This is a genomic window from Cetobacterium somerae (assembly GCF_022430525.1).
In the GTDB taxonomy this organism is placed as follows: Bacteria; Fusobacteriota; Fusobacteriia; order Fusobacteriales; family Fusobacteriaceae; genus Cetobacterium_A.
Genome location: NZ_CP092519.1, coordinates 1,499,458 through 1,614,800 on the forward strand (window position 1 = coordinate 1,499,458; position 115,343 = coordinate 1,614,800).

The 115,343-nt window shown below is 28.7% G+C and carries 106 protein-coding genes, 9 tRNA genes and 1 riboswitch (2 of these 116 only partly in view); of the genes, 21 read left to right on the forward strand and 94 right to left on the reverse strand.

All coding sequences use genetic code 11. The annotated features are described in order from the left end of the window. From MKD34_RS06870 to MKD34_RS06945, 16 genes are all read right to left on the reverse strand, one after another. Window positions 1-308, reverse strand: partial view of a Maf family protein gene (locus MKD34_RS06870; RefSeq protein WP_240220093.1) — the 5' portion only. It extends 271 nt beyond the left edge of the window; the window shows 308 of its 579 coding nt (coding positions 1-308); it begins with the start codon at window positions 306-308; its stop codon lies beyond the left edge, outside the window. Beyond that, window positions 238-1,116 carry a hypothetical protein gene (locus tag MKD34_RS06875; protein ID WP_240218837.1) on the reverse strand — a complete coding sequence of 293 codons (879 nt, stop codon included), beginning with the start codon at window positions 1,114-1,116 and terminating at the stop codon, window positions 238-240. Before MKD34_RS06875 ends, MKD34_RS06870 begins: the two co-directional genes overlap by 71 nt. Window positions 1,117-1,242: 126 nt before the next feature. After that, a tRNA-Leu gene (locus MKD34_RS06880) sits at window positions 1,243-1,325 on the reverse strand. Window positions 1,326-1,327: 2 nt separating this feature from the next. Continuing rightward, window positions 1,328-1,403: transfer RNA gene (locus MKD34_RS06885), tRNA-Thr, on the reverse strand. A gap of 25 nt (window positions 1,404-1,428) precedes the next feature. After that, window positions 1,429-1,505: transfer RNA gene (locus MKD34_RS06890), tRNA-Asp, on the reverse strand. A gap of 5 nt (window positions 1,506-1,510) precedes the next feature. After that, a tRNA-Val gene (locus tag MKD34_RS06895) sits at window positions 1,511-1,586 on the reverse strand. Window positions 1,587-1,588: 2 nt separating this feature from the next. Continuing rightward, window positions 1,589-1,663 (reverse strand) — tRNA-Glu (locus tag MKD34_RS06900). A gap of 9 nt (window positions 1,664-1,672) precedes the next feature. Then, window positions 1,673-1,748: transfer RNA gene (locus MKD34_RS06905), tRNA-Lys, on the reverse strand. Between the two features lie 9 nt (window positions 1,749-1,757). Continuing rightward, a tRNA-Gly gene (locus tag MKD34_RS06910) sits at window positions 1,758-1,833 on the reverse strand. Window positions 1,834-1,887: 54 nt separating this feature from the next. Further along, on the reverse strand, window positions 1,888-3,399 hold the full coding sequence (locus MKD34_RS06915) for a glycoside hydrolase family 10 protein (RefSeq protein ID WP_240218838.1): 1,512 nt from the start codon (window positions 3,397-3,399) through the stop codon (window positions 1,888-1,890). A gap of 10 nt (window positions 3,400-3,409) precedes the next feature. After that, on the reverse strand, window positions 3,410-3,904 hold the full coding sequence (locus MKD34_RS06920; RefSeq protein ID WP_240218839.1) for a hypothetical protein: 495 nt from the start codon (window positions 3,902-3,904) through the stop codon (window positions 3,410-3,412). Between the two features lie 70 nt (window positions 3,905-3,974). Continuing rightward, entirely contained in the window at window positions 3,975-5,000 is a 1,026-nt protein-coding gene (gene glpX, locus MKD34_RS06925) for a class II fructose-bisphosphatase (protein ID WP_023051419.1), read from the reverse strand. Window positions 5,001-5,008: 8 nt separating this feature from the next. Further along, window positions 5,009-5,278 carry a septum formation initiator family protein gene (locus MKD34_RS06930; protein WP_023051418.1) on the reverse strand — a complete coding sequence of 90 codons (270 nt, stop codon included), beginning with the start codon at window positions 5,276-5,278 and terminating at the stop codon, window positions 5,009-5,011. After that, window positions 5,278-5,781, reverse strand: coding sequence for a peptide deformylase (gene def, locus MKD34_RS06935; protein ID WP_240218840.1), 504 nt, complete (start codon window positions 5,779-5,781; stop codon window positions 5,278-5,280). Before def ends, MKD34_RS06930 begins: the two co-directional genes overlap by 1 nt. Window positions 5,782-5,822: 41 nt before the next feature. Continuing rightward, window positions 5,823-8,105 carry a replication restart helicase PriA gene (gene priA / locus MKD34_RS06940; RefSeq protein WP_240218841.1) on the reverse strand — a complete coding sequence of 761 codons (2,283 nt, stop codon included), beginning with the start codon at window positions 8,103-8,105 and terminating at the stop codon, window positions 5,823-5,825. 9 nt (window positions 8,106-8,114) lie between these two features. Beyond that, the gene (locus MKD34_RS06945) at window positions 8,115-10,223 is read right to left on the reverse strand and encodes a penicillin-binding protein (protein ID WP_240218842.1); all 2,109 of its coding nucleotides are present in this window, start codon (window positions 10,221-10,223) and stop codon (window positions 8,115-8,117) included. 97 nt (window positions 10,224-10,320) lie between these two features. Between MKD34_RS06945 and MKD34_RS06950 the strand changes: the two genes are divergently transcribed. Continuing rightward, window positions 10,321-10,827 (forward strand): OmpH family outer membrane protein, encoded by a 507-nt coding sequence (locus MKD34_RS06950; protein ID WP_240218843.1) that lies wholly within the window; start codon window positions 10,321-10,323, stop codon window positions 10,825-10,827. Between the two features lie 81 nt (window positions 10,828-10,908). Here the strand turns inward: MKD34_RS06950 and MKD34_RS06955 are convergent. From MKD34_RS06955 to ylxM, 13 genes are all read right to left on the reverse strand, one after another. Next, window positions 10,909-10,984, reverse strand: a tRNA-Val gene (locus MKD34_RS06955). 3 nt (window positions 10,985-10,987) lie between these two features. After that, a tRNA-Glu gene (locus MKD34_RS06960) sits at window positions 10,988-11,062 on the reverse strand. Between the two features lie 70 nt (window positions 11,063-11,132). Then, a complete protein-coding gene (locus tag MKD34_RS06965) occupies window positions 11,133-11,489 on the reverse strand; it encodes an arsenate reductase family protein (RefSeq protein ID WP_240218844.1) in 357 nt (118 codons plus the stop codon). Between the two features lie 84 nt (window positions 11,490-11,573). Next, the gene (gene metK, locus MKD34_RS06970) at window positions 11,574-12,728 is read right to left on the reverse strand and encodes a methionine adenosyltransferase (protein WP_240218845.1); all 1,155 of its coding nucleotides are present in this window, start codon (window positions 12,726-12,728) and stop codon (window positions 11,574-11,576) included. Window positions 12,729-12,809: 81 nt separating this feature from the next. Beyond that, window positions 12,810-12,897, reverse strand: a riboswitch (SAM riboswitch). A gap of 54 nt (window positions 12,898-12,951) precedes the next feature. After that, on the reverse strand, window positions 12,952-15,027 hold the full coding sequence (glyS, locus tag MKD34_RS06975) for a glycine--tRNA ligase subunit beta (protein ID WP_240218846.1): 2,076 nt from the start codon (window positions 15,025-15,027) through the stop codon (window positions 12,952-12,954). Window positions 15,028-15,052: 25 nt separating this feature from the next. Beyond that, window positions 15,053-15,925, reverse strand: coding sequence for a glycine--tRNA ligase subunit alpha (glyQ, locus tag MKD34_RS06980; RefSeq protein ID WP_023051410.1), 873 nt, complete (start codon window positions 15,923-15,925; stop codon window positions 15,053-15,055). Window positions 15,926-15,936: 11 nt separating this feature from the next. Further along, on the reverse strand, window positions 15,937-16,395 hold the full coding sequence (lspA, locus tag MKD34_RS06985) for a signal peptidase II (protein WP_023051409.1): 459 nt from the start codon (window positions 16,393-16,395) through the stop codon (window positions 15,937-15,939). Window positions 16,396-16,414: 19 nt separating this feature from the next. Beyond that, entirely contained in the window at window positions 16,415-19,210 is a 2,796-nt protein-coding gene (gene ileS, locus MKD34_RS06990) for an isoleucine--tRNA ligase (protein WP_240218847.1), read from the reverse strand. Then, entirely contained in the window at window positions 19,210-21,549 is a 2,340-nt protein-coding gene (locus MKD34_RS06995) for a sensor histidine kinase (protein WP_240218848.1), read from the reverse strand. Before MKD34_RS06995 ends, ileS begins: the two co-directional genes overlap by 1 nt. 3 nt (window positions 21,550-21,552) lie before the next feature. Beyond that, a complete protein-coding gene (locus MKD34_RS07000; RefSeq protein WP_240218849.1) occupies window positions 21,553-23,718 on the reverse strand; it encodes a Tex family protein in 2,166 nt (721 codons plus the stop codon). Window positions 23,719-23,833: 115 nt separating this feature from the next. Next, the gene (gene rpsP / locus MKD34_RS07005) at window positions 23,834-24,097 is read right to left on the reverse strand and encodes a 30S ribosomal protein S16 (RefSeq protein WP_023051405.1); all 264 of its coding nucleotides are present in this window, start codon (window positions 24,095-24,097) and stop codon (window positions 23,834-23,836) included. Between the two features lie 66 nt (window positions 24,098-24,163). Further along, window positions 24,164-25,507: a signal recognition particle protein gene (gene ffh / locus MKD34_RS07010; RefSeq protein ID WP_240218850.1), complete on the reverse strand. Its 1,344-nt coding sequence runs from the start codon at window positions 25,505-25,507 to the stop codon at window positions 24,164-24,166. 11 nt (window positions 25,508-25,518) lie between these two features. Then, the gene (ylxM, locus tag MKD34_RS07015; RefSeq protein ID WP_023051403.1) at window positions 25,519-25,830 is read right to left on the reverse strand and encodes a YlxM family DNA-binding protein; all 312 of its coding nucleotides are present in this window, start codon (window positions 25,828-25,830) and stop codon (window positions 25,519-25,521) included. A 129-nt stretch (window positions 25,831-25,959) separates the two neighbouring features. Here ylxM and folE point away from each other — a divergent pair, with 129 nt between their 5' ends. The 3 genes from folE to folP are packed head-to-tail and all read left to right on the forward strand — an operon-like array spanning window position 25,960 to window position 28,185. Beyond that, window positions 25,960-26,514, forward strand: coding sequence for a GTP cyclohydrolase I FolE (gene folE, locus MKD34_RS07020; RefSeq protein WP_240218851.1), 555 nt, complete (start codon window positions 25,960-25,962; stop codon window positions 26,512-26,514). A gap of 12 nt (window positions 26,515-26,526) precedes the next feature. After that, entirely contained in the window at window positions 26,527-27,348 is an 822-nt protein-coding gene (gene folK, locus MKD34_RS07025; RefSeq protein ID WP_240218852.1) for a 2-amino-4-hydroxy-6-hydroxymethyldihydropteridine diphosphokinase, read from the forward strand. Between the two features lie 9 nt (window positions 27,349-27,357). Beyond that, window positions 27,358-28,185 carry a dihydropteroate synthase gene (gene folP / locus MKD34_RS07030; protein WP_240218853.1) on the forward strand — a complete coding sequence of 276 codons (828 nt, stop codon included), beginning with the start codon at window positions 27,358-27,360 and terminating at the stop codon, window positions 28,183-28,185. A gap of 36 nt (window positions 28,186-28,221) precedes the next feature. On the opposite strand, the gene MKD34_RS07035 is transcribed toward folP, so the two are convergent. The 6 genes from MKD34_RS07035 to MKD34_RS07060 form a co-directional block, all read right to left on the reverse strand. After that, entirely contained in the window at window positions 28,222-29,691 is a 1,470-nt protein-coding gene (locus tag MKD34_RS07035; protein WP_240218854.1) for a uridine kinase family protein, read from the reverse strand. A 63-nt stretch (window positions 29,692-29,754) separates the two neighbouring features. Continuing rightward, window positions 29,755-30,729, reverse strand: a complete 975-nt coding sequence (locus MKD34_RS07040; RefSeq protein ID WP_240218855.1) for an ABC transporter ATP-binding protein — start codon at window positions 30,727-30,729, stop codon at window positions 29,755-29,757. Continuing rightward, window positions 30,719-31,720: an ABC transporter ATP-binding protein gene (locus MKD34_RS07045; RefSeq protein WP_240218856.1), complete on the reverse strand. Its 1,002-nt coding sequence runs from the start codon at window positions 31,718-31,720 to the stop codon at window positions 30,719-30,721. The genes MKD34_RS07040 and MKD34_RS07045 overlap by 11 nt, the downstream gene beginning before the upstream one ends. Window positions 31,721-31,743: 23 nt before the next feature. After that, entirely contained in the window at window positions 31,744-32,616 is an 873-nt protein-coding gene (gene nikC / locus MKD34_RS07050; RefSeq protein ID WP_407933863.1) for a nickel transporter permease, read from the reverse strand. Window positions 32,617-32,639: 23 nt separating this feature from the next. Further along, the gene (gene nikB / locus MKD34_RS07055) at window positions 32,640-33,566 is read right to left on the reverse strand and encodes a nickel ABC transporter permease (protein ID WP_240218858.1); all 927 of its coding nucleotides are present in this window, start codon (window positions 33,564-33,566) and stop codon (window positions 32,640-32,642) included. A gap of 72 nt (window positions 33,567-33,638) precedes the next feature. Beyond that, the gene (locus MKD34_RS07060; RefSeq protein ID WP_240218859.1) at window positions 33,639-35,141 is read right to left on the reverse strand and encodes a glutathione ABC transporter substrate-binding protein; all 1,503 of its coding nucleotides are present in this window, start codon (window positions 35,139-35,141) and stop codon (window positions 33,639-33,641) included. A 236-nt stretch (window positions 35,142-35,377) separates the two neighbouring features. Between MKD34_RS07060 and MKD34_RS07065 the strand changes: the two genes are divergently transcribed. Continuing rightward, entirely contained in the window at window positions 35,378-35,839 is a 462-nt protein-coding gene (locus MKD34_RS07065; RefSeq protein WP_240218860.1) for a DUF2147 domain-containing protein, read from the forward strand. A 74-nt stretch (window positions 35,840-35,913) separates the two neighbouring features. On the opposite strand, the gene adhE is transcribed toward MKD34_RS07065, so the two are convergent. Beyond that, entirely contained in the window at window positions 35,914-38,538 is a 2,625-nt protein-coding gene (gene adhE / locus MKD34_RS07070; protein ID WP_240218861.1) for a bifunctional acetaldehyde-CoA/alcohol dehydrogenase, read from the reverse strand. A gap of 228 nt (window positions 38,539-38,766) precedes the next feature. On the opposite strand from adhE, the gene MKD34_RS07075 reads away from it, so the two are divergent. Then, window positions 38,767-40,236 (forward strand): ATP-dependent helicase, encoded by a 1,470-nt coding sequence (locus MKD34_RS07075; RefSeq protein WP_240218862.1) that lies wholly within the window; start codon window positions 38,767-38,769, stop codon window positions 40,234-40,236. A gap of 9 nt (window positions 40,237-40,245) precedes the next feature. On the opposite strand, the gene MKD34_RS07080 is transcribed toward MKD34_RS07075, so the two are convergent. Both MKD34_RS07080 and MKD34_RS07085 read right to left on the reverse strand, forming a co-directional pair. Further along, a complete protein-coding gene (locus MKD34_RS07080) occupies window positions 40,246-41,235 on the reverse strand; it encodes a DNA polymerase III subunit delta (RefSeq protein ID WP_240218863.1) in 990 nt (329 codons plus the stop codon). A 76-nt stretch (window positions 41,236-41,311) separates the two neighbouring features. Next, window positions 41,312-43,441: a heavy metal translocating P-type ATPase gene (locus MKD34_RS07085; RefSeq protein WP_240218864.1), complete on the reverse strand. Its 2,130-nt coding sequence runs from the start codon at window positions 43,439-43,441 to the stop codon at window positions 41,312-41,314. Between the two features lie 143 nt (window positions 43,442-43,584). On the opposite strand from MKD34_RS07085, the gene MKD34_RS07090 reads away from it, so the two are divergent. Together MKD34_RS07090 and MKD34_RS07095 are read left to right on the forward strand one after the other, a co-directional pair. Continuing rightward, window positions 43,585-44,787 carry a class I SAM-dependent methyltransferase gene (locus MKD34_RS07090; RefSeq protein WP_240218865.1) on the forward strand — a complete coding sequence of 401 codons (1,203 nt, stop codon included), beginning with the start codon at window positions 43,585-43,587 and terminating at the stop codon, window positions 44,785-44,787. A 20-nt stretch (window positions 44,788-44,807) separates the two neighbouring features. Beyond that, a complete protein-coding gene (locus MKD34_RS07095; protein ID WP_240218866.1) occupies window positions 44,808-45,131 on the forward strand; it encodes a hypothetical protein in 324 nt (107 codons plus the stop codon). A gap of 35 nt (window positions 45,132-45,166) precedes the next feature. Here MKD34_RS07095 and MKD34_RS07100 read toward each other — a convergent pair whose 3' ends face one another. The 15 genes from MKD34_RS07100 to MKD34_RS07170 form a co-directional block, all read right to left on the reverse strand. Beyond that, a complete protein-coding gene (locus tag MKD34_RS07100; protein ID WP_240218867.1) occupies window positions 45,167-46,336 on the reverse strand; it encodes a putative manganese transporter in 1,170 nt (389 codons plus the stop codon). Window positions 46,337-46,441: 105 nt separating this feature from the next. Further along, entirely contained in the window at window positions 46,442-48,154 is a 1,713-nt protein-coding gene (gene argS / locus MKD34_RS07105; RefSeq protein ID WP_240218868.1) for an arginine--tRNA ligase, read from the reverse strand. A 323-nt stretch (window positions 48,155-48,477) separates the two neighbouring features. Next, window positions 48,478-50,262, reverse strand: a complete 1,785-nt coding sequence (aspS, locus tag MKD34_RS07110; protein ID WP_023051571.1) for an aspartate--tRNA ligase — start codon at window positions 50,260-50,262, stop codon at window positions 48,478-48,480. A gap of 16 nt (window positions 50,263-50,278) precedes the next feature. Beyond that, the gene (hisS, locus tag MKD34_RS07115) at window positions 50,279-51,520 is read right to left on the reverse strand and encodes a histidine--tRNA ligase (RefSeq protein WP_023051570.1); all 1,242 of its coding nucleotides are present in this window, start codon (window positions 51,518-51,520) and stop codon (window positions 50,279-50,281) included. 13 nt (window positions 51,521-51,533) lie between these two features. Next, on the reverse strand, window positions 51,534-52,763 hold the full coding sequence (locus MKD34_RS07120; RefSeq protein WP_240218869.1) for a replication-associated recombination protein A: 1,230 nt from the start codon (window positions 52,761-52,763) through the stop codon (window positions 51,534-51,536). 69 nt (window positions 52,764-52,832) lie between these two features. Further along, window positions 52,833-53,057 (reverse strand): preprotein translocase subunit SecG, encoded by a 225-nt coding sequence (gene secG / locus MKD34_RS07125; RefSeq protein ID WP_023051568.1) that lies wholly within the window; start codon window positions 53,055-53,057, stop codon window positions 52,833-52,835. Window positions 53,058-53,134: 77 nt separating this feature from the next. Next, entirely contained in the window at window positions 53,135-54,439 is a 1,305-nt protein-coding gene (locus MKD34_RS07130; protein ID WP_185891098.1) for a PhoH family protein, read from the reverse strand. Between the two features lie 4 nt (window positions 54,440-54,443). Further along, a complete protein-coding gene (gene ruvA, locus MKD34_RS07135) occupies window positions 54,444-55,043 on the reverse strand; it encodes a Holliday junction branch migration protein RuvA (protein ID WP_023051566.1) in 600 nt (199 codons plus the stop codon). Between the two features lie 4 nt (window positions 55,044-55,047). Next, window positions 55,048-57,888, reverse strand: coding sequence for an excinuclease ABC subunit UvrA (uvrA, locus tag MKD34_RS07140; RefSeq protein WP_240218870.1), 2,841 nt, complete (start codon window positions 57,886-57,888; stop codon window positions 55,048-55,050). Window positions 57,889-57,941: 53 nt separating this feature from the next. After that, complete coding sequence (gene radC / locus MKD34_RS07145) at window positions 57,942-58,634, reverse strand: RadC family protein (protein ID WP_407933853.1); 693 nt, start codon at window positions 58,632-58,634, stop codon at window positions 57,942-57,944. A 20-nt stretch (window positions 58,635-58,654) separates the two neighbouring features. Further along, window positions 58,655-59,704, reverse strand: a complete 1,050-nt coding sequence (gene cobT / locus MKD34_RS07150; RefSeq protein WP_240218871.1) for a nicotinate-nucleotide--dimethylbenzimidazole phosphoribosyltransferase — start codon at window positions 59,702-59,704, stop codon at window positions 58,655-58,657. 2 nt (window positions 59,705-59,706) lie between these two features. Then, complete coding sequence (locus MKD34_RS07155; RefSeq protein WP_240218872.1) at window positions 59,707-60,294, reverse strand: histidine phosphatase family protein; 588 nt, start codon at window positions 60,292-60,294, stop codon at window positions 59,707-59,709. 9 nt (window positions 60,295-60,303) lie between these two features. Next, window positions 60,304-61,068 carry an adenosylcobinamide-GDP ribazoletransferase gene (gene cobS, locus MKD34_RS07160; RefSeq protein ID WP_240218873.1) on the reverse strand — a complete coding sequence of 255 codons (765 nt, stop codon included), beginning with the start codon at window positions 61,066-61,068 and terminating at the stop codon, window positions 60,304-60,306. A gap of 15 nt (window positions 61,069-61,083) precedes the next feature. Then, complete coding sequence (gene cobU / locus MKD34_RS07165; RefSeq protein ID WP_023051560.1) at window positions 61,084-61,644, reverse strand: bifunctional adenosylcobinamide kinase/adenosylcobinamide-phosphate guanylyltransferase; 561 nt, start codon at window positions 61,642-61,644, stop codon at window positions 61,084-61,086. Window positions 61,645-61,756: 112 nt separating this feature from the next. Beyond that, complete coding sequence (locus tag MKD34_RS07170) at window positions 61,757-62,305, reverse strand: ferritin-like domain-containing protein (protein ID WP_023051559.1); 549 nt, start codon at window positions 62,303-62,305, stop codon at window positions 61,757-61,759. A gap of 256 nt (window positions 62,306-62,561) precedes the next feature. On the opposite strand from MKD34_RS07170, the gene MKD34_RS07175 reads away from it, so the two are divergent. Then, window positions 62,562-64,061, forward strand: a complete 1,500-nt coding sequence (locus tag MKD34_RS07175; protein ID WP_240218874.1) for a YifB family Mg chelatase-like AAA ATPase — start codon at window positions 62,562-62,564, stop codon at window positions 64,059-64,061. A 56-nt stretch (window positions 64,062-64,117) separates the two neighbouring features. On the opposite strand, the gene nusB is transcribed toward MKD34_RS07175, so the two are convergent. From nusB to MKD34_RS07220, 9 genes are all read right to left on the reverse strand, one after another. Then, window positions 64,118-64,525 carry a transcription antitermination factor NusB gene (gene nusB, locus MKD34_RS07180; RefSeq protein ID WP_023051557.1) on the reverse strand — a complete coding sequence of 136 codons (408 nt, stop codon included), beginning with the start codon at window positions 64,523-64,525 and terminating at the stop codon, window positions 64,118-64,120. Window positions 64,526-64,538: 13 nt separating this feature from the next. After that, window positions 64,539-64,751, reverse strand: coding sequence for a DUF2273 domain-containing protein (locus tag MKD34_RS07185; RefSeq protein ID WP_240218875.1), 213 nt, complete (start codon window positions 64,749-64,751; stop codon window positions 64,539-64,541). An 11-nt stretch (window positions 64,752-64,762) separates the two neighbouring features. Continuing rightward, on the reverse strand, window positions 64,763-65,272 hold the full coding sequence (gene amaP, locus MKD34_RS07190) for an alkaline shock response membrane anchor protein AmaP (protein ID WP_040405962.1): 510 nt from the start codon (window positions 65,270-65,272) through the stop codon (window positions 64,763-64,765). A 60-nt stretch (window positions 65,273-65,332) separates the two neighbouring features. Beyond that, complete coding sequence (locus tag MKD34_RS07195) at window positions 65,333-65,710, reverse strand: Asp23/Gls24 family envelope stress response protein (RefSeq protein WP_040405960.1); 378 nt, start codon at window positions 65,708-65,710, stop codon at window positions 65,333-65,335. Between the two features lie 66 nt (window positions 65,711-65,776). After that, window positions 65,777-67,123 carry an acetyl-CoA carboxylase biotin carboxylase subunit gene (accC, locus tag MKD34_RS07200; RefSeq protein WP_023051553.1) on the reverse strand — a complete coding sequence of 449 codons (1,347 nt, stop codon included), beginning with the start codon at window positions 67,121-67,123 and terminating at the stop codon, window positions 65,777-65,779. A gap of 13 nt (window positions 67,124-67,136) precedes the next feature. Next, window positions 67,137-67,550 (reverse strand): acetyl-CoA carboxylase biotin carboxyl carrier protein, encoded by a 414-nt coding sequence (locus MKD34_RS07205; RefSeq protein ID WP_240218876.1) that lies wholly within the window; start codon window positions 67,548-67,550, stop codon window positions 67,137-67,139. Between the two features lie 77 nt (window positions 67,551-67,627). Beyond that, window positions 67,628-71,044, reverse strand: a complete 3,417-nt coding sequence (locus MKD34_RS07210) for a DNA polymerase III subunit alpha (protein ID WP_240218877.1) — start codon at window positions 71,042-71,044, stop codon at window positions 67,628-67,630. Further along, window positions 71,037-72,230 carry an MFS transporter gene (locus MKD34_RS07215; RefSeq protein ID WP_240218878.1) on the reverse strand — a complete coding sequence of 398 codons (1,194 nt, stop codon included), beginning with the start codon at window positions 72,228-72,230 and terminating at the stop codon, window positions 71,037-71,039. Before MKD34_RS07215 ends, MKD34_RS07210 begins: the two co-directional genes overlap by 8 nt. Window positions 72,231-72,469: 239 nt before the next feature. Continuing rightward, window positions 72,470-73,294 carry a methyltransferase domain-containing protein gene (locus tag MKD34_RS07220; protein WP_240218879.1) on the reverse strand — a complete coding sequence of 275 codons (825 nt, stop codon included), beginning with the start codon at window positions 73,292-73,294 and terminating at the stop codon, window positions 72,470-72,472. 91 nt (window positions 73,295-73,385) lie between these two features. Here MKD34_RS07220 and MKD34_RS07225 point away from each other — a divergent pair, with 91 nt between their 5' ends. Beyond that, window positions 73,386-73,988: a hypothetical protein gene (locus tag MKD34_RS07225; protein WP_240218880.1), complete on the forward strand. Its 603-nt coding sequence runs from the start codon at window positions 73,386-73,388 to the stop codon at window positions 73,986-73,988. 30 nt (window positions 73,989-74,018) lie between these two features. Here MKD34_RS07225 and MKD34_RS07230 read toward each other — a convergent pair whose 3' ends face one another. Further along, the gene (locus tag MKD34_RS07230) at window positions 74,019-74,288 is read right to left on the reverse strand and encodes an acylphosphatase (RefSeq protein WP_240218881.1); all 270 of its coding nucleotides are present in this window, start codon (window positions 74,286-74,288) and stop codon (window positions 74,019-74,021) included. A 21-nt stretch (window positions 74,289-74,309) separates the two neighbouring features. Beyond that, the gene (gene pepT / locus MKD34_RS07235; protein WP_240218882.1) at window positions 74,310-75,533 is read right to left on the reverse strand and encodes a peptidase T; all 1,224 of its coding nucleotides are present in this window, start codon (window positions 75,531-75,533) and stop codon (window positions 74,310-74,312) included. Between the two features lie 139 nt (window positions 75,534-75,672). Here pepT and MKD34_RS07240 point away from each other — a divergent pair, with 139 nt between their 5' ends. Beyond that, window positions 75,673-76,359, forward strand: coding sequence for a pseudouridine synthase (locus MKD34_RS07240; protein ID WP_240218883.1), 687 nt, complete (start codon window positions 75,673-75,675; stop codon window positions 76,357-76,359). 33 nt (window positions 76,360-76,392) lie between these two features. Here the strand turns inward: MKD34_RS07240 and MKD34_RS07245 are convergent, their stop codons facing one another. From MKD34_RS07245 to rfaE2, 11 genes are all read right to left on the reverse strand, one after another. Next, entirely contained in the window at window positions 76,393-77,640 is a 1,248-nt protein-coding gene (locus tag MKD34_RS07245) for a GntP family permease (RefSeq protein WP_240218884.1), read from the reverse strand. A gap of 15 nt (window positions 77,641-77,655) precedes the next feature. Next, window positions 77,656-78,810, reverse strand: a complete 1,155-nt coding sequence (locus tag MKD34_RS07250) for a glycerate kinase family protein (RefSeq protein WP_240218885.1) — start codon at window positions 78,808-78,810, stop codon at window positions 77,656-77,658. Window positions 78,811-78,914: 104 nt separating this feature from the next. Continuing rightward, on the reverse strand, window positions 78,915-79,628 hold the full coding sequence (locus MKD34_RS07255; RefSeq protein WP_407933864.1) for a queuosine precursor transporter: 714 nt from the start codon (window positions 79,626-79,628) through the stop codon (window positions 78,915-78,917). Between the two features lie 16 nt (window positions 79,629-79,644). After that, complete coding sequence (locus tag MKD34_RS07260) at window positions 79,645-80,349, reverse strand: radical SAM protein (protein ID WP_240218887.1); 705 nt, start codon at window positions 80,347-80,349, stop codon at window positions 79,645-79,647. Window positions 80,350-80,605: 256 nt separating this feature from the next. Beyond that, window positions 80,606-82,519: a threonine--tRNA ligase gene (thrS, locus tag MKD34_RS07265; RefSeq protein ID WP_240218888.1), complete on the reverse strand. Its 1,914-nt coding sequence runs from the start codon at window positions 82,517-82,519 to the stop codon at window positions 80,606-80,608. 28 nt (window positions 82,520-82,547) lie between these two features. Then, window positions 82,548-86,171 carry an LPS-assembly protein LptD gene (locus MKD34_RS07270; protein ID WP_240218889.1) on the reverse strand — a complete coding sequence of 1,208 codons (3,624 nt, stop codon included), beginning with the start codon at window positions 86,169-86,171 and terminating at the stop codon, window positions 82,548-82,550. An 88-nt stretch (window positions 86,172-86,259) separates the two neighbouring features. Next, window positions 86,260-86,574 carry a thioredoxin gene (gene trxA / locus MKD34_RS07275; RefSeq protein ID WP_023051537.1) on the reverse strand — a complete coding sequence of 105 codons (315 nt, stop codon included), beginning with the start codon at window positions 86,572-86,574 and terminating at the stop codon, window positions 86,260-86,262. An 87-nt stretch (window positions 86,575-86,661) separates the two neighbouring features. Continuing rightward, window positions 86,662-89,250 carry an FAD-dependent oxidoreductase gene (locus MKD34_RS07280; protein WP_240218890.1) on the reverse strand — a complete coding sequence of 863 codons (2,589 nt, stop codon included), beginning with the start codon at window positions 89,248-89,250 and terminating at the stop codon, window positions 86,662-86,664. Between the two features lie 16 nt (window positions 89,251-89,266). Further along, window positions 89,267-89,938, reverse strand: coding sequence for a tRNA (adenosine(37)-N6)-threonylcarbamoyltransferase complex dimerization subunit type 1 TsaB (gene tsaB, locus MKD34_RS07285; protein ID WP_185891081.1), 672 nt, complete (start codon window positions 89,936-89,938; stop codon window positions 89,267-89,269). Then, window positions 89,919-90,395 carry a tRNA (adenosine(37)-N6)-threonylcarbamoyltransferase complex ATPase subunit type 1 TsaE gene (gene tsaE / locus MKD34_RS07290; RefSeq protein ID WP_240218891.1) on the reverse strand — a complete coding sequence of 159 codons (477 nt, stop codon included), beginning with the start codon at window positions 90,393-90,395 and terminating at the stop codon, window positions 89,919-89,921. Before tsaE ends, tsaB begins: the two co-directional genes overlap by 20 nt. Before the next feature lie 7 nt (window positions 90,396-90,402). Next, window positions 90,403-90,864, reverse strand: coding sequence for a D-glycero-beta-D-manno-heptose 1-phosphate adenylyltransferase (rfaE2, locus tag MKD34_RS07295; RefSeq protein WP_023051533.1), 462 nt, complete (start codon window positions 90,862-90,864; stop codon window positions 90,403-90,405). 119 nt (window positions 90,865-90,983) lie between these two features. On the opposite strand from rfaE2, the gene ruvC reads away from it, so the two are divergent. Next, window positions 90,984-91,559, forward strand: coding sequence for a crossover junction endodeoxyribonuclease RuvC (ruvC, locus tag MKD34_RS07300; RefSeq protein ID WP_240218892.1), 576 nt, complete (start codon window positions 90,984-90,986; stop codon window positions 91,557-91,559). A gap of 23 nt (window positions 91,560-91,582) precedes the next feature. Here the strand turns inward: ruvC and MKD34_RS07305 are convergent, their stop codons facing one another. Next, window positions 91,583-92,773, reverse strand: coding sequence for a pyridoxal phosphate-dependent aminotransferase (locus MKD34_RS07305; protein ID WP_240218893.1), 1,191 nt, complete (start codon window positions 92,771-92,773; stop codon window positions 91,583-91,585). 135 nt (window positions 92,774-92,908) lie between these two features. On the opposite strand from MKD34_RS07305, the gene MKD34_RS07310 reads away from it, so the two are divergent. Beyond that, window positions 92,909-93,457 carry a DUF308 domain-containing protein gene (locus MKD34_RS07310; protein ID WP_185891075.1) on the forward strand — a complete coding sequence of 183 codons (549 nt, stop codon included), beginning with the start codon at window positions 92,909-92,911 and terminating at the stop codon, window positions 93,455-93,457. Window positions 93,458-93,470: 13 nt separating this feature from the next. Here MKD34_RS07310 and MKD34_RS07315 read toward each other — a convergent pair whose 3' ends face one another. Genes MKD34_RS07315 through MKD34_RS07325 form a run of 3 tightly spaced genes read right to left on the reverse strand, consistent with a single transcriptional unit; the run spans window position 93,471 to window position 97,023 of the window. After that, window positions 93,471-94,964, reverse strand: a complete 1,494-nt coding sequence (locus tag MKD34_RS07315; RefSeq protein WP_240218894.1) for a lipopolysaccharide biosynthesis protein — start codon at window positions 94,962-94,964, stop codon at window positions 93,471-93,473. 8 nt (window positions 94,965-94,972) lie between these two features. Continuing rightward, window positions 94,973-96,058: a polysaccharide pyruvyl transferase family protein gene (locus tag MKD34_RS07320; RefSeq protein WP_240218895.1), complete on the reverse strand. Its 1,086-nt coding sequence runs from the start codon at window positions 96,056-96,058 to the stop codon at window positions 94,973-94,975. A gap of 11 nt (window positions 96,059-96,069) precedes the next feature. After that, window positions 96,070-97,023 carry a glycosyltransferase family 2 protein gene (locus tag MKD34_RS07325; protein ID WP_240218896.1) on the reverse strand — a complete coding sequence of 318 codons (954 nt, stop codon included), beginning with the start codon at window positions 97,021-97,023 and terminating at the stop codon, window positions 96,070-96,072. 147 nt (window positions 97,024-97,170) lie between these two features. On the opposite strand from MKD34_RS07325, the gene MKD34_RS07330 reads away from it, so the two are divergent. The 3 genes from MKD34_RS07330 to MKD34_RS07340 are packed head-to-tail and all read left to right on the forward strand — an operon-like array spanning window position 97,171 to window position 99,644. Continuing rightward, complete coding sequence (locus tag MKD34_RS07330; RefSeq protein WP_240218897.1) at window positions 97,171-98,238, forward strand: HlyD family secretion protein; 1,068 nt, start codon at window positions 97,171-97,173, stop codon at window positions 98,236-98,238. After that, window positions 98,228-99,229 (forward strand): DUF2955 domain-containing protein, encoded by a 1,002-nt coding sequence (locus MKD34_RS07335; protein ID WP_240218898.1) that lies wholly within the window; start codon window positions 98,228-98,230, stop codon window positions 99,227-99,229. Before MKD34_RS07330 ends, MKD34_RS07335 begins: the two co-directional genes overlap by 11 nt. Then, window positions 99,222-99,644, forward strand: a complete 423-nt coding sequence (locus MKD34_RS07340) for a MarR family winged helix-turn-helix transcriptional regulator (protein WP_240218899.1) — start codon at window positions 99,222-99,224, stop codon at window positions 99,642-99,644. The genes MKD34_RS07335 and MKD34_RS07340 overlap by 8 nt, the downstream gene beginning before the upstream one ends. A gap of 25 nt (window positions 99,645-99,669) precedes the next feature. Here the strand turns inward: MKD34_RS07340 and upp are convergent, their stop codons facing one another. Together upp and rpmE are read right to left on the reverse strand one after the other, a co-directional pair. Then, the gene (upp, locus tag MKD34_RS07345) at window positions 99,670-100,293 is read right to left on the reverse strand and encodes a uracil phosphoribosyltransferase (protein WP_240218900.1); all 624 of its coding nucleotides are present in this window, start codon (window positions 100,291-100,293) and stop codon (window positions 99,670-99,672) included. Window positions 100,294-100,348: 55 nt separating this feature from the next. Beyond that, window positions 100,349-100,561 carry a 50S ribosomal protein L31 gene (gene rpmE / locus MKD34_RS07350; protein WP_023051931.1) on the reverse strand — a complete coding sequence of 71 codons (213 nt, stop codon included), beginning with the start codon at window positions 100,559-100,561 and terminating at the stop codon, window positions 100,349-100,351. 173 nt (window positions 100,562-100,734) lie between these two features. On the opposite strand from rpmE, the gene MKD34_RS07355 reads away from it, so the two are divergent. Together MKD34_RS07355 and MKD34_RS07360 are read left to right on the forward strand one after the other, a co-directional pair. After that, window positions 100,735-101,355, forward strand: a complete 621-nt coding sequence (locus MKD34_RS07355; protein ID WP_240218901.1) for a ribonuclease H family protein — start codon at window positions 100,735-100,737, stop codon at window positions 101,353-101,355. Window positions 101,356-101,369: 14 nt separating this feature from the next. Beyond that, window positions 101,370-102,053: a YwaF family protein gene (locus MKD34_RS07360; RefSeq protein WP_240218902.1), complete on the forward strand. Its 684-nt coding sequence runs from the start codon at window positions 101,370-101,372 to the stop codon at window positions 102,051-102,053. Window positions 102,054-102,070: 17 nt separating this feature from the next. Here the strand turns inward: MKD34_RS07360 and MKD34_RS07365 are convergent, their stop codons facing one another. Genes MKD34_RS07365 through MKD34_RS07390 form a run of 6 tightly spaced genes read right to left on the reverse strand, consistent with a single transcriptional unit; the run spans window position 102,071 to window position 108,075 of the window. Further along, window positions 102,071-102,646, reverse strand: coding sequence for an IMPACT family protein (locus tag MKD34_RS07365; RefSeq protein ID WP_240218903.1), 576 nt, complete (start codon window positions 102,644-102,646; stop codon window positions 102,071-102,073). 4 nt (window positions 102,647-102,650) lie between these two features. Next, window positions 102,651-103,250, reverse strand: coding sequence for a site-2 protease family protein (locus tag MKD34_RS07370; protein ID WP_240218904.1), 600 nt, complete (start codon window positions 103,248-103,250; stop codon window positions 102,651-102,653). Between the two features lie 32 nt (window positions 103,251-103,282). Next, window positions 103,283-104,401, reverse strand: a complete 1,119-nt coding sequence (locus MKD34_RS07375) for a ComEC/Rec2 family competence protein (protein ID WP_240218905.1) — start codon at window positions 104,399-104,401, stop codon at window positions 103,283-103,285. Between the two features lie 8 nt (window positions 104,402-104,409). Further along, window positions 104,410-105,702 carry an MFS transporter gene (locus MKD34_RS07380; protein WP_240218906.1) on the reverse strand — a complete coding sequence of 431 codons (1,293 nt, stop codon included), beginning with the start codon at window positions 105,700-105,702 and terminating at the stop codon, window positions 104,410-104,412. Next, window positions 105,699-106,904 (reverse strand): CCA tRNA nucleotidyltransferase, encoded by a 1,206-nt coding sequence (locus tag MKD34_RS07385; protein ID WP_240218907.1) that lies wholly within the window; start codon window positions 106,902-106,904, stop codon window positions 105,699-105,701. The genes MKD34_RS07380 and MKD34_RS07385 overlap by 4 nt, the downstream gene beginning before the upstream one ends. A gap of 7 nt (window positions 106,905-106,911) precedes the next feature. Next, complete coding sequence (locus tag MKD34_RS07390) at window positions 106,912-108,075, reverse strand: nucleotidyltransferase (RefSeq protein WP_240218908.1); 1,164 nt, start codon at window positions 108,073-108,075, stop codon at window positions 106,912-106,914. Between the two features lie 126 nt (window positions 108,076-108,201). Between MKD34_RS07390 and MKD34_RS07395 the strand changes: the two genes are divergently transcribed. Genes MKD34_RS07395 through MKD34_RS07405 form a run of 3 tightly spaced genes read left to right on the forward strand, consistent with a single transcriptional unit; the run spans window position 108,202 to window position 110,297 of the window. Then, window positions 108,202-108,969, forward strand: coding sequence for a type III pantothenate kinase (locus MKD34_RS07395; protein WP_240218909.1), 768 nt, complete (start codon window positions 108,202-108,204; stop codon window positions 108,967-108,969). 21 nt (window positions 108,970-108,990) lie between these two features. Beyond that, entirely contained in the window at window positions 108,991-109,650 is a 660-nt protein-coding gene (modA, locus tag MKD34_RS07400; protein WP_240218910.1) for a molybdate ABC transporter substrate-binding protein, read from the forward strand. After that, window positions 109,647-110,297, forward strand: a complete 651-nt coding sequence (locus MKD34_RS07405; protein ID WP_240220097.1) for a molybdate ABC transporter permease subunit — start codon at window positions 109,647-109,649, stop codon at window positions 110,295-110,297. Before modA ends, MKD34_RS07405 begins: the two co-directional genes overlap by 4 nt. A 20-nt stretch (window positions 110,298-110,317) precedes the next feature. Here MKD34_RS07405 and frr read toward each other — a convergent pair whose 3' ends face one another. From frr to MKD34_RS07440, 7 genes are all read right to left on the reverse strand, one after another. Continuing rightward, the gene (frr, locus tag MKD34_RS07410) at window positions 110,318-110,878 is read right to left on the reverse strand and encodes a ribosome recycling factor (RefSeq protein ID WP_240218911.1); all 561 of its coding nucleotides are present in this window, start codon (window positions 110,876-110,878) and stop codon (window positions 110,318-110,320) included. A 15-nt stretch (window positions 110,879-110,893) separates the two neighbouring features. Next, the gene (gene pyrH / locus MKD34_RS07415; protein ID WP_040406508.1) at window positions 110,894-111,610 is read right to left on the reverse strand and encodes a UMP kinase; all 717 of its coding nucleotides are present in this window, start codon (window positions 111,608-111,610) and stop codon (window positions 110,894-110,896) included. A 75-nt stretch (window positions 111,611-111,685) separates the two neighbouring features. Beyond that, window positions 111,686-112,573: a translation elongation factor Ts gene (tsf, locus tag MKD34_RS07420; RefSeq protein ID WP_023052244.1), complete on the reverse strand. Its 888-nt coding sequence runs from the start codon at window positions 112,571-112,573 to the stop codon at window positions 111,686-111,688. A 92-nt stretch (window positions 112,574-112,665) separates the two neighbouring features. Continuing rightward, a complete protein-coding gene (gene rpsB, locus MKD34_RS07425; protein WP_023052245.1) occupies window positions 112,666-113,409 on the reverse strand; it encodes a 30S ribosomal protein S2 in 744 nt (247 codons plus the stop codon). A 114-nt stretch (window positions 113,410-113,523) separates the two neighbouring features. Further along, window positions 113,524-114,255 (reverse strand): peptidoglycan editing factor PgeF, encoded by a 732-nt coding sequence (pgeF, locus tag MKD34_RS07430; protein WP_240218912.1) that lies wholly within the window; start codon window positions 114,253-114,255, stop codon window positions 113,524-113,526. Next, window positions 114,246-115,265, reverse strand: coding sequence for a 3-deoxy-7-phosphoheptulonate synthase (gene aroF / locus MKD34_RS07435; protein ID WP_240218913.1), 1,020 nt, complete (start codon window positions 115,263-115,265; stop codon window positions 114,246-114,248). The genes pgeF and aroF overlap by 10 nt, the downstream gene beginning before the upstream one ends. 26 nt (window positions 115,266-115,291) lie before the next feature. After that, window positions 115,292-115,343: the end of an ATP-dependent DNA helicase gene (locus MKD34_RS07440; protein ID WP_240218914.1), read on the reverse strand. 2,729 nt of this gene lie beyond the right edge of the window; the window shows 52 of its 2,781 coding nt (coding positions 2,730-2,781); the start codon falls outside the window, past its right edge; its stop codon occupies window positions 115,292-115,294.

Below are 115,343 nucleotides of genomic sequence, written 5' to 3' on the forward strand. Positions count from 1 at the left end.
GTATAAGCTGTTATCACTTCATGACTTTTTCCAGAAAGAGACTTTAACATTTTCTCAGCATCCATTTCATTCTTAGGTTTTCCTAAAATCTTCCCATCTATTACAACAACTGTATCAGCTCCTACAACAAAATCTTTTGGATTTTCCACAGCTACTGCCATAACTTTTTTTAAGGAAATATCTTTTATTTGTTCCACAATCTCTATTTTATCACTTATTTCTTCTATATCCTTACTTTTAATTTGCAGTTGAAATCCCAACTGTGCTAATATCTCTTTCCTTCTCGGGGATTTGGATGCTAATATCATCGTCTTCATTTATCCTTTCTACATCATCTTTTTTATCATCTTCTATAACTATATTTTCTAAATTTTCTTCAAATTCTTCAGAAATATTTACCTGTAATATCAACTCATTTTCAGTATTTCCTTCTAATTCAACTTCTTCTATTTCCATTTCTAAACGATCTTTTTCTTGATAAGCTTTTTGAATATTACATATTTCATCATAAATATCTTTTTCTAGCTTAGCTTGTTTCTCTAATCTAATTTGCTCCTCTTTTAATCTTCTTTCCTCTCTAACTCTAAAAATTTGTCCTTTAATAAAATTAATAACTGATACAATTAATTTTCTTATCATTTTTCCACAAATCACAATCATAGAAAGAAAAATTATAAAAATCAAACTACCTGCAAATACATTAGTTTTAACATTTGGAAATATTTTTAAAAATGTATATAATTCAATATAACCTAAGTTAATATTTAATAGACCAACTTGAATAACATACTGTTGAATCGAATCTATTGTTTTTTCTGTTTGTTCTTTTAAACTATCTAATAAGTAAAGATATCCCGTAGCTATTCCCAAAATAATCATAAAAAATAATCTTGTTTTCAAAACAACTCTTTTATTTGGATTTTTCATAAACATTGAAAAACCATAACCCACTAAAAATATCCACAGTAATTTTTCATATATTCCAAAATATTCTTTTATATATAGATATATATTATTTATTTGCAAAAGATTAGGATAAAAATATCCTAAAAAAAAGTAAATCAATGAAATTATATATATATATTTAAAACTAAATAACCACTTTATTTTTTTCATTCAAGCACCTTTTTATTAAACTTTTTTCATATTATTGTACCATAGAGATATATAGTTTTCAAGCAATTAAGATTTGGATAAAAAAAAAGTAGACTTCGTTGAAGTCTACTGTTATTACTCATAAAGTGGTGCGAGAGGAGGGACTTGAACCCTCACGTCGAAACGCCAGATCCTAAGTCTGGTGCGTCTGCCAATTCCGCCACCCTCGCAGTGGTGCCGCTTATCGGAGTCGAACCAATCACCTACTGATTACAAGTCAGTTGCTCTACCAGATGAGCTAAAGCGGCTTTTATTTACTTTATAAAAAATTAATGGCGGGAGTGACGAGGGTCGAACTCGCGACCTCATGCGTGACAGGCATGCGCTCTAACCAACTGAGCTACACCCCCATTAATGGTGGAAACAACTGGACTTGAACCAGTGACCCCCTGCTTGTAAGGCAGGTGCTCTCCCAACTGAGCTATGCTTCCAATGGTACCCCGTAGGGGAATCGAACCCCTGTTTATAGAGTGAAAATCTATTGTCCTTACCACTGAACGAACGGGGCAGTGGTAAATGGTGCGTCATACTGGGCTCGAACCAGTGACAACACGATTAAAAGTCGTGTGCTCTACCATCTGAGCTAATGACGCATCTTTGTATGGAGCGGGAGACGAGGGTCGAACTCGCGACATTCAGCTTGGAAGGCTGACGCTCTACCAACTGAGCTACTCCCGCATCACTTACAAAGATATAGTACCACAATTTATATTGTTTGTCAACAAAGTTTTTTTATTTTTTTAAAATAATTTTTTCCTTTACTTCACCTTGATTATGAACTCTATCTACTGGAGCTATTTTATAATAGTAAGTCTTATTTTTTTCAATATTTTTATCTAAATATTTTAATCCATATTTTCTTTTTACAGTAGCTAAAAGATATTTAGAGTTTTTTTCGTCAAACTCTTTATTTGTACTTCTATATATAGCATAGTAATCAGCATAATTATTAGCTGGGTCATCCCAACTCAAAAGAACTCCATCTTTTATAATTTTTGCTTTTATATTAGTCACTGGTTTTGGAGCTATAATATCTATCCATGGACTTGTTGGAGGTAATATTTGTGTTTCATAAACTTTTTCTTTTAAATTTGTTTTAATATTCAAGCTATTTTTTTGAATCTTATCAAATCCAAAGAATACACTTCCATGAACATTCTCAAAATTTCTATTATACTTTATTTGATCTATAAGTTCATTCTCGTTTCTCCAAGCTTTATTACTTCCAATTTTATAAGCTGCATGACCTATATACAAATGAACATTGCTATTCTTAACTTCATTTATCCACCAATTAACTAAAATATCGTACTGAGCAACTTTTAAATTAAAATCCCAATATATTTGCGGAACTATATAATCTATCCATTCGTTTTGTATCCATGTCCTTGTATCTGCATATAAAGTATCATAATTTTCTGCACCTGCTCTTGTTGCTGACCCAGTTGGATCTTTATCGTTATTTCTCCAAACTCCAAAAGGACTTATTCCAAATTTTACATATGGTTTTGCCTTTTTTATTTTTTTCGATAATTCCATCACAAAAGTATCTGTATTTTTTCTTCTCCAGTCATCAATTTTCATTCCTTTTCCATATAATTTATAAGATTTATTATCACCAAAAGGAACAACTTTTTTATTTTTATCTAGCACTGGATATGGATAAAAGTAATCATCCATATGAACACCATCAATATTATAATTTTTTACAACATCAACTATAACATCCTCTGTAAATTCTCTAGCTTTTGGATTTCCAGGATCATAATAATATTTTCCACCATATTCAATAACCCAGTTAGGATTTTTTTTAGCTACATGATTTTCAGGAATTTTTTCATTATTTTTTAATGTTATTCTATATGGATTAAACCATGCATGAAATTCTAAATTTCTTTTGTGAGCTTCCTCTACAAAAAACTCTAAAGGATCATATCCTGGATCTTTACCACTTTCTCCAGTTATATATTTAGACCATGGTTCTTTATTAACTTTTTTATAAAATCTATCTGCTGTAGGTCTTACCTGCATTATTATAGCATTCATATTCAAACTTTTTATTTCATCTAAAATATCAATATACTCTTGTTTTTGTTCTTCAATACTTAACCCTTGTTTAGAAGGCCAGTTTATATTATCAACTGTTGCTATCCAAACTCCTCTGAACTCTCGCTTATTATCTTTACTAAAAACAAAAGAAAAACTTATTAAAAACAAGCAAAGTAAAAAAGTTAATTTTTTCATAGAATCACTCCTATCCCTTTATTATTGAAAACTTACCCTTTAGTTCATCCTTTAAAGTACAGATAAAGTCAATTTTATTTCCCATAATTAAAGGGATAATTATCTCTCTTTTATCATTTGTAACTATTCTTATTATAACTTGTAATCTATTTCCTTTTCCTACTACTCCTTCTTTCATAGTACATGTATCTATTTCATCAAAAGATAGATTCAATCCTTGACCTAAGATTTTTTTATTTTCACAATCTAAAATTATTTTATATTTAAAAAGATTTTTTAAATGTTTAAATCCTAAAAACAATAGTAATGTAGCTATTCCTATGTATGGTATGCTAAAATTCTTTGTATACCCTATATATCCTTGAAGAGCCCCAATTAATATAAGTGGTACTCCTGTTCCTAACCATACAATCATTTTTTTACCTTCAAGTGTATACTTCTTTAATGGTTTATATTGTACTTTTGTCTTTTCTATTTTTTTTATAAAATCATCATAAAAAAACATTTATCCTCCTCATTTAATAATGAAGAAAAGTAGAGAATATTCTCTACTTTTCTATTCAATTATTATTTAATTATTTTACTAATTCCATTATATCTTCAGGTTTATAATCTAGGTTATGAACAGCATTTATATATCTAACTGTTTTACTTTTTCCTCTTATAACTAAAGTTTGAGTTCTAGCTATATTCCCTTTTCTTTTTACACCTTCTAAAAGATCTCCACTTGTTATTCCTGTTGCTGAGAAAATAACTTCATCATCTTTTACAAGATCATCCATCTTTAAAACATCTCCTACTCTTAGTCCCATCTCTTCACATCTAGACTTTTCATATGCAGATATTTTATCATTTTCTAATGACACACCTTTTACTTCACTTCTTAATTTTAATCTAGCTTGCATATCTCCACCTAAAGCCTTGATTACAGCAGCTGATATAACACCTTCTGGAGCTCCACCTATACCGTAAAGTACATCTACATCTGAATCTACAACTGATGTTAATATTGATCCTGCTACATCTCCATCTGGTAAAGCATAAACTTTAATATTTAAATCTTGTAAATCTTTTATTATAGTTTTATGTCTTGGTTTATCTAATACTACTACTGTTAACTCGTTTAATGGTTTATTTAAAGCTTTACAGATATTATCTATATTTTCCATCAAAGGTTTTGATAAATCAATTACACCTTTTGCTTCAGGACCTACTATTAATTTTTCCATATACATATCTGGAGCTTTTAAAAAGCTACCTTTATTCCCTACTGCTAAAACAGCAATTGCATTAGCTTGCCCTTGCGCTGTCATTCTTGTTCCTTCAACCGGATCTACAGCAATATCCACTTGTGAATATCTTTCTTTATCAGGAGAATCTATTCCTACCTTTTCACCGATGTATAGCATAGGAGCTTCATCAATCTCTCCCTCTCCTATTACAATCTCCCCTTGAATTTTTATCCCATTTAGTACAGTTCTCATAGCATCTACCGCTGCTTGATCTGCTGCCTCCTTATCTCCTCTACCTACCCATTTGTAAGCTGCTAAGGCTGCTGCTTCTGTAACTCTAGCAAACTCTAAAGCTAACTCTCTTTTCATTTTTCCTCCTACTTTGTTTCAATTAATCTATAAATTTTTTCTCCTGGTAAAACCATTTGGAGTTGATTCCTAGCTACTTTTTCTCTGTAAAAGGGATTATTTATATTCTCAATCATTTCATCATATCTAACAATTAAGCTTTCAATCTCTTTTTTTTGTTTAATCTTTATCTCTTGCTCCATTTTTAACTTATCGATTTTAACAAATGATCTAAATATATTTTGTCCTAAAAATGCAAAATGTATAACTAACGGGACTATCCAAAGTAGATTTTTCATTAGTTTTTACCTACCTCTTTTTTCAAAAGTTGTAACTTTTTAGATACCATTCTTTTAGCTACTGGTGATATTTTATCTACAAATAAAATAGCCTCTAAATGATCATATTCATGTTGGAAAGCCCTTCCTAAAAGTTCTGTTCCCTCTTCTATTACCTCTTCACCCTTTTCATTTAAATACTTTATCTTTACTGTCACTGATCTTTTTACAGGTTTATAAATTCCTGGAACACTTAAACATCCTTCATCTATATTTTCAACAGTATCTGACAACTCTATTAATTCTGGATTTATAATCTTTCTTACAATTCCATCTCCAATGTCAATTACAAACATTCTCTTGCTTATTCCAACTTGTGGTGCTGCAAGTCCTACTCCATTTGCTTCGTGCATTGTTTCTACCATATTATCTAAAATTTCAAGTATCTCTGGTGTTATTTCTGTTACTGGTTCAGCTACAGTTCTTAAACATTCATTTCCATATATTTTTATGTCGTATAACATGTATTTTCCTCCAATTCTCTTTTTTTTCAATATATATTATATCATATTAGATTAATCGGGTCTACATCAACAACTATTCTATATTTTTTATTCTCTATTTTTTTCAGTTTATTTTCTAAAAATATTTTATACTCATTGATTTCTATTCTATCCCCTTTTATAAATATATTACATCTATATCTTCCTTTTACTTTATAAACTAATGATTTCATAGGTCCATAAAGTTCTACCTTTTCATGTTCAATCTCTTTAAATACTAAATGACAATACTCCTCTAATCCATTCTCCTCATTTGAAGATATCCCAATATTTATTATTTTGGAAAATGGAGGATAAAAAAGTATCTCTCTTTTCTCTATCTCTTTTTCATAAAAATTTATATAACTATTTTCTTGAATTTTTTCTATTATATAGTTTTCAGGTTGATAAGTCTGAATTATAACTTTCCCTTTTTTTTCTCCTCTTCCAGCTCTTCCTGCTACTTGAGTTATCATTTGATATGTTCTTTCGCCTGATCTAAAATCAGGAATACTCATTATTGTATCTGCATTTATTACTCCAACTAAAGTTACATTGGGAAAATGTAATCCTCTGGATATCATTTGAGTTCCAATCATAATATCATATTTGCCACCTAAAAAATCATTATACATATTTTCATAAAAATTCTTTTCTTTTGAAACATCACCATCAACTCTAATTATGTTTACAGGAAATCTTTTTCGAAGTTCCTCTTCTACTCTTTCAACTCCACGTCCACTAAAGGATATATTTTTACTTCCACACTTAGAACAATGACCTAAAAATCTTTTTGATATACCGCAATAGTTACACTTTAAGCTATTATTACTTGCATAATAGTTTAATTTTATAGAACAATGTTCACACTCTTCCATATGTCCACACTCTTGGCATTGAACCAATGTAGAGTATCCTTTTCTATTTAGAAGAAGTATTATTTGCTCTTTTCTTAAAAGTGCTCCTCTTATTTCTTCTAAAAGCTTTTCACTGAAAAAGCTATCTTTTTCTTCTTTCATATCTACAATCTCTATCTCTGGTAATTTTGCATCCTTATATCTATGATCTATTTCAAAAAGTTGAAATATCCCTTTTTTAGCGTAATAGTAACTTTCAATTGATGGTGTTGCTGAACCTAAAACTACTTTTGCATTTTCTAATTCAGCTTTTTTTATAGCTACATATTTTGCATTATATCTTGGTGTACTATCTTGCTTATAACTATTTTCATGCTCTTCATCTACAATAATATATTCAAGATTTTTTACGGGAGCAAAAATTGCTGATCGAACTCCTAAAACAACCCTTTTATCACCTGTATATATACTATACCACTCTTTAGCTCTTTCTATATTAGACAATCTACTATGAAGTATTGCAACCTCTTCTCCAAACTCTTTTTTAAATCTTTTTACCATTTGAGGAGTTAAAGATATTTCTGGAACTAAAAATATTGATCCTTTTCCATTTTCTAAAGCTCTCTTTATAAGTTGTATATATATCTCAGTTTTTCCTGATCCTGTTACTCCTCTTATTAAAAAATGCCTTTTATTTGACACTTCAATACCATTTTTTATTCTTTCTTGCTCTGAATTTAATTTAGTATCTTCTTTATATGCCTCTTTTTCAATAGTTTTTTTCAATTTCTCTTCATTAAAACTTTTTATTTTTCTTTCAAGTATTAATGTTCCGTTCTTTAAATGATTTTCAATAGTTTTTTTGTCATATTTCTTTTCTAAAGTTGCTTTTCCAACTTCTATTCTTTCTTGAAAATATAATTTCAGTTCTAAATCAACATCTTCAATATCTTCTTGAAGACTATACCAACTATCTTGAACTTTTAAATAATTATTATCTAGATACTCCTGTATTTTATTTTTTGAAAATCTATCAACCAATGTTTTTTTTCTAACTAAACTCTTTTTTAAAAAATACTCTAAAATCTCATCTTTAATTAAAGTACCACAAAGACTTTTAGGTCGATAAATATCCTCATATTTTATTTTCACTCCTGAAGGCACTGCCGTAGAAAAAACTTGATCAAAAGGACTCATATAGTAATCTCTTATCCATAACAACAATTTTATAAATTCTTTAGAAAAACTTAACTCTTCATATAATACTTTTTTTATTTTTAAAACTTTAAAAGTATACTCTTTATCTTTTTCTTCTTCAATAATTAGCCCCACTTTATCCTTATTTCTAAAAGATACCAAGACTCTATCTCCAACGTTTATATTCTCTTCATTACCGGCATAAGTATAGAAATCTTTTGTCTTTTCTATATAGACACTATAATATCTCATTACTTTCTCCTAGTCTAATTTTATTTTTATTTTCTTTATATCTACCAACTCTTTTTGTGGTTCAACACTTTGACTTTGAACAACTCCTGTTCCTGTTAACTCAATCTCAATGTCACTTCCCTTGAAAATCTCAATAACTTCTCTAGCACTTAAACCTTTTAAATCTGGCATTATCAAGAGCTCTTCATTATTTTCTATACTTTTCAAACTTCTTTTACCTTGAACTCTTATATTTTCTATCTTTTGTGAATAAATATTTTTTAGCTTTGTTACTCTTTTTACAACTTCTCCTAGAACTGGGGCAGCTGCCGTACCACCGTATTTATCATATAAAACATCTCCCTGAGGTTTAAAAAACATAGCTAATAGTATATACTGAGGTTTTTCTACAGGAAAAAATCCCATTACAGATGATAAATATTCGTGTTTTACATATCTACCATGTTCACTATATTGAGCAGTTCCAGTTTTTCCACCTATTCTATAATCATCAACATGTGCTTTTTTTACAGTTCCTTCCAATACCGCTAGTTCCATCATCGCTCTCATTTCCTTAGATACTTCTTCAGTTAAAACTTTTCCCTTTTGTATCGGTAAATTTCTTCTAACTACTAATCCATCTTTATCAGTTATTTTATCAACTATATACGGTTGATACATTACTCCACCATTAATTACAGCTGAAAAAGCTGTAATCATTTGAATTGGTGTCACTGCGATTCCTTGGCCAAAAGACATAGTACTCTTTTTTAGTCCATTCCATTTTTTTACTGATTCTCTTCTTGGTTTTTTTTCATAAGGATAATCAACCCCTGTTTTATCGTATAAACCAAAATTTTCTAAATATGTATCAAACTCTTCATTTGTAAACTTGTCTCCAATCAATACCATACCCACATTACTAGATTTTTTAAGTATCTCTTCTGTTGTTAAAATTCCCTTTACACTTCTACTACTTTCTCTAATAGTATGTTTATATTTTGTTATCGTTCCATTTCCAATATCAAAATTTGTATTTCTTCTTATTTTTTTATCTTGTAATGCTGCTGCTATTATAAGTGGCTTAAATATCGAACCTGGTTCTACTTGTGATTGAAATATTGGGTTTGCAACATTCTTTTTGTTTTTCCTAAAAAATGAAGTCGCTAATATTTTTCCATTATTTGGATCCATTAAAATAGCATACGCTTCTTCTGAATTTGTCTTTTTAAATTGTTTTGCCATCTCATCATTTAAAATATATTGTAAATCATTATCAACAGTTAGATGAATATTCATCCCATCTAAATTAACTTTTGTTCTAGCACCTGATGTTGGCAATCCAATTCCTAAGCTTCTAATACTTGGAATAATTCTAGAGATTTTATCGCCTTTTAAATAATTTTCATAAAAAAGTTCTATTCCAAAAATTCCTTCTTTTTCTGTTCCATGTTTAAATCCAATATTCCCAACTAAAAAGAAATATTGGTCTGGTTTATAATAACGTCTTTCTTTTCTTCCACTTAAAAATATAATATTTTTTCCTTTTATTTTATATTTCTCTAAAATTTCTTCAATTTCTTTTTTTTCTACATCATCTATATTTCTATTTAACCTTTTATAAACTCTCTCCTCTTTACCAAGTTTATTAATTGTATTTAATAGTGGTCTATAATTATCTCTTATATACTTCTTATTTACTAATTCTTTTAAAGCTTCGGGAGCTTCTACAGATTTAATAAATCTTTTAGGATCTACTGATAGCTCATACATATTAATACTATATGCCAACCCTTTCCCTTTAGAATCATATATATTTCCTCTTTCTCCACCCTCTCTTCTTTCAACATTTATCTGTTTATTTATCGCTTCTTTATAATTGTTTGAATCAAAAAGTTGTATCTGAATCATTCTAAATATCAAAATAAAAAAACAAAATAAAATTATATCTGAAGCTATAAAAGATCTTAATATAAAATTATTTTTCATCTTTATCTTTTTCCATTTAAAAAAAACATATAGATTATATATTAACATTAAAACCACTGCAACTGTTAATAAAAATTTTCTATAATATAAAGAAAGTCCGATACCAAATATCTGTATCAAAAGTAAAAATATTTTTAGTTTCTTATTCAATTCTCCACCCTCTTTTTATTTTTCTTTTAAATATTATATCAAATATTGGCAAAATAATGTATAATAAGAATAAAATTCCACAAAAAGGAGTATTTATATGAATGTTTTATTTCTATTGCTTTTTATGACCACTTCAGCCTTTGCACTCAATATTGGAGTTATCGACTCTGAATACATCTTTAGTCAGTACAATAAGCGTTTTGAAATGGAAGAAAAACTTGAAAATAAAAGATTAGAGTTAAATTCAGAAATTGAAGGATTAAGACAAAGCTTATTAGAACAAGAAAAAATTATCAAATCAAATTCAAAAATCACAGAAGAAGATAAGAAAAAACTATTAGATTTAAAAAAGCAATTTCAAGAAAAAATTGAAACTTCTGAAAGAGTTTTTCAAGAGGACCAACAAAACTTTATTTATGATATTAAATTTGAAATAGACTCCGTTGCTATTTTAATTGGAAAACAAAAAAATTTAGAGATGGTTATTGAAAAAAGTGCCACAATTTATGGAGGCGTTGACCTTACTGAAGATGTTCTTAATTTTTTAAATAATAAAGAATCGTATAAACTAGATACTACTAATCTTTTGAAAAAACAATTATAAATGGAGGGTTAAATATAATTTATCCCTTTTTTATTTTGCAAAAAATAAAAAAAAAGCACTTTCATGCTTTTAAAATCTAAATGGTGGAAACAACTGGACTTGAACCAGTGACCCCCTGCTTGTAAGGCAGGTGCTCTCCCAACTGAGCTATGCTTCCAAATGGTACCCCGTAGGGGAATCGAACCCCTGTTTATAGAGTGAAAATCTATTGTCCTTACCACTGAACGAACGGGGCAACTTCGCTTTTTTGCGTTGTTGCTACATAATAATAGTACCATCTTTTCAATAATTTGTCAATAGTATTTTTATTTTTTTATTTCATCCCATTCTTTTTCTTTAAAACCTATTAAAATACTATCTTTTCCTATAAGTAAAGGTCTTTTTACTAGCATTCCATTGCTTGAAAGAATATCTAAAAGTTCATCTTCATTATTTAAAGCTACTTTCTCCTTTAAGTTCATTTCTCTATACAAAATGCCACTTGTATTAAAAAACTTTTTTATTGGCTGACCACTTAAAGTAATCCATTTTTTTAATTCCTCTTTTGTTGGATTATTTTCAACAATATGTCTTGACTCAAAATCCACTCCATTTTCTTCTAACCATTTTTTTGCTTTTACACACGTTGAACATTTAGGATAATTTACAAATAAATATTTCATACTTCACCTCTCCTTTTCTTTTTTTATAGCTTAGCACTAAAATAAAAAAAAGGGAAGTATATTCTTCCCTTTTTTCGTATAGTATTATCTGTTTAAATATTTTTTTAATTCTTCAGCTTTATTTACTCTTTCCCAAGGTAAATCTAAATCTGTTCTTCCAATATGTCCAAAAGCTGCTAAATCTTGATAATTAAAGTTTCCACTTCTCAACTCTAAATCTCTTTCAATTCCTCTTGGTGTTAAATCAAATACATTTTGAACAGCTTCAGCTAATTTAATTTCATCCACTTTTCCTGTTCCAAATGTTTCTACTTTTACAGATGTTGGCTCAACTACACCAATAGCATAAGATAATTGAACTTCACATTTATCAGCTAAATCTGCTGCAACGATATTCTTTGCTACCCATCTAGCTGCATATGCTGCTGATCTATCAACCTTTGAAGGATCTTTACCAGAAAAAGCTCCTCCTCCATGTCTGAAAAATCCACCATATGTATCAACAATTATTTTTCTTCCAGTTAATCCAGTATCTCCATGTGGTCCTCCGATTACGAATCTTCCAGTTGGATTTATATGATAATTTTTCACTTCCTCTGTATTTAAGTTATAAGCTTCTAAAACTGGCTTTATCACTAACTCTTTTACATCTTTATGAATTTGCTCTTGAGTTACATCTGGATTATGTTGAACCGAAACTACAACAGTATCCACTCCTACAACTTTCCCATTCTCATCATAGGCTAATGTTACTTGAGATTTTGCATCTGGTCTTGCCCAAGCTAACTCTTTTGATCTTGTTAATCTTGTTAATTTTACAATTATCTCTCTCGCTAAAACTAATGCTAACGGCATTAATTCTGGAGTTTCTTTTACAGCTCCACCAAACATTATTCCTTGGTCTCCTGCTCCTCCAACATCCACTCCCATAGCTATATCAGGAGATTGAGAATGAATTGCATTTAACACTCCGCAATCTGAATCAAATCCCATTCCTTGTCTATATCCAATTTCATCAATTTTATTTCTAACTATATCTTGTATATCAATATAAGTTGTTGTTGTAATCTCTCCACCCACAACAACTTGACCTGTTGTACAAAACACTTCACAAGCTACTCTTGCTGCTGGATCATTTTTAATACATGCATCTAATACTGCATCTGATATTTGATCTGCTATTTTATCTGGATGTCCTGGTGATACACACTCCGAAGTAAAGTAAGTTAAATTTTTCATTATTTCCTCCTAAATATTAATCAAAAGAGATAAAAAAAGCCTTTTATCTCTCCAGAAAGATAAAAGGCTTTATGCTCTTATAAGTCATCTTTCTGGAATTAGCACCACACCTCTAAGGTAGGTTGCTGAAACGTCATAGGGCCAGTCCCTCAGTCTCTCTTGATGATTTTGTTTTTTTTGTAACTAAATTATATATTATTTGTATTATTTAGTCAATATTTTTTTATTTTTTCTCTTCAATTAATGTTAAATTAACCATTTTATTAAAGATTGTAGCTATATAATTAAGTTGTGACAATCTATTATTTTTTATAACCTCATCTTTGTCCATTACCATTATAGATTCGAAGTATCTATTGATAATATCTTCAGTTGATAAAAGTACATTTAAGTATCCTATATAATTTTTAGCAACTAACATCTCTTTTGCATCTCTTGCAACTTCTTGAGATTTATCAAATAGTTCTTTTTCTATCTCTTCTTTTAAAAGATTAGGGTCTACCATAACTCCCTCAAATCCTTTAGAGATATTTCCAACTCTTTTCATTAATGAAACTAAGTTATTAAAGCTATCCATTTTTGTAAATTCATCAACTGCTTTTATTCTTAATAAAGTATCAACCAAGTTATCAAAACTTTTATCTACAACTGCAGATACAATATCCTTTGAATATCCCATTTCTGTAAATACATTTAATGCTCTTTGCTTAAAGAACTCCATCACTTCATTTAAAACTTCAGCTTTATCTCTTTTTAGTACTCCTGCAGTAGCAAGCGTATCTAATGCTCTTTCTACTAAAGACTTTAAAGAAATATTTAAGTTTGAATCTAAAACAATGTTTACAATACCTAAAGCTGCTCTTCTTAAAGCAAACGGATCTTTAGAACCACTTGGAATTATTCCAACACCAAAACATCCACAAAGAGTATCTATTCTATCAGATATTCCTGCTATAATTCCTTCTACACCTTTTGGTAAAAGGTCTCCTTGATATCTTGGGTAATAGTGTTCTTCAATACCTTTTGCTACTAACTCAGACTCTCCTGATTTTAATGCGTAGTCTGCTCCCATAAATCCTTGAAGTTTTGTAAACTCTTTTTCTCCAATCATATTAGAAACTAAGTCAGCTTTTGCTAATAAAATTGTTCTATCAATTGTTTCTTTTCTAGTTTCCATTCCAGTAGCCTCTATTAAATAGTCTGCTATTTTTTGAGATCTTTCAATTTTATTATATATAGTTCCTAAATCTTTTTGGAATACAACTTGTTTTAATTTCTCAACATTTTCTATTAGAGGCTTCTTTAAATCTTCATGATAGAAAAATCTTGCATCAGCAAGTCTTGCAGATAAAACCTTTTCATTTCCTTTTCTAACTTGTTCAGAATCTTCAATACCGTTTCTAATTACAACAAATTTAGGTAAAAGTTTTCCTTCTAAATCCAAAATAGGGAAATATCTTTGGTGAACTTGCATTGATATAATTAAAACATCTTGAGGAACTTCTAAGAAATCAGAATTAAATGTTCCAACTATCGGATATGGATATTCAACTAAGTTTGCAACCTCTTTTAATAAATCTTCATCTACTAAAACTTGCTCATTAGAATCCTCACATTTTTCTTTTATAAGTTTCTTAATTAAATTCTTTCTCTCTTCAACATCTATAATTACATTATTTTCTTTTATTTTTTCAAAATATTCATCAATATTAGAAACCTCAAAATTGCTTCCAAAGAATCTATGTCCTCTAGATGCTCTTCCACTTTTTATTCCTTCTATTTCAAAATTTACTATTTCTCCATCTACTAAAGCTAAGAACCATTGAATCGGTCTAGCAAACTTTAATTTTTTCATTCCCCACTTCATTGATTTAGGGAAGTTTATCTCTAGTACCAATTCTTTTAAAAGATCTGAAAGTAGAGCTTTTGTACATTCACCTTTTAAGAATTTTCTAACTGCTATGTACTCACCTTTAGGAGTTTCTATTATCTCTAAATCTGTAGCTTCTACACCTTGAGATTTTGCAAATCCTAATCCTGCTCTTGAAATTTCTCCATTTTCACCAAAAGCAACTTGCTTTGCAGGTCCCATGTTTAAGATATCTAAGTTTTCTTGAGTTTCTGCCAATCCCTCTACTAAAACAACCAGTCTTCTTGGTGTTCCAAAAGTTTTTATTTCATCAAATTTTATTCTTTTTTCATTTAACTTACCTTCTAAGTTCTCTTTCATCTCTTTTAGAGTTTGAACAAGGAATCTTGCAGGTAACTCTTCCATTCCTATTTCAAAAAGTAATCTCACTTTCTATTCCTCCTCTTTTTTCCTTTTACTTTTTTTTCAGTAAAGGGTATCCTAGTTCTTTTCTATTTTGTACAAATACTTCTGCACATCTCTTAGCTAGGTTTCTAACTCTTAAAATATAAGCCATTCTCTCTGTTGTAGAGATTGCTCCTCTTGAGTCTAGAACGTTGAATGTGTGAGAACATTTTAAAACATAGTCATATGCTGGCATTACTAAATTTTCATTTAATGCTCTATCAGCTTCTTTTTCATAATCATCAAACCATCTAAAGTGGCTTTCTAAATCTGCTACTTCAAATGAGTATTTTGAATTTTCATACTCATACTGATATCTCATATCTCCATATTTAATTCCTGGTGCCCACTCTAAATCATACACATTTTCTTTATTTTGAATATATAATGCTAATCTTTCTAATCCGTATGTTATTTCAACAGGAACAACTTCTAACTCCAATCCTCCAACTTGTTGGAAATATGTAAATTGAGTTACTTCCATTCCATCTAGCCATACTTCCCATCCTAATCCCCATGCTCCTAACGTCGGTGACTCCCAGTCATCTTCAACAAAACGAATATCATGTTTTAAAGGATCTATTCCTAAAACTTTTAATGATTCTAAATAAAGCTCTTGAATATTGTCTGGTGATGGTTTCATTATAACTTGAAATTGGTGGTGTTGATAAACTCTATTTGGATTTTCTCCATATCTACCATCCTTTGGTCTTCTTGATGGCTCAACATATGCTACATTCCATGGCTCTGGTCCTAAAGACATTAAAAATGTATTCGGATTAAATGTTCCAGCTCCTGTTTCTATATCGTATGGATTTCCAATGATACACCCTTTTGAACTCCAATACTGCTGAAGAGCAAATATCATCTCTTGAAATGTCATTTCACTTCCTCCTAATCTTTCTTTTTCCTTTTACTATCTAGTAAGCTATCTACTATTATTAAAATAACTCCTATATTTATCCAAACATCAGCTAGATTAAATACAAATACCCATATACCTCTAAAGTCAATCATATCAATAACAAATCCTCTATAGATTCTATCAATGATATTTCCAATTGCTCCACCTAAAATAAATGAATATCCTAACTTCTCAATAACTGAAAATTTATTTCTATTTTTAAAAAAGTAAAAACCTAATCCAAATATTACTACAATTGTTAAAATAGAGATTATATCAAGTTTTCCTTGAAACATTCCAAAAGCTATTCCTCTATTTTTTACATAAGTTAGATGGAAAAACTCTCCCAAAATTGGGAAAGTTTCTCCTTCTACTAACCAAGTGTCTATTTCATATTTGGATATTTGATCTAAGAATACTAATAAAAATATTATCCCTATATATAACACAGCTCACCTCTTTGAATAATTAATCAACTAGTGCTGATGTACATCTTGGACATACTGTTGGATGCTCTGGATTAGTTCCTAACTCTGTCGAGTATTTCCAACATCTTTCACACTTCTCTCCATCTGCATGCTCAACTTTTACAAATAAAGCTTCTTGCTCCTCACCTTTTACAAATGAATCATCTTTTTCATTAGCAATTACTAATTGAGAAACGATAAATACTTCTTCTAAAATCTCTTTGTTATCTTCTAAGAATCTTGCTAATTCTGCATTATCTGCACTTAAAATAACTTTTGCATCTAAAGAGTTTCCTATTATCTTATTTTCACCTTGTCTTGCTAACTCTAATGTTTTATTAACATCTTTTCTTAACTTTACAATCTCTTCCCACTTTGTATCTAATTCATCATTTAAGTATTGATCATTGTTTACATACCAGTCAGTTAATAATACTGACTCAGAATCCTTTAATGATTCTGGTAAAGTTTCCCAAATCTCTTCAGCTGTAAATGATAGTATCGGTGCTACCATTTTAGTTAATGTTACTAAAACTTCTGACATTACTGTCTGTGCTGCTCTTCTTTCTTTAGAATCAGCTTTTTCAGCATATAATCTATCTTTTATTATATCTAAGTAGAATGCTGACATATCAATTCCTGAGAAATAATGAATTTCTTGGAATAAGTTGTAGAACTCATATTTTTCATATGATTCTGTTACTACTCTTTTTAATCTTTCTAACTTATTTAATGCCCACTTATCAATTTCCATTAAGTCCTCATAAGCTACTGCATCTGTTAACGGATTAAAATCTGATGAGTTTCCTAATATATATCTAGCTGTATTTCTTACTCTTCTATAAGCTTCTGCCATTTGTTTTAAAATATTATCAGATATTTTTACATCTTCTCTATAGTCAACTGATGCACACCATAATCTTAGTATATCTGCTCCATAAACTTTGATTATATCTTGAGGAGCCACAACATTTCCTACAGATTTTGACATTTTCTTACCTTCTCCGTCATTTACAAATCCGTGAGTTAATAACATTTTAAATGGTGCATCTCCTGTTGATCCAACCGATGTTAATAGTGATGTTTGGAACCATCCTCTATGTTGATCTGATCCTTCTAAATATAAGTCAGCCGGTCTGTGTAGTCCCTCTCTAGTCTCTAGAACTGATCTATGAGATACTCCTGAGTCAAACCAAACGTCCATTATATTTGTTTCTTTTCTTAATTCTAATCCTTTTAGATTATACTTAACCAGTAGATCTTCTCCAATTAATTCCTCAGCCGAATATTTTACCCAAGCTGCTGATCCTTCTTTTTTAACAAGTTCAATAACTCTATCTAAAATTTCTCTTTCAAATATCTCTTTTCCTGTTGCTTCATTATAGAATACAGGAATTGGTACTCCCCATGTTCTTTGTCTTGAGATACACCAGTCAGGTCTTGTCTCTAACATAGAACCTATTCTATTTCTTCCCCACTCTGGAACAAATTTAACATCATCTAAAGCTCTTAATGCCTTTTCTCTTAAATCTGAACCTTCACATCTTATAAACCATTGCTCAGTTGCTCTAAAGATTACTGGAGTTTTTGATCTCCAGTCATGAGGATAAGAGTGCTCAAACTCTTTATAGCTTAATAAGTGCCCTGTTTCTGTTAAGTGCTCTGCTATAACTTTATTTGCTTTTTTATAGAATAATCCTGCAAACTGCCCAGCTTCCTCTGTTAATACTCCTTTATTATTAATTGGAGAAATGATTGGTAATCCATATCTAACTCCTACAACATAGTCATCTTGACCATGTCCAGGTGCAGTATGTACAACTCCTGTTCCTGCTTCAGCAGTTACATGTGTTCCTAACACTACTTTTCCTGTTCTATCTAAGAATGGATGTTTGTATGTTAAGTTTTCTAAGTCAGCTCCAACAAACTCTTTTATTAGCTCCATTTCTTTTATTCCCATGTCACTAAATGCCTTATCTGCTAAAACTTTTGCTAAAATTAGATTTCCTTTTTCCGTTTTATATATTCCGTACTCAAACTCTCCATTTAAAGCAATTCCTGTATTTGCAGGTAAAGTCCATGGAGTAGTTGTCCAAATAACTAGATATAATGGTTCTGTCATTTCTAACTTATCCATAATCTCTTTGTTTGCTTCCATCTTTACATAAATAGATGGCGAAACATGATTTTTATACTCAATTTCAGCTTCTGCTAAAGCTGTTTCTGTTACTGGCGACCAGTAAATTGGCTTTAATCCTTTAAAAATATATCCATTTTCATAAAGCTCACCAAATACTTCCAATTGCTTTGCTTCATACTCAGGATTTAAAGTTAAGTATGGCTTATCCCACTCTCCTAAAACTCCTAATCTTTGGAATCCTTCTTTTTGAATTTCTACCCATTTTTTAGCATACTCTGTACACTTCTCTCTGATTTCAAGAGGTGACATTTCTTTCATTTTTGCACCTAATTCCTCACTTACCTTTAATTCTATCGGTAATCCATGAGTATCCCATCCCGGAACGTAAGGCACTGTGTATCCAGATAATCTTTTATACTTTAAAATTATATCTTTTAATATTTTATTTAAAGCATGACCTATATGGATTCCACCGTTTGCGTATGGAGGTCCATCGTGAAGTATAAATGTTTTACTTCCCTTTTGTAATCCCTTTTCATAAATTTTTTCATCTTCCCACTTTTTTAAGATGTTTGGTTCCTTCGTTGGTAAGTTTGCCCTCATTTGGAAACTTGTTTTCGGAAGGTTCAACGTTTTCCCGTAATCTTTTTCTTCCATTAGACTTCCTCCTTATATGCATTTAAAGTTATTTTTACTTCAGTACTATTCCCCTCTTCTGAAAAATGTTTTATTACTCCACCATGGTCTTTTATCACCTTATGGACGAAAAACAATCCTAACCCTAAGGTTTGAGGAGAATAACTTATAAATGGTTCATAGATGTCTTCTAATTGCTTAGCTGACATGCCAATACCATTATCAATAATTTTCAATTCTATTTTTTCATTGATTTTTCGTTTAGAAAGAATTATATCTATTCTTCTATTGTTTTGTTTATCTAAGAGAGCGTTACATGCATTATCTATAAGCTCTTTTATTACTTTTTTTAACTTTCTTCTACTACCCAAGACACTTCCAGTTGTAGCATTAAAAAATGAAATTGAAATATTTTCACTTTTAAATTTTTGACTATACTCTGCAATTGTCTCATTTATTATTTTATCTAAACTAACACGCTCATATCTATCTTCAGCTTCTTCAGAATAAATTTTCAATGATTCATTATCCTCTTTAATTCTTGCTAGATATGGCTTTATAGTTGTTAATTCCTCTATTATTTTTTCTCCTGGATTTTCTGAATCTACACATTTTAATAATTTTTCAACAACTTCTCCTCTTAACCTTAAAAATCTTGTAGCTAACTTTTCTATAGTTAGTACTCTTTCACTTTCTAAGGTATCTAAAATTGTTTCTTTATTATTTATTCCAATTGAAAAATTCATTGAAAGTAGATTTAGCAATTCTAATTCTTCTTGATTAATCCTAATATCTTTCGCATAATTATCTACTACAACTACACCCGAAAATTTTCCAGCTCCATGTATTGGAAAAATAAAGAAATTTTTTAACCCAATAGCTTTTAATACATCATTTCCTAAATCATACTTATATCCAGCATCATTTTTATAAATTATCTTTTGTTCTTTAAAAGATTTTGCTAATAAATTATCATTATTTACAGGAACTTTTGCAAATAGAACTAATTCTTTTAAATTTTTCAATTGAAACTTAAAACCTTTTTTGCTTTCTTCTTTCAAACTACGATTTATAGCAACTTCTTCACCAATCAAGTAATCATTTTCTCTACTATATCTAAAATACATTGCTCTACTATATCCAAGTCCAACTTCTGAGGTGAATCCAGAAACTAGCTTTTTTATAGTCTTAAACGTATCTTGTTCTATGTTCATTCCCATTAGAAGTTTATCTATAGCTTCAATTCTTTCAATATTTCTAACTAACTCTTTATTTTGAATAGTTAAATCTTCTTGAGCAATATTTAATTTTTCAATCATTTCTTTAAAAGAAATTGATAGTGTTCTTATTTCTCCTTGCCCAATCACTTTTATATCTTCAACTTTTTCACCTTTTGAAATTTGATCAGCTAAATCTGCTATTTGAGTAAGAGGCATCAATAATTTTCTGAATACCTTACTTGAAACAGTTGAGCTAATAATCATTATTAAAAGGACTAAAACTCCTATATAAATAGATGTCATTAGTTTCTCTTCAGTTAATCTTTCTTTTGATAAAGAGAGTATAAAACTTCCTAAATAACTATCATTATAACCTATTAAATTATAAATTCCAACATAATATGATAAACCATTGATTTTTTTATTCAAATAATAGTTTTTATAATCTTTTCTTAAAATCTCTTTATACGTTCTATTTGAAAAGAAAAACTTAGCTTGAAGCTCATCTTTATCAGGACTATTAGTCACAAAATATACTCTATCTTTAGAACTTAGCTCTAATCCGTCTGTTAAAGAAGTTAAAAAATCTCTATTTATAGGAATTGAAACTACTAAATAGTAAGTTGTTGTTTCATTTCCATAAGGAATAACTACTCTTCCATAAATTTTATTGTCTACCTGTGCTAAATAATACCCTGTTTCTTCAAATTCTTTTTTGTTAGATGTTTCTAATAAAATATGAATATTATCTTCATTTAGTGTTCCTAAATTTCCTTTATTTCCATATTCTCCTAATAACTCACCATCAGAAGATAAAATTGTTACTACAGAATTATAATAATTTCTAAAATCTTCTTTTAATAAATTATATTTTAGCATTTCTGCTATTTCTTGATTCCCTTCACTGATTCTATATTTTCCAATTTCTTTATAAACATCATTTCTAATCTCTCCAAAATAAGACTTATAATTTCCCATAAGAAGGTTCATCTTATTTTTAGTTGTATCTTCAATTCTCTGCTCCATATCTTGGAAAGATGTCAGAATTACAACAATAGCAATTAAAATTGATGTTAAAAATATCGCTATATCATTATAAAAAATTATTTTTATTAACAAGGAATCTTTTCTTATTCTCATCCCTTAAAGCCCCTTTTTAGTTAAGCCTACTCTTTCCCTCGCTCTATCTATATCCTTTATTTTAACTTTTATGATTTGACCCACTGAAAGAACTTTACTTGGATCATCTATAAACTTATCTGATATTTCTGAGATGTGAAGTAATGCATCATTTTTTAATCCTATATCTATAAAAGCACCAAACTTAATTACATTTCTTACTGTACCTTCTAATTCCATACCTGGTTGAAGATTATCTATATTTAATATGTCTGATTTCAAAAGTGGTTTTTGGATGCTATCTCTGGGATCTCTTCTTTCTTTAACTAATGCTTCATAGATATCTTTTACCGTTTCATATCCATAGTTATTTTTTAGAGCAAAATTTTTATAGTCAAATCCATTTAAAATTTCTTTAGCTTTAACTAAATTCTTTCCGTACTCTTTTAAAGAAAGGTTAACAGATGATAATATTTCTTCCGCAATTTTATAAGACTCTGGATGTATTATTGTATTATCTAAAGTATTTTCACCATCAAGAATAATTAAGAAACCAGCCATTTGCTCGTAAGCTTTAGCTCCTAAGCCTTTAACTTTTAATAATTCTTTTCTATTCTTAAAGTTCCCATTCTCTTTTCTATAATCTACAATATTTTTTGCAACGCTTTTCTTAATTCCAGAAACATATGAAAGTAGTGCCCATGAAGCTGTATTTACATTTACTCCGACATTATTTACCACTAACTCTATAACTTCTGTAAGAGATTGATCTAATCTTTTTTGATTAACATCATGTTGGTACATACCTACTCCAATAGATTTCGGATCAATTTTTACTAACTCTGCTAGAGGATCTTGAATTCTTCTTCCTATTGAAATAGCTCCTCTAACTGTTACATCTAAATCAGGAAATTCTTCAACTGCTATTTTAGAAGCTGAGTAAATCGATGCTCCTGCCTCATTCCCAATTAGATATTTCACATCACTATCTATAGTTTTTAAAACTTTAGCTACAAAACTTTCTGTCTCCCTTGAAGCAGTTCCATTTCCAATAACAATTATATCTATGTTATATTTTTTTATGAAATCTCTCATTTTTCTTTCAGCATCTTTTAGCTGATTTTCATGATGCATTTCTTTTACTAAATAAAACACTGTATTTTCTCTAAAAAATCCATTTTTATCTATAACTGCCACTTTACATCCTGTTCTATAACCAGGATCCAAAGCTAATATATTTTTTTCATGAAGTGGCGGTTGCATTAGAAGATTTTTTAAATTCTCTTTAAATACTATAATAGCCTCATCTTCTGCTTTTTCTGTTAGAATATTTCTAACTTCTCTTTCAATAGAAGGTAAAATCAATCTATCTAAAGCATCAACTATAATTTCTTTGTGTAAAAAGTTTAACTCTTTATTTTTAAAATCTTTTAATAAGTATCTTTCTACACTATCTCTATCTTTTTCTTCAAAATTTAAAGAAACTGTTAATACTCCCTCATTTTCTCCTCTATTTAAAGCTAAAATTCTGTGAGATAAAGCTTTTTTTACAGGTTCAGTATATTCATAATAATCTTTATATATCTGTTTCGTATCAAGCTCTTCTGCTTTTTTACTTTTCTTGGCAATTATAATAGCTTTTTTCAGCATATCTTCTCTTAATCTCTCTCTATACTCTAATGTCTCTGAAAGATTTTGAGCTACAATTAATTTTGCTCCTTCAATAGCTTTTTCTACACTTTCTACCTCTTCATTTATGAATGCTAAACTTTCTTTCTCAAGTTCATCTAAAGCTTTTAATTGATAAATTTTTTCAGCTAAAGGTTCTAATCCTTGTTCTTTTGCTACATCTGCTTTTGTTTTTCTTTTTTTCTTATAAGGAAAATATAAATCTTCAACCATCTGAAGTTTTTCAGCTAAAAGTATTTGATTTTTTAACTCATCTGTTAACTTTCCTTGTTCTTCGATTAATCTAATAACCTCTTCTTTTCTTATTTCTAAGTTTCTTAAGTAAGTTATTAATTCTGATATTTTTAAAATATTTGTTTCATCTAAATTCTCAGTAACTTCTTTTCTATATCTTGCTATAAATGGTACTGTTGACCCTTCATCTAAAAGTTTTATTGTATTTGCAACTTGTTCAACTTTTAATCCCATTTCTTTTGCAATTCTATTAAAGAGTGTATCCATTAATCCATCTCCTTTTCATAGTTGAATTTACCTTGTATTATACCACATTTTAATAATCAATGTCTAACACAAACAGAAAAAAAAGGTGCCTTTACAGGCACCTAAATTCTTACAATTAGTTTTTCTTTGCAGCTTCGAACTTTGCCCAAACTCCAGCTTTGTCTAATAATGACTTAACTGTTCTTGTAGGTTGCGCTCCGTTCATAAGGAACTTTACAATTTCCTCTTCTTTAAGAGTTACTTTTCCTTCTTCTAATGGATAGTAGTTTCCTAAGTAAGCTACTGCTTTTCCATCTCTTCTTGATAAAGCTTCCATTGCAGCTATTCTGTATACAGGTCTCTTTTTGCTTCCCATTCTAGTTAATCTTAATTTTAACATCTAAAATCACTTCTCCTTTTATATTTCTATTTTTTTATTTTTGGTATTGCCTCTATTTTTCTCTATTTAAAATGGAAACTTCATTCCACCTTTTCTTCCACCCATTCCAGGAAGTTGTGGGAACTTTCCAGTTGAGAACATTTTCATCATTTCTCTCATCTGTTCAAATTGTTTCAGTAGCTTATTTATGTCAGCAACTTCTGTTCCACTACCTTTTGCAATTCTTAGCTTACGACTAGCTTTTAATATTTCAGGTTTTTTTCTTTCCTCTCTAGTCATTGATTGAATAATAGCCTCAACTTTTTTCATCTCTTTTTCAGCTGGTGCTAAATCCCCAATTTGTCCCATACCAGGAATCATTTTTAATATGTTTCCTAGAGAACCTAATTTTTTTATATTTTGTAATTGCTTTAAGAAATCATCTAAATCAAACTTTTGAGTTCTAATTTTCTCCTCAAGAGATTTAGCATCCTCTTCACCAATTGCTTCTTGCGCCTTCTCAACTAAAGAAACTACATCTCCCATTCCAAGAATTCTTGAAGCTAATCTTTCGGGATGGAACAACTCTAAATCATCAAGTTTTTCTCCCATTCCTACAAATTTAATAGGCTTTCCAACTACAGATTTAACAGATAAAGCTGCTCCACCTCTAGTATCCCCATCAAATTTTGTAAGTACAACTCCATCAATACTTAATGCATTATTAAATGACTGAGCAAGATTTACTGCATCTTGTCCTATCATCGCATCAACTACTAGCAGAATTTCTTGAGGTCTCACAACTTTTTTAACCTCTTTTAACTCTTCCATTAATTTTTCATCTATATGTAATCTTCCAGCAGTATCTATAATTAAATATGTTGCTCCAGCTTCTTTTGCTTTTTCTAAACCTCTTTCACAAATTCCAACAGCATCATTACTTCCAAGTTCAAAGTAAACATCAACACCAACTTGTTGTGCTAAAACCTCCAATTGCTTCATAGCAGCAGGTCTATAAATGTCCGCTCCTATTAAGTATGGCTTTTCACCTTGTTTTTTTAAGTATTTTGCTAATTTACCTGCAAAAGTTGTTTTTCCAGCACCTTGAAGTCCCGCAAGCATTACTACTGTAGGATTTTTAGCACTTTTTGTAAGTCTAGAGTTTGTACCACCTAATAACTCTACCAACTCATCATTTACTATTTTTATAAATTGCTGCCCTGGATTAATTCCAGTTAAAACTTCAGCTCCAATAGCTTTTTCTTGAATCTTTGCAACAAAATCTTTAACAACTTTGTAGTTTACATCGGCCTCTAGTAAAGACATTCTAACTTCACGTAAAGCCTCTTTTATATTACTTTCGCTTAGTTTTCCATGACCTCTTACTTTTTTCATTATGTCTTGGAATCTATTTCCTAAATTTTCTAACATGGCCACCCCTACTAAAAGTTTTTTTCGATTATTTCATCCAGTTTTTTAATTGTGAAATCTTTTTTCAGCTCTTTTAACTGTGATAGTAATTCTAAATCTCTTTTATGAAATCCTATCTTTTCTTCATAATCTCTCAAAATTTTTATTCCTCTTCTTATGTTATCATAGACAGCTTGTCTACTTACATTATACTTCTTTCCAATCTCTGTAAGAGATAGGTCTTCCTCGAAGTGCTCTAACAAATATTCTTTTTGTCTATCACTTAAAAGATTTCTATAATAGTCAAGCAGAATAGAGACTTCTAACATCTCATTCAATTCCATAATATCACCAACATATTATATCTATATTTATATTTTTTGTCAAGCATTTTTTCTTTACAAAACTTTAAGTTTTTTACCTTTAGTATTCTGTGATATAATTAATTTATATCAAACTTTCGAGGTGATCTAATGAACTTAAAAACACATATTAAAAATATAATTCTTGAAATAAACAACGACAATAACTTAATCTCTGATGAAGTTATTGAAAACACACCTGAACGAATTGAAACTTTTTATAAAGAGATTTTTTCAGGTCTTCTTTTAAATCCTTATGACTTTTTAAAAAGAACATTTCCAATACAAAATAATGACTTAATCATCGAAAAAAATATATCTTTTTATTCAATGTGTGAACATCATTTTTTACCTTTTTTTGGTAAAATTTCCATTGGATATATTCCTAATAACAAAATTGTCGGTTTTGGAGATATTATAAAAGTTATTGAAGCTTATTGTAAAAGACCACAGTTACAAGAAAGACTTTGCGACGAAATTGCCGAAACAATCTATAAGGGACTTGAATGCCAAGGAGTATACATTTTAATAGAAGCCGAACATATGTGTATGACTATGAGGGGAGTAAAATCTATTGGTACTAAAGTTACTACAACATCATCAAAAGGTATTTTCAACACTAACAATAGTTTAAAAACAGAATTTTTAACTTTAGTTAAAAATTAGAGGGAGAATTTTATGGATAAAATATATATTAAAAATTTAGAATTTATAGGAAATCACGGAGTTTTTGCTGAAGAAAAATTTTTACAACAAAAATTTATTATTTCTATTGAAATGGAAACTTGTACTAGAAAAGCTGGTGTTAATGATGATTTAAACCATTCTACACACTATGGATTCGTTTCTGATGATGTAGAAAAAGTTTTCTTTTCAAAATCATTCGACTTAATTGAAGCTCTTGCTGAAGCAATTGCTAGAGAGATTCTTATAAAATATTCTCTTATTAAAAACGTTACCGTTAAAATAAAAAAACCTTGGGCTCCTATTAAAAAGCATTTTGATTATGTCGCAGTTGAAATTTCACGTTCTAGAAATATCTCATACCTTTCTATAGGTACAAATATTGGAGATTTAAAATTTAATTTAGATACTGCTATCTCTCATATATCAAACCTTGAAAATACTCAAGTAATTAAGGTCAGCAATTTCTTAGAAACCGAACCTTTTGGTGACGTTATACAAGATAACTTTTTAAATGCTTGCCTTAAAATTGAAACTCTTTTTACTCCAGAAGAACTTTTGGAAAAGCTTCTTGACATCGAAATTATAATGGGAAGAGTACGTGAAATAAAATGGGGACCTAGAGTTATTGATATCGATATCTTACTTTTTAACAATCTAATTGTTGAAGAGGAAAATTTAGCTATCCCTCACCCTTGGATGTGTGAGCGTTCATTTGTTCTAGATCCATTAAACGAAATCGCTCCAAATGTTATTCATCCTTTAGAAAATAAATATATTTCAACATTAAAAAGAATACTTGATAAATCTTTATAGGAGGTTATTATGATTTTTTCATCTCAAGGTAAAACTTTTATTTTAAATAAAGAAACTCTAATTATGGGGATTTTAAATGTTACTCCTGATTCATTTTCTGATGGTGGAAAATTTAATTCTGTTGATTTAGCTTTCGAACATGCCAAAACTTTAGTTGCTCAAGGAGCTCACATCATTGATATAGGCGGACAATCAACTCGACCTGGACATGAAGAGGTTGATTTAACAACTGAAATAAATAGAGTTATTCCAATTATAAAAAAAATATCAAAAGAATTAGATTGCGTTATATCTATTGATACTTACAGAGCTGAAGTTGCTGAAGCAGCAATTAAAGCTGGCGCTCATATTATAAACGATGTTTGGGGCCTTCAAAAAGACAATGGCGAAATGGCTCAAATTGCTGCAAAGTATAATTGTGTTGTCATTGCTATGCATAATCAAAATTCAAAAATTTATGAAGAAGATATCATTCTTTCTATGAAAAAATTTTTTAAAAAAACTTTTGAAATCGCAGAAAAAAATGGACTTAATCCAAATAAAATTATAATCGATCCTGGAATTGGATTTGGAAAAGGTTATGATGAAAATATTGAAGTTTTAAATCGTTTAAAAGAGCTTAATTTTATAGCTCCTATTTTATTAGGTGTTTCTAAAAAAGGTTTCATAGGAAAAGATTTAAATCTTAATCCTAACGATAGAATTGAGGGAACTATTGCTGTTAATACATTAGGCATTCTCAATGGAGCAAAAATAATTCGTGTTCATAATGTTTTAGAGCATAAAAAAGCTTTATCCATTATTGATAAAATTATTTATTATTCTAAAAGTAATTAAACTTAGGAGAGCCTCATCGCTCTCCTAACAATTTATTTAATAATTATAAAAATAACTTCCGCCTATAAACTCTTTTAATATAGATTCATCTGGTACATATCTATCTGAAATTGTTGTAAAATAACTTAATAATCTTAAAAGTTTTCTAGCTTCATCATAGTGTGGACTACTCATCTTTATTTTAATTAACTCTCTCTCTACAGCTGGTTTTAAAACACCTATTTCATAAGCCAAACTTGTATCAAATATAACATCAGCATTCTCTTGATATGGAAATATATTTTTACTTTCTCCTTTTCTAACTCTACTCCACATCTCTAAAGTTTCTTCTGCATCAAAATTTCTTGAAATACTATCTCTAACTATTCTTCTCATTTTTCTTACAATACTAGTTTTTATTCTATTATGGGCATCTATATTCAATTGAGTTAAACAACTAATATAAATTTTAAAAATGTGACTTTGAGAAATCCCTTCAATCAAACTATTATTTAAACCATGTATTCCCTCTAGAATTATAATTGTATTTTTAGATATTTTTACTATTTCCCCTTTTTCTTTTCTTTGACCACTTGTAAAGTCATACTTTGGAATCTCTACTTCTCTTTCAAGCATTAAATCTCTCAAGTTTTTATTTAAAAGTTCTATATCAAGAGCTTTTATTGTTTCAAAATCCTTTTTTCCATTTTCGTCAATAGGAATTTGATCTCTATTTACATAATAATCATCTAAAGATATCATTAATGGTCTTATTTCTGAAGCCATTAAATGTAATTTTAACCTGTTACTAAAAGTTGTTTTTCCTGATGAGCTTGGACCAGCTATTGTAACTATTTTTATCTCTCTATCCTCTAATATCTTTTCAGTTATATTAGTTATTTTTTTATCATGAAGAGTTTCATTAACTCTAATTAACTCTATTATATCTCCTTGTAAATTAATTCTATTTAAACTTCCAACGCAAGATACTTCCATTATGTCATTCCATTTAGAACTTTCTTTATATACTTTAGCTAATTTTATATCATCTATCATCGGCGGAATTTGTATAACCCCATTTATCTCTTTAGGAGTTTTAAAGATAAATCCTTCATCATATGAATACAACTCAAACATATCTACATATTTAGTATTATCATACAATTCTTCTATAAAATACGTTCTATAATTATCCAATTCATATACAAAAAAAGATATTATTCCTGTCGTTTCTAAAAGTTCTTTTAAGTCTTCTCTAATATTTTCCAAATGTTTTTGTGTTACTTCTTCCGAACTAAATTGAATTTTTTTAATCATTTTTTTCTTCGCTACTATTTCATTCATTCTAGTTTCTATTTTTTTTATCTCTTCTTCTGTAACATAATTTTTTCCACTTATTGTTACATAAACTCCATTATTTAAAGAATTTCTAAATATGACTTGAAATGATGGGTAAATATCATTAATTGCTTTTAATAAGACTAATTTTGAAGTCAAATGATATTTTCTACTTTTAAATTTTTCCATAAAATTCCTCCTTTATAAAAATAACTCTAAATTAGTATTTAATCTAATTTAGAGTTATCCTTTTTATTCTTCTATTTTTTTCTCTTCTTTTCCTATTAAGTGACATGCATAAAAATGTCCTGGTGATATTTCTCTTAAAATTGGTGTTGAATTACCACACTCTGGAACTGCCATACTACATCTTTTTCTAAATCTGCATCCTACTCCTGGATTAACTGGTGATGTTATCTCACCCTTCAATCTTTCTCGACTCATTTTATGTCTTATGCTCGGAATCGGAATTGCTGATAATAAAGCTTTTGTATATGGATGTACTGGATTTTTAAACAACTCTTTTGCTGGAGCTTTTTCTACGAGTTCTCCTAAATACATTACTGCTATATCATCAGAAAAATGTTTTACTACTGATAAATCATGAGTTATAAACATATACGTTAGGCCAAACTCTTCTTGTAAGTCTTTCATAAGATTCAATACTTGAGCTTGAATAGAAACATCTAAGGCGGAAACTGGTTCATCACAAACTATAAATTTTGGATTTAGTGCTAACGCTCTGGCTATACCAATTCTTTGTCTTCTTCCACCATCTAGTTCATGAGGATATGTGTTTGTCAATCTTTCACTAAGTCCTACTGTTTCCATCAACTTAGCTACTTTTTCTTGTAACTCCTCTTTATTTTTACATTTTTTATGAATTATTAATGGTTCTGCTATTATTTCACTTATAGTCATTCTTGGATTTAAAGAAGCATATGGATCTTGGAAAATAATTTGCATCTCTTCTCTTAATTTAACCATTTCTGCTTTCCCATAGTCTCTTATATTTTTGCCTTCAAAAATTATTTCTCCATCAGTTGCTTCAAGAAGTCTTAAAACTACTCTTCCTGTAGTAGACTTTCCACATCCTGATTCTCCAACAACCCCTAAAGTTTTTCCCCTTTCTATTGAAAAAGTAACTCCATCTACAGCATGTAAAAGTCCTTTTGGAGTATTAAAGTATTTTTTTAAGTTTCTTACTTCTAGTATTTTATCTGCCATTTCTTCCCTCCTGTAGCTCCGGTACATTTATTACCCCTTCGTAAGCTAAACATTTTACTTTATGTCCATTTTCAATAGTTGTTCTTGGATTTCTTTTTGAACATTCCTCTTGTGCATATGGACATCTAGGATGGAATCTACATCCAGATGGTAAATCTGTAGGATCTGGCATCAATCCTTTTATAGGTTTTAATCTAGTTACATCCTCATCTAAACTAGGTATTGAATCAAATAATCCATGTGTATACGGGTGTTTCGGTTTTTCAAATATATCATATAGTGTTCCTGATTCAATAATTTCTCCTGCATACATTATTGCTACTTTATCACATACTTGTGCAACTACTCCCAAATCATGAGTTATTAACAACATTGATGTTTTTAATTTTTCTTTTAAATCATTCATTAAATCTAAAACTTGAGCTTGTATTGTTACATCTAAAGCTGTTGTAGGTTCATCTGCAATCAATAATTTAGGATTACACGCTAAGGCTATCGCTATTACAACTCTTTGCTTCATTCCACCTGAAAATTGATGTGGATAATCATTTAATCTATTTCCTGGAATTCCAACTAATTCTAACATTTCGCTTGCTTTTTCCATTGCATCCTTCGTTGATAATTTTTCATGAATTTGTATTACTTCTGCAATTTGATCTCCTACAGTCAATACTGGATTTAAAGATGTCATTGGATCTTGGAAAATCATACTTATCTGTCTTCCTCTTATAGCTCTCATATCTTCTTCTGAAATAGTTAACAAATTTCTTCCTTGGAAATTAATCTCACCAGATATAATTTTTCCAGGTGGATTTGGAACTAATCTCATTATTCCTAATGCCGTAGTTGTTTTCCCAGCACCAGTTTCTCCTACTAGTCCTAGTGTTTCTCCCTCTCCTAACTCTATTTCTAAATCTGTTACTGCCATAACCTTTTCATCATTTGCTTCATAATTTATAGATAAATTTTTTATATTTAATAATTTTTCCATTTACGTCCATCTCCCCACTGTAATTATTGTTTTAATCTTGGATCTAATGCATCTCTTAGACCATCCCCTAAAAGATTTAAAGATAATATTGTTATCATTATTGATACACCTGGGAATGTTGTTACCCACCACGCATATCTAAGATATTGTCTCCCTCCAGATAACATTGATCCCCATTCAGGAGCAGGGGGTTGAATTCCTAATCCAATAAAACTTAGTCCTGCAGTTGATAATATAGCACCTGCAACACCTAATGTTCCTTGTACAATTACTGGTGCTAGTGAATTTGGAATAATATGTCTGCATATTATTCTTGCATCATTTGCTCCTATTGCTCTTGCCGCTTCAATAAACTCTTGATCTCTTATTGATAATACTGAAGCTCTTACTATTCTAGCATATCTTGGAATAGATGATATACTTACTGCAATCATTAAATTTAAAAGATTTGGACCTAATGCTGATACTATAGCTATTGCTAGAAGTATGCTTGGTACAGCTAAAAATATATCCATTATTCTCATAATTATATTATCTAGTTTCCCACCATAATATCCTGCTACAGCTCCTAAAAATCCACCAATAGCTATGGCTATACCTACTGCTAATATACCAACTTTTAAAGATACTCTAGCACCGTGAACTAATCTAGCAAATATATCTCTTCCAAACTCATCAGTTCCTAGCCAATGTTGTGCTGAAGGTGGTTTTAATCTCATTCTTAAATTTTGTTTAATTACAACTTGATCGTAATTTGCAATTTGATCTGCAAATATTGCAAGCAATACTATTATCACTATTATTACTAAACCTAATAGGGCCATCTTATTTCTTTTTAAATTTTTCCATAATTCTGCCCATTGGCTTCTTTTTTTCCCCACATTTTCATTTTTTATAGTAGCCACTTTTATTCACCCCTTTATTTGTATTGCGATTTTATTCTTGGATCTACATAAGCGTATAATATATCTACTGCTAGATTTACAACACTAAATGTTACTGCCAAGAATATTACTGATGCCAAAACCGTTGGCGTGTCTTTTTGTCTAATGGCATCTACCATCATTCTTCCTACACCTGGCCACGAATAAACTGACTCTGTTAAAACAGCTCCACCTAAAAGCCCTCCAAATTGTAACCCTACTACTGTTATAACTGGAATTAGCGCATTTTTTAAAGCATGTTTATTTATAACAACTTTTTCTGCTACCCCTTTAGCTCTCGCCGTTCTTATGTAATCCTGTCTTATAACTTCCAACATAGAAGAACGAGTCATACGAGTAATTATGGCTGCTGATCCCACTCCTAAAGTTATTGATGGAAGTATCAAACTTTTTAATCCATCAAATCCTCCAGAAGGTAACCATCTTAAATTAACTGAGAACGTCAAAATTAACATTAATCCAAGCCAAAAAACAGGCATTGATACTCCTAGCAAAGCTCCAATCATACTAACACTGTCAATTAATGTATATTGTTTCGTTGCCGATATAATCCCTAGTGGGATTCCAATGCAAACAGCTATAATTATTCCTAAAACTGCTAATATTAATGTATTCGGAAATCTTGAAAAAATCTCTCCAAACACTTCTCTTCCTGTCGTATAAGATTGTCCAAAATTTCCTACTACTGCATTTTTTACAAATCTTAAATATTGAACAATAAAAGGGTCATTTAATCCCATTTCTAATCTTAATTGTGCTACGGCTTCTTTAGGAGCACTTTCTCCTAGGATAAGCTGAGCTGGATCTCCTGGTGTAAATGACATTATTGTAAACACTAAGAATGAAACTCCTAGTAATACAGGTATTAACAATAGTATTCTTTTTACTATATATTTGTACATTGTGTAGCCCCCTTTATTTGCTTTATACTAGAAAGGAAACCATTTAGGTTTCCTTTCTAAAATTTAAATATTTTATTTTGTCTTATAAGTTCCATAAACTTTATGGTGTCCTGCAGGATGCATTTTAAATCCTTGGACAGTTTTTTGCTCTCCTACATTTTGTGTTGGATAAACTAATGTTAATACTGGAACTTCCTCTTGTACTATATCTTGAATTTCATAGTAGTAAGTTTTTCTCTCTTCTGGATTAACACTACTTCTTCCTTTTACTAATAATTCGTCAACTTTTGGATTTGAATAGAACGATCTATTACCAGCTCCACCTTTGTTTGCTGAGTTAAATAGTGGATCTAATCCGTAGTCAGCATCTCCTGTTACAGAAACCCATCCTAGTATATATAAATCATGATCTCCTCTTGCTGTCCCGTCTAAAAATGCTCCCCACTCAAGAGTTTCAATTGTTACATCAATTCCAACTTGCTTTAATTGATCTTGGGCAATAACAGCTATATCTCTTCTAATTGGATTATCATTTATCCATAATTTTAATTTTAACCCTTTATCATATCCAGCTTCTTTTAATAATTCTTTTGCTTTCTCTGGATTGTATTCATATGATTTTGCATTAGGATTATAACCAAAAACTTTTGGTCCTATTGATGAATTAGCAGTTTGAGCTGATCCTTGATACACTGCATCTGCTATATCTTGAGTATTTAAAGCATATGCTATTGCTTGTCTTACTTTTTTATCTTTTAAAGAATCTTTCTGCATATTAAATCCTAAATATGTTGTTGATAAAGACGGCTCTTCAATTAATTCTAATCTATCATTATCTTTAACCATATTTTTATCTACCGGATCAATATCAAAAGCTATATCTACTTCACCTGTTTCTAATCCTATTGTTCTATTTGTCCCCTCAACAATACTTCTAAAGATAACCTTATCTGTTGGAGCTTTTCCTAAATAATAATCTGGATTAACCTCTAATGTTATTCTATCTCCTGCTTGCCAATTGACAAACTTATATGGTCCTGTTCCCACTGGATGTTGTCCATAAGCTCCACCAGCTTTCTCTACAGCTTCTTTATTTAAAATTCCTGAAGCATTATGTGATAGATGACTTAGTAACGGACCAAAAGGAGTTGTTGTTTTAATTCTTACAGTATAATCATCTACAACTTCCACAGAATCAACTGCCTTTATTATATGCGACACTTGAGGTGACGCTTTCATTCTATCTAAAGAAAATTTAACATCATTTGCTGTTAACTCTTTTCCATTATGAAATTTTACACCTTTTCTTAATTTAAACTCTGTTGTTTTATCATCAACTTGAGTCCAACTTTCAGCTAAACCTGGAACTATATTCATATTAGTATCTTGTTTTACTAAAGTATCATAAATTTGTCCTGATACTTTTGCTGATGGTGCATCGTTTGTTGCATGTATATCTAATGTTTTAGCATCTGCTCCATTAGCTATAACTAGGGTATTTTTGTCAGCTCTCGCCTCTAAATTTAATCCTAAAAAAATTGCTAAAGTACTTAATAAAAGTATTTTTTTCTTCATTTTTCCCCCCTGCATTTCTATTTTATTTTTCAATAATTTAATATTGTTAATAAAATATAACCTTTTATATCGTACAAATCAAATTTATTTAATGAATACGTTCTATTTAAAAAATAAATTTTTTTTATTATTACCAAAAAAAGAAAAAATATTTTTATTTTGTTCTTTTTTTCAGTATTGATTTATTTAATTACACCTGTTATAATATTAACAATAAATATTTTGGAGGAATAATAATGAAGAAATTTTTTTTGTTAATTACACTTATTTTTAGTACATTAGCTTTCTCAAAAGAAGATGATATTCAAGGAAAGTGGATTACTGAAAAAGCTAAAAATGGAAATCAAATTATAGTTGAATTTCAAAAAATAAATAATAAATACTATGGTGAGATTATTCAGCTAACTATCCCAATTTATGAGAAAGGTCATAACCTAGAAGGAAAAACTAAAATAGATTTAGCAAATCCCGATGAAAAACTAAAAACAAGACCATTAGTTGGTATACATTTCGTTAGTGATTTCACATACAATCCTGAAAAAGATCGTTTTGAAAATGGATTTATTTACAATCCTGAAAATGGAAAAACTTACTACTGTTCAATTTCTTTTAAAGATACAAATACCATTATAGTAAAAGGAAGTCTTGATAAATCAGGCTTTATAGGATCTAAACAAATATGGTCAAAAATTAAATAATTATAAATAAAACCTCCTAAATATTTAGGAGGTTTTATTTTCTATATGACTAAATTTAATTAAGGTGGCTAATTTTATTTTGCTTTTTTCTCTGATTTTTCTTCGCTTTTCTTTTGCATAGCTAAGTATTTTTCTGGACCATAATAAGCTCTTAAGTACATCTCTTTTAAATCACTCATTAATGGATATCTTGGGTTTGCTCCAGTACATTGGTCATCAAAAGCATCTTCAACCATTTGATCCAATTTAGATAAGAACTCCTGCTCTGAAATTCCATATTCTGCTATTGTTGATTTTATTCCAATTTCAGTTTTTAATTCTGATATTTTCTTTCTTAATATTTTAGCTTTCTCTTCTGGAGTTTCATTTCCTTTTGTAAATCCTAAGTAATCAGCTAATTTTGCATAACACTCTTTTGCATGTGGATATTTATATTGTGCAAATCCTGCCATTTTAAACGGTCTATCTGTCGCATTAAATCTAATTACTTCATCAAGTAATAATGCATTTGCTACTCCATGTGGTAAGTGGAATGCTGCTCCTAACTTATGAGCCATTGAGTGACATATTCCTAGGAATGCATTTGAGAATGCCATTCCAGCCATACAAGATGCATTTGCCATCTTTTCTTTAGCCTTTACTGCTAACGCTCCTCCTTTAACTGATTCAGGAAGATATTTAAATGTTAATCTAGTCGCTTCTAATGCTAATGGATTAGTAAATTCAGATGCCATTATTGATACATATGCCTCAATAGCGTGAGTTACTACATCTATTCCTGATGCTGCTGTTAAACCAGCTGGCATTGATAACATCAATTGTGGATCTACTACTGCTACATTAGGTGTAATTTCGTAGTCAGCTAACGGATATTTTACTCCTGTCGTATCATCTGTTATAACCGCAAATGGAGTTACTTCTGATCCTGTTCCTGCTGAAGTTGCAACTGCCCAGAACTCTGCCTTTTCTCCCATTTTAGGGAATTTAACTATTCTTTTTCTAATATCCATAAATGTCATAGCTAAATCTTTAAAGTTTACTTTTGGATGCTCATACATAACCCACATAATTTTAGCCGCGTCCATTGCTGAACCTCCACCTAAAGCTATGATTACATCTGGGTTATAGTTTCTCATTAATTCTGCACCTTTTTCAACTACACTTAAAGTTGGATCCGCTTGTACATCTGAGAATACTCTAAAATCTACTCCGATATTTTCTAAAACTGTTGTTATATGATCTGTATATCCTAAAGAAGCTAATTGTTGATCTGTTACAATTACAGCTTTTTTCTTTCCTTTTAATTCTTCTAAAGCCACTGGAAGAGAACCGAATTTGAAGTATACTCTTTCAGGAATTCTAAACCATAGCATATTTTCTCTCCTTTTAGCAACTGTCTTTATGTTTATTAAGTGCTTAACTCCAACGTTTTCAGAGACAGCGTTTCCTCCCCATGATCCACATCCAAGTGTTAACGATGGTGCTAGTTTAAAGTTAAATACATCTCCTATAGCTCCTTGAGCTGCTGGCATATTAATTAATGTTCTTCCTGTTTTCATTGTTTTTCCAAATAAATCAATTTTATCTTTTGCAACTAATTCATCTGCATATAAAACTGATGTATGTCCCATTCCACCAAGCTCTATTAATCTATCAGCTTTCTTTAAAGCATCTTCAAAATTCTTAGCTTTATACATAGCTAATACTGGTGATAATTTCTCATGTGAAAACGCTTCTTCTAATTCAACTGACTCAACTTCTCCTATAATAACTTTTGTATTTTCAGGAACAGTTACTCCAGCCATTTGAGCTATTTTGTAAGCAGATTGTCCTACAATATCTCCATTTAAATGTCCATCTATTACTATTGTTTTTCTTACTTTATCTACTTCGTCGCCTTTTAATATATAGGCATTTCTTGCTGTAAACTCTTCTTTTACTTTATCGTAAATTGAAGTTGGAATTATTACTGCTTGCTCAGAAGCACAGATAACTCCGTTATCAAAAGTTTTTGATAATAAAATTGAGTTTACTGCCATTTTTATGTGTGCTGTTTCATCTATTATTACTGGTGTATTTCCAGCTCCTACTCCAATTGCAGGTGTTCCTGATGAATAAGCAGCCTTAACCATTCCTGGTCCTCCAGTTGCTAATATTAAATCTGCCATTTTCATAAGATCATTAGATGCTTGAACTGATGGCTCAGCAATCCATCCAATTATATCTTTTGGAGCTCCAGCTTTTACTGCTGCTTCTAAAACTATTTTAGCTGCCTCTATTGTTGCATTTTTTGCTCTTGGGTGTGGAGAAAAAATAATTCCATTTCTTGTTTTTAAAGCTAATAATGCTTTAAATATTGCTGTTGATGTTGGGTTAGTAGTTGGAACTATTCCAGCTATAACTCCAATTGGTTCAGCTATTTTTTCAACTCCATAAGCTGCGTCAACTTCTATTGTTCCACAAGTTTTTGTATCCTTGTATGAGTTATATATATATTCTGAAGCAAAGTGATTTTTTATAACTTTATCTTCAACAATTCCCATTCCAGTTTCTTCAACTGCCATTTTAGCTAATTTTATTCTAGCATTATTTGCAGCTAATGAAGCTTCTCTAAAAATTTCATCTACTTGTTCTTGAGTAAATTTAGAATATTCTTTTTGTGCTAATCTTACTTTTTCTATTGTATTTATTAGTGTCATAAACATCACTCCTGTGTGAATTTTTATTTTTATAATGCTAGTATACTTGTGTTTTAGTGTTTTTTAAAATTTTTTTTCGATAATTTTTCTAATTTTTAACCATCAATTTTTGATCATTTTTATTTTTTAGACTCATTATTCAAATTTTTGTTACTTTTATTAGATTTTTTTACTTTATTGAGGTATATTCTATTAAGCTTTATTTTTGTAGGGGAGATGATAACTTTTATGAAAGAAAACTATTTAAAAAATATATCTTTAAAAAATTTAGATTTATCTGATAATTTCAAAAATTTTTTAATCAATAATTTAAATTTTGATCAATTAATAGCCGTAATAAATTTTAATGGCCATTTTTTAGTTATAGCAGGAGCAGGTTCTGGAAAGACAAGAACCATTATATATAGAGCTCTTCTTTTAATTGAACTTAAAATACCTTCTAAAAACATTTTAATTCTAACTTTTACTAGAAAAGCTATTAATGAAATAAAAATAAGAATCAGTTCTTTTTTACCTAATTCAAATATTTATATTGAAACTTTTCATTCTTTAGCATATAAATATTTAAAAAAATATAGTCAAAATAAATGTTTTAAAATTCTTACTACAGATGATGCTTTAGTTTTAGCTAAAAAAACTCTTCTTTATGACAATATTTTAAAAATTTTTTCTAAAGATATTTTAATAAAAATTATCTCTTTAACCTCTTCCTCTATTTTAAAAGAATATTATTTTAAAAAACTAGATGAAAAATCTAAAACTTTAATTATAAATTTTTTAAATAATTTTGAATTATTAAAAAAAACAGAAAATTTCTATTCTTTTAATGATCTACTTATTCAATTTTATAAACTATTAAGCCTAAATTTAATTACTACCGATTTTCAATATATTATGGTTGACGAATATCAAGATACTGATAATTTACAAGTTCATATTTTAAAATTACTAGCTAAAAATTCTAATCTCATGGTTGTTGGGGATGACTATCAAAGTATTTATGGTTTTAAAGGAACTTCCATGGAAAATATTCTAAATTTTTCTAATGAATTTCCCAATGTTAAAACTATTATTTTAAAAGAAAACTATCGAAGTACCAATCCTATTTTACATTTATCTAATGAATTTTCTAAAAAATTAAAATATTGTTTTAGAAAATCACTTATAACTAAAGATAGCTCTTTAAAAAAACCTAATCTAAATATTTTTAAAAATCATTTTAATGAAATTTCATTTATTTTTGATAAAATCAAATATATCTTAGAGTTGAATCCAACTGCTACGATTGGAATTCTTTTTAGAAACTTTATTTACATGGAAGAGTTTATCAAATTCTTTGAATCTTCTAATATTAAATTTAATATTGCTTCTAATCCGTTTTTAGAAAATATTTTTAAACATAAATTTCATAATACAAATATAACTCTCTCATTTTTAACCATACATAGCTCTAAAGGATTAGAATGGGATTATGTATTTATTCCTCTTCTTTTAGAAGGTATCATTCCAAGCTCAATAGGTGATGCTCTTAATCTAGAGGAAGAAAAAAGACTTTTTTATGTAGCTTTAACTCGAGCTAAAAAAGAACTCTTTTTGTCTTATCCTTTATCTTTTTATAGTGACTTTGGATTATTTAAAACTCCATCTCAATTTATAGAAAATATTGATTCTAGCTTTTTTAATATAAAAAGAGGATAGTTTAAAAAACTACCCTCTTTTAAAATCAATTATAAACTTTTCTATACCTATATTTTCTTCTATTCCACCATTTTTTATTAAAAATTCAATTTTCAATAATTTTTCTATTTTTTTTAATAAAAACTGTTCATTAAATAAAGACATATATTTCAATTTTAAAAAAATAGGATATTCTCTAATGTATCCTCTATTATTCTTAAAATATTTTTTTAACTTTTCATATGTATTTCCTTTAAAGTCATTATATGAAATATTTTCTCTCAATTCTCCAATTTTCTTTAAATTCACTAATTTCAGTGCCAAATTTAACTCTTCTGAAATTAAATACAAAAATAACATATATTCTTTACTTTTTTTTAAATAATCTAGTAATACTTCCATATTATCTTCAATCATAAAATCTTCAACTAATTTTTTTAAATTGTACTCGTCACTTATTGATAAAATAGGTAAAACTTTTTCTAATATAAATGTTTTTCCATTTAAAAAACTCTTTATCTTTTCAACTTCATTTTTCACTTTAAAAAAATCATCACCTAAAACTTCTGATAATTTTTCAGATTCATATTCAGATATTTCTAATTCTTTTTCTATAAAAAAATCTATTCCTTTTTTTTCTAAAGCTTTCCTTGCTATAATTGTCTTTCCTAACTTTTCCGCATTTGTCAAAACTTTTTTTCCAACTTCATTTATTGCTTTTCCATAATCATTTAACTCTTCTTCGTAAACAACTACAACCTCTTTTTTTGTTAAATCATACTCTCCAACTATTTTTAATAATTGATCTAATTTTTTACTTTTTTCAGCTCTTTTTAAAACTATTAATTCTTTTGGAGCAAACATAGAGTTTATTGAAATACTTTCTAAAAAATTATCTTCCTCATTTTGAGAAGCATCATAGACTTTCATTGGAATACTAGGATTTGACTTTTTTATTTTTTCCATTAACTCTTCATATTTTAACGGAAGTGGAGTGTCCCCATAAACAAAATAAAACATATCTGTCTCCCTTTTCTTTTTTTATATATTATAACACAAAAAATAAAAGAGAGTATACGAACTCTCTTTATATTCTTTAATTTTTTTTACTTAAAATTTTAGATGCATTTAAAACAGCTAATACTGATACTCCTACATCTGCAAAAATAGCTAACCATAGATTTGCAATTCCTAAAACTCCTAAAATCATAACTACTATTTTTACTCCTAAAGCAAACCCTACATTTTCTAATACAACTTGATTATTTCTTTGTCCTAAATGTAAAGCCTCTATTATTTTATAAGGATCATCATTCATTAAAACTATATCTGAACTTTCTATTGCAATATCGCTTCCCAATTTCCCCATAGAAATTCCGATATCAGCCATAGCTAATACTGGAGCATCGTTTATTCCATCTCCCACGAATATAGTTCCTTTTTTACTTTTACTTTTTATCTCTTCTAACTTACTAACTTTATCTTGCGGAAGAAGATTTGTACATACTTTATCTTCATCTATTCCTAAAATATCTCCAATATGTTTACCTGTTTTTTTATTATCTCCAGTCAACATATACACATCAATACCCTGTGATTTTAACTCATCTATTGTCTTTCTTGAGTTTTCTTTTATCTCATCTTCTACAAAAATTCTTCCAATAAATTCAGAATCTACAGCAACATAAACTACTGTTCCAAAAGCTTCTGGTAATTCAACATTGATATTATGACTTTCCAAGAATTTTCTACTTCCTACTAAAATCTCTTTTCCAGAATAAAGAGCATTTACTCCATATCCAGCTTTTTCGTTGTGTCCTTGTATATCCCATTCTGAAATTTCAACATCTCCGTAATTTAATATAGCTTTTCCTATAGGATGATTTGAATAGAATTCGCCTGCTTTAGCATATTCTATTAGATGTTTTTCTGATCCCTTCATAACTTCAATCTTTGTTACTTTGAAACTTCCCTTTGTTAAAGTACCTGTTTTATCAAATACAACTGTATCTATATTTTTTAATCTTTCTAAATAATTTCCACCTTTTATCAATATTCCATCTTTTGATCCTTTTCCAATAGAACTAAAGAATGTTAAAGGTACTGATAAAACCAATGCACAAGGACAAGAGATTACTAAAAATATAAGTGCTCTACTAAACCATAATTTAAAATTACCATCGTAAAACACTGGAACTCCAACTCCTATTAAAATAGCCATAAGAACAACTAATGGTGTATAATATCTTGCAAATTTTGTTATAAATTTTTCAGCATGTGCTTTTTTACTTCCAGCACTTTGAACCATATCTATTATTCTACTTACAGTAGATTGAGAATATACTTTTGTTGTTTTTACTTCAATAGTACCATTTATATTTATAGATCCACTTAATATTTCACTTCCTACTTCACCTATAACTGGAACCGATTCTCCTGTTAAAGCTGATTTATCTAATGTTGTTGTTCCTAATACAATAACTCCATCCAAAGGAACTCTTTCTCCAGGTTTTATAATTAATATATCTCCAACTTTTACTTTTGAAGGATTCATCATTTCTATAGTACCATTTTTATCTTTTACATTTGCAAACTCTGGTTTTATACTCATTAATTTTTCTATAGATTTTTTTGAATTATTAACTGCCATATCTTGAAAGAATTCACCTATTTTATAGAAAATCATAACACCTGCAGCTTCTCCAAAATCACCTAAAGCTAAAGCTCCAACTGTAGCTATACTCATTAAAAAATTCTCATCTAAAAATTTTCCTCTTTTCAAGTTTTTTAAAGCATTTAGCAATATATCATATCCTGATAGTCCATATGCTATAATCAAAATTATATCTTTTTGTAAACTCTTTGGTAATGTTAGTCCAACAACAAAAAGAGTAATTCCAATCGTTAGAATAATTAAATCTAATTTTGAAATTAATTCATTGCTGTGAGAATGATTATGTTCATGAGTGTCATCACTTTCATTTAAATTAATATCATCACTTTTTACTTTTTTAAAATATGTTCCTGGCTCTACTTTATCTGCAATTTTATTTAATTTTTCAATAAGTTCTTCTTCATTTACCTCTTCTTTCAATGTAAATTTCAATTTTTTTGTATAAAAATCAACATTAACACCTTCTAATTCATTCAATTTATCCAATTCATATTGAATTTTTGAAGCACAACCTCCACAGTGGAGATTCTCAATCTCATACTCTTTTTTCATTCTTTCATCTCCTTATACGATATACCTATACCCTCTATATCTATGAATCTAAAATACCATAATTTACTATTTTTGTCAAAAATTTTTTGAATATTTTTCTCTTAAAGAGTATAATATAGATTATTGAAAATAAGGAGTTTAATATGAAATACCTAAAAAATGATATTTTAAATATTTTTAAAGATAGTATCAATAACAATGACTTTATAAAAGGAGTTTTTTCAAATCCTACAAAAGAAAGTTCTTATAAAAAAATAAATTTAAAACCTGTTCAAATAAAAGGAGATTTTTTTATACAATTTGAAAGTTTTATAAATAATAAAGCTTTTCATAAAAATGAAATCTTAGTAGATACTTTTAAAATTTTAGATGAAATTATTGATACATTTAAACAAATTTTAATAGTTACATCTAATCAAGAGATTCAAGTTTTACAAAATAAAAAAGGTTTTTCTATAAAAAGAAAAAATACTGAAAGCAAAACATTAGAACTTTCACACAATAAACAAAAAAATTATATTTTACAAGATAACACACCTATTCCATTTTTAATTAGACTTGGAGTTATGTCTGAAGCTGGAAAAGTTAGTAAAGAAAAATTTAATAAATTTAGACAAATAAATAGATATTTAGAATTTATTGAAGATACACTAAAAGAGTTACAAGAAAAAAAACTTATTGGTAATTCAATGAAAATAATTGACTTTGGATGTGGTAAATCATACTTAACTTTTGCTTTATATCATTATTTAAAAAATATTAAAAATTTAAATATTGATGTTATCGGCTTAGATTTAAAAGAAGATGTTATTAACCATTGCAATACCATTGCTAAAGATTTAAACTTTAATAAGTTACAATTTTTGAAAGGAGATATTAAAGATTTTGATATTTTTAAAGATGTTGACTTAATATTCTCATTACATGCTTGTAATAATGCTACTGACTACTCTATTCTTAAAGGATTAGAATTAGGTGCTAAAGCTATTTTAGCTGTACCTTGCTGTCAGTCAGAAATAAATCAAAAAATAGACAAATCCCCAACAACAGAATTAAAAGGAGTTCTATCTCCTTTTGGAAATCACGGTATTTTACAAGAACGATTTAGTTCTTTAGCTACAGATGCTCTAAGAGCTCTTTCTTTAGAACTTTGTGGTTATAATACAAAAGTTATGGAATTCATAGATATGGAGCATACTCCTAAAAATATTTTAATCAAGGCTATTTTAGGTTCTCCTTCAGAAGAGAAACTAGAAGAAAAAAGAAAAGAATATGATAGATACTTACAATTTTTAGGTGTTAATCCACTTTTAGATAGTTTACTTAAAAATTATTTTAAAAAATAATATATCAGGAGATGATTTTTATGAACAAATTACTGCAAGACAAAATTTTTAGAGAACTTCTAAAGTTTCATTCTCAGGGAGATATCTTTGAAGAAAAGGAGATTATAACTCTTGGATGTATGGCTAATGGAAGCACAAAAGAACTACAAAAAAAAATCTTAACAACAATTGACTTACAGAATCTTTTTCAAGACTATTCTTTAAATGAAATAAATGAAAATGCCTCTATCTTAGCAGATAAAGATCTTATAAAAATTAATCGAGTAACTACTACTGCAAATAAAAATTATTTAGAACTTTTAGAACCTTTAGTTTCATTAGAAGATTTTTTAGATGAAATTTAAACTGATAAAGCAGATGGTCTATAACCATCTGCTTTTTAAGTTTCTAATAAATATAAAAAACCTCCAATTAATAAAGCTGGAATTACATTATATAAAGTAACTAGTAAAGCTGATTTTTTACTTAAAGCTAACAATGGAAATAAAGCATCCCCATCATTACAAATCGCATTGGCAACTAGAGCCGAGAAAGGAATACCTCCTGATATATATATAGCGGCTAATAATATTTGAGGTCCACAACCTGGTATTAATCCGATAATGACTGCCCCGATTACTACTAAAAAACCCTTATTTTCTAAAAATAGTTTTAATCCTTCAACTCCACCTATATATCTTAATAATATCTCATACCCTAAAAATGCCACAAAAACCCAACTTACTAAAAATGCCACTTCTTCTGCTGTATGTATTAAAGTTTCTTTTATTGATCCCAATTTACTTTCTGTTTTATCGAAGTTACTACCCTGTATTCCTTTTCTACTTAATAAGGTATATAAAATACATAAAACTGTTCCTATACTACCACTTATATTCATATATTCAATTATAAAATGATTTTCATGTGTATGAGCATCTAATAAATGCTCCAAAGCAAAAGGAAAAGAGATTATTACCAAAAGCCAAAATATTTTATACCATATATTATGAGTAATTAAATATACATATTTAAAATCTGTTCTTCTATGTAAAACTTTATCAACTATATCTCCTTGTTTATGAGCTATATGTTTGTGATATTTATGTCCACTTTCTTCATTTACATATTCCTTCCCTTTTTCCATTTGGTTATTTTTATTTATAACTATGTTTTCACCAATCTTAAAATAATCTATAAATAAACCACAAATTACTCCAGTTATCCCACTTATTATTAATACTTTAAAGTATGCAGTTATATCTCCTACAATTAAAATAAAGGCAGCATCTCCCATTGTTGTTATAAAAGCTGCAACTAAGCTTCCAAAAGTCACTTTTCCTAAAATATACATTGGAACTACAACTATTGCCCCTCCACAACCTGGAACTAACCCTAATAACGCTGAAAAATAAACTTGATTTTTCCTATCTTTTTCTAATAACTTTATTATTAGTCCATTAAATTTATAATCTATTAAACCAATTAATAATAAAGATATTGATACAAAAACACCAACTTTATAAAAAACCTCTACAGTAACATTATAAAAAAGATAAATCCACTCCATTCTTTCACCTCGTATTACAAATTCTTATTATCTAATCTTGTTATACTTAGTTTTTCTCTTATTCTTTTTTATAAAAAAACCAGTGCTCTCACACTGGTTTTAGTTTTACATTCTCTCTAATGTATTTATTCCTAAAAGATTCAACCCTTCTTTCAATACTGCTGCTGTTCTTTCAGCTAATAACAATCTTGAATATAAAATTTCATCCTCTTGGTTTAATATTGGACATGCATTATAGAAGCTATTGAATTTTTTTGATAATTCAAATAAATAATCAGCTATTAAATTTGGTCTGCAACTATCAGCTGCTTTCAATATAACTCCTGGGAATTGTGTTAAATGATGAGCTAAAGTTCTTTCTGTTTTATCTACAAACTTTATTGTAATCTCCTCTTTAACCTCTTTATTCTGCTCTTTTGCTCTTCTTAATATAGATTTAATTCTTGCATAAGAGTATTGTAAATATGGTGCTGTATTTCCTTCAAAACTTAGAATTTTATCCCATTCAAAAATAACTGCTGTTTGTCTATTTTGTGATAAATCAGCATATTTTATAGCTCCAGTTCCTACAACTTCTGCTATGTTATCTTTTTCTTCTTCTGATAATTCTGGATTCTTCTCATTTACAATTTCATAAGCTCTTCTCTTACCTTCATCTAAAAGTTCCTCTAATCTAATTACATTTCCTTTTCTAGTAGAGAATACACCATCAGCAAATCTCATTATTCCAAACCAAACATGTTGCTTTTCAACATTCCATCCTAACATATCTGTAATTCTAAAGAACTGTCTAAAGTGATCCTGCTGTCTTTCATCAGTTACATATATTAATTTATTTACATTATAATTAGCTAATCTAAATTTAACAGTTGCTATATCTGAAGTTGCATATAAAAATGCTCCATCTTTCTTTTGAACAATACAAGGATGTAGTTTCTCTTCTTCTGGGAAAAATACAACTTTTGCTCCTTGATCTTCAACTGCTATTTTCTTATTTTCTAACTCTTCAACTACTCCTGGCATTAAATCATGATAAAAAGATTCACCATAATATGTATCAAAGTTTATTCCCATTCTATTATATAACTTTGCATACTCATCTAAAGAAACTTTTATAAACTCTTGCCATAATCTATAATTTTCCTTATCACCATCTTGAAGTTTTTTTAACTCTTCTCTTGCTTGATCTTCAAGTTCTGGATTTTCCTCACTTTGTCTTGTAAATTCAACATAAACTCTTTCTAACTCCTCAATGGCATTTTCTTTATAAGCCTCTTGATTAAGCCAGTTTCTGTATCCTATTATCAGTTTTCCAAATTGAGTTCCCCAATCTCCAATGTGGTTGTCTGCCACAACATTATAACCTAAATACTTATACATTCTTTTAATTGAATCTCCGATTATAGTTGATCTTAAGTGACCAATATGCATTCTTTTTGCTATATTCGGCGAAGAGTAATCTATTATTACATCTCCCTCTATATTAAGTCCTTTAAATTCATAATCCTCTTTTGAAATCTTTTTAACTAAATCTCCTAAATATGAATCTTTTAAAAATATATTTAAAAATCCTGGTCCTGCAATCTCTATTTTATCAATTACACTATTTTCAACTATGTTATTTACAACATTCTCAGCAATAGCTCTTGGATTACCACCAATTATTTTAGAATTCATCATAGCAAAATTTGATTGAAAATCTCCAAATTTTTCATTTGTTGCTACAGTTATCTCTATTGGTTTTAAATCTTTATCTGGATAAAGATTATTTACTGTTTCTAATAAAATTATTTCTATTTGTTTTTCAATAGTTAACATTTATTCTCCTTTCATCGTGAAATAAAAAAAAGGACTCGAAAGTCCTAAAAAGAATAACTCCAGTCTACCGCCTTCCTTACGGTTTTGGTCGCCATTTCTTATAAGTGGTAACCAGATATTATCTATACACAGGGTCCGTGAAACAAGGGTTTCCGTGACTTTTCTGAACTATAAATAACAGCGCCAATCCCAATAGCGACCTTAGGCCCAAAACCTCCAGATAATAGCGAGTAGACCAGAAATATTTATTCTTAAGACAATTATATCACTTCTATATTATTTTTTCAATTAAAAAATCCTTATGAATAGTATATTTTTTATAACTAAACTATTTCTGAATTATATGTTGAATCTAAATAAAGCTCTTCTAATTGCTTATCATCAACTTTACTTGGTGCTTCTGTCATTAAACATTGACCTTTATTTGTTTTAGGGAATGGGATTACATCTCTTATTGATTGCTCTTTTAACATTACCATTAACCATCTATCAATACCAAAAGCTAATCCTCCATGTGGTGGTGCTCCATATTTAAATGCATCCACAAAGAATCCAAACTTCTCTTGTGCTTCTTCTTTAGATAAACCTAACTTTTCAAATACTTTACTTTGAATTTCAGGATTAAATATTCTTATTGATCCTCCACCAATTTCAGATCCATTTAATACTAAGTCGTATGAGTTAGTTCTAACTTCATCCATTTCTCCATCTAAGAATAACTGCATATCTTCAGCTTTTATTGATGTGAATGGGTGATGTTGAGCCTTATATCTTTGCTCTTCCTCATCATATTCGAACATAGGGAAATCTACTACCCATAAGAATTTAAATTCATCATTATTAATCAATCCTAATTCTTTTCCTAACTTTAATCTTACAGCCCCTAAAGCTCCATACACAACTTTTGCTCTATCTGCTACAATCATTATTACATCTCCAACTTTTGCTTCAGTTCTAGCTATGATTGCATTCATCTCTTCTTCAGTAAAGAACTTAGCTATTGGAGAATTAACTCCCTCTTCTGTTAACTTTATCCAAGCCATTCCTTTTGCACCAAAATATGTTTTTGCATAATCTTCATATTCAGTTAAAATTTTTCTTGAGAATTGCTCTGCAACTCCTGGAGCTACAACTGCTTTAACGATTCCACCAGCTTCTACTGCACTTTTAAAACCTTTGAATCCACAAGTTGCCATTATATCTGTTAAATCTTTTAATTCAACACCAAATCTTGTATCAGGTTTATCTGAACCAAATCTTTCCATAGCTTCTGCATAAGGCATTCTTGGGAATTCATAATCAGCTGATTCTCCTGTTACATTTTTAAATACTCTTTTAGCTAATCCCTCTATCTCATTCATAATATCTTTTTGCTCTATGAAAGACATTTCGATATCTAACTGAGTAAACTCAGGTTGTCTATCAGCTCTTAAATCTTCATCTCTAAAACATTTAGCAATTTGGAAATATTTTTCTACTCCAGAAATCATTAATAATTGCTTAAATAATTGAGGTGATTGTGGTAAAGCATAGAAATCTCCTGGATTAATTCTACTTGGAACTAAGAAATCTCTTGCTCCCTCTGGTGTTGACTTTGTTAAAATTGGAGTATCTACGTCTAAGAATCCTTTTTCATCCATATAGTTTCTTATTGACATAATCATTTTATGTCTCATTTTTAGATTTCTAGTCATTTGAGATCTTCTTAAATCTAAATATCTATATTTTAATCTTATATTTTCGCTTAAATTTTCATCTCCAGATATTTGGAATGGTAAAACATCACAGTTATTTAAAACTTCTAAATCTGTTACAAATACCTCAATATCACCAGTAGGAATATTAGCATTTTTGCTTTGTCTTTCTTTTACAACACCTACAACTTTTATAACTGATTCATTTTTTAATTTTTGTGCTCTTTCTACAACTGAAACTTCTGCTACATCTGTATGGAAAACTATTTGTGTTTTTCCCTCTCTATCTCTTAAATCGATAAATGTTAATCCACCTAAGTCTCTTTTTGTATCAACCCATCCAGATAAAGTAACTGTTTCACCAATATTTGAAGCTCTTAATTCCCCTAAGTTATGAGTTCTATAATACGTCATCGCTTTTCTCCTTCTATTATTTTAATATATTTTTTATATTTTCTATACTTACTTCTTCTTGAGTTCTATTGATGAAATCTTTTAGCATAACAACACCTTTATTCATCTCATCCTCACCTATTATAATAACATTTTTTGCTCCAACTCTATCAGCTTTTTTCATATGAGCTTTCATTCCTTTTGAAGCATAATCTATTACAACAGATTTTCCAAAAAGTCTTAAATCATTAGCCAACTTAAATGCTGAATCCATAGTAGCTTCTCCTAGCCAAGCTATATATACATCTAACTCTCTTTTTGGGAAATCCTCACCTAAAAGCATCATGATTCTTTCAACTCCTGCTGCAAATCCAAATGCAGGTATCTCTTTATCTCCAAGTTGCTTTAGAAGATTATCATATCTTCCTCCACCTAAAACAGTTCCTTGTGATCCTAATTTATTTGTTACAATCTCATAAACCGTGCTTGAATAATAATCTAATCCTCTAACTAATCTTGGATCCTCTTTATACTTTACATTAAATAATGTTAAATATTTTTTTACTGTTTCATAGTGTGCTTTTTCTTCTACTGATAAAGAGTCTGTTATAATTGGTGCATCAGCTGTTAACTCTTTACATTTATCTACTTTACAATCTAAAACTCTAAGTGGATTTTTCTCCATTCTCATTTTACAATCATCACAAAGCTCTTCTCTCATTGGTTCTAAAAAGTTTAAAAGAGTTTCTCTATATCTCTGTCTACTTTCTTTTTCTCCCACAGAATTTATAGTTACTTCTAAATCAGTAACTCCTATTTTACTTAAAAAAGAATATCCCATTGCAATTACTTCTGCATCTAAAATCGGTGAGCTTTCACCTAAAACTTCTACACCTATTTGATTGAACTCTCTTTGTCTTCCTGCTTGAGGTCTTTCATATCTAAACATAGACCCTGCATAAAAATATCTTGAAACTTCCTCTTTCGCGTATATCTTATTTTCTAAATAGCATCTTACAACAGCTGCTGTTCCTTCTGGTCTTAAAGTGATACTTCTTTCTCCTCTATCTTGAAAAGTATACATCTCTTTTTCAACGATATCTGTTCCCTCTCCTACTCCTCTTTTAAAAAGGTCTGTTTCTTCAAATATAGGAGTTTTTATCATTGAGTATCCATAATTCCCAAAAAACTCTTGAGCTGTCCTCGTTATATAGTCATACTTTATTCCTTCATCTCCAAATATATCTTTAGTTCCTCTAACCGCTTTAATTAGCTTCATTTTATCACCTCAATTATTTTAATTTCCATAATTTTTCTAATTTTTCTTCAATTAGTTTTTCGTTTCTATTATTTCCTGGAATATAATATTTTTTTCTATTTGCTCTATATTTTTGCTCTACAAAATTATTCTCATAATTATGAGGATATTTATATCCTACTGCTCCAGTCCCTATATGTATTGGAACAGGTTCTAGATCTCCATTCTCTATATCTTTTAAAGCTTTATCTATTGCCATATAGCTTGAATTGCTTTTTGTTGATATTGCTAAATAAATAACTGCCTGAGATAAAATTATCCTTATTTCTGGCATTCCTATTTTTTCACTTGCATTCATAGCACTATTTGCTATTAACATAGCTTCTGGATTAGCCATACCAATGTCTTCACTTGCATGGATAAATATTCTTCTTGCTATATATCGTGGATCCTCTCCACCATGAAGAAGTCTTGCTAACCAATATACTGCTGAGTCTGGATCGCTTCCTCTTATACTTTTTATCATAGCTGAAATTATATTATATTTATCCTCTTCCTTATGATAAGAGGCTTTTCTTTCTCTGAAAATATCTATTATCTCTTCTTTAGAGTATCCCATACAACTATTTTTATATAATTCTAAGTAATTTAAAGCTACTCTACTATCTCCTTGAGAGATATCTAAAATAACATCTCTAATTTCTTCAGGAAGTTGTAAATTTAATAAATTTTCACCTTTTATTAAAATTTCTCTTATATTATCTCTTGTTAAAGGTTTAAATTCAAAAATTAAACACCTTGATAATAGTGCATTATTTAGACTATGATAAGGATTTTCAGTAGTAGCTCCAACTAAAATTAATATTCCTGACTCTGTATAAGACAATAACGCATCTTGTTGAGTTTTATTAAATCTATGAATTTCATCTAAAAATAAAATTGTTCTTTTCCCATATAACTCTAAATTTCTTTTAGCTTTTTCTACAATCTCTCTTAAATCATTTAAACTTGCTACTGTCGCATTTAAAGTCTCAAAATTATAGTTTAACTCTTTAGATATTATTTCACCTAATGAACTTTTTCCAGAGCCTGATGGTCCATATAAAATCATATTAGATAAAGATTTACCCTCTATTATTTTTCTAAGAACACCATTTTTTCCTAGAAGTTTTTCTTGCCCTTTAAAATCTACAAATTTCTGAGGCCTTAAACGAGTTGATAGAGGTTTTGCATCTTCAAAATTTCCACCAAATATACTTTGCATTCAATCACAACCTATTTTTTAAAATAAAAAAGCGTATTGTGTACCCCAACACGCCTTTAACTCTTTTAACTATTTTACTAGATACAGAAGAAGTGCTGAAAGTATGAATAAAAATGCTACTACTTCAGTTGCTCTGGCTAGTGGTCCTCCATCTTTTGAAACTCCAAATACTGTATTTGAACCTCCCATTCCCATGCTACCTGACATACCATGGCTTCTATCTGGTTGAACAAGAACTAATATTATTAAAGCTACAGCAAAAATAAATAAAAACAATGTTAAAAGTGTCTCCATAACTTTACTCCTCCCAAATTTCGTCTTTTATCTTATACATTATTATAATATATATATTGATAAAATAAAAGAAAAAATTATAGAAGTTTTGCTGCTAACTCAGCTAATGCTGAACGTTCACCTTTTTTCAAAGTAACATGTCCTACTATACTTTCATTTTTTAATTTTTCTGATAAATATGTAAGCCCATTTGTATCTGAATCTAAATACGGGCTATCTATTTGATCTGGATCTCCTGTTAATACTATCTTTGTATTTTCTCCTGCTCTTGTTATTATAGTTTTTACTTCGAGAGGAGTTAAGTTTTGTGCTTCGTCTATTATTATATACCCATTAGGAATACTTCTACCTCTTATATAGGTAAGAGCTTCTATTTTTAAAAGTCCCATAGTTTGAAGCCCTAAAATTACTTTCTCTCCAGTTTTTTCACCTTTTTCTCCAGCTAAATAATCTATATTATCATATATAGGCTGCATCCAAGGTCTTAATTTTTCCTCTTCACTTCCTGGCAGATATCCTAAATCTTTTCCCATTGGAATTATTGGACGAGCTATAAGTAATCTTTTATATTTACCCCTTTCAACAACTTGTTCTAATCCTGCTGCTATAGCCAATAGAGTTTTTCCAGTTCCAGCTCTTCCTACTAATGTTACAACTTTTATATTTTCATCCATTAAAAGTTCCATTGCGTATTCTTGCTCATCGTTTCTTGCTCTTGCACCCCAAGCCGATATTTGTCCTTCTAAATTTCTTCTAATTTTCCCACCTATATATCTTCCAAAAGTTTTTTCTTCTCCACATTTAAATTTAATAAACATATTTTCTGTAAAATGATACTCTTTTCCTAACTCCCAAACATTTATTTTTCCAGCTTTATCAAATTTGTTATAAATATCTCTTGAAACTTCAATCTCTTCATAACCATCATACAACGTCGTATAATCCGTTCTATCTGTTTCATAATCTTGAACTTCTAATCCTAAAGAATCTGCCTTAATTCTCATATTTATATCTTTAGTTATTAAAATTACTTTCATATCTGGATTTTTATTTTTAATTCCGAGAGTTGTTGCAATTATCATATTATCCATTGAGTCTTTTTTTAATACTGGTGGTAATAAATTTAAATCACTTTCTATCTCTACTCTGAAAAAAATCTTTTTCTCTAGCTCTACACCTTTTGCAATACACCCTTTTTTTCTTATGGTATCAAGCTCTCTAGCTGCTAAACGAGCCTGTATTGCTGTCGTACTATTTCTCTTTAAATTATCTATCTCCTCTATTACATATATAGGAACAACAACTTCATTATCTTCAAAACTATAAATACTACGATGGTCATGTATTAAAACATTAGTGTCTAGAACATAGATTTTTCTCATAAAATCATCCCCTTAATTGAATTTTTTTTAAAACTCCCTTAATTGCCTCTTCTAAAGTAGAATAACTATTTAACTCATCTTTACTTATCATAGAATCTATTTCCTTTTTACTGTATCCTAAAGAATCTAATGCCATATATAGCTCTTCTTCAATCGCATTATTTAACATATCTCCTGATGGATCTTCCATAGACATTAAATTTAATGTTTTAATCTTATTATTTAAATCTATAATTATTTGCTTTGATTTTTTTTCTCCTAATTTTGGAACTCTTTTTAACGTTTTAAAATCTTCTGTTAAAACAATCTCTCTAATATTGTCTATTGAAAATGTTGACATTATAGAAAGGGCTAATGATAATCCTATCCCACTGATTCCTATTAACATCTCAAAAAGAACTCTTTCTCTCTCCTGTAAAAATCCTACTAGTTTAAATGCATCTTCTTTTATTACATTATATATATATAGCTCTTTTTTCTCTCCCACCTGTACTTGATCATAAGTTTTTAAAGTTATGTAAACTCTATACCCTACCCCATTTACATCCACTGCTAAATATTCTGGTTTTTTTATTTTTATTACTCCATTTAAATATTCAAACATTATTCTATCTCTCTCCTTTTAATGCTTTTTTTAAGTATTTACTTGTATAACCTTTTTTAGAAGAAGCTATTTTTTCTGGAGTTCCTGTTAAAATAACTTTTCCTCCACCATCTCCACCTTCAGGTCCTATATCGATTATGTAATCAGCATTTTTTATTACATCTAAATTATGCTCTATAATTATAACTGTATTTCCTTTTTCCACTAATCTATTAATTACTTCTAAAAGTTTTCTTATATCTTCAAAATGTAATCCTGTTGTTGGCTCATCTAAAATATATACAGTTTTTCCTTTTGATACTTTAGATAATTCACTTGCTAATTTTATTCTTTGAGCTTCTCCTCCAGATAGTGTTGTAGCAGGTTGACCTAATTTTATATAATCTAACCCTACATCTACTAATACCTTTAGTTTTCTTTCTAATGTTGGTATTGTTTTGAAGAAATCATAAGCTTCTCCCACACTCATGTCCAATACATCTGAAATATTTTTTCCTTTGTAGTAAACTTCTAGTGTTTCCCTATTATATCTTTTTCCTCTACATACCTCACATTCAACATAAACATCAGGTAAAAAATTCATTTCTATTTTGATTATTCCAGCACCCTGACATGCTTCACATCGTCCACCTTTTACATTAAAAGAAAAACGACCTTTTGAGTACCCCTTAGCTTTTGCATCTTTTGTTTGAGAAAAAATATCTCTAATATCATCAAATACTTTTGTATATGTAGCTGGATTTGATCTTGGAGTTCTTCCAATAGGACTTTGATCTATATCTATAACCTTATCTAAACTTTCTAATCCTTCAATAGAAGAATATTCTAATGGATAAAGCTTACCTTTATTTAATTTATTAAATAAAATTGGATAAAGAGTTTGATTTATTAATGTTGATTTTCCACTTCCACTTACTCCTGTTACAACAGTTAAAACACCTAAAGGTATATCTACATCTACATTCTTTAAGTTATTCCCCTTTGCTCCTTTTAAAGTTATATACCCTTTGGACTCTCTTCTATCTTCTGGTACAGTTATACCTATTTCACCTTTTAAGTATCTCCCTGTCATTGAAGTCTCATTACCCATAACTTCTTGTGGTGTTCCTGCAGCTACAATTTCCCCACCAAATACTCCTGCTCCCGGTCCCATATCTAAAATATAATCAGCTTGATGCATTGTATCTTCATCGTGTTCAACAACAATAAGTGTGTTTCCTAACTCTTTCAATCTATTTAAAGTAGCTAAAAGTTTATCATTATCTCTTTGATGTAATCCAATACTTGGTTCATCTAAAACATACAATACACCTGTTAACCCTGATCCAATTTGAGTTGCCAATCTAATTCTTTGTGACTCTCCTCCAGATAATGTTTTTGTCTCTCTAGCTAAACTCAAATAATCTAATCCTACATTTATCATAAACGATATTCTTTCTTTTATCTCTTTTAAGATTTCTGCTGCTATTTGTTTCTCTTTTTCTGTTAACTCTATATTTTCAAAAAAATTTAAAGCATCTTTTATACTTAGTTCTGTTATCTCAATTATATTTTTATTATAAACAGTTACAGCTAAAACTTCCGGCTTTAATCTTTTTCCATGACACACCTTACATATTCTTTCTATCATAAATCTATTTTCTATCTCTTCTCTAGAGCTCTCTGAAAACGATTCATTATATCTTCTTTCTAAATTCTTTACAATTCCTTCAAAATCCTTTTCTCCATGAAAACTAAACTCTTTTGATGTATAGTCCACTCTAAATTTCTCTCCATCAGTTCCATAAAAAATTATATCCATCTCTTTTTTAGTTAAATCTTTTACTGGTTTATCTAAATCAATTTTATATTTTTTTGCCATAGATTCAAATATTGTCCATGTATAACCCTTTTTAGCTGATGCTGCTCCTGGAACATATAGTCCACCTTTTAATATTGATAAATTTTCATCCTCTATTAGTCTACTTTCATCAATTTCTAATTTTTTCCCTATTCCTTTGCATTCAGGACAAGCTCCAAAAGGAGCATTAAAAGAGAATAGTCTGGGATTTAAATCTGGAATACTTACATTTTCATGATCTGGACATGAAAAATTTTCACTATATAGTTGTTCTCCATCTCCCCAGTTTATTATTATTTTTCCTTCTGATAGTTCTATCCCTTGCTCTATACTTTGAGTTAATCTTGATTTAAACTCCTCATCTTCCTTATCTACAACAATTCTATCTACAACAACTTCAATATTATGCTTTTTGTTTTTATCTAAGTTTATCTCCTCTTCAATATAAAGAATTTCACCATTAACTCTTGCTCTTACAAATCCCTTTTTTACAAGATTTAAAAATAGATTTTTGTGTGTTCCTTTTTTATCTTTAACAACAGGACTTAAAATCATTAGTCTGTCACCATTATTAAATTTTTCATATACATTTTCTACAATTTCATCAACACTTTGTCTCTCTACTAATTTTCCACATATTGGACAATGTGCCTTACCTATATGTGCAAATAATAATCTCATATAATCATATATCTCTGTTACTGTCCCTACTGTTGATCTTGGATTTTTATTTGTTGTTTTTTGCTCAATTGAAATAGCTGGTGCTAACCCTTCTATGCTATCTACCTCTGGCTTTTTCATTTGTCCAATGAATTGTCTTGCATAAGCCGATAAACTTTCTACATATCTTCTTTGCCCTTCTGAATAAATAGTATCAAACGCTAAAGATGACTTTCCACTTCCACTTACTCCTGTTACAACAACAAATTTATACTTTGGAATTTCTATATCAAAATTTTTAAGATTATGTTCTCTAGCACCTTTTATAATTATTTTGTCTAACATTTTTTCCTCCTTACTAAAAGACCCTCTTAATCAATATAAGAGGGCTAAACTTTTTAATAATATTCAATTAGTCCATTTTCATAAAAACTAAAATAAGATTCATCACTAACAATAATATGATCTAATAACTTTATATCTACCTTTTCTAGTAACTCTTGCATTTCTAATGTTAATTCAATATCTTTCTTCGAGGGTGTTAAATTTCCACTTGGATGATTGTGAGCAAATATTATTCCTTTAGCTCTATTATCAATTGCTCTCTCCATTATTTTTCTAGGATAAACTACACTTCTATCAATTGTTCCCTTAAACAAAATCTCATCACAAACAATTTTATTATCACTACTTAGGTAAATTACTTTAAATTCTTCACTTTTCAAAGTACCAACATCATCTTTCAAATAATTTACTAAATCATTTTTCCCCTTTAAAGTTGTTAAATCTGCATTTTTTACATTCTTAAAATAATGATTAGACATAGTTTCACCAATTACTTTTAAATATAAAGCCGTTTCTAAACCAATACCTTCGACTTCCTTCAAATCATTTAACTCAGCATTTATTACTTTATCTATGCTTTTAAACTTTGACAATAAATTCTTTGCAATACCTTTACAATCTTTTAATTTTATTGAATAAGTTAACAGTAGCTCTAAAATTTCATAATCCTCTAAACCCTTATATCCAACTTTTAAATACTTCTCTCGTAATCTCTTTCGGTGTCCTTGCATTTGGTTTTTTTCCAAAATAATCACCCCTTATTACTTTATTGAAATATTTCATAAACCTCATCTTTTGTTTTCATTATTTTAGGAATTTCTACTGCTGCTTTCAAAATAGGATACGCCAAAACTGCTCCAGTTCCTTCTCCTAAACGCATCTCCATATGTAAAAATGTTTTTAAATCTAGTGCTGTCATAACGACTTTCATTCCTGGTTCTTCACTCATATGAGTTCCTATTAGGTAATCTTTTACCTTCGGTTCTATTCTAGTTGCAACTAATGCTGCTACTGCTGATATAAAACCATCTATTAGCATAGGCTTTCTCTCTAATGCTGCACCTAAGTAAAGTCCAACCATACATGCTATATCAAGTCCACCAACGCATCTTAAAACTTCTATCGGCTCCTTATTAAATAAATCATATTTCACACAGGCATCTTTTATCACATCTTTTTTTCGTCTTAATCCCTCATCTGAAAGTCCTGCACCACAACCTACAACTTTTTCTATATCCTCTTTTGTTAAAGCGTATAATATCGCTGAACTTGTTGTTGTATTAGCTATTCCCATCTCTCCATTAGAGAAAAAATCATACTCTTTTTTTTCTTTTATTATTTCTACTCCAACTAAGATTGCTTTTATTACCTCATCTAAACTCATAGCAGGTTCTTTACTAAAATTTTTAGTTCCATAAGCTATTTTTTTTACGTATAAGTTTTCATAGTTTCTTGGAATATCTCCTTTTATTCCAATATCTATCAAATTTAGAGGTATTCCTAAACTTTTACATAAAATTCCAATAGCTGCAAAAGAGCTTAGCATTGCTTCTGAAACTATTCTTGTATATTCTATTGGACAAGATGATACTCCTTCTTCTATAACTCCATTATCAGACGATGCTATAAAATGGCATCCAGCTTTTAGTTCATTTAAGGGTTGGCCTGTTATTCCCGCTACTTTCATTGCTAAATCTTCTAAAACACCTAAACTTTTCTCAGGTTTCATTTTAGAATCTAATATTTTTTTACACTCTTTTATAGCTTCTGTATTAATACCAATTATATCATTTTGAATCTTTTTTATTCTGTCCAATTTTAGCCCCCTATATTTAATCCCTTTAATATGGGATATCCTTCAGAAAATTCAATTATAACTATACCACCATTTTCTACACTAAACTTCCAATAAGATTCTAATCCATTAGAAAAGTAATGACTTAAAATAGTATTAATTACTCCCCAGTGAGTAACTAATACTGTTGTTCCATCTAAATCAACTTTCTTTTCTATAAAATTAATAGCTCTTTTTTGAAGCTCTAAAACACTTTCACCAGTTATATAATTATAATTTTCCCAATTACTTTGACTCTTTTTTAACTCCTCTGGATATTTGTCCAAAAGTTCTTTATAAGTATGTCCTTCAAATATTCCAAAATTTAGTTCACGTAATTCTTGATCAATTAAGATTTCTAATTTTTTATAATTTACAATTTGCGCTGTGTCTATTGCTCTTCTTAAATCGCTTGCATATATCTTTTCATAATTTATATTTTTTAAAATTTCCCTAGTTTTTTCTGCCTGCTCTTTTCCTTTTTCTGTTAATTCTGGATCTAAAATTCCATAGTAAACCCCTTCAATATTTAATTTTGATTCACCATGCCTAACTAAAACAATTTTCCCCATCAATCTCACCTATAAAGTTACATACATTAAAACTAATGAAAGTACTGAAGATAACTCTAACAATGCTCCTAAAGTATCTCCAGTTATACCACCTATTTTTTTTGTCATTAACTTCCCAAATAAAAACCCACAAACAATTAGTATATTTAAAACAATAAATAAACTTATAAAAGGTAACATAAAATACTGAGCTATTCCATATAATATAGCTGTAACAGTGACATAAGATATTAATAATCCCATCTTATCAGTGTTATCAACAAAAGTTTTACCCATTCCAGTGGCTCTTGCATAAGGCTCAAAAGCACAGTTAACTACACTATTTATTCTAGCTAATATAGGTACAATAAGCATTATTACACCTTGATTTATTCCAAACAATTCCGATGTTTCTACTAAGAAAGCAACTTTAAATATAAAATAAAGTATTAAAACTAAAACACCATTTGTTCCAACTCTAGAGTCTTTCATAATCTCTAACATTTTTTGTTTACTTCTATAGCTAAATATTCCATCAAAAGTATCCGCTAGACCATCTAAATGCAATCCACCAGTTACTATAACATCAAGGGTAACTAAGATTATTGCCATTAAAATAGGCGATGGAATAAATGTTTCTAAAACCATTGCCACAGCTAAGTTTATAATACCTATCACTAATCCTACTATTGGAAACCATTTCATTCCTTTTCCTAAAGCTTTCGAATCAAAAGTTTTTCCTCCTGGAAATGGTAATCTTGTCATAAATTTAAAAAGTAAAGCTAAACCTTTCATTTTCTCCTCCAAACTCTATTTTAATTTTAACTCTAATCCAGAAACTATTAAATACGCTTCATGGCATTCTTTTGCAACCAATTGATTTATTCTACCGCCTATATCTCTAAAATATCTTCCTAAAGCATACGGAGGAACTAATCCCATTCCAACTTCATTAGAAACTACAACCATATCTAATGAACTATTTTTTATAAAATCTATTAATTTTTGAACTTCATTTTCAATCTCTTCTTCAATCTCTTTAACAATATCTTGAGTTATTTTATCCCAGTTAATATCTCTATCCATAATCATAATATTTGTGACTAAATTTGTTAAACAATCTAGTAATACAACTCCATTTAACTCTTTATATTCTTCTAAAATTTTATAAAGATTTTTATATGCCTCTATTGTTATCCAATTTTCTCCTCTTTGAATTTTGTGTAGTCTTACTCTTTCCTTCATCTCTTCATCAAAGGATATCGCTGTAGCCACATAAATCTTCTCCTTATTCAATTGAAAAACTTTTTTTTCAGCAAATGAACTTTTCCCACTTCTTGCTCCACCAGTTACATAAATTATTTTCCCCAAGCATCTCACCTTTTATCCTTTTATAATACTTTAATAGTATCACAATCTAATCAAAACTTCAACATAACGAAAAAGAGTGCTTAAATATATTAAGCACTCTAACTTTTTACTATTATTTTTGGAAATGTCTCTCTAATAATCCTAAGAAAGCTCTTCCATGTCTAGCTTCATCTTTAGCCATTTCATGAACTGTATCATGAATTGCATCGAATCCTAATTGTTTAGCTCTCTTAGCAATATCGAATTTTCCTGAAGTTGCTCCGTACTCAGCTTCTACTCTTCTCTTTAAGTTCTCTTCTGTAGAATCAGTTACAACTTCTCCTAATAACTCTGCAAATCTTGCAGCGTGACCAGCTTCTTCAAAAGCTATTCTTGTATAAGCTTCTGCTACTTCTGGATATCCTTCTCTATCTGCTACTCTAGCCATTGCTAAGTACATTCCAACTTCCATACACTCTCCGTTGAAGTTTGCTCTTAATCCTTCGATGATCTCTTCATCTCCGCAAGCTAATCCTTCTCCTACTTTGTGCTCAGTTGCCCAAACTCTTCCTGCAGTTTCATCATAAGCAACACATTTATCTAATCCTACCTTACATAAAGGGCAAGCTCCTAAAGCCTCTTCAAATACTTCTCCACATACTGTACATTTTACTTTTGCCATTTTAAATCCTCCTCGATTATTTTCTGTCTATATTTTATTTTTTTTTATATTTTTTAAAATTATAATAATTACTTTTTTGTAATTATTACAATTCTGTTCACAAGAATAATATACACCTTTTTTGTGGATATGTCAAACTTTTTTTATTTATTTTAAAAAAAAAAGAAAATTATAAAATATCAGTAGTCATATAAAATACTCACTCTAATATTTATCAAAATTTAATTTATTTTAATCTATAAATAAGGAGGTTTTTATGTTAGTTCGAGTGTTAAGCTCAAGTTATTTAGGAATTGAACCATTTTTAGTTGAAGTCGAAGTTGATGTAACTAATGGTCTTCCTATTTTCAATATAGTTGGCTTAGGAGATACTACTATATCCGAGAGTAGAGATCGTATAAGATCAGGAATAAAAAATATGGGGTATTTACTTGAACCAAGAAGGATTGTCGTAAACTTAACTCCAGCTAACATAAAAAAAAGAGGTTCTCATTTTGATTTGCCTATTGCAATTGGAATAATGGTTGGAATGAAATTTTTATCAGACTACAAAGGTATCTTAAAGGATTATCTATTAATGGGAGAGCTTTCTCTAACAGGAGAAGTCAGAAGATCCGATGGTATTATAAGCGGTGTTTTATTAGCTAAAAGTAAAGGATTTAAAGGTGTTATTATTCCTGAAGAAAATTTAGAGGAAGCATCTATTATTAAAGATATAGATATAATTGCTGTAAAAAATTTAAGAGATGTTGTTAAATTTATTGAAGAAAGTATTATTCGTAGCAAAAGAATTATTAATTTAGCCAAATCTTTTGAATCTACTTTAGATATGTGGGACGTTAAAGGGCAAATAAGAGCTAAAAGAGCACTTGAAATTGCTGCTGCTGGAGGGCATAATATAATAATGATTGGAGCTCCTGGAAGTGGTAAATCTATGTTAGCTAAAAGATTAACCGGCATATTACCACCTATGTCAGAGAGTGAAATTATTGAAACTACTAAAATTTATAGTATTGCCGGTGAACTCAGCGAAAGAGTTCCTATTATCATTAACCGACCATTTAGAGATCCTCATCATACATCTACAACATCCTCTATAATTGGAGGTGGTAGAACACCTAAACCAGGTGAAATAAGTTTAGCTAATAATGGTGTATTATTTTTAGATGAATTTACAGAGTTTGATAGAGTCGTTATTGAAAGTTTAAGAGAACCTTTAGAAGAAAAAAGGATATCTATAACACGAAGCTTAGGAAAAATGGAATTTCCTGCCAAATTAATCTTTATTGCTGCGTGTAATCCATGTTTTTGTGGAAATGGATTTGATGAAGAGTTGTGTACATGTACACCTTATGACATTAGAAGGTATACAAAAAAACTTTCAGGTCCTATCATTGATAGAATTGATTTATATGTTGAAATTTACAGGCTCAATGATAAAGAGATTTTAGATGAAGATCGAGGTGATACTTCTCAAATTATCAGAGATCGAGTTATGAAAGCTAGAGAACTCCAAAATATGCGCTTTGATAATAATAAACTTAATCGTGACATGGATAATAACGAAGTTGAAAAATATTGTTCTTTAAATAATGAATGTGAACAAATAATTAGAACAGCTATTAGAAATTTAAATTTATCCATGAGAACGTATCATAAAATTTTAAAAGTTGCTAGAACAATTGCAGATTTAGGAGACTCTTCTAATATTGAAAAGCATCACTTGCTAGAAGCCATTAATTTTAGAAAAAATTAATTAATAATAAAAAAGGAGAAGCAATTTTTTAGAACTGCTTCTCCTTTTTAAAGTTATTATCTATTTTTTTCAACTACTACTTTTGCTAAAACACCGTTGATAAACTCATGTGATTTCTCATCACCATATTTTTTTGCTAATTCTACAACTTCGTTAACAACTATCTCAGCTGGAACATCCTCAAATAAAACCTCATATGTCGCTATTTTTAAAAGTGCTTTTTCAACATTTCCTATTCTTTCTAAGCTCCAACCAGTAATATTATTTTTTAATGTTTCTGTAATTTTCTCATCATTTAAAGCCATTCCATTAGAGTATTTTTCAATAAACTCTTTTTCATTTGTATTTAAATTAGTTTCATCTCTTAACATATAACTTGCTAAAGTTTCATCTATCTTTACTTCAGTTAACTCCGATTCAAAAACTATTTTAAATAACTCTTCTCTTGCTACTCTTCTACTCATTATTGTTTCCTTTCTAATCCTTTAATCTATTTAATATTTGTTTTTTTAACTTGTCTTGAAAATCTCTATCTCCTAATTTAAATCCAATAAATGCCAAAAATAATATAAAAATAGTTTTTAGCATCCCATACTCAACTAAAAGAACTCCTATCACTAACCCTAAGATGGCATATAGATATTTCTTAAAATTAAGAATAAAATTTTCAATAATCTTTTCCAACATCATATCTGCTCCTCCTATTCAATTGAGTCTCTTCTAGGTGATAATCTAGAAATTTTTACCTCTATATAATCAACTTTTAAATCTAACTTTTGTTCTAAATTAGTTTTTATCAAATTTTGTATATCTACTGTTTTTGATGATAGATTATTATTTGATATCATATCTAAATTTAATTTAACAAAATATTTGCTTCCTCTATTTCCACACTCTATTTTTAAACCTTTTATATCGCTATCTTTTGACAAAATCTCTCTTATTAAATTTTTTACTGTATCTGTTGAAATATGAACTGATCCATGTTCATTTTTTATAACATAATCTTTTTCTTTGGAAAAATTAGATAATAATTTTAATATTGATATACACATATATATTAAGCATATATTAAAAATAACAACTTTAAATATAAGTGAGCTTGTGTCTATTGTTGAAAAATATTGTGGCATTGTTATATACCCTATTCCTGTTACAGCTATAGTAAATATTCCTATCCATGCAAAGAAAAATATTAACTTTTTTATCAATAAACTCACCCCTGTAAAGAAAGATTAGAGGCGTAATAAAACGCCTCTCTCATATTTTAATTATACAATCTCTATATCCTCATGCTTTTCTTCATACTCATCTGTTAAAATTTTTACATCCTGTACAAATACATTCACTTCTACAACTTTTAATCCAGTCATTGTACTCACTGCTGTTAAAACATTTTTTTGAACATTTTGAGCAACCTCAGAGATCTGATATCCATACTCAACTATAATATATATCTCTACACTGCACTCTTTTTCTCCAACTTCTACTTTAACCCCATTTGTAAGTCTCTTTTTCCCTAGCATTTTACTAACTTCATCTGCTACTCCACCTGCTAATTTATAAACTCCAGAAACATCTTGTGCTGCCTTTGCTGATATCGTCTTTACAACATCATCTGCTATTTTTATATTTCCTAACTCGTTCATAAAAACACCTCCGTAGATATTATACATATATTATTACATTTATTTAAAGTTTTTCCTAGCTATTATTTAATTTTTTTCAAAATTTTCTTCAATAAACTTCGTTGTAACTTTTCCTGCTCTGTATACCTTATTATCTAGCACCTCTAAATGGAATGGAATTGTTGTATCAATTCCCTCTATAATAAATTCATTTAATGCTCTTTTCATCTTTTCTATAGCTTCTTCTCTAGTGATTCCATGGACAATAAGCTTTCCAATCATAGAATCATAATATGGAGAAATTTCATATCCTTGATATGAGTGTGAATCTACTCTAACTCCAGGTCCTCCAGGAACAATATAAGTTTCTAATTTTCCTGGTGATGGTAAAAATCCTGCTGTTGTATCTTCAGCATTTATTCTACATTCAATCGCATGCCCAAATAATACAACATCTTCTTGAGATATGTTTATTCTCTCTCCTTCTGCAACTTTGATTTGTAATTTAATAATATCTATTCCCGTTACCATCTCAGTTACTGTATGCTCAACTTGAACTCTTGTATTCATTTCCATAAAATAGAAGTTATCATCTTTATCAACTAAAAATTCTAAAGTACCTGCTGAATCATAATTAATTGATTTTGCTAATTTTACAGCAGCCTCACCCATTGCTTTTCTAACTTTTGATGGCAATTTATACGATGGTGCTTCCTCTATTAACTTTTGATGTCTTCTTTGAATAGAACAATCTCTTTCTCCCAAGTGAATAACATTTCCATGTTTATCTCCCATAATTTGAATTTCAACGTGTCTTGGGTTTTCAACAAACTTCTCTATATAAACATCTGGATTTCCAAATGCAGACTCTGCTTCTGTTTGAGCAGCGATGATTTTGCTTTCTAACTCTTCTGGAGTTCTAGCTAATCTCATACCTTTTCCTCCACCACCTGCAGTAGCTTTTATCATTACTGGATATCCTATTCTTTCTTCTACTTCTTTTCTAGCTTCCTCTATACTTCTTATAATTCCTGTTCCATTTGTTAATGGTACATCATTTTCTATTGCAGTTTTTCTAGCTGTAGCTTTATCACCCATGCTTTCAATAGCTTCTGGACTTGGTCCAATAAATGTTATGTTATGAGTTTGGCATATTCTTGCAAATCTGGCATTTTCAGATAAAAATCCATATCCAGGATGTATTGCATTTGCTCCTGTTATCTCTGCTGCCGCTAATATATTAGGTATTTTTAAATATGACTCTGTACTTAAAGGTCCCCCTATACAAACTGCTTCATCTGCTAATCTAACGTGCAAACTATCTTTATCTGCTTCTGAATAAACAGCAACTGTTTTTATTCCTAACTCTCTTGCTGCTCTTATTATTCTAACAGCGATTTCACCTCTATTAGCAATCAATATCTTTTTAAACATAAAATCCTCCCAATTATCTTGCTGTGGCCTTTACTTTTAATAACACTTTACCGTAGTCAACTACGCCTCCATCTTCTACAGTTATCTCCATTACTTCTCCTCCTACTGTAGATTTTAAAGGTGTTTTTAATCCCATTACATAAATATAACCAAGATCTTGTCCTACTTTAATTTTATCACCTATCTTAACAGCATCTTTATAGAAATATTTTCCTATTCCTGTAGAGACTACAGTTTTTATATTCTCCTCTTTTTTACCTATCTCTTTCATAGGTTGTGGAGTTTCTTTAGGCATTACAACTTTTGGCTGTGGAGATTTTTTTATTTTTATTTTTAAATTTTCATTTTCCTCATAACTAATTTCAGTTAATCCACATTCACTTAAAACATTAATTAAATCTTCAATTTGAAACTCTTCTTTTTTCATAAGTTCCTCCATCAGTTTTTATCACTTATTTTAACATAATTTAAAAAATCATTCAAGATTACATTACAAGTGTAATTTTATCTTATAACTACACTTTTTTCTCCCAATAATTCCTCTATTTTTTTTATCAATTTAGGAGTTATTTCAATCGTTAGTTTTGAGTTTTTTATCTCTTTATTCCCATTAATATCTATAGCAAAACTTAATGGAACTTCTCCTTTACTCTCTAAAAGAATCTCCTTTAGTCGATTATACTTATCTTTAGATTTTTCATTAATTAATATATATATTCTATTTTTTTTATTAAACTCTATTGAATTTAAAGACTTCATACTTTTTACAACTAATTTTTTATTTTCGTTTCCATTAAAATAATCAATTTGAATACTTCCGTCTATTACTACAGCCTTACCTTCAAGTTCTATATTTAAATAATCTTTATACTCTCTTGGAAAAATAATTCCAGAAATTTGATCATAATAATCTTCAAGAATAAAGGTACACATAGGTTCCTTTGTCTTTTTTGTTAATATTTTTTTCACATCCCTTAGTATACCATAAGTTTTAATTATATGCAGTGGATTTTCTAATTTTATTTCTGAAATTTTATTCATTTTATATGTTTTTACTAACCAATTATACTTATCTAGAGGATGTGCGCTGTAGTAGAACCCTAAAAATTCTTTCTCTTTTTCTAATTTTTCATCTGGAGTAAAGTCCGTTACATCAGGTAAAACAAAACTTACCATTTCTGATTTTGCTCCTCCGAAAAGATTCATTTGCTGAATATCATCTTCTTTTATTTTCTTATTTGCATAATCAATAACTTTTTCAATCGATTCGATTTTTTGCTTACGATTTCCAGGAAGAGAATCTAAAGCTCCAGAATAAACCAGTGCTTCTATATTTTTTTTATTAAGTCCTTGTCCTCTTAATCTATATATAAAATCCTCATATCTTAAATAATTACCATTTTTTTCAAATTCTATTTTAATTTTTTGAGCTAAACTTTCTCCTACATTTTTTATAGCTGCTAGAGAAAATCTAATCCCACCATTCTCTACAGTAAATTTCGAAACTGGATTATTAACATCAGATAATTTCAACTCTAATTTATGTGCTTTTGCATCCTCTATATAAAATGCAACATTTTCGACATTGCTTTTTTCAGATGTCATTATAGATGCATAATATTCTTCTGGATAGAAATATTTAAAGTATGCAGTCCAATAAGCTATTAATGCATACGCTGCTGAATGGGATTTATTGAATCCATATCCTGCAAATTTATCTATTAAATCAAATATCTCCTCTGCCTTTTCTTTAGAATATCCATTATCTACAGATCTTTTTACAAATTTCTCCCTATTTTCATCCATTATAGAAGCTTGTTTTTTTCCCATCGCTCTTCTTAAAAGATCAGCTTCTCCCAAAGAATAACTAGCCATTATATTAGCTATTTTCATTACTTGTTCTTGATATAAAATAACTCCATATGTTTCTTTTAATACCTTTTCTAAACTTGGATGAGGATATTTTATCTCCTCTAATCCATTTTTACAATTTATAAAACTTTCAACCATTCCAGATCCTAATGGTCCCGGACGATAAAGAGCTAGTAATGCTATTATATCCTCAAATCTATTAGGTTTTAATTGAACCAATATTTTTCTTATACCTATTGATTCTAGTTGAAATACTCCTAAACTATCTCCTGATGAAAGCATTTCATATACTGAAGTTTCATTTAATGAAATTTCTTCTAACTTTATATTTTTTCCTTTGCTCTCCTTAATATACTCAATAGTCCTCTGAATATTAGTTAAATTTCTAAGTCCTAGAAAATCCATTTTAAGTAGACCTAGCTCCTCTAATTCTTTCATTTGATACTGTGTCGAAATTTTATGATCCTTATTGTCACTATATAAGGGAACTACTTCCATTAATGGATCTTTAGTTATCACAACTCCAGCAGCATGAATAGATGCATGTCTCACTTTATTTTCTAATCTTTGAGACAGATTTACTAGATTTCTAATTTCATTATCCTCTGTATATAATTCTCTTAATTCTGAGTTCTCTTTCAATGCTTCTTCTAGTGTTGAAAATGCAGGTATTAATTTTGCTATTTTATCTACTTTAACTAAATTAACATCTAATACTCTTCCTACGTCTCTTAAAGCAGCTCTAGCTTTCATTCTACCAAATGTAATTATTTGTGCTACTTTATCTTCTCCATATTTTTTAGTAACATATTCAATTACTTCTTCTCTTCTTTCTTGACAAATATCTATATCTATATCTGGCATAGAAATTCTTTCTGGATTTAAAAATCTTTCAAAAATTAGATTATATTTTAAAGGGTCTAAATCTGTTATCTTTAAGGCATAAGCCACTAAACTTCCAGCAGCTGATCCTCTTCCTGGGCCAATTGGTATATTTTTTCCTTTTGCATATGCAATAAAATCCCATACAACTATAAAATATTCCTCATATCCCATTTTTAAAATAACATCTAATTCATATTCTATTCTTTTTAAAAGCTCTTCATTCAATCCACTTGGGTATCTTTGAGCTAATCCTTTATATACTATTTTTCTTAAAAATTCTCCTGAACTTTTTACACAATTTGGAATTTCATATTTTGGAAACTTTAACTCACCAAATTCTAAATTTAAATTGCATCTATCAGCTATCTTTTCTGTCATATCAATAGCTTCAATAAAGTCATCTCCTAAAGAATTTATAACTTCCATTCTACTTTTCAAGAATAGTTCTTTAGTCTCTATTTTCATCCTATTTGTATCTGAAACTTTAGCTCCAGTTTGGATACAAATTACCAAGTCTTGTAATACATGATCACCTTCATATACATAATGCGTATCATTTGTTGCTACACAACTTATTTTATGTTTCTTAGAATATTTTTGTAATTCTTTATTTAATTCTTTTTGGCCATCTACTCCGTTTCCTTGAACTTCCAAATAAAAATTTTCTTTGCCAAAAATTTCTATATAATTTTCTATTTTCTTATCAATGACTTCTTCTTTTTCATTCTCAAGAATTGCTCTTGAAACTTCTCCCTGCATGCATGCTGATAAAGCTATAATACCCTCACTATGCTTCTTTAAAAACTCTTTATCAACACGAGGTCTATAATAAAACCCTTTTAAAAATCCTATTGAAGATATTTTTAAAAGGTTTTTATACCCTGTTAAGTTCTTAGCTAAAAGTATTAGATGAAAATTTCTTCCATCTTTTTTTTCCATTTCAAATTCTGATATATATGCCTCAATACCAATAATTGGTTTAATCCCTTTTTTAATAGCACATTTATAAAACTCTATAGCTCCATACATATTTCCATGATCTGTAATAGCCATAGCTTTCATATTTAAACTCTTAGCTCTATCTAAATACTCCTCTATTTTACCAACCCCATCTAGGAGACTGTACTCTGTATGTAAATGTAAATGAACAAAATTTTTATTCATCCGCTCCTCCTTTTAATGGTTTTTCCATTTTAAAATTTTTATAAAAAACAACAGTTCCAATTAGATATAAAATTACTGTTATATAATATGGAAAATTATATGATATATTTTCCATTAAATACCCTGCAATAATCATACTTATGGCTCTTGTTACATTCGATGACATCGAAACTATGCTACTCATCAAAGCTCTATTTTCATAGTTTACGGTTTCTAAAGATATATTTTGAATAAGTGGTTGATTTAAGTTCATTAAAGTTGATCTCAAAAGAAATGAAACTCCTAATATAAAAATACTTTGAGGAAAAGCAATTGATATTAAAAATGGAATTGATAACAATTGACATATTACAACAGTATTTTCTCTTCCTAAAACCTTAGATATATATGGAACTAGTAGTCCACCTATAACTAACCCTAACTGAGACAACCCCATAATAATACCAACTTTTTCATTATCAATATTCAAAGAAAACTTTAAATATACACTAAAAAATGGAATTACTAATCCTGCTCCAAAACCTATGATTGTGTTATAAACAATAAAACTTAAAGCTTGACCACTCATAACTTCTTTAAAACCCTTAAAAAAATCTTTGTTATTTTTGTTCTTAATTATTTCTCTATCTTTCAATCCATTTAGGGGATAAAAACTAAATAAAATTAAAAAAGCACAAAATAAATAAACCAATGGAATTGATTTTTCTACTGCAAAAATTTTTCCAAAAGCTTTAATTAGTCTTCCCGCTCCATAGCTAGCAAAAACAGTTCCTAAACTTTGACTTACAAAATTTTTACTAAAAACCTTCACTCTATCTTTTTCTGAAGAGTTTTCAATTAAAAGCACTCCTATAGAAGAGAAAGGAAATCCATAACCTATTCCCATTAAAGCAGAAAATAATTTTATAAAAAAAGGAGTTGTTAAAAAGCTAACGCCTAAAATTCCTATACTCATTAAAATTAATCCCAATGAAATAGTTTTTTTAAAACCTATTCTTGAACTTAAATAAGCATTTATCATTGATCCTAATGCTATTGAAAGACTTCCTATCGAAAGAACTTGTCCTACAATTCCTTCTCCAAAACCCAAGTTTTTCACATGTATGCCTGTAAAAACATTAAATATACCTGATACGATGGCTGTTGTTATTACATTTATTAAAATAATTCTATCAATTTGTCTCAACTTTATCTCCCCCAAAAATTGACCTAATATATTATACAATATAAACTTATAAAAAAAAATACTTCTAAATATTTATCAGAAGTACAAAAAAATGAAACGACCTTCCGGGGGGGGATAGAAGGTCGTCTACAGGGGGGGATTAAATAATACTTTTGTAAGTATAAAGTTTTATTATAATTAAAAAATCATTACTAATCTTCTAATTATGTACTTTTGACGTAAAGTTTTTTATAAAAGTTTTATTTTTTTTCAAAAATATCTATATTTACTTCAACTGTAGTTTTTAATTTGTCTAATGCGAATAATTTTTCAACACCTTTTTGGGGACTTCTCCATCTATAAGGTGTCATATTAAATAAATTTTCTATACTTTCTTTTTCTAAAATCTCTGTTTCATACTTTAAATTTACAGTTTGTAAATGCTTAAATATTTTTAAATCCTCTACTGGAGAGTAGAACTCTTTTCTTACAGATTCGTAAACTACCTCTTTTAATTGTAATAGATGATTTTCACCAGTTGAAACAACTATTAATTTTCCACCCTTTTTTAAAGTTCTAATATTTTCTTCTGGTATTATTTTAGCAAACATACAGATTATAAAATCTAATGATTCATCCTCGATTGGTAAAGAACTTGCACTTGCTACAATCCACTCTATATTTTTATATGACTTTGCTGCTGAAATAACAGCCTCTTTTGAAATATCTATTCCTACAATATTACTATTTATGTTTAGTGCATCTAACTTTTCTTTTAATCTATTTGTATAATATCCCTCTCCACAACCTATATCTAGTATATTTAACTCTTTTTTATTATCTAAATAATTTTCAACAATTTGATTAACACCATCAGATATTCCTTTGTAATAACCTTTCTCCAAATAATTTTTTCTACTTAGTACCATTTCTTTATTGTCACCAGGAATTTTACTATTTTTCTGATTAGATAATAATAAATTTACATGACCATATTTTGAAATATCAAAGTTATGATTTCCCTCACATATATATTTTCTTTCTATTCTTGTCATTTTTTTATTACAAACTGGACAAATTATCATTTTATCTACCTCACTATTTTTTTCTCTTCTATATATTATATCATACATTTTATGTTATAATATGTTAAAAAATATTGGTGGTGATTAATTTATGTATGAAAATTTTTTTAATGATTTTATCGTTAATTTTTATGAAAAAATTGAAGATGAATTCGAAATATTAATGAAAAAAGAAAAAACTAAAAAATTATCTGTTGGAAATTTAGAAATAGACGTTATAGATTACTTAGATGATAGTAAAACACCTATTATTGAAACCATAAAAGATGGAGAAACTGGAGTTGAAATTTTTCTTAAGAACAAGGAACAAATTCCGTCTCCATACAGTGTAGAAGAAATCTATCATCCATTTTCTTTGGCTGTTTTAGTTGATAAATTAATAAAAAAAAATAAATACGTGGATATTTTAGAAAATTTTTATGTACAATCAGAAGAGTTAGCAAAAGATTTTTTAAAGAAACAGCAATTAGATTCAATAGATATTGTAGCAGAAGGTTTCGAAATTTTTGCTATTTCTAAAGCTACAGGTACATATAAAATTGCTGAAGGCGTTGTCACAGAAATTCTTTTAATAAATGACAGAGTTTTTGTAAATATAAAAAATGAAGATAACGAAGTAATTACTGCTCACGTTGTTGAATGTAACGCTGCTGATTTAGCAATGCTTTTAAATAATCTTTTAAATAAACAATAACTAAAAAAATGGCGGTAGTTTCTACCGCCATTAATATATAATTTGAAAATCTTTAAATTCTGATTTATCCAATATATCTTCATCTATTTCACTAACGTGACTCATAGAAGAACCTATCTTTAAATATTTTTTAAAATTATCTATTACTTTTTCATCTCCCTGAGCAAAAACTTCTACATTATCATTTGATAAGTTTTTTACACTGCCAGTAATTCCAAGTCTTGTTGCATTTAAATATGCTGTTATTCTATAACCTACTCCTTGAACTTCACCCTTAATTATAAAATGATATGTTTTCATTTTTACCTCCAAAACAGATATTTATCTAGATAAAATTTCAACAATTTTTAATATTACTTTTACTGATTGTTCCATTGATTCTATTGGAATAAATTCAAATTTACCATGAAAGTTGTGCCCACCTGTGAATATATTTGGACAAGGTAGTCCTTTAAATGATAGTCTTGCTCCGTCAGTTCCACCTCTAATTGGCTTTATTATTGGTTTTACCCCAACTTCTATCATTGCATTTTTAGCTAAATCTACGATATGATAAACTGGTTCTATCATCTCTCTCATATTGTAATAGCTATCTTTTAATGTTAAAATTATCTCTGCATCTTTATATTTTCCTTGAAGATATTTTACAGCATTTTCAATTAGTTCCTTCTTTTCTAAGAACTTCTCTTTTGAATGATCTCTTATTATGTAATCTATCTCTGTTGTTTCTATTGTTCCTTTGAAGTTAGTTAATAAAAAGAATCCTTCATACCCTTCTGTATATTCAGGTCTTTCATTAGCTGGCAACATATCATTTAGTTTCATTGCTAATAACATCGCATTTATCATCTTATTTTTTGAAGCTCCCGGATGAATATCTCTTCCTTTGATTACTATATTTGCCGATGCAGCATTGAAGTTTTCAAACTCTAATTCTCCAACTTCTCCTCCATCAATTGTATAAGCAAACTTTGCTCCAAACTTTTCTACATCAAATAGATTGGCACCTCTTCCTATCTCTTCATCAGGAGTTATTCCTATTTTAATTTCTCCATGCTCAATAGTTGGATTCTCTTTTAAATATTTTAATGCTGTCATTATTTCAACTATACCAGCTTTATCATCTGCTCCTAAAAGCGTTGTTCCATCTGTTACAATTAATTTTTGATTTACATATTTTTTTAATTCTGGAAAATCTTTTACTGTCATTGATATATTTAAATCACTATTTAGTATAATATCATTACCATCATAGTTATCTATAATTCTTGGCTTTATATCTTTACCATTAAATGATGGTGCTGTATCCATATGCGCTATAAATCCTATTGTTGGAATATCTTTTTGTGTATTTGATGGTAGTGTCCCCATAATATATCCATTTTCATCTAATGATATATCTACTAAACCAATCTCTTCTAAATCTTTAACTATAATCTTAGCTAAATTCCATTGAATCTCACTACTTGGACACGATTGACTTTTTGAATCTGATGTCGTATCAATTTTAACATATTGTAAAAACTTCTCTACTAAAAAACTCATTTTTCCTCCCAAAATTTACTTAAAATTATTTAACCCACCTATAAATTAACATAATTTGTTTGAAAAAAATAGTCTATTTTGCAAATTTATCAAAAATATGTTAACATCTTATGTAAAATAAATTTTGTGAGGTTTAAATTTGAGATTAGAAAAATATTTAGTTCAATGTGGCGTTGCTAGTAGAAAAAAAATTAAAACTGCAATTGCTCAAGGAAGAGTTACTGTTAATGGAAATATTGAAGTTAACGATGCTACTGATGTTGAATGGGGAGAAGATATTATTACTTTTGATGGAATAATTCCAGAAAAAAAACAGCTAAAATACTATATTATGTACAAAACAGCAGGATATATAACTGCCATGGAAGATGAAAATAAAAAAACTGTTGCTGAACTTTTACCTGAATATATTGATAAAAATTCTGTTTTCCCTGTAGGACGACTTGATCGTGATACTGAGGGGCTTTTATTATTTACAAGTGATGGTGATTTAAGTCACGCTATGGCTCATCCAGATAGAAATATGGAAAAAACATACTATGTTGAACTAGATAAAGAAATTTCCCACGAGGATATCATTGCATTAGAGCAGGGTGTAGTTCTAGATACTAACTATACTGCACTTCCAGGTAAAGTAGAGTATTTAAATGCTAAAAGTATTCATTTGACTATCACAGAAGGAAAGTATCACCAAGTTAAAAAAATGTTAAAAGCTGTTAAAAATAAAGTTATCTACCTTAAGAGAGTAAAGTTTGGTAATCTAACTCTTGATGGAATGGTTCCTGGTGAAGTTAAAGAGATTAAAAGAGAAGATATTATTATATAAAAAAGATGCTGAAAAATTTTTCAGCATCTTTTTTTATCCTATTACTAAATATGTTACAAAAGTAGAAAGAGCTAATATAAATCCTATTGCTGATTCATAAGGAATTAATTTTAATCTTTCTTCTAATTTTGTATTACTAGCTCCACCTGTACTATGGAAAAATGATCCATGTGGTAGATGATCTAAAACTGTAGCTCCCGAGTTTACCATAGCAGCTCCCCAAACAGCACTTACTCCAGCTACTAATATTACTCCTGAAAATGTTGCTGATGCTATTGTTGCTCCAGCTGTTGTTGATGCTGTTGCTCCAGACATTAATGCTCCTGCTATTGGTGCTATCAATTGTTCACTAATATTTGCTTTTCCTAAAACTGATAGTATAACATCTTTTAATGTTGAGTTTTTTATTATTCCAGCAACTGTTCCAGTTCCTATTAAAAGAATGGCTACTCCTGACATCTTTTGTAACCCATATTCCATAGACTCTTTTAATTTTGAAGTTTTACCCATCGCTACAATTCCAACTAGTCCACCAACTGGTAATGCTATTAAAGGATCTATATTGATTCCTGCTATTGGTCTTAAAGCCAGTAAACTTATAGTTACAATTGGACCTATTATGCTTCCAAAAAAACTTGGTAAATTTTCTCCACTACTCTGTTCAATTTCACTTTCTAAAACTTTTTCACCCTTTTCAACTAAAAATTTAGCTATTAAAATTGTTGCAAATAATCCAACTATTGCTGGAATTATATTTACCCACATAACTGATGGAAGAGGTGCTCCAAAATTTTCCGCAGCTGCTATTGTATTTGGATTTGGTGATATTATATTTCCAGATTTTCCTCCACCTATCATTGCACATAACATTGCCATTTTAGATATTTTTAATCTTTTTGCTATAGCTAAAGCTATTGGTGATACAGTTATTACTGCTACATCTATAAATACTCCTATTGCTGTTAAAATAAGTGCTGATAAAGCTAACGCAAATATTGCTCTCTTTTCTCCTAAAGTATCTATTATTGTTTCAGCTATTTTTGTAGCTGCTTCTGTTTTTATTAGTATTCCTGCTAAGATTCCCGCTGTTAAAATTCTAACTATTGCTGGTGTTACATCCTTTACTCCACTAACCATTAAATTTACTGTTTCTGGAAGAGATACTCCTCCCGCCAATCCTCCTATTATAGCACCTAAAATTAAACTATAAGCTGGATTAGCTTTTCTCATTATCAATATTATAGCTATTATTAATCCCAATACTGCTCCAAATGCTGTCATTTCTTGCCTCCTATTTTATTTTGAGTATTTTTTCTCACAAACTTTTATCAATCTAAATATTTCTTCAGTATTTCCTTTTACAAACTTTTCAGCCGTCTCTTTTTTCATAGCTTCCTCTAAAGTTATTGGATAATTTATTATTGAGAAGAAACTATCTATTCCTTTTTCGTGAGTTTGTACTGCATCATCTGTTAATCCTCCTGCTAAAGCTATTACAGGAATATCAAATTTTTTAGCTATTTTTGCAACTCCCACTGGTGCTTTTCCCATAGCTGTTTGATGATCTAATCTCCCCTCTCCTGTTATAACAAAATCAGCATTTTTCAATTCTTTTTCTAAACCTACTTTTTCTAATATCATATCTATTCCCGGTGATAATTTACCATTTAAGAAAGCTACTAAACCTCCTCCTAATCCACCAGCTGCTCCAGCTCCTGAAAGATTAGAAACATCTACATTCAGTTCTTTCTTTATTATCTCTGCTAAATCTTTTAATCCCTTATCTAGCTCTTTAACCATATCTTCAGTGGCACCCTTTTGTCTTGAATAAATTTCTGCAGCTCCTTTTGGACCATAGAACGGATTATCAACATCACATGCCACTAAAAATCTACAATCTTTTAATTCAGGTAAACTCTTTGTTGAATCTATGTATCTTACTTTAGATAAGATTTCTCCTCCAAATCCTAATTCTTTTTTATTTTCATCTAAAAATTTGTAACCTAAAGCTTGTAACATACCAAGTCCAGCATCATTTGTAGCACTTCCACCTATTCCAACTATAAATTCACGACATCCCTTTAATATTGCATCTTTTATTAACTCTCCTGTCCCATAAGTAGTTGTCTTCATAGGATTTCTTTTTTCCACTGGTATTAATGGCAGTCCTGATGCTTCTGCCATTTCAATTACAGCAGTTTTTCCATCTCCCATTATTCCATATCTAGCTTCAATTTTTTCCATAAGAGGATTATTTACTGTTACTGTTACAAATTTTCCTTTCGTTCCTTCAACTAAAGAAGCTACTGTTCCCTCTCCCCCATCAGCAATTGGTACTTTTATTACTTCAGCTTCTGGATATACTCTTTTTACCCCAACTTCTATTGCTTGTCCAAGTTCAAAAGAGCTTAAACTTCCTTTAAACGAATCTATAGCTACTACTACTTTCATAACTCCTCCTATAAACATTTTTAGTTATTTTACTTATTTTAGTATAGATATCCTTTTTTTTCAATACTATTTTGAAATAAAAAAAGTGTTGAGAATCCTCAACACTAGATAATTATCTTTTCTGTTACACTTTTATTTTCTTTTAAGTAACTAGCTAAATAAACAAAAGGTGTATCCATTGTAGCTACAATAACTTTCATAACATAAGTTACTAAAAATATCTCCACTAAAACTTCAACGGGATAAACCCCTGCAAAAGCGATTGTTGTAAAAATTAGATTATCTATTAATTGGCTTACTAAAGTACTAAAATTATTTCTTATCCATATATGTTTCTTAGCTGGAAATCTATTTTTCCAAAACTTATAAGCCCAAACATCATGCCTTTGTGAAACGCCATAAGCTACTAATCCTGCAAAAAGTATTCTAGGCATAAAATCAAATATCATTTTTAGACTTTTAAAATTTTCCGCGCCTGCTTGAACTGTACTTGGAACAAAAGATACTGCTAACTTCATTATTACTGCTGTTACAATCATACTTACAAACCCCAATTTAACAGCACTTTTTGCTTCTTCTTCACCATAATTTTCAGATAAAATATCTGTCACTAAAAATCCACCTGCGTACATTATATTTCCTAAAGTTGTTTCAAATCCAAAAAGATTTACTAAAAGTACAACCTGGATATTTGCTAATATACTACTAATTGGAACCCATATAAAAAGTCCTAGCTTTCCAAATTTTTTATATATAAAAATTATGCTAAAAAAATTAACAAAAAGCATTATTATCCATAAAATTTCATTTCTCATAATTATCTCCTTTTTAAAATTATTGTTCAAAAACTCCTAAATCTTTATTATCAATTAACAGTTCTACTCTTGGATCTTCTTGTAGTTGATTATAATTTTCTACAAACCACTTTACAAGCTCTTCATCTCTTTCAACTTCAGTTCCATTATTTATAAATATATTTACAGTTATGCTTTTAAAATACTTCAAGCCAAGTTCAATATCTTTTTTTATCATCTCTTTTGTTTGACCTTTTACACAAATTAAAAGACACACTGAATATAATTTTTTACTTAACTCTTCTATTTCTGGTGTATCTATTTTAAAGTTTTTTCCATATGAGTTTATTCTAAAATTATTATCAAATGTCTCCATTCCCATTCTAAATCTTATATCTACACCTTTGAAAAATTCTCTAATTTCGTCTAATCTATTTTTATATCCATAATAAATCTCAAAATATAATAATTTTATATTTTTATTGTAAACAACTTCTCTAATTCTTTCTAATGTTTTTATAGGTAACTCAAATACTGAACCTGAATTTATCACTTCTAAAGCTCCAAATTCTCCTGTCACCTCTTGTAAAGTTTCTAAATTAACTTTATCTATTTCTAATTCATCAGTTGAATTATCCTCTATATAATTACAAAATTTACATTTTCCATATTTACATGGAAAACTTTTTAATAAGACTATCTCTCTTTTATTTTTATTTTCTATTTTACTATATCTAATTCCCATTTTCTTCTCCTAATTTTATTTTTAAATAAAAAAAGAGCAGGAAACTCCTGCTCAAATTTAAAAAAAGGGTACAACTCTCCCTTATATTTTAATATTTTAAGCCTAGTTTTTTTAAGATGGAGGTTTCCGAACATCTACCATATAAATTATGGATTTATATTTATTTTACTCTTAATTCTATCATAGTTTTAAAATAAAATCAATTCTATAAGATTAAAAAAGAGACTGTACTAATTAAAATACAGTCTCTAAAATACTAGTTGTTAAATTTTGGTGCTGCTTCCTCTTTTATCATATCTATAAAGTTTTCTAATGACATAGATTCTTGATTTTGAGAACCAAATCTTCTTACATTTACTTCTCTATTTTCTACTTCATTTTTTCCAATTATTAATTGAACTGGCACTTTATATCTTCCATTAGCTTCTCTAATTTTATATCCAATAGATTCTGCTCTTGTATCTATCTCTGCTCTTATTCCAGCTTCTTTTAACATATCTACAACTTCTTGTGCATAAGGAGCAACTTCATCATTTATAGTTAATACTTTAACCTGACAAGGTGCTAACCAAGTTGGGAATGCTCCTGCATAATGCTCTATTAAGATTCCCATAAATCTTTCTAAAGATCCATAAACAACTCTATGAATCATTACTGGTCTATGCTTTTCTCCATCTTCTCCAACATAAGAGATATCAAATCTCTCTGGTAAGTTAAAGTCTAGTTGAATAGTTCCACACTGCCAAGTTCTTCCTATTGCATCCTTAATTTTAAAGTCTAATTTTGGTCCGTAGAATGCTCCATCTCCTGGATTTAATTTATAATCTCTTCCAAGTCTCTTTAAAGCTCCCTCTAATGCAGATTCTGCTTTATCCCAAATCTCTTGAGATCCAATAGCTTTTTCAGGTCTTGTTGATAACTCAATTGCATACTCAAATCCAAATAATCCTCTATAGAACTTATCTATTAAATTTACTACTCCTATAATTTCATCTTCTATTTGCTCAGGAGTCATAAAGATGTGAGCATCATCTTGAGTAAAGTTTCTTACTCTCATTAATCCATGAAGAGCTCCTGAAAACTCATGTCTATGAACAATTCCTAGCTCTCCTGCTCTTATTGGTAAATCTTTATACGAGTGCATTCCATGCTTATATACTAAAACTCCACCTGGACAGTTCATTGGTTTTATAGCAAATTCTGTCTCATCAATTTCTGATGTATACATATTTTCTCTATAATTCATCCAGTGTCCTGAAGTTTCCCATAACTCTTTATTTAGCATTATTGGAGTTTGAATCATCTCGTATCCAGCTTTTTCATGCTCTCTTCTCCATAAATCTGTTAAAACATTTCTCATCTTCATTCCGTTTGGTAAGAAGAATGGGAATCCTGGTCCAAAATCACTTGTAAAGAATAACTCTAGCTCTCTTCCTAACTTTCTATGATCTCTTTTCTCAGCTTCTTCTAAAAACTTTAGATGTGCTTTTAATTGAGGCTCAGTTGCAAATGCAAACCCATAGATTCTTTGTAACATTTTGTTATTAGAATCTCCTCTCCAATAAGCTCCAGCCACTGATTTTAATTTAAAAGCTTTTAAATATGATGTTGAAGGTACGTGTGGTCCTCTACATAAATCAATGAAATCTCCCTGTTTATAAAATGTTAACATCTCATTAGCTGGAATGCTTTCAATAATTTCTACTTTATAAGTTTCACCAAGATTTTTAAAATGTTCTATAGCTTCATCTCTAGTCATCTCAATTCTTTCAACTTTTATATTCTCTTTTGTAATTTTCTTCATTTCAGCTTCGATTCTTTCTAAATCTTCATCTGTAAATTGATTTTCAGGATCAAAGTCATAATAGAATCCATTCTCTATTGCTGGACCTATTGCCACTTTAGTTCCTGGGAAAAGTCTAATAACCGCTTGTGCCAATAAGTGAGCAGTTGAGTGCTTTATTATCTCTTCTCCCTCTTCAGTTTCAGGAGTTATTATTTCAACATGAGCATCTCTATCTAGTATATAGCTCATATCAACTTCCTTTCCATCTACTTTTGCTCCAACAGCTTTTTTAGCTAAAGAATTACTAATTGACTTTGCAACTTCAAACATATTTACACTGTTTTCAAACTCTTTTATATCTCCACTTGGTAATATTACTTTCATGTTTTTCTCCTTTTCTTCTATAAATATATTAATCCTCTAGATCATCTATTTTAATTCCGTTAAATAGGTATGTATCTGGAGTTGTCTTTTTATTTTGATCAGTTGTTGCACCTAATCCGAATATGTTACTTGTTGGGAATGTTAATAGTTTAAATTGGATAGCCATACTCCATTCATAGTCTTTAGTTCTATATGAGTAATCTCTTTCATAAGCCACTGCCCATTCATAGTATCCAAACTCTTTTCCTATCTCAACACCAAATCCATCAAAAGTACTTCTTCCATTATCACCTTGTCCTCCAAGTTGATCATAGAATTTAACATATGCTTTTGTTCTCCAACCTTCACTTGGTTTTCCAACTTTAGCATTTAAACTGAACTCATGCTCTCTTTCTGAATCTCTCCAATCTAATTTTTTCTCATCTGATACTCCATAATTTGTATAATTAGATTTTTGATTATAAATATAACCTAATCCTATTCTATTATATGAATAGAATAATCTTCCTTCTAACTCTTCTAGTGACTTTAAATAATCTCCAGTCATTTCATATCTCTTATCATTTCTTTGCATCATTAAAGAAGCATGGAATCCTCTTTTATAATCTCCAAAATATGTTCTATCATCAATTATTCTATTTAAATTAAACGTTCTAGCTCTAGAGTTTTCTCTATCTTCAAGAACTTGTCTAATTCTGTCTATTTCAACTTGGGATAATTGATCTGGAGTTTTATTATACTCTGAAGATGCATATGAAACTAATTCTGCATCTGTAAATCTCTTATCTTTATAAGTATAAGCTAAATAAACTATATCTGAGTTATATCTACTCAATGTAGGATTCCATTCACCCGCATTTTTATAATCTTCATAACTAGCTCTATATAAATGCTCTACATCTCCTCCTACTAAATATGAAACTGAATAAGTTTTATTTTTAGTATTAATTACTTTTGCTCCTAACTCATCTCTTTCATCTTTACCTTGAATATACTCAAGATTCAACTTGTTTTTTCCAAAATCATAAGTATAACCATATACATCTTCTCTAATTTTTTCTTCAGCATTATTTACATTCTCTATTTCCCAAATACTCGAATCTATTCTACGATTTTTATAATAGAAATAGTTATTTGCGTATCTATAATTAGCACCATAATTCTCAAAAGTCAAATCATTATGATTTTCATCTTTTTTATTATAATCTGTAAATCTTTTATCTGAACCATATTCTAAACCAAAACTATTTTTATCATCAATTAAGAAATCTAAATTTTGATTTAACATTTCACCTTTTTTATTATCATTACTAGCTCTTTTTATCTCTTTATAATCAACTTTGTATATAGTTTGAGTATTTCCTAAATCAAATGTAACAGTATCTGTAACTTGTTGGATATTATCCTTTTGAGCCATTCTTACATCTTTAGTAATTTTTGAATCTGAGTTATAAGAATACTCTTGGAACATATAAGTTAATCTATTTAATAAAGATAAATCTGTTTTTCTCTCTTTGTTTTCACTATTATCAAATATAGTTATATCATGAGTAAATCCAGCTCTATATCTAGTTGAACTATCATCTGTTGATATCTCTTTATCAGCTAAATTATCATAACCTTTATCATACTGATCAAATCTTACATTTCCATACACTTCTAGATTTCCAAGCCTTGATAGCGATAGTTTTTCGTCAGATAAACCTACTTCATAGAAATTCGAGTTATTTACATATATTCTATATGCGCTTCTATCCCAAGGATTATTTATATCACCATAGTGATAAATCCCTTCTCTATCCCATATCTCCTCTTTTGTATTACCGCCAGCTATTGTTAACTTCAATGAATCATACATAAAGTCTACGTAAGCTCTATTCTCAGATGTTTTATTATAAATAATATTTTCGTATCTATTATATTGTAAATCCCTATAGTTGTTAGTTTTTGTAATTCCATCAAATAAAGCAGTTCTTCTAAACGGATCATTTTCTAAGTTTAGTTTATGTTCAAACTCAGTATAATCATAACCAACTTTATAAAATACATCTTTATATAGATGATACTCACCTAAAGAGGTCTTCAAATCCTTACTGTCATATATACTATATTGCTCTACAGTCCATGGAGTATAATCAAACTTTATTCCATAAAAACCTTGATTATCTAATTTACTAAAATTTGGATCTCTTTCCCAAGAGTTTAACTCTCTAAATTTATTTCCTGTTTTATCATCATAAGATATATTAATCTTATTTACTTTATCATTGAAATTAAATCCAAAGTTTTCAGCTCTTGATTGTAAATCTTGTTTTGTAGATCCTGGATCCATATCATAAAGATAGTTATAATATGCTCCTACTGAATATCTATCATTTTCTTTTTTTATAGATACATCACTTGTTAAATCATAATCTGCTGATGATCCATAATCCATATCATCTAGTTGATCTGCTACTATTACTCCGTATACTTTTTTATCAGAAACAAGATTTACATCAGCTTTAATACTAATATCTTTATCTTCTCCTAAATTTGTTAACTCTGTATTTAAAGTATAGAATCCTAAGCTTCCACCACGGTCTGGTATACCATCGATATATTTCCATGTATTACCTGGTCTTCCTTGATTTCCTGTCCCATAAAAATACTTATCTATTGAATCATCTAAAGTAGGAATCATATTATATGTTGCATTCTTATAATTTAAATTAAAGAATCCATATTCACCAGAATAGTTATGATTATAATTAAAGTCCCATCTATTAAAGTTTCTTTCTACATCATTTCCATCGGCTTTTTTATCTATTAACCAATCGTTGATATTTAATTGTCCTTTTCCATAGGTTCCAAAATCATACCAATTTTCCATTCTACCTATTAAAAGTCCTATTCTATCTCCAAATTTCGGTGCTATACCACCTTTAAATTTACTATCTTTATCTCCCCATAAAACTCCTGATGTAATAAACCATCCGTAATCATCGTCATTTCCCCAACTTGGAAATAAAGGAACTTCTGACCCTTGTCTTATATTAAATCTATACCAAGGTAATGAAAATGGGATTACATCTGTATCTCCTATGAAAAGATTTGTATTTCTAAAGGTTACTTGTTTATCTGGTTCAATTACTATTGTATCAGATTGTAGATGATAACCAACTTCATTTGGGTTTCTATTCTCAAGAATTTTAGGGTCTGTTGTAAACCATGCGTCTCTTAAATAGGTTTTTCCATTTAGGTACTCTGTTTTATTTCCACCAAAATATATTCTATCATTTGGCTTTTCTGCACCAGTTACTTGACCAACTTCAAGATATCCAAAACTTTTACCAAAACTTCCAGTTTTCCCCTCTGTATCAAACTCTCCATTTAGTGAGTCCATTCTCAATTTTCCTGTAGGCTCATCTGCTTCTAGATAAAACTCTCCTGGAATATAAGCTCTATTTTTTTCTCTGTCAACTTTAACTTCAAAAGCTTTTAACTTTAAAGATCCATATCTTACATTTACTCCATCTGTCGAAGTCATCGTATCTGAATTCAAGTCTATCTCAACTTCATTTTGTAAATCATCAATCTTTTCTGTTTGTGCTTTTAAACTGGTTATAGCAACAACCATTAAAGCTAAAATTAAATAGATTTTACTTTTCATTGGCCCTCCCATTTTCCCATTTTATGTTAATTTTAATTATACCATAAAACAAAAAAGGTTGCCAGTAGCAACCTTTTTATTTATTATTTTAATAAGAATTCAATTTTTCTAAAAGCTCTGATTTTTGTCTTAACCCAACTATTTGATCAACTTTAACTCCATCTTTGAATATAATCATTGTTGGAATACTTCTAATTCCGTAATCTCCTGCTAAGTCTCCACTTTCATCTACATTTACCTTACAGATTTTTGCTTCAGTTTCTCCTGAAAGCTCTTCTAAAATTGGCGCTAACATTTTGCAAGGCCCACACCAATCAGCCCAGAAATCAACTAATACTAATCCTTTTGATTCAATAACTTCACCTTTAAAATTTGAATTATTTAAACTTAAAACCTTTCCCATTTTTTCCTCCTTAATATGGAAAATATTCCTTTAAATATATTTGTACTTTAACATAGACAACTATTTTTGTCAATTTTAATTTACTACCTATTTATAGAACTTTTTTAATAGATTTCCTTTTTTTTCTTTATCTTTTAATCCTTTAATTATAACTATACCTTTTTCTATATCTCCAATTAATATTCCAGATGATAATTCGTTATTTTTAAAGTTCAATTTTTTATAGATTAAATCATCATAATCTCTTTCACAAATAGAATCTTGAGTTTCTAAAACACCACCTGCTGAGAATATTTTTGTTCCCATTCCTTCAAAAGTAACTGGTTGTATTTTATCTTCATATTTTTCGTCAATTCCAATAGAATTAAGTCCTGCTACTTTTCCTTGGTCTGAAGATATTTGCCATAATCCAATTACATTTCCCTTGTATTCAGCAACATCTCCACAAGCATAGATATCTTTTACAGAAGTTTCCATTTTTTCATTAACAATTATTCCTCTATTAATAGCAATACCTGCTTTTTCGGCTAACTCTTTATTAGGAATTATTCCTGAACTAATTATAACAATATCTGCTTCGATTACTTCTCCACTATCTAAATGAATTCCCTCTACTTTTTGAGTTCCATCAAATTTTTCTGCTTTAGAGTTTTTATAAAGTTTTATATCACTTTTATTAATACATGTTTCAAATATTTTTGATCCCTCTTCATCAAGTTGTCTTGGAAGCATTCTTTGCATCATCTCAACAACAGAAACTTCTAATCCTAATTTCTGAAGTCCACATGCTGATTCCAATCCTAAAACTCCTCCACCTATTACAACAGCTTTTTTCTTTCCAATGCAATAGTTTTTAATTGCATCTACATCCTCTTTATTTCTAACAGTAAATATTCCTTCTAAATGAGAGTTACCAATGCTTGGGACCATAGCTCTTGCTCCTGTAGCTATAACAAGTTTATCGTATGATACTTCTTGTCCATCTTCTGTTTTAATAATTTTATTTTTAGAATCTATATCTTCCACTGTTTTTTTCAAAGAGATTTCAATTTTTTTATCTCTATACCACTCTTCTGGTTTTACTAAGAATTTTTCTCTTGAAATATTTTCTCCAATCATTTCAGACAATAATGTTCTATAATATGGATACTCTTTCTCTTTAGATAAAATAACTATCTTAGCTTTGTCATTTCTTTCTCTAATTACTTGAGCAGTGGATAAAGCTGCAACTCCTCCACCTATTATAACTATTTTTTCTTCAGCATCACTTTTTTCAATTTTTTTATCTAGTGGCGATGGCACAAAGAATTCTCTTCCAACTCCACATGCTGGGCAAACCTCTGGGGGATCAATTTGAACATATGATTCTCCACAAACACTACATGTCCATCTCATTAATTTTCTATCTGGATTTAAATTCTCCATAACTGTATCCACCACCTTTTCTGGGAGTGTTTTCAAACACATATGCTTTGCAAACTCTTTTCCAAATTCAAATGCTGTATCTAAATCTTTTCTAGATGCTCTAAAATTAACTTTCATCCCATCTATAACATGCATTCTAAGTTCTTTTAATCTAGAAATTATATTAGGAACAGCTTCTCCACTCCATCCATAGCTTCCAAAAGCTGATACATATTTTCCGCCATGAACAATCGGATTTAACGATGTTAAAAGATTCCAAATAACTGGCAATGTATCTCCGTTTATAGTACAACTCCCAAATAGTATCCCATCTGCCCATTGAAATTCTCTTAAAATCTCACCTTCTAATTTTCCAAAGTTATCTATATTTAAATCATAACTTTTTACTTCTATAGTAGAATTGTAATCTTTTATTCCTTTTTCAATTTCTTGAGCTAGCTCTCTTGTATATCCATAAGCTGTTGCATATGGGATTATAATACTTTTAAATTCATTTGGATTTTTTACTGTTGACCAATTTTTATATGTTTGTATCATTTTATCGATATCAATATCTAAAACAGGACCATGCCCTGGAAGTATTGCATCAATCTTTAAATCTTTAATTTTTTCAATTCCTTCTAACATATATTTTCTAAAAGGTGAAAATATACACATATAATAGTATCTTAAAGCAACCATATAATCTTTATGTCTTTCAACTGGAACTTTTGACAACAATATACCATCAAAACTAAAATGAGACCCAAATGAATCACATGTCACTAGATATTTATCCTCTTCTATGTAAGTATACATTGAATCTGGCCAATGTAAAAATGGTGCTGATATAAATTTCAACGTTTTATTTCCTAAAGAGATAGTGTCATCTTGTCCTACAATTATATGAGGAAAATCTTTGTTTAGTATACCTCTTAAAAACTCAATTGTATTTTTTGATCCAACAACTTTAGCATTTGGTGCTAAATCTAATAATTTTCCAACAGATCCTGAATGATCTGGTTCTGTATGGTTTAATACAATATAATCAATTTTACTGATGTCATCTAAACATGTTTTTAATCTTTCTAAAAACTCTTGGAATTTATTTTCTTTTACAGTTTCGAAAACTGCTATTTTTTTATCACCCTTAACTAAATAAGAGTTATACGTCGTCCCAAATTGAGTCTCCATAATCACATCAAACACTTTCAGATCTGGATTTAATGCTCCAATCCAATAGATTCCATCTTTCAATTTAAAAGAGTTCATAAGCCCACCTCGATATTTATTTACCTTCTTTTTCTCTTTCAGCTTGAGATTTTGTTACATAGTATGGCTCAAGAGTAAATAAATTATCCTCTTTATTTTCAGCTAATTCAGCTAGTAAAGAAGCTCTAGATATATTTAAAGATTTTTTAATAAATATACATTTATCTCCTAGTTTTTCTCTTATTATATCTTCGTATGCAGATGCTCCATCTCCAACAAATACAGTTTCTTCATCCACAATATTTAATATATTCTCTAGTTCTTCAGCCATATATTCTCCATCTAACATAAAGGCATCATTCTTTTTTTTATATACTCCAGAGAATACTCTTTCCTTTCTTGCATCTAACATTGCTATAACTTTTTTATCACCATTATATGTATTAGCAAGTAAATCCAGTTCATTTATTCCAGCAATTGGCTTTTTTAAAGCATATGCTAATCCTTTAGCTAACCCTACTCCAATTCTTATTCCAGTAAATGAACCTGGCCCTGTACTTACAGCAATTTTATCAATCTCTTTTTTATCTATCCCAGTTAAATTAAATAATGTATCTATTGTTGTCATTGTTATTGCTGAGTGATTTTGCTTTACATTTAAAGTTATTTCTCCAACAACGCCTTTTTTATTATCATAAATAGCTACTGTTCCTATATTTGTAGATGTATCAATTGCTAAAATCAACATATTTTAACATCTCCTCCTCTTTTACTTTATCTCCTATATACTCTAAACTAACACTTCTAACCTCTTGCTCTTCTTTATCTAAAGCATATTCAAACTCTATCTTTATATATTTTTTAGGCAACTCACTTTCAATTATATTTGCCCACTCTATAAGCGCTACTCCATCATTATTTATGTAATCTTCATAACCAATTTCATAAATCTCTTCTGGACTTCCTAATCTATACACATCAAAATGATAAAGAGGTAATCTTCCATCCAAGTACTCTAAAACGTAATTAAATGTAGGACTTTTCAAATTGTCCATTATTCCAAAAGCTTTTGCAAAAGTTTTTGTAAACGTTGTTTTCCCTGTTCCTAAATCACCTATTAGAGCTACCACTGTATTTGGCGAAACATAATCTGCTAGTTTTTTAGCTAATATATTGATTTCATCAAATGTTAATATTTTTTTCATAATTCACCTACCCTTGTATCTTATTAACTATGTTCGTTGTAGACTTCCCTTCTACAAACCCTAAAATTCTAACTTCTCCACCATTTTTCTCTACAATTTTTGTTTCTGGAAGATCATCTTTTGTATAATCTCCTCCTTTTACATGAATTGAAGGTTTTAATTCATCTAATAACTCACAAGGAGTATCTTCTTCAAATATAACTGTATAATCTACAGCTTTTAAACCACAAAGCATTTCAGCTCTATCTACTTCACTATTAATTGGTCTACTTTCACCTTTTAATCTTTTTACAGATGCATCTGAATTTACTCCAACAACAAGTATATCCCCTTGTCTTTTAGCCTCATTTAAATATGTTAAATGTCCTACATGTAGAATGTCAAAACACCCATTTGTAAAAACTACTTTTTTATTTTGCATCTTTAACTCTTCTATTATTTGTGCTGCCATAGCTCTTTTTAAAATCATATATACTCTCCTATTATGCTATCTTTTTATGTTTTCTATTATACCATAATTTTTGAACTTATATACATCTCCTAGTTTTTTTTCTTATCTCATGTTAAACTATTTTAGAGGTGATTTTTTTGAGAATTTTAGGGATTGACCCAGGTACTGCAATCGTTGGATATTCAATTGTAGATTATAAAGAAAATAAAATTAATTTAATAAAATACGGATGTGTTTTCACAGACAAAAATCTTCCTATGGAAGATAGACTTTTACAAATTTTCAACGAACTTGAAGAGATTATAGATTTTTATGCTCCACAATTCATGGCGGTTGAGGAACTTTTCTTTTTTAAAAATAATAAAACAGTTATTAGTGTTGGACAAGCTAGAGGCGTTATAATCCTAGCTGGAAAAAAAAATAATTTGCAAATAGAAAGTTATACACCACTTCAAGTTAAAATGGGTATTACTGGTTATGGTAAAGCAGATAAAAAACAAGTACAACTTATGGTTCAAAAAATCTTAAAATTAGAAGAGATTCCTAAACCTGACGATGCTGCTGATGCTATTGCTGTAGCTATTACACATATTAATTCTCTTACTAATTCTTTATATACTCCCAAAGTAGCTGCACCTACCAAAATAGAAAAAGAGATTAAAAGTAATCGAATGACTGCTAAAGAATTTAGAGAACTTCTATTAAAAAAATAAAACGCTAGAACTCTAGCGTTTTTTTATTTATTATTATATTTTTTCAATCCTAAATCTATTATTTTTATCGCTTTTTCCAATCTATCTAATTCTAAAGCATACGATATTCTAATTTTATTCAATCCTAACTCTTCATTTTGATAGAACCCTTTTGCTGGTGCTAGCATAACTGTTGAATTGTCATATGAAAACTCTCCTAATAACCACTTAGAAAAATCTGTTGCATCTTTTACAGGAAGCTCAACTATACAATAAAATGCTCCTTCTGGTTTATTTAATACTACTCCATCTATTTTATTTAATCCTTCATATAGAAAATCTCTTCTTTCCATATATTTTTTATTAACAGCTTCGTAGTAATCTTTACCCATACATCTATATAATGCTTCTGCTCCAACCATATCAAGAGTTGATATTGATAATCTTGATTGACATAACTTTAAAATATAAGACATAAACTCTTTATTTTTATTTAATATTGTTCCAACTCTTGCACCACATGTCGAAAATCTTTTTGAAATAGAATCTATAAGTATTATTCTATCTAAATTATCTGCAAAAGTTCCACAACTAACTGTATCTTTACCATCGTAAATAAATTCTCTATAAACTTCATCACTTATTAAAAATAGATTTCTATCTTTTGAAATTTCATTTAACATTAAAAGTTCGTCCTTTGAGTAAACTGATCCTGTAGGATTTCCTGGATTTGAAAACATTATCGCTTTTGTTTTCTCTGTAATTAAATTTTCAATTACACTTTTTTCTGGAAGCTTGAAGTTTTCCTCAAATTTTGTAGGAATTCCCACAACTTTAATTCCTAACATAGCAAAAAAACTGTTATAGTTTGCATAATATGGTTCAGGAATTAAAACTTCTTCATCTGCATTAAAAAGTGTCATTAATGTAAACAATAATGCTTCACTTCCACCGGCAGTTATTAATATTTCATCATTTTCATAATTTATTCCTAAATTATTATAATATTTTTTTATTGAGTCTATTAACTCTTTTCTCCCTGATGAGTCCGAATAAGCTATTGTTCTCTCTCCAAAATTCTCTATTGCTTCAAAGAACTCCTTTGGAGTTTCTAAATCTGGTTGACCTATATTTAAATGTATTATATCTACACCAGCATCCTTAGCCTTTTTTGAATATGGTATTAACTCTCTCACTGGAGATGTTTTTAAATTTTGTATATTTTTTGAAAACATCTGTCCCTCCTAAAAAAACTTTTTTAATATTATATCAATCTATCGCATTTATGTGAAGTTTTTTTTAATTGAAGTGTTTTCTAAACTCTGATATAATTCAATCAATAACTATTCTTTATAAGGAGAGAATTTATAATGGCAATAAAATTTAAATCATTTTTCTTAACATTGGGAATTTTTTACATTTTAATAGGAGCTCTTGGAATTAGCAATATGGGATTTTTCAATCAAAATATAGAGTATATTTTAAGTACTGTTTTATTTTTAAATGGTATATATCATGTTTTCTATTCAATGACAAATCGAAAAAGTCCATACTTCCATTGGGGACTTGTTCTAGGTGAGGGAATAATCGAGCTTATATCTGTAGCTATCATTCTTTTAAACACTTTTACTAGTCAATTATTTTTTACAAGTTATATTGGTGGACTTCTTTGTCTAAAGGGTTTAATTTTAATTTTAGGTAGAGATAATAAACTTACATCTTGGGAGAATACAAAAGCTAAAGTAAAAATCTTAGTTATTGTAAAAGGGCTTTTACATTTCCTATTTGGTTCTTTAATCATTGTATTACCTTTACTAACTGATAAAGCTGTTTATGTTGTTTTTGGATGGTATATTTTATTTTTAGGAATCCATTTTTTAACAGAGGAATATATTACCAATAAAAAAAGTGATGTTTAATTACATCACTTTTTTACTTTTTCCATATATAAACTTGGGATTTTTCATAATCATTTAATCCTATAAACCAAAGTAATATTCCATAAGATGTTGCATAAAGTCCTATCTTTATCAAGAAATTTAAATAATTAATTTCTATTAAATAGTAATTTAAAATATATCCAAATATCATTACTATTCCTATTGGTATTGACATTTTTATAATATTTTTCCAAAATTTAACTATATCTAATCCTACTGAAACTTTATAATATATATTCATAACTATTATTTGTCCTAAAATAAAAGAAATTCCCGTAGCTATTGCACATCCTATTGCTCCAACTTTTTTTACAAAAATAATACTAAGAACTAAATTTAAAATAGCTATTATAAAATAAACTATTGATCTAAATTGATGCATATTTTTAGCCTGCATTATACTTACACCAGTACTTTGAATTAAGGGAACTGTTAATGGTATCATTATCCATAACGCTATATTATACGCTTCAATATATTCTTTTCCAACCCACAAAGTTATAAAATCTTTTCCAAATAATATAAAGCCTGAAGAAATTAATCCTAAAAGAATATATTGTAATCTTCCAATTTTTAAGAACATATCATCTACTTCTTGGTGCTTTTCTTCTACTATTAACCTATTTATTCTTGGAAATAAAACACCTGAAACAGCTGATGCAAACCCCATATAAAGAGTATTAAATATTGCTCCAACAGAGTATATTGCAATTCCTTGAACTCCAACATACTTTCCTATTATAACTCTATCCGTTCCCCAATAAATTTGATCGATTAATACATTTAAAAAAATAAAAAATGAGTAAACAAATATCTCTTTTAAAATATCATTATTAAATTTAGAAATTTTTATTTTCATTCCTAATTTAAAGGCATAAATCATATCAAAGAAATAAGATAGTATTGCAAAACATACAGTTGAAATAGTTACTGCTATTAAACCAAAACCATTTATCATTAACATTGCTCCAACAATAGGATTTAGTATAATTGTTATAAGTTTTACTCCTCTTTGGTATATAAACTTTTCTCTAGATGTTATATTAGTAGAAAAAATACCCATTGGAAATGATATAATTACATTTAAGGCTAATATTATAAATACCGCTTTTGTTTTTTCAAGTTCTACCAAAGTAAATCTCTCTCCAAAAAATTTCCCAATATTTATATAAATGTATACTCCTATAATAAAAGCTATCGTCATTAAAATAGAAAAAATTACTAAAAACATTCCATTTAAAGATTTTTCTTCCTCTATTTTCCCTTCAGCTCTGTATCTTGTTGTATATCTTAGCATTGTATTCCCTAATCCTAAGTTCAAAATAGATATATATCCCATTATTGACTGAACCAATGAGTTTATTCCGTAATCTCCTGGTCCTAAATACTTCATATATAAAGGCGTATATAAAATCTGAATAACTGAACTTATAATTATTGTCATCATTGAAAGAGCTGTTCCTATTTTTAGTTCATTTCTAGCCATATCAACCTCTATTCGCTTAAAAAATCATCTAATTTTAAAAAATGTCTCTCTCCATCCTGAGCTGCTCTTATAAGTGTGTTTGGAGATAGTGCCTCATTCTCTTTAAATTTTTCAAAATTTAAACCTTGTAAATTTTCTAAAGAAGCATAATTTTGCTTAAACTCTAAATCTTCTAAAACATTTGTCATTTTTTTGCTATACGCTATTGGAAATACAGGTTTTTTAAGAACAAATCCTAATATCATTGCATGAAATCTTGTAGCTACAATACTATCAGCTTTATTTAATATTTCCAATGCTTCATTCATATCTCCTCTATAAAAATATTTAGAAATATGTTTATGTTGCTCATTTGGTATCATATTTAATAATTTTTTTATAGCTTCTTCGTCTTTTTCACCTTGACAAAATGACATAAATTTAACTTTTTTTCCACTTTTTATAATATCTAAAGTTAATGTTTTCAATCTATTAAAATATTCTGACTCTATTCCAGAAAAACCTGACCTTGCTGATGGCAAAATTATAGAAAATAAAACATAATCTTCTTTTGCTACAGCATCTTGCTTTAGACTAAAAACTATATCCTTTCCAAATCTTACATTTTCTAAATCTTTAAAAAGCTCATATGAATATCTTTCTCTAAAACATACATCCTTACATTTTTTGAAAAAATCATGATACATGCTTTTAAATACTTCACTTTTATAAGGACCAAAATTTGCTCCTAAAATAAAATAGTTTTTTCCAAATTCCAAATTTCTTTCTCTTATTTTAAAGTCCTCTTTTGAAAAATCATTTTCTATAAAAATTGATCCTCCTATATTAACAACACCATCCAACTCTTTCGCTTTTAAATCTTCCAATATATTAGATACTCCAAATTTTCTTCCTAAACGAAATAATATCTTTTTTGCAAAAGTGTTATTATATAAAATCTTTAAATTATTTGTTTCAATCCCCTTTAAATTTTCATATTCAGGAGTAGCAAAAAGATAAAACTCTGTATCTTTATATCTTTCACAAAGCATTTTTATAAAAAGATCATCTCCTAAATTTAATTGTGCATATGCCTTTATTAATATTTTTTTCACTGTCCCTCACCCTATTTTATTGTTAACATTTTTTTTAACTTCTTAAGCCACATCATTTTTAATCTAAAAATTCTATAGTAATAATATGTTTTTATATCTATAGTTTCAATTTCTTTTAAACTATCTATTTCTTCTTTTATCTTTATATAAAACCTTTTCCAATTTTCAACTTTATTTTCACTTAATTTTTGAAGTACATCAAAGGGATACATTATACCATGATATTTAAAGCATTCCCTAACTTTATTTATATTTTCCTCGTATGCCTCGTTTCTTTTATAAAAAGAGATTAATTCTCTTAGAACAATATAAATATCTGTTCTATTTTTATAATTATTTGAAACTGAATTTTGATTCATAAAATAATTATAAAAAGGTTTATCTACAGAAATTATATTTTCACTATAAAAAAAACTCATAAAATTAAAAAACATATCTTCTCCAGTATAGATATTTAATAAAAATCTAATATTATTTTTTTCTAATAAATCTTTTTTATAAATTTTATTACATGGTGATGCGAACCACTCTGTAGTACAATCTATATAATCATTTTTAGTACTTCTTTTAGGAATTTTAACTGTTGAAAGAAGATTTTTATTTTCATCTAGTTTTTTAAATCCACATATTACAATATCTGCTTGATGTTTTTCAGCTTCTTCTACCATGTTTACATACATATCTGAATCCACCCAATCATCAGAATCTAAAAAAGCTATATATTTTCCTTTGGCCATTGAAATCCCTAAATTTCTAGCAGCACTACACCCACTATTTTGAACTTTTTTATATATTATACTCTTATTATTTTCAGACATTTTTAAACAAATATCTGATGTTTTATCTTTTGATCCATCATCTATAACTATAATTTCAATATTTTTTAAATATTGATTTAAAACAGAGTTTATACATCGTTCAATATATTTTTCAACATTATAAGCTGGAATTATAACACTTAACACTTTTCCTCCCGTTACTTTTAATTTTGTTTTAAATTATATAATGATAAATATAATAATTCAAATAAATTTATCTTGTATTTTTTTTCCAAAAATAGTAAAATTGAAATTAGTTTCCTAGGAAACTAATTTCAATTTAGGAGTGATTATATGTTAATTCATAAAAAATCTATACTTATATATTTCATTATTTTTCTTTCTTTCTTTATTATCTTAATAGGAACAGTGGCTGTACAAATGAATATTCCCTATTCTTCTAGAGCACATTTAGAATATCAAATTTCTCCTGTATATAGTAAAGTATCTGGTAGTGTTGATAAAATATTTGTTAAAAATGGAGAGATTGTTAGCTCTCAACAACCACTTTTTTCAATTGATAATAAAGTTTATCATGCTTCATATATTTCAGCTCTAGGTAAATATAATGAAGTTCTTGATTCAATTAAAAATTTAAAAAATGATATCGACAAAACTAAAGAAATCATAGAAAAAAATAAAATTATATTCCTTCAAAATAAAAAAGAACTTATAAAATTTCAAACTCTTTATAAGAAAAATTTTATAAGTGAACTTGATCTTGATAATATGAGAAATAAACTTTTAGATTCAGAAAAAACTTTAAATAATAGTGAAAATGAATTAAAAAATTTACAAGTTAAATATAAAAAAAATGAAGATTCAATCCCTTCTCTTTTAATAGCAAAAGGATCTCTAAACCAAGCTAAAATTAATCTAGATAACACAACTATTTTATCCCCAATGAAAGGAGAAATAGTTATGGATAATTTTTATGAAAATACCTTTGTTAAAGAGAATACAACACTTTTTTATATAAAAAATGATGATATCTTAAAGGTAAATGTTGATTTAAAAGAAAAAAATATTAACTCAATAACTTCTGGAAGGAAAGCTCTTATACTATTTGATGGTATCCCTGGTATTATTTTTAAAGGCAAAGTTGAAAATATTAGTCCTATCTTAGCTCAAGGTTACACAGCTTCAAATACTTTAGTTAATATTCCAGAAGATAATCGTTGGATAAGAGATAACGGTAAAATTAGAGTATCTATTCTTGTTGAAAATTCTCAAAGCATTAAAAATTTATCTAGTGGCTCTATGGCATCAGTTATTCTTCTTTCAAAAGATGACAATATTTTTTATAACTTTATGGCTAAAGTTTGGATCCATATTATAAAGGTATTCAACTATGTGTATTAAAGATTATTCCAACGATATTTTAAGGACTATTTTTGCTATTACTATTGGACTTTTAATAAGTAAATATACAAATCTTTCTTTTAATTTTCAAATCCCTGTGGTAGCATTTGGAGTTGTTACTAGTATGACTTATTTTTCTTTAAAAATATTTTTAAAAAATTATTTATGGACTGGTATTTTTGCCACTATTGGTCTTTCTGTTTCAGAGATATTTCGAGATAAATTTCTTTTATTTTCATTAGCAACTTTTATTTTTTTCTTTACTTGCTTTTTTTTGTCTAGTAGATATCAAAATGCTGTTAGAAGTGGTATTTTAGGCTACTCTTTTACAACTATATATTCAACCTATAGTGATAAGATTGTAGAAAATATGGTTACAGATATCTTTACTGTTACCTTTATAGGTGGTATGATAGGATGCTTACTTTTATATATTTTTCCTAAGAAAAAAGAAGAGTATAAAATATCTGCAATCACTTCTAATGAAAATATCCATCCTAGTTTTTTAACTGCATTAAAAATAACTATTATCGTTTTTACTATTTGGATTTTATATATGATTTTTGATATTCGTGATACCTTTTTTGCATATGCAACTCTAGCAGGTATATATACAAATCTAAATTTAGATAAAATTCATAAATTATCTTTCTTAAATATTTTTATTCATGTTCTGGGGTGTACTATAGCCATTATTTTTTCTTTTTTAATTAATGGTATTGGAAATAATCCTATTATTTTTTCTTTAGGAATTATGTTATTTTTTTATCCGTTAATTTATTTAGGTTATTATGGTGATACCCCTTATAAAAGAGGTTTTTATTTCGGAGTTGTCAGAGCCACTATATTGCCAATTTGTTTATATCTATCTCCTTATGGTGATATTGTAACTAAAGCTTCTTCAAGGGCTATTCAAATAACTATTATGCTTTTATTTTCAATGCTTTTAACTAGACTTATATTATTTATAGAAGGAGATTCAAATGAATAAAATTAAAATACCTGTTTTAATCTCAAGAATAAGTAAACTTCAAAGAAAAATTCTTAACGAAAAATTAAAAGATTTTAATTTAGAAGCTTCACAAGGTATAATTCTTTTTAAAATTAAAGAATTAGGAGAAAGTACTCCTAAAGAACTTATTGAAATGGGAATTATCGAAAAACCTGCTATTAGCAAAACTTTAGCGAAACTAGAAAAACTTGGATATATCGAAAAAATTCCCTCATTAAAAGATGCTCGAAGTTTCTCTGTTCGTTTAGCCAAAAACGGTGAAATGATTGAAAGCTGTGTTAACGACTTTATTGAAGATTTAAATAATAAATTTAAAATGATTTTAAATAATAACAGTTTAAAAGAATTAGAAACTTTACTTGTTTTTCTTGAAAATGAATCAATAAAAAAATAGCTGAAGTAACTTCAGCTATTTTTATTTATTTTGTTCCAAATATTCTATCTCCACAATCTCCTAAACCAGGATAAATATATCCATTTGAATCTAATCCTTGGTCTATTTTAGCAGTATAAATTGCTACATCTGGATGTGTTTGTAAAACTTTTGCAATTCCTTCTGGAGCTGCTACTAAACACATAAATACTATATTTTTTACTCCAGCATTTTTCAAGTAATCTATAGCATAAATTGCTGATCCACCTGTTGCTAACATTGGATCTACTAATATAACTTGTTTATTTTGAACATCTACAGGAAGTTTACAGTAGTAATATACTGGTTGTAGAGTTTCTTCATCTCTATAAACTCCTATATGTCCTATTTTTGCTGTTGGAATTAAAGATACTATTCCATCTACCATTCCTAATCCAGCTCTTAAAATAGGTACAACTGCAATGTTTGTTCCTAATGTATGTCCAGTTGTTTTCATTAGAGGAGTCTCAACCTCAATTTCATCTAAAACTAAATTTTTTGTTACTTCATAAGTCATCAGCTTAGATATCTCATTTAAATTTTCTCTGAATGATTTTGTATCCGTATTTTTATTTCTTAATAATGTTAATTTATGTTGTATTAGCGGATGATTTATTTCTATTACAGCCATTTTAACCTCCCTAGTTATATTTCTTTAAAAAAAAACAGGACATAGTCCCGTTTTCTTATTTTTTTAATCCAAATCTCTTATTGAATTGCTCTACTCTTCCAGCTGCGTCTATGAACTTAGCTTTTCCAGTATAGAATGGGTGACAGTTTGAACAAACAGCTATTTTAAGCTCGTCTCCCTTTGCTAAAGTTGATCTTGTTTCAAATTTGTTTCCACATGTACAATCAACAGTTATTACTTTGTACTCTGGATGAATTCCTTTTCTCATTAATTTCACCTTCCTAAAATCTTTCTATTTATCGTAAAGATTTTATCATAATTTTTTAACTTTTGCAACATTTTTTTGCTAATGATCCGAAGTTTTTTTGGTATTTTCTTCTCTTTCCTTTTTATTTTTTTTAATTTTATGATAAAATAGTATAAAACTTTAGAAGGAGAATTATGGCTACAAAATATTATGCTTTTATTATAGACAATGAAAATTACTCAAAAATTGTAACTTCTTGGCCTGAATGTCAAAGTGCTACTAAAGGAAAAAATGCTCGTTATAAATCATTTAAAACAGAGCTTGAAGCTAAAGAATGGTTAAAAAATGGTGGACTATATGAAGATAAAAAATTAAAAATTCAAGAGGCTAAAAATAAATTAGAAGATGGTATCTATTTTGATGCTGGAACTGGACGAGGTATTGGTGTCGAAGTGAGAGTTACTAACCGTTTAGGAATCTCTTTACTTGATAATATTCTTCCTGAAAAAATGATAAACGAGTTTGGAAACTATCTCGCTCCTCAAGGCAGTACAAATAACTATGGGGAATTAATCGGTATTTTTTTAGCTATTGATATTGCTTTAAGAGAAAGAAATTTTAAAATTTTTGGAGATAGTAAATTAATTATTGATTATTGGTCTAAAGGGCATTATAATAAATCGTCACTAAATGAAAAAACTATAAATCTTATTATGAAAACCGCTGAAAAAAGAGTACAGTTTGAAAGTCTAGGTGGAACTATTCAGCATGTTTCTGGGGATATCAATCCTGCAGATTTAGGTTTTCATAAATAAATTAGGAGGAGTACATGGAGTTCGAACTATTTGATAAATTACATCTTTTTTATCTTTTGGGATATTCTTTGGTTTTTCTGTTTCTTTATTTTGGAGTTGCATACAATCCACAGCCTAAAAAAATTATGAGGATTATATCTTTTGTCATTTTATTAATTAAATGTGGTGAACTTTTTATTAGATATAAATTAATTGGTGAAGCTTGGTATCAATTACTTCCACTACACCTTTGCAATATAACTCTTATATTTGCAGTATTTGGATCTATATTTAGATTTCCACCTTTTTTATATGCAACATTCTTTTGGTCTATTGGAGCAATTTTTGCTTTATTAACACCTGAAGTGAGAGAAACATTTCCTCATTTCTTCAATATAAGCTTTTTTTCAACACATTTTTATATAATTTTTGTTGCAATCGTAGAGTATAAAGTTTTTAAATTAAGACCATCTCTAGAATCTTGGACAGCTTCATTTCTTGGTTTAAATATTATTGCAACTGGTGTTTACTTTGTCAATACAGTTCTTGGAACAAATTATCTTTATATTAATAGAAAACCAACTTTCTCATCTCCTCTTAATTATTTTGGAGAATGGCCATATTATATAATAGTTGTTGAGTTTGCTTATATTACTTTGACCTTACTATTATTGTTTTTATTCAAAAAAAAAGATTATAAAATAAAAGTAAACAGGTAGAGTAATCTACCTGTTTTTTACATAATTACTAATATATCCTTAATATCTTTTAACTTTTCTAAGGTTTCATTTGAAACTTTTACTCTATATGTTACACGTTCATTAAAATCTTTATTTAATAACTCTTCATTACCACTTACAAGTAACGCTTCTACTTCATTTATTTTCTCATAAGAAAAATCTAATAAACACTCAACTCTTTCTATAAACTCTACAATCTCTCCCTCTAAAACTGCTAACTTTGCAGTTTTAGCATAATTTCTTACTAAACCACCAGCTCCTAATTTTATGCCACCAAAATATCTTGTCGCTACTACTACTACATTATTTACTTCCATATAAGTCAGTATTTCACCCATAGGTTTTCCAGCAGTTCCACTAGGCTCTCCATCATCATCAGCCTTAAAATACTCTTGTCCATTATCAATAACTCTATAAACAGTACAATTATGAGTAGCATCTGGATGCATCTCTCTAATCATACTTATAAAATCTTCAGCCTCTTCTTTTGTTGAAATTGGTTTAGCATAACCTATAAATTTTGATTTTCTTTCTTCAAACTCTATCCTTACAGCTTTTTTTATACTTTTCATTTAACTAACTCCTAATTATCAAATCTATAAATCTCACTAAAATATTGTATATAGGAGACATCATTTTACTTAATATTCCAAAATAACTTAATACTATTATAAATAAAATTCCATATGTATCTAAAGTAAATACCTTTATTCTATTTTCATCATTTAAAAATGATGCTATAACTCTTGATCCATCTAATGGTGGAATTGGTAGAAGATTAAATGTTCCTAAAGCCATATTTATTATTATAAAATAAATTGATATATCATTAAAAGGTACTACTCCATATTTTATTAAAATAGCTCCTAGTATCATTAATAAATAATTTGTTAAAACACCTGCTATTGAAACTAAAAATTCTCCAACTCTTCCATTTCTAAAAGCAAAATAATTTACTGGTACTGGTTTTGCCCATCCTATTATAAAATTTGAACCACTTAACAACATAAAAATTGGTACTAACGCTCCTATTGGATCTAAATGCTTTAATGGATTTAAAGATAGTCTTCCTGAATATTTAGCTGTTTTATCTCCACAAAATAAAGCCATATATCCATGAGCTAATTCGTGTAATACCAAAGAAAATAGTAAAATTATAACCTTTAAAACAATCATTCTTATCACCTCGTATAAATAGCTTAACACAACTATAATTCTAATGTCAAATATGGAATTTCACTTAGTAATTCAATACTCTTTATTAAAATTATATAAGTATAATTTACTAATGAAATTGTTAAAAATTCTAAATAAAAATTTGATAAAAATATTGTCATAAAACTTATCATTATAAAAACTGATGCTATTGGAATTATAATTAAATTACTAAAAACTGAAAATAAAGGAATCGTATTAAAAAATATATAAAAAATTGGTGTCATACAAAATTGAATTGTTAATGTCATTAATAATGTATTTAATATCTTATTAAAGTATTTACTTCTGTATTTTTTTATTTTAGGAATTTTTTCATAAATAAAAATTATAGAAAATACTGCTATATATGACATCCAAAAAGATATGGAGTAAATCCATGTTGGAAAAATTAAAAGTGAACAACAAAAAGCTAGCATAAAACTTTTTTTACTATTTACCTTTTCATATAAAATATTTCCTAATAAATAAATTGATCCCATTATGTATGCTCTAAATATTGATGGAGATTTTCCAATGGAAATAACATATAATGTTAAAATGATAAAAACTAAAATATATCTATTTCTTTTTTGAATATTTAATTTCAAAAATAACAATGACATTCCTGTAATAATTATTCCAATATGTAATCCAGATATTACCAATAAATGAGCTGTTCCTGTGTATCTAAACTTTTCTTTTACATCTTCATCTAATAAATATCCCTCTCCTAGAACTGTTGCTCTCAAAAAATGTTCTAAACCAAAGGAATAATTTGCACTTATTTTCTTTATTTTTTTTATAAAAAAAGTTCTCAATATATTCTCTTTATTATTTACCTCTTCTGCCTCTATATTATATTGAACTCCCCATTTTGAAAACTTTATTTTCTTTACTTCTCCTAAAATAATTTTTTCTCCATCTTCTACTTTGTTTACTGTAAAATACATATTTTTTACTGGATATTTTCCATTTATATTTTCAACTTTTCCTTTTCCTGCATCTACTCTACCAGTTAATTCAATGATATCTCCTATCTCAATTTTCTCTTTAAATGTTGTCCAATGCAACCTAAAAAAGAAAATTGAGGCAAAAATTATAATTAATGCCCCAATTTCTATTTTTTTCAACACTCCTCCTATTCATTATATTTAAAATAAAATACATATGAGATTACAAAAGATACTGCTGAAAATATTGCCGATGAGTATATACCAAACTTCGTTACCTCTCCACTTCCTCTTAAAACAAGCATCAATGGTAATACAACTATTGATACTAAAAATGCCATTTTTAAGAAAAATCCTTGAATTCCAAAGCAAACTCCTTCGATTCTATTATTTATTCTTTTACTTATTTTTTCACTTATATCACTCATCATTGCTGGTGGGAATATAAATGCTGCTCCTGATATTGGTATTCCTAAAAGTCCAAATATTAAAAATCCATATTTTACAGGTATTACTTTTCCTAATAATGATAAAGCTATTGTTAATATTATTAGTCCAACTAAAGATCCTAACATAATTTTTCTATATCCAAATTTTCTAGATAATTTATTTACTGGATAAAAAAATAAAGCTGATGCTCCAAATAATAAAGCTGATGCTATCGTTATTGTCTCTTTTCCATATCCCATTATATCCTCTACATAATAGTTCATCATGGCTCTTAAAGAATTAAATCCTACAAAGAAAAATAGTAATCCTAATAAATAATTCCTAAAATCTTTATCTTTTACTACTTCTTTTAAAATTTCTTTAATATTCCCGACATGTTCAACAGGTCTTGAGTATTTTTTTTCTGGAACTAAAAAAACAGTTACATACAGTCCTAAAACACATAAAATACTTAATGAAATAACCATTCCTCTAATCCCAACTAATGTATCTCCTTTACCAAAATACTTAATTAGAACCCCTGGTAAAATCATTGCAACAGCACTATATAATAATCTAAAAACTGATTGCCACGTTGATAGATTCAATCTCTCTTCTGAATTTTCTCCAATTTCTGGTATTAAAGCATTATACGGAGCTCCTACAATTGTATAAAATGTAAAAAATAAAGATCCTATAAGTGCTAAATAGATAAATGTCCCTTTTTCACTTATCATTGGTGGATAGAAAAAGGCTACTGTTGTTATAGCCAAAGGAATGGCTCCCACAGCAATAAATGGTATTCTTCTCCCCCATCTACTATTAAATTTATCTGATAAATATCCTACTACTGGATCTGAAATCATATCTACTACTCTTGAAATAGCTAATGCCAATGATATTAAAACAGGTGTTAAAAATGGTTTAAGACCTGAGTTTTCTGGTGGAAGATAAAAATATAAGATCCATTGTGCAAATATTTGATCCACAATGGCATAACTTACTCCTACTCCATAAAATATCTGTGTTGTTAAAGGTATTCTTCGCTTCAAATTTTTTCCTCCTCTATCAATTTTAGTAAATAATTTTTCTGGTTTAATTCAGGATTTTTCAATACTATATCTAAAGATTTTTCCAATAACTCTTTAATTTTTTTTCCATCTTTTATTTCTAAATCTAATATATCTTTTCCCGAAATTGCTAACGCCTTCATAAAAATAGGTTCATTATTTATTAGAATTTCATTGAATTTCTCTTTTATTAAAGATATATTATCTCTCAAATTTTCTATTTTTAATATATTTTTGAAATCTTCTAACCCTATAGTCATAATCATCTTTTTTATTTCATATTTACTACTAATATTTTTTATTTTTTCTAAATTTTCAATTATATTTAAAATTGATTTTTTACTTTTATTATCCAATTTTAAATAATTTAACTCATCTTTACTTTTATTAAAAATAACTACTAATTTTAGTACTAAAGATTCTTCCAATAAAAATAAGCTATCTATTTTATCTAAATCTTCTAATACCTCATTTAATTTTATATTTTTATGTGTCTTTGGAAATAACTCTTCAAAAACTCCTAATTCATATAAAGATTTAAAAGAATTACTTGAATTTTCTCCTTTTAGCATCTTAAAAAACTCATCTTGAACTCTTTCAATAGAAACTCTTTTTATCTCATTTTTACACTCTTTTATCTCTTGTTTTGTTTTCTCTAATATCAATAATTTTTTTTCCCCTGCTATTCTTATACCTCTTAATATTCTTAACGGGTCCTCTTCTATTCTTTTTTTTCCATTTCCAACAAATCTTAAAACTCTATTTTTTATATCATCTATTTCTACTTGTGATAAATAAATCAGATTACTTCCATTATAAGCTATAGCATTAACCGTAAAATCTCTTCTCTTTAAATCCTCATAGATATCATTAATAAATTCTACTTCGGCTATATTTCTAAAAGATGTAAATGTTACATCTTTTCTTAACTTTGCAATTTCGTAACTTTTCCCATTATAAACGATTTGAATTATTCCAAAAGCTTTTCCAATCTCTTTTGGTGAATAATCTTTAAAAATATCTTTTAACTTTGAATAATCTATATCTGTACAAAAATCACAATCTTTAGGAGTTAAACCTAATAGATAATCTCTTATATAACCTCCTACAATATATCCCTTACCATGAGTATTTAAAATATTTAAAATTTCTTTTATATCTTTTGTTAATTTTATTCTATCCATAGTACCTCTACTTTATAATTATAGGTATTTTTCTATCCTCATACGGATTTACCATTGCATAAATTTTACTTGCTACTTCATTTTGTTCTAATAAATCTAAGGAATCTTTCTCTAAATATTTTTGTATATTTTTTAATGAAGTCAAAACTTCCACTTCTTCATCTTTTAATTTTTTTAAATAATTTTGCCCTTTTTTAGTAAATCCTAAAACTCTTATATAAGGAATTTTTTCTTTTACTCTTTCTATTTGTTCTTTTTCTATTCCTAACAGTATATGAATTAAAATTCTCTGAACTCTTCCCTGAGTATATCTTTTACTTTTTATTTTTTCAAAAAAACTTTCAAATTCTTTACAAGAAAAAGCTGCCTCATATATTCTATTTTCATATCCCTGTTCAATATCTTGAATTCTTTCTAGTTTTTCTTTTTCTAAAAGTATTCTATGTCTTATAAGTGGATAGAAATCTTGTAGTTTTGCAAAGCTATTTTTTTCTAAACTCTCCTTTAGTATCTCATATGTTGTAGTTGGTACAACATCTTTTATCTCTTCTCCAGATTGAATTTTTTTTCTAATACCAGTGGCACTAGCAATTCCGTCCTTTATCTCTTCTGAATAATATCCACTCTTTTCTCTCTTTATAGCAATTGGTTCTATTTTACTTTTCCAAAATTTTAAAGCCTTGATATATTCAACACCTAAAATATCATTAGAATCTAACTCATCTATTTTATCTAATATCTTTAAAGTATTTGAATAAGCTGTTGGATAAGAATGTCCCTCTTTCAATTGTTTTTTTAGTTCTACTTTAAACTCCTCTTGCTCTTCTAAATCTCCTCTTTCTATTAGTTTTTTTACATCCCCAGTTTCAGACCCAAAAACCAGTTTTTCTATATTCATTAAATTTAATATTCCTATTGCTCCTCTAGCAAATATTTCTGCACTTTGTGTTGAATAGAATATCGGCAACTCCACTACTATATCAACACCATTTTTTAAAGCTAACTCTGCTCTTGTCCATCTATCTATAAAAGCTGGTTCTCCTCTTTGGACATAATCTCCACTCATAACAGCAACTACAATATCACCGTGCTCTTTAGCCTTTAAACAATGATATTTATGTCCATTATGGAAGGGATTATATTCTACAACTATTCCTACTGATTTTTTCATATAAACACCTCTTACTCTATTTACTACATTATAATTCATTTAAATAATTTATCCGAGAAAAATTTACATTTTTTAAAATATAGTTTATAATATGGATTATCTAAATTTTTATTAGGCGGTGATTACATGCTTTTAGCTGTAGATATTGGAAATACTCATATTGTTACTGGTTTACTTAATCCAAAAGGAGAAGTTCTACTTAGCTTTAGAGTATCTTCAAACGAAAAATTAACTGAGGATGAATACTTTTCATACTTGAAAAATATATGTGATTTTAATGGTGTTGAAATTAAAGAATTAAATGGAATTGTTATTTCATCTGTCGTTCCAAATTTAATTGGAATATTTCAATTTCTAGGAAGAAAATACTTTAAAATTGAACCTATGATCATAGATTTAAATTTAAAACTTCCATTTTCTTTTGCTGAAAATCTTCAAATAAACGGTTTTGGTGCTGATAGAATTATTGATATTGCCCAAGCTATAATTGATTATCCAAAGAGAAACCTTGTTATATTCGATCTTGGAACTGCAACTACATATGAGGTTTTAAAAGATGGAGTTTATATTGGAGGTGGAATTTTACCTGGAATAGAGATGTCTATTAATGCCTTATTTGGAAATACTGCTAAGCTTCCTAAAGTTAAATTTAGCACTCCGGAAAGTGTTCTTGGTAGAAATACTGCTGAACAAATTCAAGCTGGAATTTTCTATGGATACGCTGGACAATTAAAAAATATTATACATGAAATAAAAAAAATTGTTCCTGATCCATATATTATAGCTACAGGAGGCCTAGGAAAAATTCTTTTTGCAGAGATTCAAGAAATCGATGAGTATTGTCCAGAATTAAGTATTAGAGGCTTATATACTCTTTATCAAATGAATAAATAATATTAACTAATGGGGGGATTTATGAAAAATATTATTTTTATTTTCATTATTTTATTTCAATCTATTTTTTCTAAAGAAATTTTAGTAAGTGGTGCAGCGTCTTTAAAAGAGTATTTAGAAAAAAATATTCAAGAATACAAAGCTATAGATCCTGAATTAACTATCTCTTTAAATTTAGGAGGTTCTGGAACTTTAAAAAGACAACTAGAACAGGGTGGAGATGTTGATATTATTTTTCTTGCTAACAGAGATTATATGATTGATTTAAAAAATAATAATTACATATTCAATGAAGAAGTTATTTTAGAAAACTCTTTAGTTTTAATAAAAAATAACAATACATCTTCAAATAACGGTGTTTTAGCTATTGGTGACCCTAAGTATGTTCCTGCTGGTCAATATGCAACTGAAGTTTTAAATAATCTTCCATTAAAAGATTACTCTTTAGTATACGGAAAAGATGTTAGAAGTGTACTTTCCTATGTTGAATTAGGAGAAGCTGATTTTGGTATAGTTTATTTAACTGATGCAAAGTTGCTAAAAAATTCTAAAGTTATTGAAGTTTTTCCAACAAATCTTCATAAACCAATTGAATATTCAATTGGTATTTCAAAAACAACTAAAAATAAAGAGGATGCTGAGAAATTTTTAAAATTTTTAAGAGGAAAAGGTTGGGAATGATTACACCTCTTAAGTTATCTTTAAGTATTGTTTTTTTATCTCTAATATTTAATTTACTTTTTAGTATTATACTTTATTTTTCCTTTAATAATAAAAATAATCTAAAAAAAATAATAGAATTTATAGTTACTTTACCTATTTTTTTACCCCCTTCTGTTATTGGATATATGTTGATTATTTTTTTAGGAAAAAATAGTTTTATTGGAAAAATTTTTTATAATCTTTTTAGCTTTAGATTTATATTCTCTTTTGAAGGAGCAGCTATTGCTGCAATAATAGTTTCTCTGCCTATAATATATCAAGGTGTTAAAGTTGGGTTTGATACTATTGACAAAGCTTATATAGAAACAGCACAATGCCTTGGGATTTCTAAATTAAATATGATTAAGTACGTTTACCTTCCACTAAGTTATCGAAAAGTTTTTTCTAGTGTTATCTTGGGAATTGGTCGAGCTTTTGGAGAATTTGGTGCAACTATTTTAATTGCCGGAAATATTCCTGGAAGAACACAAACTTTACCATTAGCTCTATACTCTGCTATTGAGTCTGGCAATTATTCCTCAGCTAATGAAGTTTTAATAATTTTATTATTTTTTAGTGGTTTATTTTTAATATTATATATTTTACTTACAAAAAAAGAGAGCTAAGTTTAGCTCTCTTTTCAATATTATACAGTTGTAATCTCTTTTTCTTTTAAAGCAAGAAGTTGATCAATTGTTTTAATTGTTGCATCTGTTAACTTTTGAACATCATCTTCAAATCTCTTTAAATCGTCCTCAGTTATTTCTCCTTCTTTCTCTAACTTTCTTAAGTTATTGTTCATATCTTTTCTGATATTTCTAACAGCAACTTTTCCATTTTCTGCTTCAGTCTTAGCAAATTTTACATACTCTTTTCTTCTATCAGCAGTTAACTCAGGTATCATTAATCTAATAACTTTTCCATCATTGTTTGGAGTTAATCCTAAGTTTGAAGTCATTATAGCCTTTTCAATTGTAGGTATAACTGATTTATCCCAAGGATCAATTACTAATAATCTAGCTTCTGGAGCTGATACAGTTCCAACTTGATTTAATGGCATTAATGATCCGTATTGCTCTATTTTTATTCCGTCTAACATTGAAACGTTAGCTCTACCTGCTCTTATTGATGCAAATTTATGCTTTGTAGATTCGATAGCTTTATTCATTTTATCTTTACAATCATTCATTATTACTTGTGCGCTCATTTTACCCTCCTAAAATTATCCGTTTATTACTGTTGTTCCTATTTTTTCACCAAGAACTACTCTTTTTATATTTCCCTCTGTTAATGAATCAAATACAACTATTGGTAACTTATTTTCTCTACATAAAGAGATTGCAGTTGCATCCATAACTTTTAAATCTTTATTTAAAACCTCTGTATAAGTAACATCTGTATATTTTTTTGCATCAGCAAACTTTACAGGATCCTTATCATAGATTCCATCAACTTTAGTTGCTTTTATTACAACATCTGCGTTAATCTCTATCGCTCTAAGTGCTGCTGCTGTATCAGTTGTGAAATAAGGGTTACCTGTTCCACCACCAAATATTACAACTCTACCCTTCTCTAAATGTCTTTGAGCCTTTCTTTTTATGAAAGGTTCAGCTACCTTTGGAATTTCGATTGCAGTTTGTACTCTTGTAGGTACTCCTAATAATTCAATTGCGTTTTGAAGAGCCAGTGAGTTTATAACTGTTGCTAACATACCCATGTGATCTCCAGTTACTCTGTCTATTCCTTGTTCAGTTCCAGATAATCCTCTAAATATATTACCACCACCGATAACTATTCCTACTTCTACTCCTAAGTCTGCTATCTCTTTTATTTGTTTAGCATATGAAGTTATTGTCTCTGAAGAGATTCCAAATTCTTGGTCTCCCATTAAAGCTTCTCCACTTAATTTTAATAGAATTCTATTATAAATTGGCTTCATCTCAAAACTCTCCTCTATTATCATATTTAGCTTAAAAAAAGGGGGTGCTAAGTCGCACCCCTATACTTTGTTGTATTACGCGTTAAGTTGAGCTGCAACCTCTGCTGCGAAATCTACTTCTTCTTTTTCGATTCCTTCTCCAACTTTGTATCTAGCGAAAGAAACTACTTTAATATCTCCTGCGTACTCTGCAACTGTCTCTTTATTTTCAGCTTTTACGAAAATTTGGTCAACTAAACAGCTCTCCTCATAGAACTTGTTCATTTTTCCAACTAAAATCTTTTCGATAATTTGAGCAGGTTTTCCTTCAGCTTCTAATTGCTTTCTAGAAATCTCTCTCTCTCTATCTAAATCATCTGTTGTTACAACTGATCTGTCAACATATTTAGGATCCATAGCTGCTACGTGCATTGCGATATCCTTAGCTTTAGTAATGTTAGCTTCTGTTGCTTCTCCAGTCATCTCAACGATAACTCCTAATTTTCCTCCTAAGTGGTTGTAAGTAGTTACAAACCCTTCAGTAGTTACTTTTTCAAATCTTCTTAGAGACATGTTCTCTCCGATTTTTGCGATTAAGTTAGTTATAGTTGTTTCAACTGTAACTCCATCAATCTCAGCAGCTTTTAAATCTTCAACAGTTTTGATCTCTGGTCTTAAAGCGATCTCTACCATTTTTGCTCCTAAAGCTTTGAACTCATCGTTTTTAGCAACGAAGTCTGTCTCAGAGTTAAACTCTAATACTACTGCTGTTTTGTTATCAGCAGAAACACCGTCAAATATTAATCCCTCTGCAGCTGTTCTTCCTGATTTCTTAGCAGCTTTAGCAATTCCTTTCTCTCTTAGTAAGTCTATCGCTTTTTCGATATCTCCGTTTGTTTCTCCTAATGCTTTTTTACAATCCATCATTCCAGCACCAGTTCTATCTCTTAGTTCTTTTACTAATTTTGCTGTAATCTCTGCCATTTTTTCCTCCTAAATTTTTAGAATTTCTACATATCTATATAGTACAAGGAATTGAGGGCTATGCCCTCAATTCCATTAAATTCAAGTATTTATTACTCAGCTGATCCTTCTTCAACAACGATTTCGTCGTTTGAAACTGCAGCGTTTTCTTTTCCTTGGTTTCCTTCGATGATAGCGTTAGCCATTACAGAAGCGATTAACTTTACTGATCTGATAGCGTCATCATTTGCTGGAATTGGGTAAGTTATTAAATCAGGATCTACGTTTGTATCGATCATAGCGAATACAGGGATTCCTAATTTAGCAGCTTCTACTACTGCTAAAGTTTCTTTCTTAACGTCTACTACGAATATAGCAGCTGGAACTTCTTTCATATCTTTAATTCCTGATAAGTTTTTAGAAAGTTTTACTAACTCTTTTCTGAAGTTAGAAGCCTCTTTTTTAGTGTATGCTGTATCTAATGTTCCATCAGCATCCATTCTTTCTAACTCTTTTAATCTCTCTACTCTAGTTTGGATAGTTTTGTAGTTTGTTAACATTCCACCTAACCATCTGTTGTTTACGTAGTACATTCCTGATCTCTCAGCTTGATCTTTTACAGCTTCTTGAGCTTGCTTTTTAGTTCCTACGAATAAAACTTTTCCACCGTTTGCTGCGATTTCTCTCATTACAGCATAAGCTTCCTCAATTTTCTTTAAAGATTTGTGTAAATCGATTACGTGGATTCCGTTTCTCTCAGTGAAGATGTACTTAGACATCTTTGGATTCCATCTCTTAGCTTGGTGTCCAAAGTGAACTCCAGCTTCAAGTAATTGTTTCATAGTAATTACTGCCATTTTTTAATTCCTCCTAATTTTGGTTATTTCTTCCACTGATCTCAAAACTAAACATCCCCTAAGGGCACCTTGTTTAGAAATAATCAATGTGCATTTTATTAGCAAATTATTGTATCACTTTTTTCTATTTTTGTCAACAAATATATATGCTCCATTTCTTCCTGAATCTTCTTTTTCTCTTCTATAAGAATGAAAGTTATCTCTATATGTACATAGGTTATTAGTTATAATATTTTTTTCTTGTACTCCACTCTCTTTCATAAGATTATAATTAAATTGTTGATTATCAAAATAATATTTATTCTCTTTTTTTAAAAAAACTTTTTCTAACAGTTTCTCATTAAACTTCCTCTTAAATTTCAAGTAAAACTCTTCTGATACTTCATAATTCTCAAGAGATATTCCTACTCCAAATGCTACTACAATATTTTTTATTTTACTATTAAATTCTTTTTTCATCATTTCAATAGCTTTTAAACCAATATTCTCAAAACTTCCTGCCCATCCTGAATGAACACATCCAAAAGCACCATTTTCAGTATCATATATGTATATGGGTAAACAATCTGCATATTTTGTAAATATAACTACATCATCTCTTTTAGTTATAAATCCATCTGTATCTTCTGAATAAATTATCGTTTCTTCATCTATAACCACAATATTTGACGAATGTGTTTGAAATCCTGAATAAATTTTTTTATCCTCTATATTTAATATAGACTTAATTTTATTTCTATCCTCTTCTTTTTTCACATCTCCAAAACTTTTAGTTGTATAAATTGCCTTTAATCCTAACTTTGAAAACTCTTCAAGCTCATAATAAAATTCTTTATCTATAAACATTTTAAACTCTCTTTAAATTCCAATGTTTTTTTCATTTTTTTACATAAAACTTCAAACTCTTGAAAATTTAAACTTTGCTCTCCATCTGATAAAGCACATGCTGGGTTTTGATGTATTTCTACCATTGCACCATCTGCTCCTGCTAATATACATCCTAGTGTCACTGGTTCAACTAAAGATTTCTTACCCGTTCCATGACTTGCATCTATTATAATTGGAAGATGAGATTTTTCTTTTAAAAGTGCTACACCATTTATATCAACAGTATTTCTAGTTGCGATTTCAAATGTTCTAATTCCTCTTTCACAAAGAATAACTTTTTCATTACCAAAAGCAACTATATATTCTGCCGCCATTAAAAACTCTCTTATTGTAGCACTTAATCCTCTTTTTAAAAGAATAGGTTTATCTGTCTTTCCTAGTTCTTTTAATAAGCTAAAATTTTGCATATTTCTAGCTCCAACTTGAAATATATCTGTATATTTTTCTATCAACTCTATATCTCTAGTATCCATTACTTCTGTTACCATTACAAGGTCATATTTATCACATGCTTCTCTCATATATTTTAGGCCCTCTTCTCCTAAACCTTGGAAGTCATATGGAGATGTTCTTGGCTTGAAAGCTCCACCTCTTAAAAATTCTCCTCCATTTTCCTTTACAACTTTAGCAATGTCCATTATCATCTCTTTATTTTCAATTGAACATGGCCCTGCCATTAGAATTAAATCTGTACCACCTATTTTCCTACCTTTTATTTCTATAAGGGTATCCTCTTTTTTAAATTCTCGACTAACGAACTTAAAAGGTTTTCCTATCTTTATAATCTCTTTAACTATTGAGAATTCCTTCAATTCTTCCTTAGTTAGCCCATCTTTTTTTCCCATTATTCCTATTTTTTTTATGCTACCATCTAAAATCTCTAAAGCTCCATGTCCTGTTTTTTGTATAAATTTCTTCAGCTCTAAGATTTCTTGAGATGTAGCACTTTCTTTTAACACTACATACATTTTTATCACCTAATTTTTTATTATTATTATATCATATTTATACCAAAACAGTGCTTTTTAAATTCACATTTTAAACAT

What these genes read in the sequence shown, in the direction of transcription:
- MKD34_RS06875 (WP_240218837.1), bottom strand. Translation starts at nt 1,116, where the DNA reads ATGAAAAAAATAAAGTGGTTATTTAGTTTTAAATATATATATATAATT.
- MKD34_RS06915 (WP_240218838.1), bottom strand. Translation starts at nt 3,399, where the DNA reads ATGAAAAAATTAACTTTTTTACTTTGCTTGTTTTTAATAAGTTTTTCT.
- MKD34_RS06920 (WP_240218839.1), bottom strand. Translation starts at nt 3,904, where the DNA reads ATGTTTTTTTATGATGATTTTATAAAAAAAATAGAAAAGACAAAAGTA.
- glpX (WP_023051419.1), bottom strand. Translation starts at nt 5,000, where the DNA reads ATGAAAAGAGAGTTAGCTTTAGAGTTTGCTAGAGTTACAGAAGCAGCA.
- MKD34_RS06930 (WP_023051418.1), bottom strand. Translation starts at nt 5,278, where the DNA reads ATGAAAAATCTACTTTGGATAGTCCCGTTAGTTATACATTTTGCATTT.
- def (WP_240218840.1), bottom strand. Translation starts at nt 5,781, where the DNA reads ATGTTATACGACATAAAAATATATGGAAATGAATGTTTAAGAACTGTA.
- priA (WP_240218841.1), bottom strand. Translation starts at nt 8,105, where the DNA reads ATGAGATATTATAGTGTCTATATAGAAAAGACAAAAGATTTCTATACT.
- MKD34_RS06950 (WP_240218843.1), top strand. Translation starts at nt 10,321, where the DNA reads ATGAATGTTTTATTTCTATTGCTTTTTATGACCACTTCAGCCTTTGCA.
- MKD34_RS06965 (WP_240218844.1), bottom strand. Translation starts at nt 11,489, where the DNA reads ATGAAATATTTATTTGTAAATTATCCTAAATGTTCAACGTGTGTAAAA.
- metK (WP_240218845.1), bottom strand. Translation starts at nt 12,728, where the DNA reads ATGAAAAATTTAACTTACTTTACTTCGGAGTGTGTATCACCAGGACAT.
- glyQ (WP_023051410.1), bottom strand. Translation starts at nt 15,925, where the DNA reads ATGACATTTCAAGAGATGATATTTGCTCTTCAGCAGTATTGGAGTTCA.
- ileS (WP_240218847.1), bottom strand. Translation starts at nt 19,210, where the DNA reads ATGGAAGAAAAAGATTACGGGAAAACGTTGAACCTTCCGAAAACAAGT.
- MKD34_RS06995 (WP_240218848.1), bottom strand. Translation starts at nt 21,549, where the DNA reads ATGAGAATAAGAAAAGATTCCTTGTTAATAAAAATAATTTTTTATAAT.
- MKD34_RS07000 (WP_240218849.1), bottom strand. Translation starts at nt 23,718, where the DNA reads ATGGATACACTCTTTAATAGAATTGCAAAAGAAATGGGATTAAAAGTT.
- rpsP (WP_023051405.1), bottom strand. Translation starts at nt 24,097, where the DNA reads ATGTTAAAATTAAGATTAACTAGAATGGGAAGCAAAAAGAGACCTGTA.
- ffh (WP_240218850.1), bottom strand. Translation starts at nt 25,507, where the DNA reads ATGTTAGAAAATTTAGGAAATAGATTCCAAGACATAATGAAAAAAGTA.
- ylxM (WP_023051403.1), bottom strand. Translation starts at nt 25,830, where the DNA reads ATGGAATTGAATGAGATGTTAGAAGTCTCTATTCTGCTTGACTATTAT.
- folE (WP_240218851.1), top strand. Translation starts at nt 25,960, where the DNA reads ATGAACTTAAAAACACATATTAAAAATATAATTCTTGAAATAAACAAC.
- folK (WP_240218852.1), top strand. Translation starts at nt 26,527, where the DNA reads ATGGATAAAATATATATTAAAAATTTAGAATTTATAGGAAATCACGGA.
- folP (WP_240218853.1), top strand. Translation starts at nt 27,358, where the DNA reads ATGATTTTTTCATCTCAAGGTAAAACTTTTATTTTAAATAAAGAAACT.
- MKD34_RS07035 (WP_240218854.1), bottom strand. Translation starts at nt 29,691, where the DNA reads ATGGAAAAATTTAAAAGTAGAAAATATCATTTGACTTCAAAATTAGTC.
- MKD34_RS07040 (WP_240218855.1), bottom strand. Translation starts at nt 30,729, where the DNA reads ATGGCAGATAAAATACTAGAAGTAAGAAACTTAAAAAAATACTTTAAT.
- MKD34_RS07045 (WP_240218856.1), bottom strand. Translation starts at nt 31,720, where the DNA reads ATGGAAAAATTATTAAATATAAAAAATTTATCTATAAATTATGAAGCA.
- nikB (WP_240218858.1), bottom strand. Translation starts at nt 33,566, where the DNA reads ATGTACAAATATATAGTAAAAAGAATACTATTGTTAATACCTGTATTA.
- MKD34_RS07060 (WP_240218859.1), bottom strand. Translation starts at nt 35,141, where the DNA reads ATGAAGAAAAAAATACTTTTATTAAGTACTTTAGCAATTTTTTTAGGA.
- MKD34_RS07065 (WP_240218860.1), top strand. Translation starts at nt 35,378, where the DNA reads ATGAAGAAATTTTTTTTGTTAATTACACTTATTTTTAGTACATTAGCT.
- adhE (WP_240218861.1), bottom strand. Translation starts at nt 38,538, where the DNA reads ATGACACTAATAAATACAATAGAAAAAGTAAGATTAGCACAAAAAGAA.
- MKD34_RS07075 (WP_240218862.1), top strand. Translation starts at nt 38,767, where the DNA reads ATGAAAGAAAACTATTTAAAAAATATATCTTTAAAAAATTTAGATTTA.
- MKD34_RS07080 (WP_240218863.1), bottom strand. Translation starts at nt 41,235, where the DNA reads ATGTTTTATTTTGTTTATGGGGACACTCCACTTCCGTTAAAATATGAA.
- MKD34_RS07085 (WP_240218864.1), bottom strand. Translation starts at nt 43,441, where the DNA reads ATGAAAAAAGAGTATGAGATTGAGAATCTCCACTGTGGAGGTTGTGCT.
- MKD34_RS07090 (WP_240218865.1), top strand. Translation starts at nt 43,585, where the DNA reads ATGAAATACCTAAAAAATGATATTTTAAATATTTTTAAAGATAGTATC.
- MKD34_RS07095 (WP_240218866.1), top strand. Translation starts at nt 44,808, where the DNA reads ATGAACAAATTACTGCAAGACAAAATTTTTAGAGAACTTCTAAAGTTT.
- MKD34_RS07100 (WP_240218867.1), bottom strand. Translation starts at nt 46,336, where the DNA reads ATGGAGTGGATTTATCTTTTTTATAATGTTACTGTAGAGGTTTTTTAT.
- argS (WP_240218868.1), bottom strand. Translation starts at nt 48,154, where the DNA reads ATGTTAACTATTGAAAAACAAATAGAAATAATTTTATTAGAAACAGTA.
- aspS (WP_023051571.1), bottom strand. Translation starts at nt 50,262, where the DNA reads ATGACGTATTATAGAACTCATAACTTAGGGGAATTAAGAGCTTCAAAT.
- hisS (WP_023051570.1), bottom strand. Translation starts at nt 51,520, where the DNA reads ATGAAGCTAATTAAAGCGGTTAGAGGAACTAAAGATATATTTGGAGAT.
- MKD34_RS07120 (WP_240218869.1), bottom strand. Translation starts at nt 52,763, where the DNA reads ATGCAAAGTATATTTGGTGGAAATTTTGAAGATGCAAAACCTCTATCA.
- secG (WP_023051568.1), bottom strand. Translation starts at nt 53,057, where the DNA reads ATGGAGACACTTTTAACATTGTTTTTATTTATTTTTGCTGTAGCTTTA.
- MKD34_RS07130 (WP_185891098.1), bottom strand. Translation starts at nt 54,439, where the DNA reads ATGAGAAAAATCTATGTTCTAGACACTAATGTTTTAATACATGACCAT.
- ruvA (WP_023051566.1), bottom strand. Translation starts at nt 55,043, where the DNA reads ATGTTTGAATATTTAAATGGAGTAATAAAAATAAAAAAACCAGAATAT.
- uvrA (WP_240218870.1), bottom strand. Translation starts at nt 57,888, where the DNA reads ATGTTAGACAAAATAATTATAAAAGGTGCTAGAGAACATAATCTTAAA.
- MKD34_RS07155 (WP_240218872.1), bottom strand. Translation starts at nt 60,294, where the DNA reads ATGGGGAAAATTGTTTTAGTTAGGCATGGTGAATCAAAATTAAATATT.
- cobS (WP_240218873.1), bottom strand. Translation starts at nt 61,068, where the DNA reads ATGAAAGGTTTAGCTTTACTTTTTAAATTTATGACAAGATTACCATTT.
- MKD34_RS07170 (WP_023051559.1), bottom strand. Translation starts at nt 62,305, where the DNA reads ATGGCAAAAGTAAAATGTACAGTATGTGGAGAAGTATTTGAAGAGGCT.
- MKD34_RS07175 (WP_240218874.1), top strand. Translation starts at nt 62,562, where the DNA reads ATGTTAGTTCGAGTGTTAAGCTCAAGTTATTTAGGAATTGAACCATTT.
- nusB (WP_023051557.1), bottom strand. Translation starts at nt 64,525, where the DNA reads ATGAGTAGAAGAGTAGCAAGAGAAGAGTTATTTAAAATAGTTTTTGAA.
- MKD34_RS07185 (WP_240218875.1), bottom strand. Translation starts at nt 64,751, where the DNA reads ATGATGTTGGAAAAGATTATTGAAAATTTTATTCTTAATTTTAAGAAA.
- MKD34_RS07195 (WP_040405960.1), bottom strand. Translation starts at nt 65,710, where the DNA reads ATGAACGAGTTAGGAAATATAAAAATAGCAGATGATGTTGTAAAGACG.
- accC (WP_023051553.1), bottom strand. Translation starts at nt 67,123, where the DNA reads ATGTTTAAAAAGATATTGATTGCTAATAGAGGTGAAATCGCTGTTAGA.
- MKD34_RS07205 (WP_240218876.1), bottom strand. Translation starts at nt 67,550, where the DNA reads ATGAAAAAAGAAGAGTTTCAAATTGAAGATTTAATTAATGTTTTAAGT.
- MKD34_RS07210 (WP_240218877.1), bottom strand. Translation starts at nt 71,044, where the DNA reads ATGAATAAAAATTTTGTTCATTTACATTTACATACAGAGTACAGTCTC.
- MKD34_RS07220 (WP_240218879.1), bottom strand. Translation starts at nt 73,294, where the DNA reads ATGATAATTTGTCCAGTTTGTAATAAAAAAATGACAAGAATAGAAAGA.
- MKD34_RS07225 (WP_240218880.1), top strand. Translation starts at nt 73,386, where the DNA reads ATGTATGAAAATTTTTTTAATGATTTTATCGTTAATTTTTATGAAAAA.
- MKD34_RS07230 (WP_240218881.1), bottom strand. Translation starts at nt 74,288, where the DNA reads ATGAAAACATATCATTTTATAATTAAGGGTGAAGTTCAAGGAGTAGGT.
- pepT (WP_240218882.1), bottom strand. Translation starts at nt 75,533, where the DNA reads ATGAGTTTTTTAGTAGAGAAGTTTTTACAATATGTTAAAATTGATACG.
- MKD34_RS07245 (WP_240218884.1), bottom strand. Translation starts at nt 77,640, where the DNA reads ATGACAGCATTTGGAGCAGTATTGGGATTAATAATAGCTATAATATTG.
- MKD34_RS07250 (WP_240218885.1), bottom strand. Translation starts at nt 78,810, where the DNA reads ATGAAAGTAGTAGTAGCTATAGATTCGTTTAAAGGAAGTTTAAGCTCT.
- MKD34_RS07260 (WP_240218887.1), bottom strand. Translation starts at nt 80,349, where the DNA reads ATGGGAATTAGATATAGTAAAATAGAAAATAAAAATAAAAGAGAGATA.
- thrS (WP_240218888.1), bottom strand. Translation starts at nt 82,519, where the DNA reads ATGAAAGTAATATTACCAAGTGGAGATATAAAAGAGTTTGAAAACAGT.
- MKD34_RS07270 (WP_240218889.1), bottom strand. Translation starts at nt 86,171, where the DNA reads ATGAAAAGTAAAATCTATTTAATTTTAGCTTTAATGGTTGTTGCTATA.
- trxA (WP_023051537.1), bottom strand. Translation starts at nt 86,574, where the DNA reads ATGGGAAAGGTTTTAAGTTTAAATAATTCAAATTTTAAAGGTGAAGTT.
- MKD34_RS07280 (WP_240218890.1), bottom strand. Translation starts at nt 89,250, where the DNA reads ATGAACTCTTTTAAATTGAAAGATGGAATCTATTGGATTGGAGCATTA.
- tsaB (WP_185891081.1), bottom strand. Translation starts at nt 89,938, where the DNA reads ATGTTGATTTTAGCAATTGATACATCTACAAATATAGGAACAGTAGCT.
- tsaE (WP_240218891.1), bottom strand. Translation starts at nt 90,395, where the DNA reads ATGAAAAAAATATTAACATTTGATGAAATCAATATATTAGCTAAAAAA.
- rfaE2 (WP_023051533.1), bottom strand. Translation starts at nt 90,864, where the DNA reads ATGATTTTAAAAAGAGCTATGGCAGCACAAATAATAGAAGAGTTAAAG.
- MKD34_RS07305 (WP_240218893.1), bottom strand. Translation starts at nt 92,773, where the DNA reads ATGTTTTCAAAAAATATACAAAATTTAAAAACATCTCCAGTGAGAGAG.
- MKD34_RS07310 (WP_185891075.1), top strand. Translation starts at nt 92,909, where the DNA reads ATGGCAATAAAATTTAAATCATTTTTCTTAACATTGGGAATTTTTTAC.
- MKD34_RS07315 (WP_240218894.1), bottom strand. Translation starts at nt 94,964, where the DNA reads ATGGCTAGAAATGAACTAAAAATAGGAACAGCTCTTTCAATGATGACA.
- MKD34_RS07330 (WP_240218897.1), top strand. Translation starts at nt 97,171, where the DNA reads ATGTTAATTCATAAAAAATCTATACTTATATATTTCATTATTTTTCTT.
- MKD34_RS07335 (WP_240218898.1), top strand. Translation starts at nt 98,228, where the DNA reads ATGTGTATTAAAGATTATTCCAACGATATTTTAAGGACTATTTTTGCT.
- MKD34_RS07340 (WP_240218899.1), top strand. Translation starts at nt 99,222, where the DNA reads ATGAATAAAATTAAAATACCTGTTTTAATCTCAAGAATAAGTAAACTT.
- upp (WP_240218900.1), bottom strand. Translation starts at nt 100,293, where the DNA reads ATGGCTGTAATAGAAATAAATCATCCGCTAATACAACATAAATTAACA.
- rpmE (WP_023051931.1), bottom strand. Translation starts at nt 100,561, where the DNA reads ATGAGAAAAGGAATTCATCCAGAGTACAAAGTAATAACTGTTGATTGT.
- MKD34_RS07355 (WP_240218901.1), top strand. Translation starts at nt 100,735, where the DNA reads ATGGCTACAAAATATTATGCTTTTATTATAGACAATGAAAATTACTCA.
- MKD34_RS07360 (WP_240218902.1), top strand. Translation starts at nt 101,370, where the DNA reads ATGGAGTTCGAACTATTTGATAAATTACATCTTTTTTATCTTTTGGGA.
- MKD34_RS07365 (WP_240218903.1), bottom strand. Translation starts at nt 102,646, where the DNA reads ATGAAAAGTATAAAAAAAGCTGTAAGGATAGAGTTTGAAGAAAGAAAA.
- MKD34_RS07370 (WP_240218904.1), bottom strand. Translation starts at nt 103,250, where the DNA reads ATGATTGTTTTAAAGGTTATAATTTTACTATTTTCTTTGGTATTACAC.
- MKD34_RS07385 (WP_240218907.1), bottom strand. Translation starts at nt 106,904, where the DNA reads ATGGATAGAATAAAATTAACAAAAGATATAAAAGAAATTTTAAATATT.
- MKD34_RS07390 (WP_240218908.1), bottom strand. Translation starts at nt 108,075, where the DNA reads ATGAAAAAATCAGTAGGAATAGTTGTAGAATATAATCCCTTCCATAAT.
- MKD34_RS07395 (WP_240218909.1), top strand. Translation starts at nt 108,202, where the DNA reads ATGCTTTTAGCTGTAGATATTGGAAATACTCATATTGTTACTGGTTTA.
- modA (WP_240218910.1), top strand. Translation starts at nt 108,991, where the DNA reads ATGAAAAATATTATTTTTATTTTCATTATTTTATTTCAATCTATTTTT.
- MKD34_RS07405 (WP_240220097.1), top strand. Translation starts at nt 109,647, where the DNA reads ATGATTACACCTCTTAAGTTATCTTTAAGTATTGTTTTTTTATCTCTA.
- frr (WP_240218911.1), bottom strand. Translation starts at nt 110,878, where the DNA reads ATGAGCGCACAAGTAATAATGAATGATTGTAAAGATAAAATGAATAAA.
- pyrH (WP_040406508.1), bottom strand. Translation starts at nt 111,610, where the DNA reads ATGAAGCCAATTTATAATAGAATTCTATTAAAATTAAGTGGAGAAGCT.
- tsf (WP_023052244.1), bottom strand. Translation starts at nt 112,573, where the DNA reads ATGGCAGAGATTACAGCAAAATTAGTAAAAGAACTAAGAGATAGAACT.
- rpsB (WP_023052245.1), bottom strand. Translation starts at nt 113,409, where the DNA reads ATGGCAGTAATTACTATGAAACAATTACTTGAAGCTGGAGTTCACTTT.
- pgeF (WP_240218912.1), bottom strand. Translation starts at nt 114,255, where the DNA reads ATGTTTATAGATAAAGAATTTTATTATGAGCTTGAAGAGTTTTCAAAG.
- aroF (WP_240218913.1), bottom strand. Translation starts at nt 115,265, where the DNA reads ATGTATGTAGTGTTAAAAGAAAGTGCTACATCTCAAGAAATCTTAGAG.